The organism is Pirellulales bacterium (assembly GCA_019636345.1).
In the GTDB taxonomy this organism is placed as follows: Bacteria; Planctomycetota; Planctomycetia; order Pirellulales; family Lacipirellulaceae.
Window position 1 is genome coordinate 1 of the sequence record JAHBXQ010000009.1, and the last position, 115343, is coordinate 115343.

The window sequence follows — 115343 nt, forward strand, 5'->3', positions numbered from 1 at the left end:
ATTTACCCTGATTGAGTTGCTGGTAGTGATTGCGATTATCGGGGTGCTCGTCGCATTGCTGCTCCCGGCGATCCAAAGTGCGCGGGAAGCGGCGCGGCGAACCCACTGCAAGAACAATCTCAAGAACATCGGGCTCTCGATCCTCAATTACGAGAGCGCCACCAAAGAGTTTCCGACGGGCGGGGCGAGCTATGGAGATCGTATTGAGTGCTATGCCGAAAACGGCAAGGCGTGGACGGGCAAGAAGCAGGGTATGAGTTGGGCTTATCAGATCTTGCCCTATTTGGAGCAAGGGGCGCTGCGCGACATTGGCAATACCGATATCGTGCAAAGCACCTACGTTCCGCTCTACAACTGTCCGTCGCGACGCGGTCCCACGCTCCACGACACCCATTGGGGGGCGAGCTATCTCATGGACTATGCCGGCGCCCAGCCCGCGACGTTGGGGGCGAGCAATTCAACGGCCATGTATATCGCCACCCGGGATTTCCAGACATGCGTGCGTGTGGAGTTTTCCTTTTGGAGCCCCAACAGCACAGGATACGCCGTGGCCCAGGACAACGGCGTTTTTGACGGCGTGATTGTCCGTTCGCCATGGAGACGCAGCAACGTTGATCCTGCCACCTGCGGCCCCAATCCGGCGCCTGGGGCATTTGTCACGGGCGTGCCGAATCCTACCAGAATCGCCCAAATTTCCGACGGCACGTCCAACACGATGATGATCGGCGAGAAGTACGTCTATCAACAGCACTACGATGGACGCGGAAACGATCCGTCCGACGACCGCGGCTGGCTCGACGGCTGGGACCCCGACACGATGCGATCCACGATGGCCCAGCCCCTCAGCGACGCGGTCTGGAGAACGCTTTGTGCGGCGGACAATACTGCAGACAGAAGCAGGTTGTACAACCAGACGTACATGTTCGGTTCGGCCCATGCGGCGGGCTTCAACAGCGTGTTTGCCGACGGGTCAGTCCGCTCGATCAGTTACGACGTTCCGATCGAGGTGCTGAACAGCATTGGCACCAAGGGCGGCGAGGCAGGTGCGCACGAGACGACAACCCTGGAAGGGATCAATTGATGGACGGGTTGGCGAAGTTTCGGCTCATTGGCCCGTTGTTCTTCGGGGCGCTGTCGTTCGCGGCGATCATGGCCGCCGTGGCGATGTTGGGTGCGCAGTCGGTCTGGGGCGAGAAGATCGCAACGCCCGCAGCGAAAGTGCGTCCTGCCGCGGCCGCGGACTCGCCGCTCGATCTCACCGTCTACGACGACGTCGTCGAGAAGCTGCTCGCTCGGATGACGCTGGCCGAGAAGGTCGGCCAGATGACCCAGGCCGAGCTGACCTCGCTGGGCGATTTGAGCGCGATCGCCGATTTGTCGCTGGGGTCGGTCCTCTGCGGCGGCGGTTCCGATCCGCAGGCGGGCAACAGCGTTCGCGCCTGGGCCGACGCCTACGACGCCTGCCAGCGTCAGTCGCAGGCCTCACGGCTCAAGATCCCGCTGCTGTTCGGGGTCGACGCCATGCACGGCCATAGCAACGTGCTGGGAGCGGTGATCTTTCCGCACAATATTGGCTTGGGTTGCTCGCGCGACGAGGATCTCGTCGAGCGAATTGGCCGAGCGACCGCCCTGGAGATCCGCGCCACCGGCGTCAATTGGGCGTTTGCGCCGTGCGTGACCGTGCCGCGCGACGATCGCTGGGGTCGCACGTACGAAGGTTACTCCGAAACGCCGGACGTGGTCGGCCCGCTCGGCGCGGCCCTGATTCGCGGTCTGCAGGGCGCCCGGCTCGACGATCCGACGGCGGTGCTGGCTTGCGCCAAGCACTTCGTCGCCGACGGCGGAACCGCCCCGACGGCGCCGCCGGCAGGCGAAGATTTCATCCGTACGATCGCCCTCGACCAAGGGGATGCAGCCATCGACGAAGCCGAGCTGCGCAACGTCCATCTGGCGCCGTACCGCGACGCGATCGCCGCCGGGGTCGGATCGATCATGGTCTCCTACAGCAGCTGGAACGGCCTGAAGTGCACCGCCAACGAGTACCTGCTGACGGACGTCCTCAAGGGCGAGCTGGGCTTTCAGGGGCTGGTGATCACCGACTACAACGCGATCAAGCAGCTTGACGACGACTTCCGCGCGGCGGTTCGCAAGGCCGTCCTCGCCGGCGTCGACATGGCGATGGAGCCGAACAATTATCGCCAGTTCATCGACACGCTCGTCTCGCTCGTCGACGAGGGCGAGCTTCCCGTTGCGCGGATCGACGACGCGGTCCGACGCATCCTGCGCGTGAAGGCGGCGATGGGGTTGCTCGGGGACGACGCCGTCACGACCGCCGATCGTTCGCTGATCGAATCCACGTTCGGCGGACCCGCGCATCGCGCGTTGGCTCGCGAGGCGGTCCAGAAGTCGCTCGTACTGCTCAAGAACGAGGGAGACCTGCTGCCGCTGGTGCGATCCGGGTCGATTCTGGTCGCCGGCCGAGGCGCCGACGATCTCGGGATGCAGTGCGGCGGGTGGACGATCGATTGGCAGGGCAAACTCGGCGAGGTCACCACCGGCGGCACGACGATCCTGGCGGCCGTGCGTCACGCGGCGGGTTCGGGGCTGACGGTCGTCCATTCCCCCGACGGTTCCCTCGCCGCCGGCCGGCCGAAGCCCGACGTCGCGCTGGTCGTCGTCGGCGAGCCGCCCTACGCCGAGGGGAACGGCGACACGGCCGACCTCTCGCTCGCCGCCGAGGATCTGACGGCGGTCGCCAACGCCCGGAATACCGGGGCGCCGGTCGTCCTGGTCGTCCTCTCGGGGCGCCCGTTGGAGTTGGGCCCGGCGCTCGCCTCTTGCGACGCGGTCGTCGCCGCTTGGCTGCCCGGCACCGAGGGAGCGGGCGTGGTCGACGTGCTGTTCGGCGACTCCTCGCCCAGCGGACAGCTGTCCTTCTCGTGGCCCCAGTCGAGCGAACAGCATCCGCTCAATGTGGGCGTCGAGCCCTACGATCCCCTCTTTCCCGTCGGCCACGGCCTGCGCTACGGCTCCTCCAGCCACGCAGCGACCGCTTCGCCCGAGTCGCGCGCGGTGGTGGAACCGGTCGGCGTCTTGCTGCCGCAATGACGTTGCGTCGTCGCGCCGCTTGATCTTTGATTTGGCTTGCCATGTTTGCCATTGCGCCCCGTCGTCGACTCGATTCGCGGCTGCTGGTTCTCGTCCTTGCCGGCTGCGCGTGGTTTGCGTGCGCGACATGTTCGGTGCGGGCCCAGGTGAACGTCCAGGCGACGATCGACCCGCTCACCACGCGGGCGATTATGCCGGAGGGGTTTCTGGGGATCCATACGTCGGTCTACAGCAACACGATAGATCATGCGCTGCTGCCGGGGCGGCTCGGCGAAGCGGGGGTGCAGACGCTGCGCTACCCTGGGGGCGGGTACGCGGACGTGTTTCACTGGTCGATCGCTCGGGCTTCGTGGCTTAACGGGATTACCGGCGGCGGCCTGTCGCCCTGGTGGGGCGAGGCGGGCAACTTCGGCTGGATGTCGTGGAGCTCCCATCTTCCGAACTTCCTCAATCTAGTCGACGCCACCCCCGGCGGACGAGCGACGATCACTGTGAACAACGGCTCGGCCCTCAAGCTGGTCAACGGGCAGATGGCCGTCCCCGATTTCGGCGGCCAACCGCAGGAAGCCGCCGCCTGGTTCGCCTACGTCAACGCCGACCCCGCGATCTACGGCACCCCCGACGACGTCGTCTTGGGAATCGACCAGCAAGGAAACGACTGGCGCACGGCCGGACATTGGGCCCGACTGCGGGCCTCGACGCCGCAGCAGTACCAGGCCTGGGCCACCGCCGCCGGGACGTTCGATCCGCTCAACTCGTTCCTGGCGATCAACCGCACGGAGTCCTACGGCATCGAGTACTGGGAGATCGGCAACGAAACTTTCGGCACGGGTTACTACGGCGGCGGCACGGGGTACTCAGTCAACTACGACGTTCCCTACTCCGGCAACAACAGCCACCGCAACGGCCACCCCGATCTGTCGCCGACGGCGTACGGGCATGACGTCGTGAACTTCGCAACGCTGATGAAGGCGGTCGACCCGACGATCAAGATCGGGGCCGTGCTGAACACCCCTCCCGACGACAACAGTTGGGGGCCGACCTGGAACAGCGACGTCCTGGCCGTCGCGGGAGAGTCGATCGATTTCGCCGCGATTCACTGGTATCCCTGGGCGCAAAACGATTCGGCGATGCTTGCCAAGGTGCGCAATGACTTGCCGCCGATGATCTCGCAACTGCGAAGCTCGATCGCCGCATCGCGCGCCGACGGGGGTGCGGAAGTCGAGATCTTCGTAACGGAGTTCGAGACCAACCCCGGGTACACGCCAAACAGCCCCGGGCTGAATCCCGTGTTCGCGGCAAACGCTTACGCGACTTGGCTGGGGCTGGGGGTGTCGAGCGTCCAGTGGTTGGAGTTGCATTCCTCGACCTTTTTGAACGACGCCCAAGATCGCTTGCCGGTGTTCCACGCCGTTTCGCTTGTCGACAAGTTCGCCAAGCCGGGAGACGAGATCGTCGCCGCCGCTTCCACCGTCGCCAACCTCAGCGTCCATGCCAGCCGGCAAGCCGACGGCTCGTACGGGATCCTGCTGGTCAACTCGAGCACCGCGACCAACGGCGCCGCCAACGTCACGGTCAACCTGGGCGAGGGCCGGCACGGCGGCGCGGCTCAACAGTTCTTGTACGGGTTGACGCAGGTGAACGCTTCGACCGCGCCGGTCGAAACGACGCTGACCGATCTCGCCGATCAGTTCACGGTAACGGTCCCGCGGTTGTCGGTCATGACGTTGGTCCTCGCCCCGCCGAGCGCCGACGCCGACTTCAACGGCGACGAACTTGTCGACGGCGGCGACTTTCTGATTTGGCAGCGGGGCTTCGGCGCGCAGGGGGCGATGTTGTCGCAAGGGGACGCGACCGGCGACTTCCAAGTCGACGCCGCCGACCTCGCGGCGTGGCTCCAGCAGTTCGGAATCGTCGTCCAAGCGAGCGCCCAAGGGCAACCGATTCCTGAACCGGCGACGTGGCTGCTCGCAACGGTCGCAGCCCTCTCGGCTGCCGCGCGGACGCGCGCCTCGCGCTGAGCACCGAGGGTGTCCGTGAATTTCGACCGCTCCGCTTGTCCGCGCGATCCCGCCGTCCCCTTGCGGCCGCCGCCGCTCAGAGCATGGTCCGCGCGGTGATCCAGGCGCCGACTGCCAGGACAGCCCAACCGGTGACGGTGCGAGCCCAGAATTCGATGTGACCCGCGGCGTTGAACGCCGCCCCCAGTTTCTGCGAACCCGCCGCGATGAGCGCCGCGAAGACGATCACCGGCAGCGCCGTCCCGATGCCGTACAACAGCGGCAGCGTCACGCTTGAACCGGCCTTGAGCGAGGCCATGACGTTGCCGAAGAACAACGCCGCCGAAGTCGGGCAGAAGGCCAGCGCGAACGCGACTCCCAACAGCAACGCGCCGAAAATGCCCAGGGCGTCGACGCGCTTCTTGAGTTTCTCGGAGACGCCCCCGCCGCTCCCCAGATTGATCTCGATCAGTCCGACGAGAAACATCCCCAATAAGATCAGCGCGGGGCCCAGCAGCAAGTTCATGTACTTCTGCAAGAACAGCGACGCCTGCGGCGCCGACAACGCGGTTTTCACCAGCACGAACGCCAATGCCAAATACGCCGCCGTTCTCCCTAGCGTGTACAACAATCCCGCCAGCAGCACGTAACGCTTGTCGTTGACGCGCCGCCCGATGTAGCTGATCGCCGCGATGTTTGTCGCCAGGGGGCACGGGCTAATCGACGTCAGGATCCCCAGCCACAGGGCCGACGCCGCGGCCAACGTGAATTCGGTCATTCCTTCGACTCCGCTTCTTCCTTGGTTTGCTTGAGATAGGCGGCGACGCTGCCGCGGACGTGGGCGGCCAACTCTTCGGGCTTGCCGACCAGCTGCCAAACCTTCGGCAACGGTTCCCAGCGGACGACTTTGCCGTCGAACACGTTGGCCGTGACTAACACCGGGCCGTCGACCTTGTACGACTTGACGAGCGCCGCGTTCTTTTTGTCTTGGAAGTCGACGAACTGGAACACGACGACGCGCGACTTGACTTCCTTGGGAAAGCCCTTCAGAACCGCCTCCTCCGCGAGCGCCCCGATCCGTTTGCAGGTCGGGCACCGCTGCGTGCGATGAAAGTAGACGGCGATCACCTGGTGCTCGGGCGCCTTCGCGACCGTCGCCGTGTCGCCCGGGGATTCCGCCGCCGTCGCCGCCGCTTGCAACAGCGCGATTGCCGCGACAATGCTGGTCCACATGGTTCCGCTCCTTGATCGTGGATTGCGATGATCGTTCACTTGGCCGCGAGGAATTCTTTGGCCTCCGCGGCGACGTACTCGATGAAGGCCGGCTTGTCGCCCACCAGTTCCCACACTCGGCCGAGGTTTCTCCACTGGCCGTCCCGCCCCTCGTGCCGCTGCACGAGCACCACCGTCGGGGCGACGATTTCGTACTCGGATGCGAATCGGGCGTTGCTTGCCGTCTCGTAGTTCAGGATGCGCCATGCGACCTGCCCGCCGGCCAGCTCCGCGGCCAGATGCGAGTCGACCGCTTCCCGGGCGTATCTTTCAATCGTCTGGCAGGTCGGGCAGCGGACGTTGCCGTGAAAGTATGCGACCACCAACCCCTCGTCCGGCAACGTCGCGGCCGCGTCGTCGCTGGCCGCGTCGGCGCCGTCGCTCGCGGCGTACTCGCGGCGAATCGTCACGGCGACCGCTGCGACGACAAACGCCAGCAGCGCCGTACGCAAGATCACTTTGGCATTCATCAGTCAGTTCCTTCAGTTCCAGGCATTCGCTTCCAGGCCGCGGTCGTTCACGATCGCAGGTTCGCCATCATCGCCGGCAGTCGGGTGCGATACGCGTCGAGGAACGCCGCCTCGCACTCGGCCAACGGGCGAACCGGCACAAGGTCGCCGACCTCGCTCGGCGTCAGCCCCGACTCCGCGAGCGTTGCCGACGCCCCGGCGGCCATCCGACCGACCGCGTGCAGCGCGTCCGCCGGAGCAAGTCCGAACGACTTCGCCTGCTCGACAAGCTCAGCCAACTGCGGCCACAGGTACGTCGGACCCATCGCCGTAATCACCGCGTAGATCTCCAGCGTGCGTTCCTCGACTTCCGGCGCGGCGCCAAGCGGTTCGAACAGACGCCGGAGGAGTCCTCGGTCCGCCGCCGACAACTCGTCGCCGAACGCCAGCGGATTGAACCCCTGGCCGACGAGCGACGGGGCGTTCGGAATCGCCCGCGCGAAGCGGTTGAACCCCCCGGCCAGTTCGGCGAGCTTCGTCAGCTTGACTTTCGGCGCCAACGACACGACGACAGCGTTTTGTCGCAGCGATCCGGCAAGCGCCGGGAGCGCTTTGGCCATGGCCGGCGGGTGGACCGCGACGAACACGACATCCTGCTGAGCGGCGACGGAATTGTCGCCCTGCAGGGTTTGCAGCCGCCCCCCGCATCGCGGCAGACGCTGAAGTGCCGCTCCGTCGACGTCGGCGGCGACGACCGCGGGAAACTCCAGCCCGGCCCGTTCCCACCCCCCCAACAGGATGCGGGCGATTCGTCCTGCTCCGACAAATCCAATGGTCTTCTCGAACATGATTCGATCCCCCCGTGCGATGACGGCGCCCCTGTCGAAAAGGGGACAGGCACGCTCGCGGATTGCTCTTGGCATGGGTGCGCCGGCATTGGTCCGCGAACCGGTCCCCTTCTCAACGAACGCCTAGCGCGGCAGCAGTGCGACGATCTCCTGCGGAGTCGCGACCCTGCCGACCAGCTTGACCTGCCCGTCGACGACCAAGGCCGGCGTCGTCATGACGCCGAATTCGACGATTTTGTTGATGTCCTCGATCTTCTCGACCTCGGCCGAGAGCCCGAGTTCCTTGAGGGCAGTTTCCGTGTTCTCCTTCAGCGCGACGCATTTCTTACAGCCGGTTCCGAGAACTTGAATCTTGATCATCTTGAAAGTCCTTGCGTGTGGGGATTGGGGGCGGCCGCGGCGGTCGCCACGCCGGTCGACGGCCCGTGAATGAGCGGATTGTCGGGATACAAGGCCCCGTATCCCATGCCGGCGATCGACGACATGACGACCACGAGGGCGACAAACGCCGCGGTCTTCGTGTTGCCCACAACCGACCGAATGACCAGGATGCTCGGCAGCGACAGCGCCGGACCGGCCAACAGCAGCGCCAACGCCGGACCGCTCGCCATGCCGTTGCGCATGAGCGCTTCCAGGATCGGCACTTCGGTCAAGGTCGCAAAATACATCAGGCTGCCCACGACCGAGGCGGTCACATTGCTCGCCAAGCTGTTGTCGCCCACGAGCGCCGCGACCTGCTTCTCGGGAACGAGCGCCCCCAGGAACCCGACGACGAACACCCCGCCAAACAGCAGGGGAATGAGCAGCTTCGAAAACTCCCAAGTGTTCCCCATCCACTCGGCGAAGTCCTGTTTGTTCAGCCACGACAGCGACATGAGCACGACGGCGACGCCCATCGCCCCGGCCAGATACCATCGCACATGGTGAATCCGCACGACCCAGGTGTCGACGTCGGCGATCGTTGCGATCTCGGTCTTGGCCAGTCGGACGACCTCGGCCGTCTCATGCCCCAATGCGGCGTGCTTCAGCCGCACGTCGTAGGCGCCTTCGGTTTCGTATTGCAGAGTCGCCTCGAACCGCGTGCCGTCGGTCAATTCGACGTGCTTGTCGCCGGGGTTGAACCAGTCGCTGAACACCAAGAACGCCAGCATCGACGCGAGCATCACGGCGTTCTGCCACAACGGTCGACGCGCGGACGGCGGGTCGGGCAGGGCGAGCGTCGCCTGCGAGCGCCGCTCTTCGCTACGGCGAAACAACAGGGCCATCAGCACGCCGATCGCCACCCCGAACGCCAGCGTGCCGACGACTCGGGCGACCCCTAGTTCGATCCCCAGCACGCGGGCCGTGAGGAAGATCGCCAGGACGTTGATTGCGGGCCCCGCGTACAGAAACGCGGCCGCCGGGCCCAGACCCGCCCCCACGCGATAAATCCCTGCGAACATCGGCAGCACGCTGCACGAGCAGACCGCCAGCACCGTCCCCGAAACCGACGCGACGGCGTACGCCTCGACCTTGTTCGCCTTGGGGCCCAAGTGCTTGAGGACGGATTCCTTCGACAGAAAGGTCGTGATCGCCCCCGCAATGAACAAGGCCGGCACGACGCACGCCAACGTGTGGTTGCGGACGTACCACTGCAGCAGCACAAAGGCTTCGACGATCGCCCCGGTCGTCTTCGCCGCGGCCGGATCGGCGTCCGCGGCGAAGCGAGGGGTCGCCAGGGGGAGGAAGTAGGCGACCAGAAAGATCGCGACGAAGGATGCAAAGATCTTCCATTCTCGATTCATCGGGGACGATCCCTAAAGTTGTGTATTTGCATGAACATGCAAATATCTTGCCAAAAAAAGGGGGGAGCTGCCCCCTGACTTATGAAAGCACCTTGAGTTGGTCGTCGACGTGGCACTTGACGACCGACTCGATGCAGCCGAACAAGCTCTTCAGGCACTTGACCCGCAACCGGTAAAAGACCATTTGCCCCCGCTTTTCGCTGTCGACGATCCCGGCGTTCTTGAGTTGAGAGAGGTGCCGCGACACGGTCGACATGTCGGTTCCGATCACCGAGGTGAGGTCGCAAACGCACACCTGATCGTGCTCGGCGAGCACATCGATCAGCTTCAACCGGGCCGGATGGGCCAGCGCCTTGAGGACCTTGGCCCGCGTCTCGTATTTGGCTTTTTCCGCTCGGTTCATAGAATTCTCATCGGCGATTGGTTATTTGCAAGTTTAGCCAAATACTGGGGCGGCGGCAAGAGCGCCGCCGATTGCTCCGCAGACGGGAGGAGCGATCGGGCTTGGCAGGGCGCCGCTGCCTGCCGGTGCAGGGCGGGGGCCGCCCTGCGCGTTCACGCCAGCGCCATCTTCAAGCCCGCGACCAGCAGGACGACCGCCAGCACGCGACGCAGCGCGGGGTTCGCCAATCGCTTGGACCCCAATTCCGACCCGATTACGCCTCCGATTGCCGCCGCCGCGGCCCAGTACGGGAGCGCCGCGGGGAACGCCACGGCATGGGCGAACAGCCCCAGCAGCCCCGCCACGGAATTCACCACGATGAACGCCGCTGACACGCCCGAGGCGTGCTTCGGATCGGCCCAGCCGGCGATCACCAGCAGCGGGCTCAAGAAGATTCCCCCGCCCACGCCGGTCAGCCCCGACAAGAGCCCGATCCCGGCGCCGCAGAGGAGCCCCAGCCACAGCGGCAGCGATCTCGTCCGTTCGCCGCTCGGGTTCCAGGCCAGTCGTGCCGCCGCCATCAGCAACACGACTCCGACCGCAACCTTGTACGCCCCGCCGGGAACAGTGAGCCGTCCCCCGAGATAGGCCATCGGGATCGACGCCGCCGCGAACGGCCAGAACAGGGACCACGAGAACCGCCCCCGCCGGCAGAAGCGGACCGTGGCGATCGACGCGACGAGGATGTTCAGCGCGAGCGCCGCCGGCCGCATCGACTCGGGCGCGACCCCCGCGAGCGCCATCGCCGCCAGGTATCCCGACGCTCCTCCGTGCCCGACCGACGAATACAACATCGCGGCCAGGAAGATGCCAAGCACTAACGCAAATTCGCCCATGAGCGGCCGGGATCACGAGGACGGAGGTCGGGATACCGCTCGATGATACCAGCATTTGCGCCTGACGACATGATCGCGTGTCGGACTGCGCGCCGCCCGCCGATTCGCTACACCGAACTCTCGTACGTGATCCCCTCGACATGGTTCGACACGGACGCGGCGAATGCCGCTGCTTCCTTGTGGACAGGGTGCTCGATGTAGGCGTTGTAGTCTTCGATCGTGTCGAACTCGGCGAGCACGGCCATGTCGACCGCCCAGGGGGCCGGTTGCGAGGCGATCTGCTGGCCCGCCTCGACCCGCTTGTTCACCGGGATCTCGCGCCGCAGACGCTCCAGATTGCTGAGAATCTGCCGACGGTTGTCTTCCTTGGTCCGGCCGGCCGCTTCGTCTTTGAGATTGAATAGCGCGATGTGCTTGATCATGGATCAGGTCTCCTTGTGGGAACGATGTGCGATCAACAGGCGAACGGGCCATTTGCTCGGCGGGCCGCTGATGCCGCGTCATGCGAGCGCCAAGTGCGCCTTCGCTTCCGTCGCGACCGGTTGATTGGCCAGAAGTTCGACAATCTTCGCTGCAAACAGGTGGGCGTGGGCTCCTGTGCGTCCCGTCACGAGGTCGCCGTCGACGACGACGTCCTCGTTCGTGTAGACGGCGCCCATATTCACTGCGTCGCCGTACAGATTGTTGTGGCAGGTGAGCTTGCGGCCGCGGACCAACTCCGGCGCCGAGGCGACCAGCCACAGCCCGTGGCAGATGATCCCCTTGAGAACCGACTCCTCGGCGAACGCCCGGTGTAGGAACTCGGTCGCGGGGGGCAGCACCCGCACGTCGTCGGTGTACCGCAACCGGTCGGAGACCATGCCCGACGGGACGATGATCGCGTCGTAGCTCCGCAGTTCCTCGTCGCTCATCCCCTCGAACGACTCGTGGCACTCGAATGGGGCGTGGTACTCGTGCCCCTTGAACTCGATCGACTTCTGTCCCCACATCCGCGACAGGAAATGGAGTTCGGCGCCCTCTTCGGGAAACCGATAGTGGTAGTACCAGATTTCGTGCTCATAGAAATCGCTTTCCAACAGCACGCCGATCTTCTTGCCTTTGAGTTTCACGAAACGATCCTCTGATGGATGGGATGTCGTTTGCTGGGGGGCGGCGAGCCGATGCTCGCACCGTCCTTGGCGCCTAAACCCCGGTCGCCTCGGCCGACAGGACTTGGGCTCCGGCCGGGTCGTCGAAGTATCCTTGGCTGACTTCGACGATCCGCCCGTCGGGGTCGGCGATCCAGGCGGTTCGCCATCCGGGTATGAAGTCGCCGAAGTCCAACGGCGGCTGCGTCACGACGGCGTCGTCGCCGATCTCCGCAAGCAGCGCGTCCACGTCGTCGACTTGGAACGCCAGGTGCCGCACCCCTGGGTACTCGGGCCCGGCGCCAGTCGCCGGCGGAGCGGGCGACTCTCCCTGGGCTTGAAACAGCTCGAGCATCGTCGGGCAGTATTCCATTTTCAAAAACACGACCTCGTCCGCTCCGTTGCCGACGACGCGGGCGCGGTGGAACCCGAAATGCTTCGTGTAAAACTCCTCGGTCTGCTGCGGATCGCGGCAGCAGAGCCCGAGGTGCGAAAACAGCATCAGTCGCATGGAAATGACTCCCATCGTGATTTCCAGCCAAGGACGCGGGGCGTCGGCAAGGCGTGTGATTCGTGCATGCGTCGGTGCCGCGAAATTCGCGACCAGCGGGGCTGGACGACTCGCCTTCCGACTCGCGTCGGATTTTGGCGTCCCGGGCAACTTCGCTTGTTCTCTTGACCCGTCGTACCTGTTTCGTCGTCTTGCGTCGCTTTGCGCCGAATGCGGTTCCTCAGGCGCCGCCGGCCCCCGCAGCAACCGCAGCGTTCGTTACACCGCGGCGAGTTCGCCCGCCTCGACCGGGGCGCCGGCGACCGAGTGAAGAATCTCCAGCACGTTCGCCTCGTTCAGCGGGCGATAGGCGCCGATTGGTCCGAACCGCACGGCTTGCCGGGCGGCGCGGGGGAGGACGTCGGCCTCCACCCCCGCCTCGGCGAGCGTTGCGGCGATTCCCATCGAGGACCAGAACTCCTGCGTGCGGTCGATGGCTTCGTGCCCGACCTCCAGATCGTTGCGGCCCGCGCGGCAGATTCCCCACACCCGCTCGCCGTACTGGGCGAACTTCTCGGGGCCGGCCTCGATGACGTGCCGCATCCACCCGGGGTACACGATCGCCATCCCCAGGCCGTGGTTCACGTCGGTGGCGGCCGACAGTTCGTGCTCGATCAAGTGCGACGCCCAGTCGTTGACCACCCCGACCTGGGCGAGCTGGCTGCACGCCCAACTGGCGCAGTACAGCAGATTGGCCCGGGCGGCATAGTTCGTCGGCTCCGCGATCGCGATCGGGCCGCACTCGATCATCGTCTTCAGCAACCCTTCCTTGATCCGGTCCTGCGCCGGCGAGTCGGATGTGTGCGAGAAGTATTGCTCGAAGACGTGCGTCATCATGTCCGCCGTGCCGTAGGCGGTCTGGTCGGCCGGCAACGTGAACGTCAATTCCGGATCGCACACGGTGAACTTCGGAAACAGCGCCGGGGCGATCACCATCAGCTTCTCATGCGTGTCCCAGTTGCTCATCACGCTGGTGCAGTCGAAGTCGGATCCCGTGCCCGCCTTGGTCATCACGACGCCGAAGGGCAAGGCGTCGCGGACGACGCACCGCTTTTCGCTCTCCGGGATGCGCGTGTGAAAGTCCTCGTAGGCGCCCCAAATGGGGCCCTTGAGCTTCACCCCCGCGGCGACTGCTTTGGCCGTGTCGGACGTGCTCCCTCCGCCGACGCCCAGCACGAAATCGAGTTCCTGCTCGCGACACAGCGCAATGCCGTCGCGCACCAAGTTCACCCGCGGGTTCGAGTGGACTCCCGGCAGTTCCTCGAACCCAATCCCCGCGGCACGCAGCAGTCCGACGATCTGGTCGTAGACGCCGCTCGCCTTCAGGTGCCTCTCGCCGTAAGTCAACAGGATTCGCTTCGACGGGCTGAACTTGGCGATTTGCTCGGCGAGCGCGGCAAGCTGCCCGCGACCGAAGAACATCCGGCCCGGCTTTTCATATTCGAAATTGTCCATGACAGATTCTCCAGGCAAGGCGAACTGCAGCGACAGCGGCGACGAAGCGGCGCCTCGCCTACGCGTTCTCCAGCGAGTTCACGTTGTACGACAGTACGACCGGCAGGTTGTCGGCTCCGGCCCGGCCGAGGGTCCACGTTTGATTCGCTCGCATGGCCAGCCGTTGGCCGTCGGACTTCTGCCGGGCTTTCCAGACGACTGTGACGAAGACCAGCATCCCCGCCTCGCTCGGCTGGGTCGCCAGCGATTCGAGCACGTGCTCCTGCTCGTCGAACCGCTCGCCGACTGACGCGTACCAAGCGGCGAACTCGGCATGATTCCGCAGCCGCGCGTCAGGAAAGCGAATATCGAGCCCGTTGTCGGCCGCCAGCGCCAGCAGTTGCTCGACCGGCGCCCGATTGCTCAGTTTGTCGAACCACTCCTGGGCGAAGCGCCGGACCATCGCGTCGGTCAGTCCCGCGCACAGGACCTCGCCGACCTGCTCGAGCTCCTCGGCCACCGGATCCGCGGCCAAGCAGGGGACGAACGCCTGCCACACGTCGACCCCTTTCGCCTTGTGAGCGGTCAGCGCCGCCTCCGAGGTCCACCGCTCGTGCATCGTGAACCGATTAGGATCCGACTTGTGCCGAAACCACGTGAACGACAGGCATCCCTCGTCCAGACGGGCGGCGCGCTGAATTGCGGCCAGAGTTGCCAGGGCTTGCCCCTGGCACTCGGGTTTCACTTGCAGATGGAACAGAAAACTGGGCATAGTCTCGAGTCCTCAGTCACGCGAAACGGGGCAACGGCGGGGGCTACTGGCCGCACTTCACGCCCACGAGTTCGGGGTCGACGTCTCCCTCCAACTCGACCTCGAGCAGGAACGGGCCGGGGTGATCCAGCATCCGCCGGATCGACGGTTCAATCTCTTCGACGAGGCTCACGCGCGCCGAGGCGACGCCGTACGATGCGGCCATCGCTGCGAACTGTAACGGCGGATTCGACAGATCGAACGGCAAGGGTTGCTGCCGCGCGGCGATGCCGCGTTCCTCCCAGAACGCCGTCATGTTGAGCTGCAGCAGCCGATACGAACGGTTGTTGCAGATGATCGCTTTGACGTCGTATCCGTGGCGGGCCGCGGTCCACAACGCTTGGATCGTGTACATCGAACCCCCGTCCCCCGTGACGGCGACGACGGTCTTGTCGGGATGGGCCGCCTTGGCGCCGATGGCCCCGGGGATCCCCACCCCCAGCGACCCCCCCCGCGTGCAGAAATAATGCCGCGCAAGTCGCGGCGGCAGATACCGCGTCAGCGGCGGCGAATTCGTCAGCGCCTCGTCGAACACGATCGCGTCGTCTGGCAACGCTGCCGCCAAGGCCTGCGCCACCGGGGCGAACGTCAGGGGGCCGCCGCTCAGCACGCGGGCTTCGTCCTGATCGCGAGCCGTTTGCTCGGCCTCCGCCTTTCGCTTCGCCAGCAACTGCGTGCGTTCGTGCGCCGACTTCATCTGCGCGGGCGTGATGATTTGCTCGATCCGCTCGGCCAACGCCGCCAGGGCGAGCTTGGGATCGCAAACCGCCGCGAGATCGGCCGGATGGTTCTTGGCGATTTCGTACGCGTTCAGATCAAAGTGAATCGTCGTCGCCGCCGGGGCAAGGACGTCCCCCGTCTCGGGGAAGACTTCCGGCAGCAGATACGTGCCGACGATCAGGTTCGCGTCGCCGCGCGACAGGATAGGCTTGCTATGGGCGCCGAACATGTGCCCCGTGGCGCCCTGGTACAACGGATGATCGTACCGCAGATTCACGTCCCCGCCGTCGACGTCCCACGCCTCGGCGCCGAGCAGTTCCGCCACCCGCGCGAGTTCCCCTTGCGCCTCCGACGCAGCGACCCCGTTGCCGACGTAAATCATCGGCGTGGCTGACGCGACAAGCGCGCGAGCCGCCTCGTCCACAAGCGCCGGCTCGGGCGCCACGCGGGTCGAGGGAATGCTCGTCGGCCGGACGACCTCGGTCGTCGGCGCATCGAGCACGTCGAGCGGCAGGCAGACGTAGACCGGCCCCTGCGGCGCTGTGGCGGCGATCTTGATCGCTCGCCGCAGCGTCCGCAACAACGACGAAGGATGCTGCACCATCGTCGCGTACTTCGTCACCGGTCGGGCCATCGCCACAAGGTCGCCGGCCATCTGGGCGTCGAGCCCCTGGTAGCGAATCCCCGCGTCCCCGCCGATGACCACCAGCGGCGAGTGGCCCCGATACGCCTGATAGAGCGCCCCGATCGCGTTGCCCAACCCCGGCGTGCTGTGAATCTGCACGAGCGCCGGCTTGCCGGTCGCTCGGGCGTAGCCGTCCGCCGCCAGTACGGCGACCGACTCCTGCAGCGTCAGCACGTACTTCATCTGCGGATACAGCCGCAGCGCATCAAGGAACCCTTCCTCGACCGTCCCGGGATTGCCGAACATGTGATCGAACCCGTCGGCGAGCAACTGCTCGACGACCGCTTCGTGCCCGGTCTTCGCGCTCGCGGCGATCGTCGTCGTCGGCGTCGTATCGCAAAGAGTCATGTCCGCAACTTTCCAGCGTGAATTGGTTTCTAATCGCTTGTCCTCGCTAGCCGGACGGCCACGCCGCCCGGACTTCGGAGGCAAACGCCCCTTGCGTCAGCTCACCACCCGTGTCGCCGCAGGCCTTTTTCCAGCACCTCGACCAGCATCCGTCCGCACTCGACGCTCGAGGCGGTCGACCGGCTGGTGATGAACGGGTAATCGACGACCACGGAGGTCTTGTGCCCGACGTTGCCGATGAATTGCCCTTCGGGCCCCACGGCGTCGCGCATGACGTACTCCAGCGGATAGAACGGCGGGCCGAAGTTGACGAACCCTTCGCCGAACCCGAGATTGCCGCCGTCGATGGCGTGCGGACCCTCGAACCCGGTGCCGTCGAGGTAGTCGTAGTCGATGGGATGCCCCGTGACGCGCTTCCCCGCGATGATGCTTCGCTTCTCCCGCAGATCGCGAGCGAACGCCAGGCACGCCACCCCGTAGCACTCCACGGCGACCGGCTTGTCGAGCTTGACGAATCCCAGGATCACCTGGTGCAGTCGCGAGTTGTTCGCCAGGTCGACCATCGCTCCGCTGCCGCCGGCGATTACCAAGGCGTCGTACTTGGCGAGCTCCTTGTCGACGATGCGGTCGATCTGCTCGTAGTACGCTTCCATGTCCCGCAAGTACGTCGGCGAACTGGGATACGCTCGCTGCGGAAACCACTCGGCCAAGCTCCGCGGATTGTCCAACCGCCCCGACGCGACGAGCGCGCGAGTCTTTTCGGCCATCTCGGGACTGGTGACCGAGCGACCCAGCGGCGGATCGACGTACTTGGGGTCCATGCTCACGCGCAGCGGCGTCGGCTTCCTTCCCGTGGGGGTCAGGAAGTCGACTTGGTAGCCGGCCAGGTCGCAGGCCTCAAGCGGGCCGACGACTTCTTCGCCCCAATAGCCCCATTCGGAGATGACAAACAGGATTCTCATGTCGGGTCGTGCTCCTGTGTTCGCCCCGCGGCGAGGGATGGTCTCGGCCGATGCCGGCCCGGCAACGGCGGGCGCCGCACGGGGACCGGCGTCGGCGACGTGCGCCGACGCCCAGTTCCCCCCTGCGGTCATGTCGTTAGGCCAATGCGATCTCTTCGTTGAACTCGCTCGCCTCGATCGCTTGGCGAACGGCGTCGTTCGTTCCGACCAGCGACATCTGCACGTCCGATCCCAGACGTTGCTTGGTGAACACGAGGTAACGAATCGCTTCGCTCGAGATGGTCTTCAGATCGTTGGCGACGAAGACGAAGCTCGTGGCGTGCTGGGCCAGCGCCGCGTCGACTTGCTCCTCGACGATCCGCGTCACGCGGGGCTCAAATTCGCCGGCCAGCGCGATCTTGGCCACGCCGCCGTCGACTTCCAACAGGTCCGCGTCCAACGCAACTTCGGCCGGCTCGAGCCGCACCCGGACCTTCATCTCGGCCGCGTCGGCGGGCAGCTTCACGGTCAACGCCTCCGCGTCGAAGTCGCGGTGCTCCTGTCCGTTGATCCACACGCTGCCGATCCGCACGCTCCCCGCCGGCAACAGGTCCGGAGCGACTCGCAGCACGTTGTCCGGGAAGCCCCCTTGCTTCGGCTTGAAGTACAGCTCCAGCGGCTCCTTGGTGATTAGCAGGTTCGTGTACGCCGCGGCCAGATAGCACAGCTCGAACGAGTGATAGCCGGCCATCGAGTGCGAACCCTTGCCGCGCTCGGTCCCCAGGGCGTACGGTTGGCCGTTGGCCAGCACGTTGAAGTACACGCCGCCGCACTCGGTGTCGAGGAACCATGCGTTGTAGAACGAGGCCGCCTCGCGAGCGTGCTTGCGGTACTTCTCGTCCTTAAGCGCCCCCGTGAGAATCAAGTAGGCGAGGATCGCCTGTTCCTGTTGCCACCACGCTTTGCGGTCGTGCCAGACGAACCGATGGAAGTTCTGCCCCGGTTCCAGCACGCGCTCGACGACGTCGTACCAGCCGCCCCGCTGCCGGTCGCTTCCCGCGGCGGGCATGACCTCGGCGATCTGTTTGGCGAGGTTCACGTATTCGTCCTTGCCCCGCAGGCTGTTCATGCGGGTCAGGTTCCAAGCGATCTTCAGGTTGTGACCCACGACCGCACGGTTCTGCTGCCAACCCCACGACTGGTCCTTCGACCAGTCGTCGAAGAACCGCTCCTGCACGAACGGGCTTGCTTGGTAGTCGGGGAAATGGGCCGAAATCGTGTCGAACGTCGTCTCCAGGAAGTCGGCGTACTCGGGATTTCCGGTCGCCAGGAACAGGTTGATCAGGTACGCCGGGGCATGATCTCCCACCGAGTTCCAGTTCTTCTTCGACCGATTCTTCCCCAACGACTCGGCGTGCGGGCTGAGCGTGATCGGGTCGATGTGCGAGTAGTATCCCCCCTTCGGCGACGCGTCCTTGAAGTGCCTGTTGAACAACCGGATCGTCGCTTTGGCGTCCTCCAGAATCGCGTTGTCGCCCGTGATGCGATACGTCTGCGTCGGACCGGCCAGAGCGTAGATTTGCTCATAGCAGGGGATCGCCTGGTAATCGTCGCCGAACTCGCTGGCGAACACCTTCTGCTCCGTCCCGTCCGCTTTTACGTCGATGGCGTGGTACCAGTAACAGGTCCCTTCGGACTTGTCGCTGAACCGCATATGCTCGCGGAGATACTCGGTTCCCTTCTCGGCCGCTTCCAGGTACCGGTCGTCGCCGGTCAGCATGTACGCCGAGGCGAACCCGTACACCAACCGCGAGATCGTGTCGGTCTCCTGCCGGCCCGACTTCTGCTTGTCGCCGGTGCTCGAGAGGTTCGTCCGGTAGTTGCGGTAATCGACCTCGTCTCCGGGGAACTCCGCGTCGAGATAGAAGTCGGCCAACTGCTTGATCTGCTTGACCCACCAGTCCTGCGACTCGAATCGATATTCGTTCTCGGTCCGGCCGAGGAACACGATGTGCTTGGCCTCGAACGTCGTCTGCTGCTCGGGGTAAAACACGCCGTACACGTACAGGTACCGCCCGGGGACGAGCATGTCCCACGCCTGCCCGGTCGCGTCCTGATAGGCTTCGTTCAGGTTCCGCACCAACTCGGCGAACACGGTCGGCGTCATTCGCACCGTGAACTCGCGGTCGTCCGAAGTCTTCAGGACGAACTGGTTCTGGTCCCGGTCGGCCGATACGACGTAGCCGGCCACGAGGTCCGAAAAGGTGAAGTTCAGCTCATTCATTTCACAGGTCCCTTGCAGGCGATTGAGTACGGGCAATGGCGCCCGAGACGCGGTTTACTTGGAGATCAGCACGACCACGCTGCGGCCGGCGACACGGTAGTTCGGTCCCTCGACGAGCGGCTCCTGGCCCGGGTCGACCGCGTCCTGCGGCGATTCCAGAACGGTGTCGATCACGCGGTGCCAACGCCGGCCCGCGACCTCGGGAAGCGCAAACTCCAGCGGTTCCCAGTACATGTTCATCATCACGTGGACGTCGTCTTCGCCGTCGAAGCCCCCTAGGGTCATCGCCAGCGCGCGGGCGTTCGGGTCCTCCCAGCCCGGGGCGTCGAGCTCGACCCCGTGCCACGTCACGTCGGCCAGCCCGCGAGCGTTCGTTTCGCCGGTGAAGAACCGCGCCCGATGGATCACCGAGTGGTGTCTCCGAAACGCGATCAGACGCTGCCAGAACCGCAGCATCCCCGCGTGCCGATCTACGCTCGACCAGTCGAACCAACTGATCTCGTTGTCCTGACAGTAGGCGTTGTTGTTCCCCTGCTGCGTCCGTCGCACCTCGTCCCCCATGACGAACATCGGCACGCCCTGCGACAGCATCAGGATCGTCGCAAAGTTGCGAATCTGTCGTTCCCGCAGGGCATCGACGGCCGGATCCGCCGCGGGCCCCTCGACTCCGCAGTTCCAACTGAGATTGTCGTCGATCCCGTCGCGGTTCCCTTCGCCGTTAGCGTCGTTGTGTTTGCCGTCGTAGGAGACCAAGTCGTTCAGCGTGAATCCGTCGTGGCAGTCGACGAAGTTGACGCTGTTGACCGGCAGGTGGCCGCGGCTCTGGTACAGGTCGGCGCTCCCCGCGATTCGCGACGCGACCGCCCCCGCGAGTCCCGCATCTCCGCGGACGAACCGTCGCACGTCGTCGCGATACCGACCGTTCCACTCGCCCCAGCGATAGCCGGGGAAGTACCCGATCTGGTACAGCCCCGCGGCGTCCCACGCTTCGGCGAACAGCTTCGTGTCGGCCAGCGTCTCCGACAGTTCAGCCGCCCAGATCACCGGCGGATGAGCCAGCGGCGCCCCGTCTTCGCCCCGAGTCAGCACCGAGCCTTCGTCGAATCGGAAACCGTCGACGTGCATCTCGCGGACCCAGAACTCCAGGCAGTCGACGATCAGCTTCTCAGGAACGGGGTGGTTGCAGTTGAACGTGTTGCCGCATCCGGTGTAGTCGTAGTAATACTGCTTGTTCTCGCGCACCAGGTAGTAGTAAACGAGGTTGTCGAGCCCCTTGAAGCTGTACGTCGGGCCGCGATCGTTCCCCTCGTCGGTGTGGTTGAACACGACGTCGAGGATCACCTCGATCCCCGCCTTGTGAAGCGCCTTGACCATGTCGCGGAATTCGCGCACCTGCTGGCCGCAATGAGCGCTGGTGCAGTAGCCCGAGTGCGGGGCGAAGTACCCCATCGTGCTGTATCCCCAGTAATTTCGCAGCGGCTGGCCGTCGACCTCGCGCAACACCTCGGCGTCGTCGAAGTCGAACGCCGGCAGCAACTCGACCGCCGTCACGCCCAGCGACGTCAGGTAGGGGATCTTCTCGGCCACGCCCAGAAACGTCCCCGGGTGCTCGGTCCCCGACGTCGCCGACCGCGTGAACCCGCCGACGTGCATCTCGTAAATGATCGTTTCGCTTAAGGGGCGGTTAAGCGGCTGGTCTCCCTCCCAGTCGTATTCGACACCCGTCACCGACGCCCGCAGCGAGGTCGCCAGGTTGCTCCCGGAGCGGCACGCGTCGCCGCGACGCCAGAGGGTCTTGGTGATCCCCTTCGCGTACGGGTCCAACAACAACTTGGTCGGATCGAACCGATGCCCCGCGTCCAGATCTCGCGGGCCGTCGACCCGATACGCATAGTGCGTCCCCGGCTTCAATCCGCGGACGTAGCAGTGCCAAAAGTGGAATGTCCGATGCCGATCGGCGCTCAACTCGATGACGGCCGTCGGAATCGCGTCGTCGTGGTTGTCGAACAGCAGCAGCTCGATCCGCGTCGCGTGTTCCGAAAAGACCGCGAAGTTCACCCCGTCGGCGTCGGCCGTCGCTCCCAGCGGGTGGGCTCGACCGATCTCGACGACATACGGCGAGCCTTCATACGGCGAGCCTTCGGAGAGCAGCCCGACGCCGTCGTTGACAGGCGCCGTGCTGGTGCTGAGTGTTTCGGCGACGTCGATGCTCATGATCGCTGTGCTCCGCGGTAACGGCGTAACGGCCCAAGGGACGGCGAATCGTCGGTCGAGGGAGCTTCCCCGGAGCCGCCGGAGGCGACCAGCCCCTCCGAAGGCATGCCGACTCGCGCGTTCTCAGGCCCCGCTGGCAAGGAATTGAGCGACCCCGGCGAGCGTGAGGCTCACGCCCCCGCACGCGAACAAGGCGCTCGGGTAAAGCAAATTGCGTTTCTTCGTCAGGCTCACCGTCGCCGCCAGCCCGGTCGCCACTTGCAGCAGAGTGATCCCGACCGCCAGCACGTAGTGGGCGCGATTCTTTGTCGCCGCCTCGTACCGCAGCGACCGACTCTCTTGCTCAAAGCGGGCGAGCTTGTGCGCGGCTTCGGTGATCAGCGGCTTGACCGGCGCCGTCGCCTCTTTGCCGGTTAGGGCGGCCAGTTCTTGCTGAATCTGGCTGCACCGCATCTCCACTCGCATGCCGTTGCTCTCGACCAGCTCGACCAACCCGCCGAGCATCTCGTCCATGCACTCGTCGGCCGCCAGCGCGGTCACCAACGCCGCGATCGCCACCACCAGCGAAATCGCCGTGATGTAATACGAGATATAGGTGTGAAAATGCCCGGTGCTCGTCGCCAACTCGGCGCCGGCGGCCTCTTCGACCATCTCGCTGTCGACCAGCAAGGCCTCTTCGGCGGCGTTCTCGTACTCGGCCATGGCAAACGCTCGGGCGTCGCAATCGTGCGGAAACCTGCGAACCCACAACCCTAGGTTGCCATGCCGTCGGCACGGACGGCGCAAAGCGGCATTTTGCGGCGAGGCCGACCCTGCAGGCCGACTCAGTTTCCCAATCCGCGCAATCCGCCCCCCCCGGGATACGCCTCCTCACAGGCCGACGGAACGGCGTCAAGCCGCCAGGAAACGCGATCCGAACAAAGAGTTGCGTACGTCCCGACGGCCGCGTCGCCCTCGGGAGGGGTGGCCGAAAGGGAAGCCCTCGGATGTCATGGATGACTGTTTCACGCTAGGGAGAGCCTCGATGACCTGCCGTCCGCGTGCGCTTCTCTTGGCGTTTGCCGCTCTGGCCGGCTCTGTGGCGCCAATCGCAGCCGCCGCCGGCCCAGGTTGCGGAGACGAGATCGCCTGCGGAGATCTCGTCGATTGCGGCTCCGCCGCTGCCGCACCCGTCCCCTGGACCCTTGACGATTTCCTCGGCCTCGGCGACAGCGACTTCTTCATCGCCGGCCACGTGCAGCAGGGCCTCAACGTCAACAGCCGCAATCCCGGCAACCCCGCCGCCGGATTCGGCAACGCTCCAGCGGCTGGTCTCGTCTACCGCGCAAACGACTACCTGCTCAACCAGCTTTACGTCTCGATGGGCAACGTCGCCGATACCTCCCGCGACGCCTTCGACATCGGCTATCAGGTCGACCTCGTCTACGGCTCCGACTACGTCTTCCTGCGCTCGCTGGGGCTCGAACGTCATCGCGACGGCACGAATCGCTGGAACGGCGACGACGGCTCCGGCTATGGCGGAGTCCAACGCTACGGCCTCGCCATGCCCGAACTGGCCGCGACGTTCGCCTATGAAGAGACCCGCCTGACCGTCGGCCACTTCTACAACATCCTCGGGCACGAAGCGCTCATCCCCACCGAGAACTTCTACTACACCAGCAACTACGCCCTGTTCTTCAACGGCTACGGCGAGAGCGTCCCGATTACCGGCGCATTCCTGCAAACCCAGTTGGACGAACATTGGCTCGTCGGCGGGGGATTCCACCGCGGCCAGGGCAAGTGGGAGGATAACAACAACAAGCTCAACGGCGTCGGCATGATCGAGTGGGCCAACACGGCCAAGAACCTGTTCCTCACCTACACCTTCGACGTCGGCGCCGAGGACGACGCGGGCCAGAACGCCGTTTTCGCCCAGTGCGCCATCCTCGAATGGCAAATCTCCAAACGCTGGGGATACGTCCTCAACTCTTGCTACGGCTCGGAGGAGAACGTCGCAGCCGGCGGAGCCACGGGCCGCTGGTACGGAATCGCCAACTACCTCGCCCACTCCGTCAGCGACAAGCTCGTCCTGGGGATCCGTTACGATTTCTTCGACGATGTCGACGGCACGCGCGTCTTCCCCCGCGCCGGCTTCCCGGCTCTCGCGCCGGGCGCGTACCACGGACTTACGCTCGGGGCAAACTACTTCATGATCCCCAACGCCACGCTCCGCCCGGAAGTCCGCTGGGATTGGTTCTCGCCCGACGGCGCGCTCCCCCCCGGTCCGTTCGACAACGGCGTCGCCCGCAGCCAATTCATGGCCGCCGTCGACTTGCTCGTCACCTTCTGATCCCGACGGCGTCGGCGGATCGGGAACCGCAGGAGTCGCAAGTGGCCCAAAACTGGCTCTCGAAATCGGCCGCGCGATCCGCGATAATACGCTCGTTCGACGACGGACCTCGGCGTGATCTTTCGCGGCGAGCCGGCGTCGGCGGCGATGCGAGATGGAATTCACTCGCCGGCGCGCGCGTCGGCGATCCCCGGGAATCTCGCCCGTCGTCCGGCTCCGGCGTTTGCAGACGCGGCGCGCCGAACCGTCGACCCCGAGCCGCCCGTGCTGACGTCACTTCCGCTCCCTGCGGCAATACGCTCCAGACGCGCCCCTCGGCCGAGCGTTGGGATCCCAACTGTTTTTCTATCGACCCCGCATCCCCCGCCAAGCGAGCCCCGGCCTCCCGGCCCGGGCCAAAAACAATCGCCCTCAACTCCGCGTGACGCGGAAGCCTGAGGGCGAAACGGTCATGTCGAAGAATCGCGCCCGCGAGTTCGGAGGATCTCCTTCGAGTTCGCGACGCAGCGTACGGGCCGCGTCAGCGGTGCGGCACAGGATGTACAAGAATCCCCCCCCGCCGGCGCCGGCCAGTTTCAGCGCCGCCGCGTGCGGGGCGATCCGCGCGACCAACTCGGCGACCGCCGGCGGGTTCGTCCCGTCGTCGAGCGCCTGGTTCAGTCGCCAACTCCGGTCGATCGACGCCCCGTACGCCGGCAAATCGCCCCGCTGCACCGCGTCGAAACAATCGCGGCTGTTGCGGCCGATCGCGTCGATCGTCGCCAGCCGATCCTGGTCGTTCAAGAACATCCCGCGGACGATCTCGCTCAGCACGTCGTGAGCCACGCGCGTGATCCCCGTGTAGTACAACAGGGCGCGCGACTGGTAGTCGGCCGTCGCAAAGAACTCCCCCGGCAGATGCCGCACCACGGTCCGTTGGCCGATTCCCGGCTGGCTTTCGACCAGCTTGGCCCCCGCGACCAACCCGCCGAATTGATCCTGCCATCCGCCCCCGCTGCCGAGCATCTGCTCGATGGCGCTCACCCGCGCTGCGATCTCCTGCACGTCCCAGCCGTGACCGCACAAATCGCCGAGCGTCCCCAGAACCGTGGCCGAGAGAATGCTGCTCGCCCCCAGTCCCGACCCCTTGGGGACCGCCGACAACATCGACAGGTCGATCCCCCCGCCGAACCGCTCGAGCTGTTCGGCGAGCGAGCCGTACCGCCCCCCGTTGAACTGGGGGTGAAAACCGCAGATCGCAAACGCCGCCTTGGCCACGGCGAACCCGCTGCCGATGCCTCCGTAACTGCCGACGTCGTCGTACGTGGTCAGCGTCTCGCTCAACCCCAGATCGATCGAACGAATCGTCAACGTCCGCTCGCTGCACCGTCGGGCGAACGCCTGGATCGGCGCCTGGCCGTTCAGCTCGACCGCCGCGTTCACCACGCTCCCCCCGTGTTGCAGGCAGTACGGCGGCGTGTCGGTCCAACCCCCGGCCAAGTCGATCCGCACCGGGCTGCGGCCCCACACGATCTGGTCGTCGGCCAGCCGAAATTCCGGCTGCACCGGCCGCTGCCGATACGGTTCGACGATCGCCTCGCGCAGCAACGCAAACGCCCGCGATTCGTCGTCGCGCCACGCCTCGTCGCCGCGCAGTCGCCGTACTTCCGCGTGAAACATCCGATGGCCAATCGCCTGCATCAAGTCGCCGTCGCCGACCGAGTCCGTCGGCAGCGGGGTCGACGAGTCTGCCATCGTTCGGGCCGTATGAGCCAGATCAAGCTTGTAGAACACGCTCTTGGCGCCATGCCGGATCATCGTCGGCAGCACCCGCCGGCGCAGTTCCAGTCGCTGGGAGTACAGTCGCTCGAGATTGGCGTTCTGGGCCAGCTCCCGCGCCGACGCCCGCGGCGCCGCGAGCCATGCGGCTCGAGCCTTCGTGTCCTTGCGCGGCTCCTCCGCAATCGTCCACGCGACGAACTCCGCCGTCAGCTGCTCGCGCGTCGCCACAGGGAACAGCGGCGCCAACTGAAAATCGTGCGTCGGCTCGATCCCCGCCTCGGGCAGCGAGATCCCGCGCCGCTGGAACCACTCGGCCGCGGGCCGCTCGAACCACATCGTCGCCGGATCGCCGACCGCCCCGCGAAACGCGTCGGCGTACCCGTAGCAACGCAGCCCCCACCGGTCCTCGCCCAGCGGCACGAAGTCCAGACACGCCCCCGCCGGCAACTCCAACCGCCAGTCGTTTCGCGGGACGCCCGTAATCACATGCCGCGACGCCAACGTCCAACTCGCCGGCAGGTAGCTGTTTTCCACCCACAGCGAGTGATTGTGTTCCAACCGCACGGGCGAGCCGAATTCCGAGTCCTGAATGAACTGTCGCGGCTGGGCCAGCGACGACACGGCCCCCAGCGACGTCTGGTCGCGCACGACGTTCTGCAATTGGTAGGCCGACTCGACGAGATCGGCCGTCGTGCCGAAGTGATAGAACTGGCCGTCGCGCACCGGCACGACTGCGACCGACAGGGCCGCAATCTCGGCGTCCGCGTCGGCCGGCTTCTCCCCCAAGCTGAGAGCCCATTGGCCGTACAGGTCGTAGGACGCGGGAACCTCGCCGGCGAACGCCTCGCGCCGCGCATCCCACCCGCACTTGGCCAGCAGACACGTCACGGCCCGCTCGCTGAGCAGCCACGCCCCGACGTCGATCAGAAACGCCGCGTCGCGCGACCGTTCGCGGATCTCGTCCGGCGAGGGTTTCTGCAAAAAGGTGACCAACCGCTGCGGCTCGCGCGGATCGACGAACAGCACGCCGTAGCGCTGCGCCTCCTCCGGCGACGCCCACATCCCCAGGATCACCACGTCGGCCTCCGGCAGCCGCGGCAGCGACGACTCGCACCGCAGCAGCACGTCGCCGCTGGCCACAAGCACCCGCGCACGCGGCCCGCACTGTTCGAGGGCTTGCCGCAGAAACGGTTCGTTGAGCTCGAGCAGCGTTTGCCCCAGCCGCTGTCCCCGCGCCCACCGCAGCGCGGGCATCGGCAGAAACAACTTTCCCGCCGGCGCATACGCGGGCAGCCGCCGACTCTCCCCGCCGCCGTGAATCACCAGCCGCCGCTTTGCTTCCAGCCACTCCCGAAACGAACCGATCCCGCTTCGCCGCCACGCCTCGTGCAGGGCGAACGCCGTCCCGCCCCCCGACCCCAACTGCGAGTCCGGCGGATCAAACACCGCGACGGCTCGCTGCGCAACCCCCGGTTCGCAAGCCGCCAGCGACACGCACATGTGGGGCGGGACGGACAAAATCAAATCAGGATCGGACGAATCGAGTCGGAGAGTCATTGAGCGTTGGAGAGTACGAAGAAAGGAAGCGTGCGCGTCCGCTCGAACCAACGAAACGGGAACGACCGTGAGTCGCCATCTTAAACGGCGTGAAGCGGTCCGCCATCACTCGGCTGTCCGAATGCCGTGGGCGATCGCAATTTTCTGGAACCTGCATTCAACGAACAAGTTGCGAAATTCGAATCCAGCCAACCCTTTGACCGGCTCCTGAGCCCCGAGCCACCCAATGCTCAGTCAGAGGTCTCCTCAAAGCGAATCAGGATGCATAATTGACGCCAAGACCGACTTCAGCACTTCCTCGGAAAGGTCCGCGTCATCGACCGCGCGCGCCAGGACCATCGCACCGACCATGCTGGCGTAGATCGTAAGTGCGCGCTCGCGTTTCTTCGGAAGGGAGACTCCTGGCAGAAGCTGCACCAGTGCGTCGACCACTGAGCGGACGCCATGAGTGAAGATGCTGCGAACTGGCGAGTCAAGGCGCGCCGCTTCCGCGCCCAGCGCTGCAAGCATGCATCCGTCGGCCGGCTGGTCACGGTGCGTGGCAGACAGATAAGCACTCGCGACGGTAGATAAGGCGTTCTCACCCCCGTGCTCAGCCGCATGATGGAAAGCGTCGAGCGACCGTTTCAGCGCGTGCTCGCATGCCTGCGCCATCAAATCCTCTTTCGACGAGAAGTGGCCGTAGAAGCCGCCGTGGGTGAGTCCGACGACTTTCATCAGTTTCGCCACTCCGATGCCGTCGAAGCCGCGCTCGCGAAACAGCCGCGCCGCAGTTTCGATGATCCGTTCTCGGTTCTTTTCTGCCTCCGCTCTGGTAACTCTCATCTTCAACCTCCTGGGGCCGCCGTAAACTTGGACTAGTCCGAAATCGAGGACGCGTAAGTCGTGTTAACAACAAGGTTTGTGGTGAGTGCGTCAGCGATCGTCAATTCCAAGGACGTTCCCTCTTGACATTATAGATGACGTTCATAATATATCAAATAGATGACACGCGTCATGTATAGGCTTCCGTTTCGGCGTTCAACTCAACTTCGCTGGAGATCGAATATGAACAAGCACTGCGAACGCGGAATGGCCAAGGTCGCCCTAGTGACAGGCGCCTCGTCAGGCATCGGCCGCGCGACGGCAGAAACGATCGTGGCGGCGGGCTACAAGGTCTACGGCACCAGCCGGCGGGTTGTCTCGGCAGACGAGAGGCCGTTCGAGATGCTGACGCTTGATGTTACGAGCGATGAATCGGTTGCAGCAGCCGTCAGTGAGGTGCTACGTCGTGAGGGTCGCATCGACTTGCTGGTAAACAACGCTGGATTCAGTCTCGCTCCGGCTGGAGCAGAAGAAAGTTCGATCGAGCAGGCTCAATCGATCTTCGACACAAACTTCTTCGGAATCCTCCGCATGACCCGAGCCGTCCTGCCGCAAATGCGAAGCCAGCGAAGTGGCCGCATCGTCAATATCGGGTCCATCCTGGGTTTCTTGCCAGCACCGTACATGGCGCTCTATGCCGCAACCAAGCACGCGGTCGAAGGTTATTCCGAGTCGCTTGATCACGAACTCCGCACATGGGGCATCCGCGTGTCGGTGTTGGAGCCTGCCAGCACGAGCACGCAGATCGACGCGAATGCGCCGGAGGCCGACGCAAAGCTCGATGAGTATCGCGAAGCGCGTACGGCCGTGGGCCAGAGACTGACGCAGATGATCGAGAACGGCGACGGCCCAGGAGTCGTCGCTGCTGTTGTGCTGAAAGCTGCCAGCGCGGCCCGGCCAAAGCTTCGATACACGGTCGGGGCCGCAGCAGGCCGCTTGCGATGGATTCGCAGCTTTGCGCCCGCCGGCATGGTGGATTCGGCGATTCGGAAAGAATTGCGACTCCACACACTAACGCCGGCACATTAGCGACCCGAGGGACGTCATGAACTGGACAATGAGCATGAGTCGACAATAATCCGACATGCGGGAACGAGAAAATGATGAAAGCACAAATCATCAATCGGTATGGAAATCACGTCGCACTACACATGGCCGAATTGCCGACCCCGGCCATGCGCGAAGATGATGTCTTGGTCCAGGTTCACGCTGCCGGGGTCAATCCACTGGATGCGAAAATCAAGTCCGGCGAGTTCAAACTCATCCTGCCGTATGGACTGCCACTCATTTTGGGAAATGATGTCGCTGGGATTGTAGTGGGCGTTGGATCTCGCGTGAAACGGTTCAAGCTCGGCGATGAAGTCTATGCGCGGCCTAATAAGGATCGGATTGGCGCCTTCGCCGAATTCATTGCGATGCATGAAAATGACGTGGCCTTGAAGCCGAGAACGCTCAGCATGCAGGATGCCGCTTCACTTCCACTGGTGGGTCTGACTGCCTGGCAAGCCCTGGTCGAAACGGCAAATCTCAAGAAGGGGCAGAAGGTATTCATTCAGGCGGGGTCCGGTGGCGTCGGCACGTTCGCGATTCAGTTGGCGAAGCATTTGGGCGCTATGGTCGCCACAACAACTAGCGCAGCAAATGTCGCTCTGGTCAAAACGCTGGGGGCCGACGTCGTGGTCGACTACAGGCAGGAGGACTTTGAAGGCGTCCTGAAGGACTACGATGTGGTCCTCCACAGCCAGGACGCAAAGATCCTCGAAAAGTCGCTGCGAGTGCTTCGCTCAGGCGGGAAGCTCATTTCGATCACAGGTCCGCCCGACGCCGAGTTTGGCGAGGAAATCGGCGCGGGCTGGTTCCTAAGAACCGTGATGCGATTTCTAAGCAGGGGAGTGAAGAGGAGAGCAAAGCGGCTTAACGTCGACTACTCGTTTCTCTTCATGCGGGCCAATGGGCGTCAATTGAGCGAGCTTACATCTCTCGTCGACTCTGGCGTGATCCGTCCTGTCGTGGATCGTGTCTTTCCGTTTTCGGAAACCAATGATGCTTTGGCGTATGTGGAGACAGGCAGAGCCAAGGGCAAGGTCGTGGTCAAAGTCATTTGATCATCGCCCAGAAAATCGCCGTCTGTTCGTTTGAACTCAGGCTCGTGAAGTTCGATATGACGAACTTGGGTCCGAAAGGAACCGCCCTGTTAGCTCTGAGGGGTCTGTTAATCAGAGATTTGGAGAGTTTTGGCGCGAGATTTCGGGGTGCGGAGGGAACCCTGGGGGTTCCTATCGGACCCCGGTCCCGATCTCTCGAAACAGAGAGCGCCGGCGTACAGCCGAAATCGTCGCAAACCCTTGCGACGAAAGGCCAGAAACGCGAAACGCCCGGCGGCCGATCTCTCGGCGCCGGGCGTTAACTGGACGGTGTTCTACGGACGTAGAAAACCTAAAAGCTCCCCCGGTAGGACTCGAACCTACGACTTAGCGGTTAACAGCCGCTCGCTCTACCAACTGAGCTACAGGGGAAGATTCGACTTGGCCGACGCCCTGGCAAGGGCGAAGGCCATGTTCGAAGTCTTCCAATTTACATCCCGCCGCCGGCGCCGGCAAGTGGAGCCGCGGGGCCCGATGGGGGGCGAAAATGAGGGTCGTGTGGGACGAATCGTTGCGACGGGCACAGGCGTGCGCAGAGGAGGCGCTGTGCTCGAAGCGAGCGTTCCTCGCCGGCGGTTGCGGGACGCGGAGCAGGGAGCGAGTCGGGGGCGGTCAGCTTCCCAGGACCCCTTCCAACTCGGTTGCGGAGCTTTGGAAACTCGAGGCGGTCCCTTGGGCCAAGCTGTTCACCGACGCCAGACAAGCGGCCGTGATCAGCGCCAGCAGGACGGCGTACTCGACCGCCGTCGGCCCGTCTTCGTTGGCAAGAAACTCGCGGATGCGCGTAATCATGGTTTCCATCCTCATAGAACGCATCGAAGCGACTCGGTCGGAGCTCGCTTCCGTTCGGCGATAGCGCCCTCGCCACCGTCATTGAAAGCCTATCTTACCGCGACCGTCGAGGCGGGCGGTCGCGGGACGAATCGGGCTCGGGACGGCGAGTTCCTGACGCGAAGGGGTCGCGTTGTGCCGATTGCAGGGACGACGCCGGCGCTCGCAACGTTCGCGCCTCGGCGCCGGCGCACGAACAAGGCCGCCCGCGAACATAGTCGGGGCGGCCTGGAATTGTCGTCGGTCGATGCGGCGTCGGACGCCGGCGCTCGGTTACGCCTGAAACGAACTGCCGCAGCCGCAGCTCTTGACCGCGTTGGGGTTGTCGAACGTGAACCCGCGGCGGTCGATCCCCTCGTAGAAGTCGACCGTCGTGCCGTCGAGGTAGAGGGCGCTCTTCTTGTCGACGACGACCGGGACGCCGTGGAACTCGTATTTCGAGTCGGCCTTTTCGTCGAACGCCTTGTCGAAGCCGAGCGAGTAGCTGAACCCGCTGCAACCGCCGCCGGCGACGCCCACCCGCAACACGGTCCCTTCTTCCAGCTTCTGATCGGCCATGATTCGCTTGACTTCGCTGGCGGCCTTTTCGGTCAGAACGACGCTCATGGAAACTATCCTCACGGTATGGCTGAAGTGAACTCGCGCGGCGATCGCGGAGCGGGGGAATTCGCTGCAAGCGTGCGGCGGCTGCGTCGGGCCGATGCGGCAGGTCGACGGCGGCTCCTTTCAGATTATACCACTTTGCCGGGCAAGAAAACCCGAGCTGGTTCCCCGGAAGGGGGCTACCGCAGGCCGCGCAGGCGGTCCACAGCCGCGACGACCATGGCCGCGGCCCGGTCGATTTCGTCCGCGGTGGTGAAGCGGCCGAGGCCGAACCGCAGGGTACTACGAGCCCGATCCTCCGACAGGCCCAGGGCGGTCAGGACGTGGCTGGGCGCCGGTTCGGCTGAGGAGCAGGCGGCTCCGGTGCTCACCGCAAGCTCCGGCATCGCCAAGAGCAAGGCCTCGCCGTCGACGTCGCCGAACGCCACGTCGAGGTTCCCGGGCAGGCGCAGCGGTCGTCCGGCCGCGTCGAGGGCGTCGAGCGCCGGACCGCACAACTCGATCCCGTCTAGTCGCGCGCGAAGCGCATCCCACAATCGCTGCCGGAGTCCGCTCAGCCGGGACATTTCCGCGGCGAGGTCGGCCGCGGCCAGCGCGAGCGCTTTGGCCAGGCCGACGATCCCGGGGACGTTGAGCGTGCCGCTGCGGAGGCCGAGCTCTTGCCCGCCGCCGGTGATTTGCGGTTCGAGCCGCACCCCGGGGCGCGACCGGCGCACGTACAGCGCGCCGACCCCCTTGGGACCGTGGAGCTTGTGCGCGGTGAAGCTCAACAGGTCGACCCCTAGGCGCCGTAGGTCGACGGGGATCTTGCCGACGGCCTGGGTTGCGTCGCAATGGAACGGCACGCCGCGCTCCCGGCAGGCCGCCGCGAGCTCGTCGATCGGCTGGACGACGCCGATTTCGTTGTTGGCCAGCATCGCGGTTGCGAGCGCCGTGTCATCGCGAAGCGCGGCGGCGAACTCGGCGACGGCGATGCGCCCGGCGTCGGGGCGACCGTGGGGCGCGACTCCCAGCAGTCGGACCTCGTAACCGCGGCGCGCCAGACGCGCCAGCGGGTCGAGCACCGCGCGGTGTTCGGTGGCGGCGCTCAGCAAGCGGTCGCCGCGCCGCCGCGCCCTTTCGGCGACGCCGCGGATCGCCAGGTTGTTGCTCTCGGTGGCGCCGCTGGTGAAGACGATCTCCTCGGGCTCGGCATGGAGCAGTTCGGCGATCGCGTCGCGGGCCGCGTCGACGGCGCCGCGGGCCCGCTGGCCGAAGCGATGGACGGCGCTTCCCGCGTTGCCGTACTCGACGCCGAAGTACGGCAACATCGCCTCGACGACCCGCGGGTCGACCCGCGTCGTGGCGTGATTGTCGAGATAGATCGGCTCGCCGGCGCTCATGCCATCATGCTACGCGGCGAGCGGCGCGAGTTCCATCCGATCGGCGAAGAGCCGACGGACCGCCCCGACAATTCTCGCGGCACAAGAACATTTCGCGCGATGGCGCGAAGATGAGGCCGCGTAGACGCCAAACCCTCCGTGGGCCGGGGCGTCTCGCTTTGCGTCTTCGCGCGGTTGCGCGAGTTCCCGACAACGTACCGGGCGTTTCACGCGTTGCTGCCGAACAGCGCCCGGACGACGATCTGAGACCAGGACTCGAACCGGTCGAGTTCGGCGAGAATGTCGCTCACGGGGCGGAAGCCGGTTTCTTGGATGTCGGCCTCCCGCGGGCGAACCTCGGGGGCCTCCAGGTCGAAGACGTGGACCACGCCCAAGTGGACCTGGCCGACGGGCGTTTCGTCGTCATTGATGAGCCCGACGCACTGCGCAGCGTAGGGTGCGTCGATCGCGACCTCCTCGGCGAGTTCGCGCTGCATGCCTTCGCGGTAGACGTCGTGGTGGTTGTCGGCCAACTCGGCGTCGACCGTCGAGATATGTCCCCCGACGCCGACGCTGCGTTTGGCCCGCAGCCGCGCTTCGCCCTGTCCGCCGCCGCGGGTGTATTGGAAGAGCTGCACGACGCCGTCGGAGCCGACGTAGCGAAACAGCACGTAGGGGATGAGCTGTTTGAAACTCGGGTCCTGTTCCATCTCGCCGCGGGGGCGGTAGCTCAGGTCGTCCCCTTCGAGCAGCGCGGGCAGATATCGCTCGACCTCGGGCGAGAAGCCCTGGAAGTGACCCAAGGCATGAAACCGCGCGGTCGGCACGACCAACACTCGTTCCTCGGCGACGGTCGACATCAAGGGCGTCCTTTGCTGTGCGGGGCGGGGCGAGCCGGGAGTATAAGGGATCGCTCGACGATCGGCTATGAGTTCGGCCGGCTAGGTCGTGATCCCATTTGCGGCCTTGGGTGGCTGGGGTCGCAGCGCAGCGGAGCCCCCAGAGGATCTGCTGGGGGCTCACTTCGTTCGACCCCAGCCACCCATCAATTTGGCAAAAGGCATCACGACCCGTCGGGGGGCCTACGCCGTGCGCAGCGCGTTCTCGACGCGACGAATCGCTTCTTCGACCGAGCAAGCCGCGTCGCCGACGGTGATCTCTCCCTCGCGGCGAATCAGTTCGTCGAATCGCTTGTGGGCCGCGACGACCGTGCTGTGGCTGCGGCGGCCGAAGAAGTCGCCGATCTCGCTCAGCGCGGCGCGGGTGTACTTGCGGGCCAGCCACATCGCCAGCGTGCGCGGCTCGGAGACCGAGCGGGAGCGGTTGTCGCTCTTGAGCCGCTTCGCCTCGACGCCGAACACTTCGCACACGGCTCGTTGGATGTCGGCCAGCCGAACTTGCGGGACGTGTTGCCGGCAGAACTCGCCGAGCGCCTCGGTCGCCAGGTCGACGGTGATCGGCGTCGAGCGGGCCATGCTGGTCGCCACGAGTCGATTGATCGCACCGCCCAGTGAACGGGCGCTGCCGACGACCTGTTGGGCGACCAGCTCGAGCACTTCGTCGGCGAGCTCGAGCTTGAGCCGCAGCGAAATGCCGCGGACGATCGCCAGCCGGGTGGCGTAATCGGGCAAGTCGATCTGCACGGCGAGCCCCGCGGAGATTCTTGCCGCGAGATCGGCGCTGATCGATTGCATTTCGGCCGGCGACCGGTCGCCGGCGAGAACGATCTGCCCGTCGCGGCGCTGGATGGCGTCGACGGTGTGGAGGAACTCGTCGATCGTGGCTCGCTTGCCGGCGAAGAACTGCACGTCGTCGACCAGCAGCATTCCCAAGCGGCGATACTTCTCGCGGAAGCTGGGGAGGAGTCGGCGATCGAGGGCCTCCAAGAACTGAGCGGTGAACTGCTCGGCGGTGACCAGCACGACCCCGCGTCGGCCGTCGTGGCGCAGCGCGTCGTGGGCGGTCGCTTCGAGCAGATGCGACTTGCCGGTTCCCGCGGCGCCGAACAGGACCAGCGGGGAGTAACGCCCGGGCAGCCGAGCGGCTTCGGCCGCCATGTGCCGCGCCAAGCGATTGCCCGGCCCCTCGACGAACGTCGCGAAGGTCCAGCGGTCGCTGCGCGGCTTGGGCGCGGGACGTTCCGGCAGGCGGCGCGGCTCGCGCCGCGGGAGGCGCGGTCCGGGGCGCTCGAGCGGCAACAGTTCCTGCGTCTCGGCCCCGTCCTGCGCAGCGCCCGCTGCCGCTGCGACCGGCGTCGCGGCGTGCTGCACATGGAGAACGACCGCCGCCTCGGTGCGGAGGAACTCGCTGCAGCGGGCGACCAACTCGGGCAGCATGCGGCGCTTGATCCACTGCAACTCGGCTCGCGAGACGCACCAGACGTGCAGCGCGGTTTCCTCGAGCCGCAGCTCGCAGGGGGCGCCGAGCCAGAGGTCGAAGCGTTCGGCGCCCAGGCGCGAGCGAAGGAACTCGCGCATGGCGGACAGCCTGTCCCGATCGTCCTTGAACACGTCCTGCTCGCGTGCCAGGCGCTTCGCCGAACGCCCTGCCGCGGCGCCCCGGCGATTCCTGCCGGTGCGAGCGGTGCGTCTCTCGGCGATGCGCGACCCGATGAAATCGAAAAAGAAGGCGTCGCAATCGCGGCCGGCGTCATCGCCGTCCTCGGTTGCGTCGTCAGCGGCCCCCGTCGTCGCTGACTGTCGTCTGTGACGAGCGGCGATTCTAGTGGTGCTAGCACGCCCCGCCCAGCCCTTGACGAACCCCGGCGACGCGTCCCGCGCCGGCGCCCGGTGAGTTGCTCGGAAAATCGACCGCCGCGCGACGACGGTCGGCGAAAAAAATCTTCGCCGAATCTTCACGGCCAGGTGGATAACGTGTCGGGGCGCTTCGTCGCGCCGATTTTCGCGCTTCGTCGGTGCGGAGACGCCTGTTCTGCGGGTCGGGCGCGGGCGACACAGCAACGCGCGACGACGCTGAGATTGTCGCCGAGACGCTAACTCTCGCCCCTGTCGCCGGTTGAGCGCGGCGTGTCTAGACGGGCGTACACGCGCCGACGTTCCCATTCCTGGAACCCGCACGCGCCGTACATGCGCAGCGCCGGGGCGTTCGCGGCGTCGACCGCAAGCACGACCCGCTCGGCTCCGCCCCGCGCCGCGCAGGACAGCGCGTGCCTGACGATCTGTTCGCCGAGGCCCAACCCGCGGAATTCCGGGACGACGCCCATGTAGACGAGTTCCCAGTTGCCGCTTTCGGGGTGCGCGGCCAATAGCAGCACGCCGGCGTCGACCCCGGCGCGGGTCACGCGAAACCAATGCTCCGGCTCGGGAGTTCCCTGGGCCGCGTAGGACGCCAGCGTGTCGCCCACAGGCCGCGCGCCGTCGAGCGCCGGGCAATCGAGCGAGCCTTCGTAAGTTCGCTGCAGCAGAGCGGCCAGCCGCTCAGGATCGCGGCCCGCGCCGCCGTGAAACGTCAACGGCGAAGCGTCGCTCGAAACAGGTTCGGCCCCCTCGATCGCCGGGGCGAAGAGATACGCAAGTTCCGCAAGCAGGGGAAACCCTGCCGGGGGGAGCAATCGGGCAAGCCGCGCATCGCTGAGGCTTCGCAGCGTCTGCGCGAGCGCGAACCCGCGCCGGTCGACGAAGTGCGCCGCGGCGGCGAGCAGGGCTGCGGCGTGCGGGTCGTCCTCGCCGGGGCCCCACACGACCGCCCCGTTGCCGGCTTGCGGCTGAACCCAAACGGCGCCGACGACCAGCGGCCCTTCGTAGGCGACAAGGAGCCCCTCGAGCTGCTCCGCCGCAGCCCCGCGGAGCGTCTCGACAAGCCCGTCGCGTTCAACCAGCGGCAGAGCGTCGTACAGCACGCGGAGGGCCGCTTCGCGATCGGCCTGGGAGCAGGAGCGAACGGTTGGCAAAGGGGCGGTGTCCATGCCGGCAGGATACTCGAAACCGGCCGAACAGGAACGGGCGGTCGATCAACGGCCGGCGCGGCCGTGCCGGGCCCGGATCGCCAGACTCCTGCCGGCCGAGGCGAGGTTCGTCCCCAGTCGGCTTGGCTACCACAACTGCCGCGGCATGTTGAGGTCGTCGAGTTGATTCTTGGGGACCCGGCTGCGGGGGAAGAAGGCTCGCCACCCTTGGCTCTTCTCGTCCGATTTCTGGTCGGCGAGGCTCGCCTCGGCTGGCTTGGACGGCGCTTCGGCTGCGGCCTGAGCCGGCGCCGCGGGGGGGGCGGGGCTTGCCTTCGCCGTCAGCGGAGGGAGCTGCGCCACGATCGGCTTGCCGGTGTCGATCTGCTGCAGATCGAGTTCCACCGAGAAACTGTCGTGCGGCGAGCTTTCCCACAATACGGGCGCCGGGCGAGTCCGTAGTTCGCAGATCACGTCCTTGTCGCGGTGGTACTGAAACAGTTGCTCGGCCGGGGTGAGCGACGGCTGCCGAGTGAGTCCAAACCGTTGCGTCGCCACCGTGACGATCTGCGTCGTGTCGCCGGTGCGGCCGCGAAACGTGATCCGCTCGACCCGCCCGGTGGGGCCGAAGTAGTAGGTGAGGGCCCCGGCCAGATCGTGCAACTGGGGGCCGGTGACCAACGGGACGCGGACCCCGTACAGGTCGAGCGTGCCGAGGGAGGTCGACTTCCGCGGCCAGCGCTGGTAGACCCACTCCTTGGTGACGTCCATGCGAAAGACGTCGTTGGCCGAGTAGGTCGGATACCCTTCCAGCGGCGTGCTGACGGGGATAATCTCGGACCCCGGCGCCTTGGGAGGTTCCAAGGTCGGCAAGGGGCGAAGCGGGGGGGCTTGCGAGAAGGCCCCGCCGGGGCCGGCCAGCGGGAGCAACTCCGGCGTCGCCGGAGCGGCCGAGGAACTGGCGAACGACGGCAGTTTCACGTCGCGGGCCCACTCGGGGGCGTTTGACGCAACGTACGGAACCGCCACCGAGGCGGCCAGCAGCGTCGGCATCCGCAAAGCACGCGGGACCATGGCAACAGTTCGGCGTCGGGAGACGGGCGAGCGACAATCAGCAGCGGGGGGCGACGGAGCAACCCCTGAATCGGTCATCGTCCCGCGGGACGTTGGCGACGCAACTGGTTCGACGCGGACCGAACCCCTTGCCCGACGCCGGCAACGGGCATTTTCGCATCAGTCGGCAACACCGGATTAAACTCACAGCGATGGATCGAACCGCACGCAGCAACCGCAGACAAGCGTCGAGGAAGGCGGATTCTGCCAGCTTGCCCTGGCGTCGAGTCCGAGCGTCCACGAATCGCGGGAGAGGTTGATCGCCCCGTGGCTGAGTTCTCCGATTATTCCTGGTTGACCGGCGCCGAAGCGGCGCGCGTGCTCGCCGACGCGGTCCGGGACGGCCGGCCGCTCCACCAGCGGTTGGCGTCGCTGCGCGGCGTGATCGGGCCGGTTCGCGCGGGGTTGGTCGTGGAACTCGTCGAGCAACGAGCTCGCGGAGCCGAGAAGTTCGGCCCGCTGGCCGAGCGGCTGTTCGGCACGCGGACCCAGTGGGAGCAGGCGACCGACGCCTGGATCGCCCGGTACAAGGCGGCGCGCTTCGCCACGGCAGGGAGCGGGCCGGTCGAGGACTTCTGCACCGGCATGGGGGGCGATCTTGTCGCGCTCGCTGAGCGGCGGGCGACAACGGGCTGGGACTTGAGCGAGGCAGCCGTTGCGTTCGCTGAAGCGAATCTCGCCGCGGTCGGCGCCGAGCGGGGCGCGGTGCGACAGGGGGACGTCGAGGATTGCACGCCGGACGTGTACGGCGCCTGGCACGTCGACCCTGATCGGCGCGTCGATGGGCGGCGTTCGACGACTCCGGAACTTCACTCGCCGACGCCGGCGACGATCGACCGCTGGCTGGCTGCTTGTCCGCACGGGGCCGTGAAACTCGCCCCGGCGACGCGACCGCTGGTCGAGTGGATCGAGCGTGCAGAGTGGGAATGGATCAGCCGCGGCCGTGAGTGCCGACAGTTGGTCGCCTGGTTCGGCGATCTGCGAACCAGCGCCGGGGGAGGGGAGGGGGCTGCCCGGCGCGCGACTCGGGTCGTGCCTCGCGCCGGAGTTGACAGCGCGCTCGCATCCTATGATCACGAACTCGCGAGCTTCGCCGCTTCGCCGCAGTCAGCCGAGAATGTCGTCGATGCGCCGCGGCAGTTTGTGTTCGAGCCCGACCCGGCGCTGATCGCCGCGGAACTCGTCGGCGCCATGGCGAACGAGCGGGGGTTGGCGACGCTCGGCCCGGGGAGCGTCTATCTCACGGGCGACAAGGCGATCGCATCGCCGCTGTTGGCCGCGTTCGAGGTCGAGGAGGAGGTCCCGCTGCGAACCGCGGCGGTCGCGAGCCGACTGGCCGAGCGTCGGGTCGGCGTCGTCGAGGTGAAAGTCCGGGGCGTTGCGCACTCTCCCGAGCAGTTCCGTCGCGCCCTGAAATTGCGCGGCGAGAACACGGCGACGGTGTTCCTGACCCGCATCGGCCGCCGCGAGACGGCGCTTCTCGCCCGCCGCGTGCCGAGCGACTGATCGCGGCTCTGGGTGAGAAGCACCTCGCGCAAATGGCTGCATCAGGACCGTAATACCTTTTGCCAAATTGATGGGTGGCTGGGGTCGCAGTGCAGCGGAGCCCCCAGGGGATCCCCTGGGGGCTCACCTCGTTCGACCCCAGGCACCCTTCCAAGTGCGCAAATGGTATCACTACCTGCATCCGTTGCGCCAAGACGCCCGGGCGGCGATTGGCTACAATGCGGCATTCTCGACCAGCCGAGCGCCGTTCGCGGCGAGCACCTGCCATGCGTCTTGCTTTCAGTTCCAACGCTTACCTGAGCTTCTCGATCGAGGAGACGATCCGCCGGATCGCGGCGATCGGTTATCAGGGGATCGAGCTTCTGGCCGACGTCCCCCATGCGTGGCCGGCGGGATTGTTGCCCGAGCGGGTCGAATCGATTCGCAGCGCGCTGGACGATGCGCAGCTGACGATTTCGAACGTGAACGCGTTCATGATGAACGCGGTCGCCGATCCGCGGCAGCCCTACTGGCACCCCGGGTGGACCGACCCCGATCCCCACTACCGAGCGATTCGCCGCGAGCACACGAAGCGTTCGCTGCGGTTGGCCGCGGACCTGGGCGCTCCGCACGTGACGACCGAGCCGGGGGGCTTGCTCGCGCCGGGACAAACGCGGGCCGAGGCGACCGCCATTTTCTACGAGGAACTGATGCCGTGCGTCGAAGTCGCCGAAGCGACGGGCGCGGGGCTGTTGATCGAGCCGGAGCCGGAACTGTTCATCGAGCGGTTCGACGAGTACCTGGAGTTCGTCGCCCGCGTCGACTCGCCGCGGGTGGGGCTGAACTTTGACGTCGGCCACGCCTACTGCGTCGGCGAGGATCCGCAGGACTGGGTCGCGCGGATGGCGCCCCACTCGGTTCATTATCACCTGGAGGACATCGCGGCCACCCGGGTCCACCAGCACCTGATCCCGGGGCATGGCGCGATCGACTTCGCGGCGACGCTGGCCGCGATCGCCGCGACCGGGTATCGCGGGTGGTTGACCGTTGAGTTGTACCCTTACGGCGCCGATCCCGACGGGGCGGCGCGCGAGGCGAAGCAGTATCTGGACGAAAAGCTCGCCGCGGTTGCGACTTCCCCCCGCATCGTATCGTGAGTGGTGCGATGAATCGTCGCGAGGCTCACGCCGACGCCGAAGACCGAGCACTGCGGGCGTCGTCCTCGGCATCGACGGGTCTTGCGGCGACGATGCTCGCGTGGCGTCAACTGCTGCGGCTGGGGAACGTGTTCACGGCGGCGTCGAACGTGCTGGCGGGGTTCCTGCTGGTGCAACGCGGGTGGTCGCCGGGGGGCGTTCTCGCGGGACTCGTCTTCGCGTCGACGACATTGTACGCGGCGGGGATGGCGCTCAACGATGCGTACGACGCCGAGGTCGACGCCCGCGAGCGGTCGGAGCGGCCCGTGCCGTCGGGAAGGGTCAGTCGCCATGCGGCGTTCGCGGTCGGCTGGACGCTGTTGGCCGTCGGCGTCGGGGCGGCGATCGTCGCGTCGCTGGTCTCGGGACTGGTCGCCCCGGCGATTGTCGGCGGATGCTTGGCGGCGATGATCGTCATGTACGACGCGGGGTTGAAGCGCACCTGGGCCGGGCCCGTAGCGATGGGGTGGTGCCGATTTCTCAACGTGCTGTTGGGGGCGAGCGTCGCGGCGGACCTGACTGCCGAGCCGGCCGCGTGGAAGTACGCCGCCGCCATCGGGATGTACACGCTCGGGCTGAGCTGCCTCGCCCGCGGCGAGGCGACCGACCAACGCGACGCGTGGCCGCTGGCGTGGGGCGCCGCGGCGCTGGTCGGCGCCGCGGGAGCGATGCTGGCGATCGCCGACGGATTTGCGTTGGTCGTGCCGCGGTACGCATGGGGGGCGCTGGTGCTGCTGGCGTTCGCCGGCGTCGGATTGGCTTGGGCGCATGCTGCGCGGGGCGGGATGCAGCGGCGCATTCAAGCGGTCGTGGCGCTGCTGCGAGGGTTCGTCGCGCTCGACGCCCTGGCCGCCCTGGCTGCCGCCGGATGGGGCGCCGCGGCGATCGTCTTGGCGCTGCTTGCGCCGACGATGATCGCTTCCCGCCGGGCGCCGATGACATAATCGATCGAGCAAGCGACGCAACCGCTCGGCGGAACCTCGAACTCCCGCCGCTTCCCGTCAACAATCAAACATCGAACATCAACCATTCCCGTGTTGCTCGGCTACAACACCAACGGACTTGCGCATCACAGCCTGCCGGCGGCGCTGGAGTTGCTTGCTGGGCACGGCTATGAAAGCGTCGCGATCACGCTCGACTGTCACTGTCTCAATCCGTTTGCGGCTGATCATGCGGCGGAGCTTTCGCGGGTCGCCGAGTTGCTCGCGCAGCACAAGCTGCAGTCGGTCATCGAGACGGGCGCCCGGTTCCTGCTCGACCCGCGGCGCAAGCACCATCCGACGCTGCTGGCGGCGCGCGCGGGAGATCGGCGGCGGCGGGTCGAGTTCCTGTGCCGGGCGATTGACGTCGCGGCGTCGCTGGGGAGCGGGTGCGTCTCGCTCTGGTCGGGGGCGCCCGACGACGATCCGGAGGAGCAGGTCGCTTGGAACCGGTTGTGCGAGGGGCTGGGGTCGGTCTTGGAGTACGCCGAGCAAGTCGGCGTCGACGTCGGCTTCGAACCGGAGCCGGGAATGTTCGTCGACCGCATGGACCGCTACGCCGAGCTGCTTGCGCGCCTCGACTCGCCGCGACTCCAACTGACGCTCGACGTCGGCCACTTGCATTGTCAGGGAGAGACGCCGATCGCCGCGGCGATTCGGCAGTGGAGCGATCGGCTCGTCAACGTCCACATCGAGGACATGCGCGCGGGCGTGCATGAACATCTGCGCTTCGGCGAGGGGGAGATGGAGTTCCCGCCGATCATCGCCGCGTTGGCCGAGGTCGGGTACACTGGTCCCCTGCATGTGGAATTGAGTCGTCACAGTCACGAAGCCCCCGCGGCGGTCGCCCACGCGGTTGCGTTTCTGCGACCGCTCGTCAGTTGAACAAGGGGACAGGCGCCCTCGCGGATTGCCGCTTGCAGTGGGTCGCTTGCCTATTGCGGTTGCAGGTCGCCGTCACAGTCGAAGCGCTCGTTTTTGGATTGAGATTCGCACCATGGCCGATCATGTCGTCTTGCTTACGATTCCTGGGTTGCGGTTGCGCGACCTGGGGTCTATGCCGCGGTTGAGCGCGCTTGCGGCCAGGGGGGACGCGGCGGAGTTGGTTCCCAGCTTTCCTGCGGTGACATGCTCGGTGCAGGCGAACATGACGACCGGGACGCCGCCGTCGGAGCACGGGGTCGTCGCCAACGGTTTCTTTTGGCGCGAGCGGGGCGAGGTCGAGATGTGGACCTCGCCGGCCGATTGCATCTTGCGTCCGCAGCTTTGGGACTTGCTCCGCCGGCATGATCGCCGACTCGTCTCGGCCGTGTGGTTTCCGCTCCACAGCAAGCAGTGCGGCGCCGATTACGTCTGCACGCCGGCGCCGATTCACAACCCCGACGGCAGCGAGAGCCTGTGGTGCTACACGCGACCCGAGTCGTTGTACGGCGAGTTGGTCGACCGGTTGGGGCACTTTCCGCTGCACCATTTCTGGGGGCCGCTTGCCAACGTGAAGGGGACCGAGTGGATCGTTTCGTCGGCGATCATCGCCGCCGAGCGGTGGCGGCCCCATCTGTTCGATCTCTATTTGCCGCACCTTGACTACGCGGCGCAAAAGTCGGGGCCCGACAGCCCTGCGGCGATTGCGGCGCTTGGGGAACTGGACGAGCAGATCGGTCGGCTCGTCGACGGATTTGCCGCCGCGTACGGGGAGCCGGCGCCGCTGTGGCTCGTGGCAGGGGAGTATGCGATCACGCCGGTCGACCATGTGAGCTATCCCAATCGCGCGCTCCGCGAAGCGGGGCTGCTGACGCTGCGCGACACGGCCGACGGGCGGGTGATTGATTACGCGGGCAGCCCGGCGTGGGCGCTCGTCGATCACCAGTTCAGCCACGTGTTCGTCCGCGATCGCGACGCGGCGACGATCCGCCGGGCCGGCGAGGTGCTGCGCGCCATGCCGGGGATTGCCGACGTCTTCGCCCCCGGGGACGCTCCGCAGTACGACCTGCAGCATCCGCGCAGCGGCGAACTGATCGCGGTGAGCGAGCCGACGAGTTGGCAGGCCTACTACTGGTGGGAGTCGGACGCCGAGGCCCCGGCCTTTGCCCGTACGGTCGACATCCACAAGAAGCCCGGCTACGACCCGGCCGAGATGCACGTCGACATGTCGACGCGCGGCATCTCGCTTGACGCGACGCTGGTGAAGGGGAGCCACGGCGCCCCGGCCCTCGATCCCTCCCAGCGGACCGTGCTGTTGTCGTCCGAGCGCGGGGTGTTCGTCGAGCGGCCGATGGCCGACTGCGACGTGGCCGACGTCGTGCTGCGACAGTTCGGGATTTGATCCCGACGGCCGCGGATTGAACCACGACGGCCCGGCGAGCACGGGCTGGGTTCGGCGGCGTCTCATGCTCTCGCCGCGGGCGTTTCCGGGACGGCGCGTTTCGGGCGGAGGAGGCGTTCGAGCATCCAGCACGCCAAGGCCCAGGCTGCGCCGGCGGTGCAACCGGCGAGGACGTCGGTGGGCCAGTGAACGCCGAGGTACACGCGGCTGGCGCCGACGGCCACGGTGGCGAGCGTCGCCGTGGAAAGCAGGAACGCCTTGATCACGCCGCGAGTGGTGAACCGGGCCAGAGTCGCCGCGATCGTCAGATAGACGCACGCGGCCATCATCGCGTGGCCGCTGGGGAAGCTGGCGGTGTAGACATGCGACCCGTGGGGAACCAACTCGGGCCGCGGACGATCGAACGCGTTCTTCAAGGCGAGGCTGAACCCGATCGCCCCCAAGATCGCCAGCGCGACGAACGCCGCCTCCCAGCGGCGCTTGACGAGCCACAAGAACGTCACGGCGACGACCGACACGAGCGCTACGACGGCGATGCCTCCCAGCGCGGTGAAGTCGCGCATCATCTCCTCGACCCACGCCGGACCGAGCGGGTCTGCCGGATCGCCGGGAGTGCGCAGGGCGAGGACGACGCGGCGGTCAAACTCGCCCGCGGCGCCCGAGCGCATCGTCTCGGCCGTGCGGAAGAACCCCCACGACAGCGCCGAGCTGAGCATGATCAGCGTCAGCAGAACCGGTTCGCTGGCAAGTCGTTTCGGTCGGAGGGTCAAGGGCATTGCAGCGTGTTGAAACAGGGGCGGGCACGTTCACGACATGCCGGAACGACGCGCCGCGCTCGATCCTGCGGTTCAGCGGGGCGCGGCGAACCCGCGGCTTTGGCTGAAAAACGTGCGCGGGTTGTCGTACACGATGCGGCGGATGAGCGCGTCGTCATGGCCCCGCTTGCGCATCTCGAGAATGAAGTCCGGCACGGCGGTCGGCTTCGAGGGTCCCCAGTCCCCCGCGGAGTTGACCAGCACCCGCTCGGGGCCGTACAGCTCGACCATGTCGGCGGCCCGGGCCGGGGTGCACTTGGACACGGGGTAGAGAGTCATCCCGGCCCAGAAGCCGGAATCCAGCACGGGGCGAATCGTGTGTTCCTCGACGTGATCGATCAACACGCGGCCGCGGTCGATCCGAGCGTCGCCGACGAGCATGTCGAGGATCATGCGAGTCCCCTGGTGCTTGTCTTCCAGATGGGGAGTATGGATGAGGATCTGTTCGCCGGTCTTGAGCGCGAGTTCGATATGTTCCAGGAAGACGGTCGCTTCGTTGCGCGTGTTCTTGTTGAGCCCGATCTCGCCGATCCCCAGGACGCCGGGCCGGCCGAGGAACTCGGGGATCATCGCGATCACCTCGCGGGCCAGGGAGACGTTTTCCGCCTCCTTGGCGTTGATGCAGAGCCACGAGTAGTGCCGCACGCCGTACCAACCGGCGCGCTTCGGTTCGAACGTCGTGAGCTGCTCGAAGTAGTCGCGAAAGCCTTCGACGCTGCCGCGATCGTACCCGGCCCAGAACGCCGGCTCGCTGACGGCGACGCAGCCCATTTTGGCGAGCGTCTCGTAGTCGTCAGTGGTCCGCGAGACCATGTGAATATGCGGGTCGATATAGTCCATGGTGAAGCGGTGCGGAGCAGTGAGCGGAATTCCAAAGGGCGTCTCGGCGCTACAGGCCGAACGCGGCGCGCCACGATGCGTCGTACTCGCGGCTGAACAAGAGCTGCAGCCGCTCGGCTCGGTCGGGGCCCGGGCACGCCAAGATCGCGAGGGCGCGGTCGAGCCGGTCGCAACGGGGGTCGTCGGAGGGGAGTTCCCCCACGGCTCGGTCGAGCCGATCGAGCGCCGCGGCGGTCTCGAGGAGCCGCGCCCGGATCAGCAGGAAATCCTGATCGAGGACATGCTGTTTTGTCGGCGCAGCGAGGGCGGGACGGGGAGGCATGGCGGGGACGAGGGGGCAAAGTCGGGACAGCGCGGTCCGAAACGCCGCACTCGCTCGATTCTCGCCCCGCGGAGACGCCCTGGCAACCGACTCGGGGGGCGAGCGGGGCGAATCTGCCGATTCTGCGGGGCGAACAACCGGCACGGGCGGTGCGGAACGGGAGGAAGCGTCCTCGGGACCTTCATTCGCCCGCGGTTTTCCGCGGTGCGCCATCCGTAATCTACCTTTGCAGTAGCCTGAACCCGGCGACGGCGCGGGCTCCCCGCATTGACGTCGTCGCAGTCGCCGGCGGTTGTGCGTCGTCGTCGATCGAATCCCAGATCTGCAGCAGGTTCCCCGTCGTGCCCGCTCCGCTCGAGCTTACCTTCCAGACGCTTGCCAACAGCCGCAACGAAGCGGCCACGGGGGTGCTGTTGGCTGCGCTCGACTCGCCTGTTCCGGCGATCGTCAACGGGGCGCTCCATGCCCTGATGATGCGCCGGAGCAAGGCGGGACACTTGGGCGTGCTGCGACGATGGCATAGGTTGTCGTCCCACCAGCTTGACGTGTTGCGAGCGGGGCGAGGACGGATCGGCGCCGCGCTGCGCGATGCGCTGGTCAGCGACGATCCGCAGCTTGTGAAGAACGCCTGCGAGTTCTCGCTGGCGTTCAGCGAATACGACGTGTTGCCGACTCTGGTGACGATCGCCGAGGGGAGCGACTCGCGTCGCGCCGAACCGGCGCTGGTCCTGGTCGAGCAACTTGTCTCGCAATTGAGCCGGCTGTTGTGCGGAGGCCGCGACGCGCACGAGCGCCGCGATCCCGAGATTATCCGCCGCAACGTCCTCGAGAGTCTGGAACGATCGCTCGAGCGCTATCGCCGGCATCGGCGCGATGCGCTGGTCGAGGCGTTCGTGACGCTCGCGGGGGTGAACAGTCCGTTGCTGTTGTTGATGATCGACTCGCCGCACCATCCGTGTTACGACTCGGTGACGCACGCCCTGCTCCACAGCGAAAACCCGGGGGTGCTGCATTTGCTGCTTGAGCTGCTCGAAACGACCGAGGCGCCGGCGACGATCCTGGGGACCGTAAGCCGCCGGACCGACGCGCCGTTCGTACGAGCGATGTCGTCGTTGCCGCTAGAAGGGGCGGGGGCGACGCTCAAGAAGAATCTGGGCCGCATTGCGGCGCTGGCGTTCCTGGAACCGCCGCAGCACATCGATCAACTCCCCGAGGCTCAGCAGGCCGCGGCGATGCGGCTGATGATGTTCACCGCGATCAACACGGGCGAGAAGCTGCTGGCCGCCGAGCAGTTGCTCAAATCCGGCTCCCCCGCAGGCCGGTTGGCCGCGTGCGAAGCGGCGGCCGCGGCGACGGGCGATCAGGCCAACCGGTTGATTCTCATGGCGGCCGAGGACGCGGACCCGGCGGTCCAGGCGGCCGCGGCACGGCGGCTGCATGAGCGCCGCATTCCCGGAGCGATGCAGAAGTTGCTGGAGATGATCGACAGCGCCGATCCGTTGGTCGCCGCCGCGGCGCGCGAGGGGCTCGCCGAACTGAACTTCGAGAACTACCTCGCCCGGTACGACAACATGGACGAAGAGAGCCGGCGCTCTTGCGGCGAGATCGCGCTGAAGGTCGATCTGGCCAGCGTCGCGCGGTTGCGGGTCGAGTTGGATTCCCCCTCGCGGCACGTGCGGCTACGGGCGGTCGAGATCATCGAACTTCTCGAGCTGGCGCCGCAGATTTCCGACGCGCTCGTCGAACGGCTCGACGACTCGGAACACCTCGTCCGCACCGCCGCGGCAGAGGCGTTGCGGCGCTGCACGGGGGTCGACGTTCGCAACGCCCTGATCGCGTCGCTCAGCGACCGCAGCGGAGCGGTGCAACGCGCGGCGCTGGCAAGCCTGGAGTCGCTGGGGGTCGAGGCCGATCTGCCGGCGGTCGAGCAGGAACAGCCGGCAGGGGCGGTCTCGGCGTGCCAGCACGAGTCCGCCGTGGAAGCCGTGCAAAGCGCGCCGACGGCGCCGATCGCGCCCTCGTTGGCGGCAATTCTTGCGACGCCTCAGGAGGAACCGGCATGAGCGCCGTGAATCACGCGACGCTGCTCGTGGCGCAGATCGATCGCTTCATGCGATTGGGGGACGGCGTACGCAGCAATCAGTACAAGGACAGCAGTGCGCTCGTCTGGTTCGTCGTCATTGCAGCGGCCGTCGGGTTGGGCGCCATGCTCTTTCTTCAGATTCGCAACCGCAACGACATGTCGATGCGGTGCGACGATCCCGAGAAGCTGTTTCGCGAATTGTCGCTCGTGCATCGGCTCGCCAGCCGCCCGCAGCGGACGTTGCGGCATGTTGCGGAGACGAGCTCGCTGCCGAACGTCGCACAGGCCTTTCTGACGCCGGGGGCGTTCGACGTCGCCGCCGCGCGGGCCGATGGGCAGACCGAGGCGGAGATCAACGAGCTTCGTGCGCGGTTGTTTTAGCAGTTTGACGCAGACTCGATTTCCGGTTGGCGACGACGCGACGGAGAACGTCGCTCTGCCGTGACGATTCTGAGCAGACGGCGTATTACGCGGCGAGTTCGGCGCGGCGAGGGGGGAGCGCCGCGGCGGCCATGATCGCCAGTTGGCTGACGGCGAACGCCCCCAGGGCCAAGGCGATCCCGGAGGTGGCGCCGTAGCTGTGCAACCCGATGTTGAGTTGGTTGACGCCGAACCAGCTCCAGGCGGTCACGACGTTGCCGAACACGGCAAGGACCGCCAAGCCCCGCGGCCTGACAAGTTTGCCCCAGCGGGCGTGGAGCACCAGGGCGTTCCACAATACGATCATCAGCGCGCCGTTTTCCTTGGGATCCCAGCCCCAGAAGCGGCCCCATGAGTCGTCGGCCCACAATCCCCCCAGCACTGTGCCGACGAAGCTGAAGAAGATGGCGAAGCAGAGCGTGCCGTAGATCATCCGCGTCACCTGCGCTTGCATCCCTTCGTCGAAGACCCGCCCGACGCGTCCCAGCACGATCCAAAAGACGCCCAAAAAGCCGGCGAGGAACGTCGCCGTGTAACCCAGCGAGATGCACACGACGTGCGTCGCCAGCCAGAATTGCGTGTCGAGCACGGCCTGCATGACGGTAAAGGTGTCGCCGTCGGCCAGCCGGCTGGCGATCACCAATGACGGGAACCCGACGGCGGCCGCCAGCAGGTTGCCGATCCCCAGGCGATAGACCGTCTCGAACAAGAGCGAAAACAGCACAGCCGACCAGCCGATGAACACGGCCGAAGAGTAAAGGTTGGTCACCGGGGGGCGTCCGGAGATGTAGATGCGGGCTACGAGGGCGAGGGTGTGGACGACGAACGTCGCCCACAGCAGCCAGTTGGCGGCGCGATGGAACCCTTCGCTCCAACCGAGCCACGCCGCGGCGGCGAGAACGAACGCGACGATGTAGAACGCCTTGCAGGCGTCGAACAGCCCCAAGCGGTTGTAGACCGCCTCGCGCGCGATCCGCTCGGGCTGGAGACGTTCGACGAACTTGCGCGTCCCCCGCGAGCCGGCGGCGGCAAGGCTCGCTTCGTGCTCCGCCTCCGCGGCGGCGCGCTCGGCGACAAACTGTCGGTAGTCGGCAAGCCGCTCGTTGAACAACCCCGCGTTCCCCTTGGCGTAGGCGGCCAGCACGGCCTCGAAGGGGTCGTACGCCGGATTGGTCGGCTGCGGCTTGGCGCCGATTTGCTTGGCCATTGCCGCGGCGAGCTGGTCGAAGCTCGCCGCGCGCGGCATCTGCCACTGTCCCGCGGGAGCGGCGGGGGGGAGCGCTCGCGGGGCGGCCGCGTTGAGTCGTTCGATCTTGTCTTGCTCGGCGGCCAGACTGGCGAGCACCTCCTGCTGCGTCTCCCCCTCGACGGCATGCGGAGCGAACGCCTCAAGCAGCATCGTCACCCGGGCCACCTTGTCGGCCAGTTCCAGGAACTTGGCCTGGGTCAGTTCAAGTTGGTCGCGAGATTCGCTCTTGGCGAGCGCGGCCGTGGCCTGTTCCACCTGCTTCTGGTAGGCGGCCTGGCTCTTCATCAACTCGTCGAGCCCGTAGCGGAATCCGCTGCGTTGGGGCAAACCGAGCGTTTGCAGCACGTCGAGGTTCTCGATCCGCAGCACGCGGTGCTTCTGCCAGCCGGGGGCCCGAGAGGCGAGCTCCGCAAACCAGCGGATCGCGGGTTCCTTCTTGTCGGTGTTCGCGTCGTCGTACGCGTCGCGACCGCTGATGAACATCAGGGTGTTGCGGGCCAGCGTGTCGAGCGGCAACAGCCGGCCGTTGCTCGCTGCGGGCAGTGCGCCGAACTCGCTCAGGCGGAACTGCGTCGCCGACTCGCGGGGAGGCCGAGCCCGGCCGGCCAGCCAGCCGGAGAGCGTCAGCACCACGAGCAGCGGGACCCACACCTGCGGCATTCGCCAGTCGCGCAGCAGGGAGCGCCGCGGCCAGACGCCCGGCGCGGCGGAGGGCGATTGTCCGTTTTCGGGCGCGGCGAGCTCTCGTTGCGCCTCGTCCTCGCGCCGGCGGACGAACCGGGCCATCACTCCGGCGAAATGCGCGAACATTCCGACGCCGACGATTACGCACGCCAGGTAGGGAACGAGCCAGCCGCTGTTGGTCATGACTTGCAGGATCGTTCGCGCGCGGCCCGTCATGTCGAAGCCCGACTGATAGAGCGTGTCCCCCGCGTAACGCAGCGGGTTGTTCATCCAAATCGGCACGGTCCGGTCGACGTCGCGGCTGGCGTCGGTCAGCCGGACGAGCGACTCGTAATGCTTGGCCGTCTGGCTGCCGACGTAGTTCTCGGCCTTGAACTGCAGGAGCGTAACTTGGTAGGGCTTCTCGATGCGGCGGAAACGGAGGCTCGCTTCGTAGGACTTGCCGCCTGTGGTCGCCACGACCTGCGGCGTCAGGTAGGGGTGCAGCAAGTAGGTTCCCAGCGATGCGTTCGAGTCGCGGTCGAGCAGTTCGACGAACGCCGCCGGTTCGTCGAACCGTTGTTCGGTGTCCGTGCCGACGCTCGAAGGGGCGGGATCGGCGGTTCGCAACAGGCCCGTTCCGGCGGTCGCGGGGGACGACTCGCCCGGCTGCAACCAGCGGATCGAGGAGTTGGCCAACACCTGCACGGGGCGCACGAGCACTGGCAGGCGCTTGTCGTCGAGCACCGTTCGCGCCGCGTCGGCGCCGGCGGCGGCTTGCTGCAACAGCGAGAGCGGGACCCGCACCACGCGATCGGTTCGAGGATCGGACTTGTCGATGATCGCCAGTTCCGAGGCGCGCATGTCCTCGGCGTAGGCGACCGTCTCGCCCTCGGCGACGACCATTTGCGATTCCACGGCGGTGAGGCCGGTGTGGAGCTCGCTCCCCATCAGCAGCATCACTCCGGCATGCAACAGGACGATGCCGCCCCGTTGGCCGAACACCAGCCAGCAGCCCGCCAGCAGCACGACGCTGGCGCCGAGCCCTTTGATCAACTGCCACATGATCCGCAGGCCGGAGGGATCGAGTCGCCACTCGGGCTTGAGGAACAACGCGACGGTCAGCGCCAGCAAGAGCGCCGCGACGACTCCTCCCAACGCCCACAACCACCGGCCGCTCGTGCCGCGGACTTGCGGCCAGGCGACCGCGACGGCCCAAGCCAAGGCCAAGGCGCCGCCGCCGAGCGCGGCTCGCAGGGCGTGCCATAGCCCGTTGGCCAGGCGTGGCGAGAGTTCGCTGAGCAGCGTGTCGTCCAATCCGCTGCGGATGACGGCGATCGTCGCGACGAGCCCGGCGAAGAGGATCGCCAGCCCGAGGGCCAGCCGCGCGCCGCGCGCGGTCGCCTTGAATCGCAAGGCATGCGCCGCCAGGAGATTGACCCCCAGGAACCCGCCGATGAGCCAGCCGCCGGGGAACGGAAAGCCGACGCTCGGCGACGGTTCGTACCAAGCGACGGGCAGGAAGTATCGCAGCTCGACCCATGCCACGAACGAGCGGAACATCGACCCCACCGGTTCCCAGACGTCGTAGAATCGCTGGGCTAGCGTTCCGGCGAGCACGAGGAAGATCGACAGCGCGAACAGCGCGACGGTCAAACGAAGCGACGCCAACGGCATCAACAGGGCCCGCGTCCGACGACCTAACAACGGCGGCGCCGCGGTCCGTACGGGGCGAGTCGCCGGAGAAAGGGGCTCAGCGAGCGGTGCTTCGACGGTCGCCATAGTCGCTTACTCGAACCGCACCGAGTCGAGGAACGCGCCGAACGCCTCGCGCTGGGCCTCGACCAACTTGCGGTCTCCTTTGAACTTGAAGAACCAGATCATGCCGTCGCGCGGCAGCATCACGGCCAGCGTCGCTTGGGATTGGGGATCGTCGGCCGGGCCGAGCAATTCCGCGTACGTGCCGGGGAGTCCGCCGACGTTCTTTTGGCGGGCGTCGGCGGTCAGTTCGTCGGCCGATTTGCCGCGGAGCCCCACTTCGCCGGCCCAGCGGACAAGATTCGAGCCGACCTCGCCCATGCCCGACCCCGCGACGCCAGGAAAGCTGGTCACGGTCATTTCCGCGCTCTGGCCGTCCGCTTCGACGACGAATGCCGCCCGCCGCATGGCGTTCATGCGCCCCGGTTTCCAACCGTCGGGCGCCGCAAACTTCAACGCGCCGTCCGGGCGCGGAGGCGCCGGCGGGCCGGGCGATTGCGACGGGGGGCCGTCGTTGCCGGGCCCGGCGATCGGCGGATGGCCCGCGGGCATGCCCGTCCCTGGTCCCGTCGCCGCGGCCATGCGGCCGACGAGTGCCAGCACGGTCGCTTCGCCCGCTGGGCTGGAAACTTGGCGAGCCAGCTTGGCGATCCGCTCCGGCTTGAGCGGTTGCTCCTGCAACTGCCTCGCCCAGCGGTCGACGTTGGCCGTGAGGAAGGCGTCCCACTGGCCGTCGTAGGGCAACTGCGATACGGCGAGTTCGTAAGATGCGCCGCCGCCGGGGACCTCGATCGTGGCAAACCGGTTGGCGTCTCCCGGTTGAGCGGTCCAGCCGGCCGGCAGCGTCCAGGCGGGTTCGGCGGCCGGCGGTTCCAGTCGCAACGACTGCAGAAACTCATCGAGCGGTTCGCGGAGCGCTTGGGCGTCGCTCGCCTTGACGACCAGCTTGAAGAACCAGGCGCGATCGGCGTCGGGTTGCGGCAGGATCGCCGCATACATGCAGTCGAGCGACGCCCGCTCGGCCTCGACGTCGAGCGGAGCGCGCGGCGATTCGGTGCGCGGCGTCTCGTACGCCTCAATTCCCGGTCCTTCGCCGCAACCTGCCGCGGCGGCCAGGGCCATCGCGGCAATGGCCGCGAGCCGCGGGCCGGAACGCCCTGAAGTGAAAACCATCGAACCATCGGAGAGGGGAGAACAATCGCCGCTGCCGCCAACCCTGTCGGCGCGCGATCGCAGATTCGCTCGTCCGGAATTCTACCCGAGAGCGTCATGGAGTCGCAGGGCCGATGGCGGCAAAAATGCGCGTTCCCGCGGCGGGCTTGCGCTACTGGCTTCGCATTCCGAAGATGCCCAGGATGCCGTCGAGCATGGAACTGGTCAGGGAGAGATTCTCCTGCCAGCCCCAGATATTGCGCACCATGTCGGTGAGAAGAATCGTGCTTATCAGCAGCAAGAATCCGGTGCCCCCGAGGGCCAGGATCTGAAAGACGCTGTATTCCGACTCGCGGCGGGGCGCCACCGCCGTTCCGGCGTAGGCGGAAACGCCGAGCCCCTCCTCGCCGTACTCGCCTTCCATCTCGGCGCCCGGCTCAACTTCTTCGAAGCCGAACGCGGCGCCCTCGGCTTCCTCGCCGAAGCCTTCCATCTCGGCATCGAGAGCGATGACCTGCGAACTGCTGTCGCCGTCGTCTTCGAGGTCGGCCATGGGGGTCAGGTTGAAGTCGTCTTCGGCTTGCAGTTCGCCGAGCGGCTCCTCTTGCTTGGCTTGGACCTTGCCCTTGACCGGGGTTGCGGGGCCGCTGCCCCCGAGCGAGAAATCGTCCTCGCCCAGGTCGAGCGACAGGGAACTGAGGATCGCCGAACCGCCGACGTCGAGCGGGATGTCGTCAAGCGCGAGCCCGCTGTCGGAGGGGGAGACCAGATTGATGCCGCTGTCGCCGCTGTCGAGCGTGATATCGCTGCCGCCCGCCTCGGCGAGAACGAAGTCGTCGTCGCTTGCCAGGTCGATGTCCGAGTCGCCGACCGACTTGGCGGGTTCCTTCTTCTCGGCCTCCGCGGGAACGGGGTCGGTCCCTTCGTCGTCGTCGAGCGTGAGGTCCTCGATCTGCAGATCGCTGTCGGCCGCTTGTTTCGCGGGAGGGGGCGTCGCGGGACGCCCTGCGCCCTTCGCGTCCTTGAGGTCGTCGGCCGACAACACGCGGCTCGATTCGGCGGCCAAGTCGAGTTCCAACTCCTCCAGATCGGCGAACGCGCTGGTATGGCCCGATTCTTTTTCAAGCTCGTCAAGCACGCCCGAACCGGCGATGCCCGAGGAGAGAACGTGCGATTCGCCCGTGCCGCTCGAGGGGGCGAGCTTCACGTCGCTGCCGTCCTCGTCGAGAGCGAGGTCGAGGTCCGCGCCCTCGAGTTCCTCGCGACCGATGATCGTACTGGGGGGCGCCGTCACCGATTCGCCGAGTTCCTCCTCGCTGAGCAGGATCGAATCGCTGGGGGAGGGTCCGGAGGTCGTGACGGTGTCCTCGTCTTCGGCCGAGAGATCGAGTTCGCTGGCGTCAGGCCCCTCGTCGTCGAGCGACATGCCGCTGCCGGCCAGATCGAGATCGTCGCCGAGCGAGAGATCGGCCAGTTTCAACTCGTCCGGGTCGGCGGCCAACTCTTCCAGATCAGGGAGGGCGTCGGCCTCCATGAGCTCGTCGTCGGCCACAAGACTGATGTCGCTGGGGGGCGCATCGTCGGGGAGGCCTTCGGTCGCGAAGCGTTCGATCTCGTCGCGGCGGAATTTCCAACTGGTCCCGTCGCGGTAGGCTCGCAGCTCGCCGTCCTCGCGCAGCTTGTTCAGCCGATCGGAGGAGATGCCGAGTTTCTCGATCGCTTCGTCGAAGCTGACGAACTTGTCCATGTGTGCCTCGAATGCCTCTGCTCCCGCTTGCCGTCGCTGGCAAACGTGCGCTGCGCCGTTAAGGCGTGCGCCGAATCATGTTGAGTATTTCTTTTGGAAGGGGGGGGACGCCGTTGAACTCTTCGAGTTGCAAGTCGCCCTGGATGTTGCGGACGCTCTTCAGGTGGATTTCGCCCGAGTCGCGCGTGATGTGGTAGACGGCCAGCACGCGGCGCGCAGGATCGATCAGGGTGAGTTGCGTCGGCTGCCCCTCCACAGGCAAAAGGTGGGTGATCAGTTCTGTTCCGCTGCCTGCGGCCGCCGAGCCAGGGCTCTGGGCGCCGGCAGGCCAAGTCGCCGCCGCGACGACAAACGCAAGCGCAAGGATTCCCCAAATTGGTTTCATCGCGTCGTCCTCCGTAACGATCGTGGGCAAGAAATCCGCGTTCCGCCGACGGCAAGCCGGCTACTTGCATTCTAAATGCGGCCCGGCTCGCTGCAAGGAAAACTCTCCCCATCCTGTTGCAGCAGCGTCACTTACCGACGCAGTGCAACCGGCACGACCGGCCCCGGGCCAGACACGGGAGAGGGTTGACGCTGACGCGGGGGGCGGAGTTGTCGCTCATGAAAGTCCCCGGGAATTTTGCCGCGGGATCGCTTTGCTCGACTCCAGCCACGCTTGGACAGGCCGTTTCGGGGCGGTCAGACTCGGCTGACGGTCGTGGCGGTCCGATGGGAAAGTCCCTAAACTGAGACCGTGGCGGCGGGCCATTCGGCCCGCGGGCCTTGCGGCTACTCGATCGTCGAACCTGTTGTGGTTTCAAGGGTTATGTCAGACGAAGTCTCCCCAGAAATCGCCTCGCGACTCAATGCGGCCGTCCGGTTCGCCCGAGAGACGGGCGAGCTCACGCTGCGATGGTTTCGGCAGTCGTCCTTGGCCGTAGAACGCAAAGGGGACGGCAGCCCGGTGACTGCTGCCGACCGGGCCGCCGAGACGCTGCTGCGGGAGCAAATCGCCGCAGACTTCCCTGGGGACGGGGTTCTGGGGGAGGAGTTCGGCGAGACTCCCGGGACGAGCGATTTCCGCTGGATTCTCGACCCGATCGACGGCACCAAGTCGTTTATCGCCGGGGCGCCGCTGTACACGACCCTGGTGGCGATCATGCGCGGCGAGGAGCCGCAGGCCGGGGTGATTTACGCGCCGGCGACTCGGGAGATCGTCTACGCGGCCAGCGGGGGACCGGCTTGGCAGAGCGTCGACGGGGACGAACCGACCCCGGCACGGGTCTCGAAGGTCGACAATTTGGCCGCGGCGACGTTTCTGACGACCGACGTACGGAGCTACGGCCCGGCCGGGCAGGGGGGGCGACGGGCCGTCTACGAGCGGCTGGAGTCGGCGGCACGTCTGACCCGGACCTGGGGAGACGCCTACGGCTATCTGCTGGTCGCGACGGGTCGGGCCGAGGTGATGATCGACCCGGAAATGAACCTGTGGGACGCTGCGGCCCTGCAGCCGATCATCGAGGGAGCCGGAGGCCGATTCAGCGACTGGCAGGGGCGACCGACGGTCCACTCGGGGAACTCGGTGGCCACGAACGCCCTGCTGGCCGAGGCGGTCGTCGCGATCACACGGCAATAGGGCCGACGGGGCGGACGAGTCGGGGCTCTTCCGAGGCAAAGTTCGTGCGGCAAAACGGCGGGGACTCCGGTTGCATGGCGGTCGCGGACCCGTATACTAAGCCGTTTGCCCGTGGCGAGATACGACGAATCCCTCCGCCCCGGCGCCCGCCTGAATCACCTCCCGGCAGTGCGACACGAGGTCGCCCCGATCAACTCAAACTTTCGCGAAGGCAGTTTCGACGATGGCACGAGCATGCGAAGTCTGCGGCAAGGGTCCGCAGTTGGGCAATCAGGTCACGATCCGCGGCAAGAAGAAGTACCTGGGCGGCGTCGGTACGAAGATCACCGGCATCAGCCGTCGGCAGTTCAAGCCGAATTTGCAACGGGTCCACGTAACGACCCCCAACGGCAACAAGTCGAAGCTGGTCTGCACGCAGTGCATCCGCTCGGGCGCGGTTCGCAAGGTGGTGCGTCTCAAGCCGTTCGTCGTGCCGCAGGGCGAGAAGGCGTAGCGGCGCGCGGTTTTTCAATCGCGTAATGGATTCGTTTCTTGTTTGCGCTGGCGCCGCGCCCATGTCTTTGTCGCGTCAAGACGTCGAGAAGGTCGCCCTGCTGGCCCGGCTGCAGTTGAGCGAGGCGGAGTTGGCGGTGATGACCGGCCAGCTTGCCGAAATCGTCGCCTACGTCGATCAATTGGCCGAGGTCGACACCGAGGGGGTCGAGCCGATGGCCCACGCCGTCGAGATGGCGAACGTGTTCGCCGCCGACGAAGTTCGCCCGAGCTTGCCGCGCGAGGCGGCGCTGGCGAACGCCCCGCGCACGAGCGGCCAAGGCTATCTGGTCCCCGCCGTGTTGGGAGATTGAGCCGGCGCCGGGCGCCGGAGCGCGACTTGGCGTGCAGCTCGACTGCCGGGCGCCGCGGACCAGCCGGACTCGAGTGCATTGACCATGTCGCTTGCCGATCTCACCGCCAGTGACCTGCTCGCCGCGATGTCGCGCGGCGAGGCGTCGGCCGTCGACGTGACGCAGGCTCATCTCGATCGGATTGCCGAGCGCGACGGAGCGGTCGGCGCCTTTCTGGCCGTCGACGCCGAGCGGGCTTTAGCTCAAGCGGCCGAGGTCGATCGCAAGCGCGCCGCCGGCGCGAAACTCGGCCCGCTCGCCGGACTGCCGATCGCCGTGAAGGACGTCTTGTGCGATCGCGACGGCCGGACGACCTGCGCCTCGCGGATGCTCGAGAACTTTCGCCCGCCGTACGACGCGACGGTCGTGGCGCGGCTCAAGCAGGCCGACGCGGTGTTGCTGGGTCGGGTGAACATGGACGAGTTCGCCATGGGAGGCTCGACCGAGAACTCGGCGTTCCTAGCGACGCGCAATCCGTGGGACCTGGAGCGGACCCCGGGCGGTTCCAGCGGCGGCTCGGCGGCGTGCGTCGCCGCAAGGATGGCGCCGCTGGCAATCGGCACCGACACCGGCGGTTCGATTCGCCAACCGGCCGGCAACTGCGGCATTGTCGGGCTCAAGCCCACGTACGGTCGGGTGAGCCGCTTCGGGCTCGTGGCGTTCGCCAGCAGCCTGGATCAAGTCGGCCCGATGGCCCGCTCGGTTCGCGATGCGGCGCTGCTGTTGGAAACGATTTCGGGGCACGACCCGAGCGACGCGACCTCGATCGACGTTCCCGTGCCGTCGTATACAAAGACGCTCGACGAACCGCTCAAGGGATTGCGCATCGGCGTCGCCAAGGAGCATTTTGCGGAGGGGCTCGACGCGGAGGTCGAGGCGGCGGTCCGCGGGGCGATCGCCGAGTACCAGTCGCAGGGAGCCGAGATCCGCGAGATCTCGCTGCCGCACAGCAAGTACGCGGTGGCGACCTACTACGTGATCGCCCCCAGCGAGGCGTCGAGCAATTTGGCTCGGTACGACGGGGTCCACTACGGCTACCGCACCGATCAGGCGACGATGCTCGCCGAGCTGACCGCCGAGCGAAAGGCGCTGAGCGAGGCCGGCGACGCCGCAGGACTGGCGCAGCTCGACGCCGCCCTGGTGCGAATGTACCGCCGCACCCGAGCCGAGGGGTTCGGTCCCGAGGTGAAGCGACGGATCATGCTCGGCACGTATGCGCTGAGCGCCGGGTATTACGACGCGTATTACCTGAAGGCGCTCCGCGTGCGGCGGCTGATTCGGCAGGACTACGACCAAGCGTTCGAGGGGGTCGACCTGATCGCCGGCCCTGTGACGGCCGCGCCGGCGTTCAAGCTAGGCGAGATGGTCGACGACCCGCTCGCCATGTACCTGATCGACCTGTACACGGTCGGCGCGAACCTGGCGGGACTGCCGGGGATCAGCCTGCCGTGCGGCTTCACGTCCGCGGGTCTGCCGATCGGCCTGCAACTGACCGCCCCCCCGCTCGCCGAGGACCGCCTCCTCCGCGGCGCCCAGATGTACCGACAAGCGACCGACTGGCACAATCGGCGACCGACGTTGGCGAGGCAATCAGGAATCGGCAAGTAACGAAAGTCCTTCGCAAAGGGAGGGGAGTCATCGTCGACTTTGGTGCGACGTAGGCGTTGCCGTCCGATCGCTGTGCTCAAACGACGACGTTCTGCGGCCGCCCCGGCTTGAATTCGAGCGACCAGTATCTCCGACTCCGGTTGATCGCTTCACCGCGACAGTTCATGCGATTCGCGCTTCCGAGCGTTATTGCGGTTTCAGACTATGACCCAACCTTACGTCACCGTCGTCGGCCTTGAGGTTCACGTGCAGTTGGCCACGCAGAGCAAGTTGTTCTGCCGGTGCAGCACGCGATTCGGGGCCGAGCCGAATACGCAGACTTGCCCCGTGTGCATTGGCATGCCGGGGACGTTGCCGGTGATGAATCGCGAGGCGTACTTGTTGGCCCTGCGGACGGCGGTGGCGCTGAACTGCGACGTTCCTGAATTCACGAAGTGGGACCGCAAGCAGTACTACTACCCCGACCTGCCCAAGGGGTACCAAATCAGCCAGTACGACTTGCCGATGTCGGACGACGGGTATCTGGAAATTTGCGATCTGAAGGACCGCTTCGAGCCGAAGAAGGTCCGCATCATTCGAGCGCATCTCGAGGAGGACGCGGGCAAAAGCGTCCATGACGAGCTGGCCGGCAAAGGGGACAGCGAGATCGATCTCAATCGCACGGGGACGCCGCTGTTGGAGATCGTGTCGCAGCCCGACATGCGGGGCGCTGCCGAGGCACGAGCCTATCTGAGCGAACTGAAGCTGCTGCTGACGTACATCGGCGTCTCGGACTGCAATATGCAGGAAGGGAGCCTGCGGTGCGACGCGAACGTCAACCTGCACATCGATCACGACGGCGAGCATGTCGCGACGCCGATCGTCGAAATCAAGAATCTCAACAGCTTTCGCGCCGTCGAACGAGCGATCGAGTACGAGGCGCAGCGACAGTATCGCGAGTGGCAGGAGACGGGACGTCGGATCGGGCAGGTTCCTAAGCAAACCCGCGGCTGGGACGACGCCGCGGGGGCGACTCGGCCGCAGCGCGAGAAGGAAGAATCGAGCGACTACCGCTACTTCCCCGATCCGGATCTCGTGCCGGTCGTCACGTCGGCCGAGGAGGTCGACGCGGTCCGTGCGGGGCTGTGCGAATTGCCGGCTGCGCTGCGGACGCGACTGGGGGATCAGTACGGCCTGAGCCCCTACGACGCCGACGTGCTGGTGAACCAGGGGCGCGCGCTGGTCGAGTACTTCGCCGTCGCGGCGGACGCGTCGGGGGACCCGAAGGCGACCTGCAACTGGATCTCGCAGGACGTGCTGCGGGTGCTCAAGGAGCGGGAGGCGTCGATCGACCAGTTCGAGCTGTCGGCCGAGGGGCTGGCGGAGCTTGTCAAAGCGATCGACGACGGTCGGTTGCCGAGTCCCCGGGCTCGCGAGGCGTTCGACGCGATGCTGGCCGAGGGACTCGACGTCGCGGCGGCGATTGAGCGATTGGGAATCGAGCAGGTCGATGAATCGGCGCTCGTGAACTTGTGCCGCGAATTGCTGGCCGCGAATCCGCGGATTGTCGCGGACGTGCAAGGGGGGAAGCAGCAGGCCGTCGGGGCGCTGATCGGGCAGGCGAAGAAGAAGAATCCCAACGTCGACCCCGGGCGGTTGCGGGAGATTTGCTTGGAGTTGATCGCGGGAATGTAAGCTGCGAACGCCGCCCGATGCCGAGTCGGCGGAACTTTGATCGCCGACTTCGACGGGCGCCCGTGCGTTACAATGAGCGGCATGACGTCTCCGATCATCACGCTCGCCACCGACTTCGGCGTCGGCAGCCCCTATGTCGCGGCGATGAAGGGGGTGATCCTGTCGCTGTGCCCAGCGGCGCGGATCGTCGACTTGTCGCACGCCATTCCGCCGCAAGACGTGCGACAGGGGGCGATCGTGCTGGCCGAGACGACGCCCCTGTTTCCCGCGGGGACGATTCACGTGGCGGTCGTCGATCCGGGGGTGGGAACCGAGCGGGCGATCGTCTACGCGGAAATCGGCGAGCAGCGGTACGTTTGCCCCGACAACGGACTGTTGTCGCGGTTGGCGAGTCGGGAAAAGCCCCGTAAGATACGTTCCATCGTCGACCCGCGGTGGATGCGCCAGCCGGTATCGGCCACGTTTCACGGTCGCGACGTGATGGCCCCCGCGGCGGCGCGGCTGGCGGCGGGTCTCGATCCCGACGAACTGGGGCCGCCCCTTGCGGAATTGACTCGTCTGGCCCTCCCCGGAGCGAAGAACGTGGCGAATTCGATCTCCGGCGAAGTTGTTTCGATCGACTCGTTCGGCAACCTCGTCACCAACATTGGGCGCGACATGCTCGCCGCGGTTCCGACGGACGAGACGGTCAGCGTGACCTGCGACGATCACGAAACGCGGGGGATTTTTCGCACCTACGCCGACCAGCCCGAGATGACGCTCATCGCACTGATCGGCTCGAACGACGCCCTGGAACTGGCGATCGTCGGGGACAGTGCGGCGATCATGCTGGGGGTCAAGGTCGGGACCCCCGTGGTCGTGGCGTGGTAGGGTTGTGACGCGGGGATAATTGATGTTTGATGTCGGAATGTCGGTTTCGGACCGACGCCCTTCATCGAACGCCTCGCCTCGCAGATTCGTCATGGCTTCTTCCGCAGATTTGGCCGCCTGGGACGTGCGGCACGTTTGGCACGGCTTTACCCAGATGGCCGAATACGAGCCGCTGGTCGTCGAGCGGGCCGAGGGGTGCTGGCTCGAGACGGCCGACGGCCGGCGATTGTTCGACGGGGTGAGCAGTTTGTGGTGCAATTTGCACGGCCATCGCCGGCCGGAGATCGACCGGGCCGTGCGGGAGCAACTCGACCGGGTCGCTCACGTAACGACCCTGGGCATGGTCGCGGCGCCGACCGTCGAGTTGTCGAAGCGACTCGCCGAGGCCGCCCCAGGCGACCTGAGCCATGTGTTCTACTCGAGCGACGGCGCCGCGGCGGTCGAGGCGGCGCTCAAGATGGCGTTTCAGTACTGGCGCCAGTGCGACTCCCCCCGCCCGGCGAAAACGAAGTACCTCGCCTACGGCGGCGCCTACCACGGCGACACGCTGGGCAGCACGGCGGTCGGCGGCGTGCCGGCGTTTCATGCGATGTTCGCCCCGCTGTTATGCGAGGTGATCCGCGTCGAAGCGCCTGATCGGCGCGTTCCCGCCGGCGCTTCGCCCGCAGAGTCGACCGCTTATCACCTGCAGCGCTTGGAAGCGATGCTGGCCGATCGGCACGAGGAGATCGCCGCCGTGGTGATCGAGCCGTTGGTGCAGGGGGCCGCGGGGATGGTGCTGCAACCCCCAGGGTACCTGCGCGGGGTGCGCAAGCTGACCGAGCGCTACGAGGCGCTCTTGATCGCCGACGAGATCGTCACCGGCTTCGGCCGCACGGGGGCGATGTTCGCATGCGAGCACGAGGGGGTGACGCCCGACCTGTTGTGTGTGGGCAAGAGCCTGACGGCGGGCTACCTGCCGATGGCCGCGACGCTGGCCTCGGAGCGGGTGTTCGGCGCGTTTTTGGGGACGCACGCCGAATCGCGTACGTTCTTTCACGGACACACCTACAGCGGAAATCCGTTGGCCGCGGCGGCGGCGCTGGCTTCGCTCGACTTGCTGCAGAGGGAGCGGATGGTCGAGGAGCTCGTGCCGCGGCGAGCGGCGGAGTTGGCCGAGGCCCTGGCGCCGTTGGCGGAGAGCCCGAGCGTCCGCGAGATCCGGCAGTTGGGGCTGCTCGCCGGGGTGGAGCTTTGCGACAAATCGACGGGCGCAGCGCTGCCGGCCGAGCGCCGCGCCGGATACCGCGTGTGCCGCGAGGCGACCCGCCGCGGCGTGTGGCTGCGGCCGCTGGGAGACGTGGTCGTCGTCATGCCGCCGCTGGCCGCGAGCAAAGAAGACGTGGCGCTCGTCGGCCGCGTGCTGGGCGAGAGCATAGCCGCGGCGCTTTAGTAGCTGACCTTCGGCAGGCGCTTCTTGAAAACGCCGGCGGGCTGGCCGGTCTTTCGCGGGAGCTCTTGCGTGTGGGGCTGGGCGGCGAAGTCGTCGGGATTGGCGTCGATCCCCAACGGCACGACCTGGGCGTCGTTCTTCCAACCCATCAGCGTGAGGAATTCCTGCAAGGGCACCGTCTCGATGCCGAGCTGGTTCGCCTCGTTGCTGATCTCGGTCCACGACTTGACCCACGCGGAGCGGTACGCGTCCTCGGGGCGCGTACCCAGGATCAGGAAGCGAGTCTCGACCTGGGCTTGGCCTTCCTTCTCGCCCTTGTTGTTCGGGGCGACGTCGACCTTGCCGCCGCTGGCCGTGATGATTCGTTTGAGTTGCTCGAGGTCGCTCTTGCCGTCGCCGTCGATGTCGATGAAGCCGGCGATCGCGAAGCCGACGGTACGGCCCGGTTCCCACACGGGGCTGTAGATCTTGTCCCCCGGCATGAGCGGATTCTTGTTGTCGTCGCCGGTGACCTTGGCCTCGGCCATGTGATCGTCGAGGATCCGGACGACCTCGATGCTCGCCTTCTTGACCGCCTGCTCGGCGTCGGGCTGGCCGACCGCGTAGACGCTAAAGGTGATCTGCGGGCGGAGTCCGTCGGCCGACCCCAGATCGATCCACACCCGCTGTTCGCGCTGATTGACCCACGCGACGGTCCCGTCGGCCGGTTGCGCGAAGGGGTCTTTGCCGGGCAATTGCCGTTTGATCAGGTCGACGCTCCGTTCGAGATCGGCCACCTTCTTGGTCAAGGCCGCCTTGGTCTGCGCGGCCTGGGCCATGTTCTCGTCGTGCGTCTCCTGCAGCTTGCGGAAGTCGTTGGCCAGCTTGTCCTTCTCCTGGTTGACCTTGCCGTATTGCTGCTTGAAATTGTTGGTTTCGCTCGCCAGCTTGTCGGCGGATTCCTTCATCTTGGTTTCGTATTGATTGACCTGCTCCTGCTTCTGGGCTTCCAGCGCGAGCATCTTCTCTTGAAGTTCCTTGACCGACTTCTTCGCCTCGGCTTCGTTGAGAGCGAGGTTGCGGTTTTCCTCGAACACCTGCTCGAGGATGCGGCGGTAGCTGCGCTCCTCCTCGGGCATGGTCGAGCCGAACCGCTCGAGGTCTTCGCCGATCGATTTCTGGAGAGCCTCGTAGCTTTCGCCGCTGCCGAAGCCCATCCATTCCTTGTAATTGTTGGCCTCTTCCTGGGCGCGGCGCTCGGCGCTGGCCGCCTCTTGCTGCGACTTTTCGGCCTGGTCGGCGCGGGCCGTGGCGGTCTTCTTGGCGTTGTTCACCAGGAGCAGACCCACCCCCAGGCCGATCACCAACAGCGTGAGCACGATGATGATCGCCTGAAGTCCTTGGTTGTCTTTTGCAGCCACGTGAGTACCTCGGGCGACTTCGGATGTCGTCTTGTCGAACAGGGTTCCGGCCAGACCCCCGGCAACGGGGCGCCCGGCGCTGGCGAGGAGGGGACGCGGGGGGCGGGAAGGAGACCCGCGCGCCATGGCGACAAATCGCCATAAGTGCAAAGTAATTGAGTAGATAGGGGGTGTCAATAATCGGGGCAAACTGTGCCGTCGGGGGGGAATCGATGCGGGCCCCTCCCGTTCGGCAGGACCGGCGCGACCCGACCTTGGGACCCTCGAGCGATCGGGGCGCGGGTGCAGAACTTTTCTCGCCTTGCGTGCGTCAAAGACGCTGCGACAGGCGACGGACGAGGGGAGCGGACAGGCGTCGTGGCGTATCGCGCAGGCCCCAGGATTTCGCCGGGAGATCGCTGTGCTCGACCCCAGCCGGCGATCCCCAGTCGCGTTTCCCCCGCGGGTCGCCCTGGACGCCTCCGGTTTGGCCCGGTTAGAACGAGTGCGGCAGGAAGCCGGGGCAGGACGCTCGGCCCTGTTCTCAACTTCAAGAGGCACAACATGTTTCGATATCTGGGCAGGGCCGCGGCGGCTCTGTTGGCGGTCGGCGTGGCCGGCGCCCTCGTCTCGGCTGAGAACGCGGCCGATTCCTCCTCGTCCGATGCCCGCAAGATGATCGCAGACGGCAACTACGCCGAGGCCCTGGAGTCGTTGCGGAAGTCGACGACCGACCCCGCGACGCCGTTGGCCGGCGCCGCCGTCGCGGCGGAGTACGGGCTGGCGGTCGATTGCTTTGCGCCGCTCAATCAGGTCCACGACCTGGACGCATACCGGGAACTTGTGGCCCGAGTCCACGCCGATTCGTGGCCGGTGCTGGTCGCGGTCGGGGCGAGTTACGAGCAAGGAGTCCATCACGGCTTTCAAATCGCCGGCGAGTTTCGGCGCGGCGACCACCGGGGCGGCGGGCGAGTGATGAACGCCGCAGCGCGCGATCGGGTGCGCGCCTTGCAGTTGTACCGGCAAGCCTTGGCGCTGATTGAGAAGCAGCGCGAGCAAGGGCCGCTCGAACCGGCGGCGCAAGAGGTTTTCGATCGGCTCGCTTCGGGGCTGTTGAACCCATACCACATGGGACAAGCTTGGCGACTGCAGACGCTGACCGACCTGTCGCAGTTGCCGGACTACGAGGAAGGGTGGGGGTATCACCGCGGCGGCGCGTCGGGGGCGCCCGTCGACGCCGACGGCAATCCGCTGTTCTACTCAGCCCCGGCCGCTTGGGACGCGGCCGCCAACGACGGCGAGCGGTGGCGGTGGGTCCTCGCCCGGCGCAGCGAGTGGTTCCCCGATACGGCCGATCAGGAGTTGCTCGATCGGGCCCAGTTCCTGCAGTCGCAGTTCGGCGTGCAGACGCTGTCCGAGTACGGCTGGCCGCTGGGACGGGTCGGCGACGTGGACTCGGACGCGGACGAGCAGACTGGAACGTTCGCGCTCCACACGTTGGGCGAAGAGGAAACGATCTGCCGGCTCGCCACGGGCGTGAAACGCATTACGCTTCCCGCGGAGCACAACTATGCGGCGTTGTGGAAACAACTTGCGGAACGCCCGCAGACGCCGCGGCAACCGACGGCCCCTTGGATCAGCGCGTGCGAGCAACTCGCCGGCGAATTCGAGAATCGTCGGCAGTATCCCCGCGCCGCGGAGTTCTGGCGAAAGCTGATCGACGCTCGGCCGGAGTCGCTCAGCGCGAGCTATCGCGAACGGTTGGAGCAGATCGTCGGCAATTGGGGACGGTTGGAACCGGCGGTTCAGCAGCCTGCCGGCCGGGGCGCCACGCTCGACTACCGGTTCCGCAACGGCAAGCGGGTTGAGTTCGTCGCCCGCAAGATCGACGTGCGACGCCTGTTGGACGACGTCAAGAAGTATCTTGCCGGCCGTCCTCAGGCGCTCGCCTGGGAGCAGATCAATATCGACAACATCGGTTACCGATTGGTCGAGCAAGGCCAAGAGCAGTACGTGGGCGCCGAGGCGGGCCGGTGGTCGGTCGATCTCGAACCGCGGCCGCAGCACTTCGACCGGCGGACGATGATCGCGACGCCGCTGTCGCAGCCGGGGGCGTACTTGGTCACGGCCAAGATGGAGGGGGGCAACGAACAGCGGGTCGTGCTGTGGGTCGCCGACACCGCGATCGTGAAGAAGCCGCTCGAAGGAGCGGCGCTGTACTACGTGGCCGACGCGGCGACCGGCGTTCCCGTCGCCAAGGCGAACGTCGAATTCTTCGGATGGATGCAGCAGCAAATTCCGACCGGGAGGATGCAGCTGGATACGAAGAACTTCGCCGAGTTCACCGATGCAAGCGGCTTGGTCCGCTTGCCGGCCGACGACGCCAACCGGCGGCATTCCTGGCTGGCGATCGCCACGACTCCCGCAGGACGGTTGGCCTATCTGGGGTTCAGCGGCGTCTGGTCGGGGCAATACCACGACCAGCAGTACAAGCAGGTAAAGGCCTACGCGCTGACCGATCGCCCGGCGTATCGCCCCGGCGACGCGGTGCAGTTCAAGTTCTGGGTTCGTACGGCCCAGTACGACGCGACCCCCGAGGGCGACGCCGAGTTCGCCGCGAAGAGTTTCGTCGTCGAAATCCGCAACCCGAAGAACGAGAAGGTGTTCTCGCAGACGCTCACCTCCGACAAATACGGCGGGCTCGCCGGCTCATGGACCTTGCCGGCCGACGCGACGTTGGGGCAGTACAGTCTGTTCGTGGTCAACCACGGCGGCGGGCATTTTCGCGTCGAGGAGTACAAGAAGCCCGAGTTCGAGGTGACGATCGACGCCCCGGCCGAGCCGGTCATGCTGGGCGAGACGGCGACCGCCAAGATCTCGGCCAAGTACTACTTCGGCGCCCCCGTGACCAACGGCAAGGTGCGGTACAAGGTGTTGCGAACGTCGTACGACCAGCGGTGGTTTCCGCCGATGCCGTGGGACTGGCTCTACGGGCCCGGGTATTGGTGGTTCGCGGAGAGCTACGACTGGTATCCCGGGTGGAGCCGATGGGGCTGCGCGCGGCCGTGGCCGTGGTGGTGGTGGCGTCAGTCGGCGCCTCCCGAGCTGGTCGCGGAGCAGGAGGTCGATCTCGACTCCTCCGGCGCGATCGACGTGGCCATCGACACCGCCCCCGCGAAGGCGGCGCACGGCGATCAGGATCATCGGTACGAGATTCAGGTCGAAGTGGTGGACGAATCGCGACGAACGATCGCCTCCAGCGGGCAGGTGCTCGTGGCGCGACGGCCGTTCCAGGTGTTTCTGTGGGCCGACCGGGGCTACTACCGTGCCGGCGATCCGATCCAGGTCGAGATGGCCGCCCGCACCCTGACTGGCAAAGGGGTGAAGGGCGCCGGGACGCTGCGGTTGCTTAAAATCGCCTACGCCGAGGGAAACCCGGTCGAGACCGAGGTCGCCAAATGGGACCTGCCGACCAACGACGAGGGACGCGCCGCGCTGCAAATCAAGGCGAGCGAGCCGGGGCAGTACCGGTTGTCGTACGAGGTCGTCGACGGCGCGAACCACCGGATCGAAGGCGCCCAGGTGCTGACCGTGCGCGGCGACGGGTTCGACGGCGGGGATTTCCGCTTCAACGACCTGGAACTGATTCCCGAGCGGCGCGAATACGCCCCGGGGGAGAAGGTTTCGCTGCAGATCAACGTCGACCAGCGGGGCGCCACGGTCCTGTTGTTCGTCCGGCCGTCGAACGGGATCTATCTGCCGCCGCAGGTGGTGACGCCGACCGGCAAGAGCACGCTCGTCGAGTTGCCGGTCGAGGCCCGTGACATGCCGAACTTCTTTGTCGAGGCGGTTGCGGTCCATCACGGCCGGCTCCACACGGCGGTCCGGGAGATCTTCGTGCCGCCGACCGCGCGAGCGGCCAGCGTCGAGGTCGTCCCGTCGGCCGACGCATATCTGCCGGGGCAGGAGGCGAAGATCCGAATCAAGCTGACCGATCCGGAGGGGAATCCGGCGGTCGGTTCGCTGGTGGCGGCCGTCTATGACAAGGCGCTCGACTACATCGCCGGGGGGGCGGCTCCGCCCGACATCCGCGAGTTCTTCTGGAAGTGGCGGCGCGAGCATCGACCGAATTCCGAAACGAATCTCGGTCGCGTCGAGGGGCCCGTCGCCAAGAGCGGCGAGAAACAAATGCAGGACATCGGGATGTTCGGCTGGTCGAGCGTCGATGAACTCGGAGTGAATTTCGAATTTTCAGAAGGCGCCGACTGGTTCAAGCTCAAGGCGATGCGCGGCTTTGGGGGGAGAGGCGGAGTGGCCTTCGGCCGCGAGGAAGCGGCACTCCCGATGTCGGCCGCGGCGCCAATGGCCTTGGCGATGAGCAGCGTCGCTGACGGAGAGACGCGCGCACCAGGCGGGCCGACGGCCGACGATTCGTCGGGGTCGGGCGAGATCGCCCCGCAGATCCGGGAGAACTTCGCCGACACGGCCCTGTGGGTCGGCGCCCTGGAGACCGACGCCAACGGGTTGGCCGAAGTGTCGCTCAAGATGCCTGAGAACCTCACGGCGTGGAAGATCGGCGCCTGGAGCATGGGCTCCGGCGGGCGCGTCGGGCAGGGCGCCGCGGAGGCGGTCACGCGCAAGAACATCATCGTGCGGCTGCAGGCGCCGCGGTTCTTCGTCGAACGGGACGAGGTGGTTCTCTCGGCGAACGTGCACAACTATCTGGCTCACGCGAAATCGGTCCGCGTTCGGCTTGATCTGGAAGGGGGGGCGCTCGTCGGACCCGATCGGATGGAGCAAACCGTCGAACTCGCCGCGGGGGGCGAACAGCGCGTCGACTGGCGCGTGAAAGCCGTCCACGAAGGCGTGGCGGTCGTCCGCGCCAGCGCGCTGACCGACGAAGAGTCGGACGCGATGCAAATGACGTTTCCCGTGCTGGTGCACGGGATGTTGAAGCAGGACGCGTTCAGCGGGATGCTTCGTTCGGCGGAGTCGAGCGGCAAGTTCACGGTGGTCGTTCCCCGCGAGCGGCGGCCCGAGCAGACGCGGCTGGAGGTTCGCTACTCGCCGACGTTGGCCGCGGCGATGCTCGATGCGATTCCTTACCTTGTCGACTACCCCTACGGCTGCACCGAGCAGACGCTCAACCGGTTTCTTCCCGCGGTGTTGGCCCAGCGGACGCTGCAGCGGATGGGAGTCGATTTGAAAGCGCTGCGGGAGAAGCGGACCAATCTCAACGCTCAGGAGCTCGGCGACTCTGCGGAGCGCGCCGCCCAGTGGAAGCGGTACGACGCGAACCCCGTGTTCGACGACGCCAAGCTGAACGAGATCGTCAAGGCCGGGGTCAATCGGCTGACGGAGATGCAACTGTCCGACGGCGGCTGGGGCTGGTTCAGCGGATGGGGCGAACGCTCCAGCCCGCACACGACCGCCGTGGTCGTCCGGGGATTGCTCGTGGCGCAGCAGAACGAAACAGCGCTCGTCCCCGGCGTCTTGGAACGGGGGCTGGATTGGCTCGACCAGTATCGGACGCGGCAACTTGCGCTGCTCGACGCCTTCGACCGGCACGCCGACAAACCGCGAGCCGAGAAGACGCCGTACAAACGGTACGCCGACAATCTCGACGCGTACGTACATGCCGTGTTGGTGCAGGCCGGTCGCGGCAACTCGCGGATGCGGGCGTACCTGTACGTCGACCGGACGAAGTTGGCGCCGTACGCGTTGGCGTTGTTCGGGACAGCGCTGCAGCAGGAGCTGAGCTCGGCCAATCGGATCGGGGGGACTCCCGCGGCCGACGCGGCCGGCGTGGGGCAACAGGCCGGTCCGCGGAACGTGATTGCCGACACGCCGGTCGCCGACATGCTGGCGATGGTGCTGCGAAACCTATCGCAATATCTGGATCACGACGAGGAGAACCAAACCTCGTGGCTCGACCTGCCCGGCGGGTCATGGTGGTATTGGTACGGCAGCGAGTACGAAGCTCATGCGGCGTACCTCAAGCTGTTGGTGGCCGCCGAACCCGCCAGCGAGACGGCGCCGCGGCTGGTGAAATACCTGCTCAACAATCGCAAACACGCGAGCTACTGGAACAGCACTCGCGACACGGCGCTGGTGATCGAGGCCTTCGCCGACTATTTGGCCGCCACTGGCGAGGCGAAGCCCGACCTGCAAGTCGAGGTGTGGGTCGACGGCGAGCGGAAGAAGTCGGTCTCCATCACGCCCGACAATCTGTTCACGTACGACGGTTCGCTGGTCGTCGAGGGGGCCGAGTTGGAGCCGGGCAAGCACGTCGTCGAACTGCGCAAGACCGGCGCCGGGCGGCTCTACTACAACGGATACCTCCAGAACTTCACGCTGGAGGACCCGATCGCCGCGGCGGGATTGGAACTGAAGATCGAGCGAAGGTTCTACAAGCTCGTCCGCGACGATCGCGCCGGTCAAGTCGCCGGCGATCGGGGACAGGCGGTCGAGCAGCGCGAGCTGAAGTATCGGCGCGAGGAGATCGTCAATCTGCAGGAACTCGTCAGCGGCGACCTCGTCGAGGTGGAACTCCTCGTCGACAGCAAAAACGACTACGAGTACGTCATGCTCGAAGACCGCAAGGCGGCCGGTTTCGAGCCGGTCGAGGTTCGCAGCGGCTACAACGGCAACGACCTGGGCGCCTACGTCGAGTACCGCGACCAACGGGTCGCGCTGTTCGTCCAACGCCTGATGCGCGGCAAACACAGCGTCAGCTATCGTCTGCGGGCCGAAGTCCCGGGCAAGTTCAGCGCCCTGCCCGCCACCGCCGCGGCGATGTACGCCCCCGAGCTGAAGGCGAACAGCGATGAAATGAAAGTTCGAGTCGCGGATCGACAGGAATAGCGACGGCGCTCGCCGCCGGAGTCTGTTGATCGCTTACGCCTCGACCGCGGGGCCTGCGGCGCCGATTTCGGCAAAGAGGGCGTCGACGAAGTCCTGCGGTTTGAACAGCGCCAGGTCCTCGGCTTTTTCGCCGATGCCGACGTACTTGACGGGTAGGCCGACGCTTTGGCGGATCGCGACGACGACGCCTCCCTTGGCCGTGCCGTCGAGTTTGGCGAGCACGATCCCGGTGCAGTCGACCGCTTCGGTGAAGTTTTTGGCCTGGCTGATCCCGTTCTGGCCGGTCGTGGCGTCAAGAACCAAGAGCACCTCGTGGGGCGCTGCGGGAATCTGCTTGCGGATGGAACCTTGGATTTTGGTGAGTTCGGCCATCAGGTTTTTTTGCGTCTGCAGACGGCCGGCCGTGTCGATGATGCAGACGTCGGCGCCGATGGCGAGGGCCTGCTCGGTCGCCCGGTAGGCGACGCTCGCCGGGTGGGCGCCGGGTTCGCCGGTGACGATGTCGACCCCCAGCCGCTCGGCCCAGATCGTGAGCTGCTCGACCGCGGCGGCGCGGAACGTGTCGCCGGCTCCCAGCACGACTTTCTTGCCGGCTTGGGTGAACATCCGAGTCAGTTTGGCGATCGACGTCGTTTTGCCGGCGCCGTTGACGCCGCAGATCATGATCACCGTCGGCCCGCTCGCGGCGAAGCGAATCGGCGAGTCGTCCTGGGCCATCAGTTCGGCCAGCTTCGACTTCCAGGTGGCGACGATCTGCTCGAGCGTGACGACCCGGCCGCGGTAGTTCTTGGCCACCTCGGCGACGATTTCTTCGACCGACTCATAGCCCATGTCGGTTTTGAAGAGGATCGCGCGCATCTCGTCGAGAAACGCCTCATCGATGAGGCGCCCCTCGCTCTTGAAGAGATCGCGAACGTCGGTCTTGAGAATCTGCGCGGTCTTGGCGAGGCCGCGCTTGAACTTATCAAACAAACCCATGGGGCGAAACTTTCCGGCGAGGCTTTCGTAGTTCAGTGTTGCACAGAGGAGCCAAATCGCAAAGCAACGACCGCCGAGCCGGCGGGAACGTTAGAGAGTATTGCGATTCACTTTGCGTCTTAGCGCCTGTGCGCGAGACTAAGGCGAGTCCTTGTCGCGCTCGATCAGTTTGTCGAGGATGCCGTTGACGAATTGGGAGCTTTGGGCGGCGCCGAAGCGTTTGGCCAGTTCGACCGCTTCGTCGATCGCGACGCGCGGCGGGGTGTCGCTGAAGCGGATTTCGTAGGCCCCGATCCGCAGGATGTTGCGGTCGGTCGCGGCCATGCGGTGGAGCGACCAGTTTTCGGCCTTGGCGGCCAACAGGGCGTCGAGTTCCTGCTGGTTCCGGCGGACCCCCAACACGATTTGCTTCGCAAAGTCGCGCGAGTCCTCGTCGCGCAGCCGCCCGGCCAGAAACGCGCCGAGCCGGTCGAGCGAGTTCTGGGGGTTGAGATCTTCCTGGAACAGCGCTTGGAGGGCGACCTCACGAGCGCGACTGCGGCGGGACATTGCGACAGGGAGGTCAGAGGCGAGAGGTCGGCGGTCAGGAACGCTCGTCGATGCGAGCCGGGGCGTCTTCGCCCTCAGCGGCTCGCGCAAGACCCGTCATTCTATGCCCGAGGCAGGTTCCGCAACAACCCGACCATGTGGAGGGCCGCGTCGGCGCACTCGGCGCCTTTGTTGCCGACCGGTCCCCCGGCGCGGGCGAGGGCCTGCTCCATCGTCTCGCAGGTCAACAGGCCGAACAGCACGGGGATTCCCGTCGCGAGGCCGATCTCGCTGATCGCGAGGCTGACGGCGCGGTTGATGTGCTGATCGTGCGACGTTTCGCCGCGAATGACGACGCCCAAGCAGATGACCGCGGCGTAGCGGCCGCTCCGAGCCAGCTGTTGGGCCGGCAGCGACAATTCCCAGGATCCCGGCACCCATGCCACGTCGATCGCGTCGCCGGGGACCCCCGCGGCGATCAAGGCTTCGACTGCGCCGTCGAGCAACCGGCCTGTGACGCCGCGATTCCACTGGGCGACGACGATCGCAAAACGATCGTCGGCGGCGACGGGAGCGACGGGGATTTCGTTCATCGTCGTGGCTGACGCATGCTGGCTATGCGATCGTGGAGCGCTGCCGGCGACAGAGCGAGTCGCGGCCGGGGGGGCGGGTCGCTTCGGACGACAGCCCCGCCTACTCCTTGATGCTCATCAGGAACTCGGCGTTCGACTTCGTCTTGCGAAGCCGCGTGGCGAGCAGGTCCATCGCGTCGGTCGGGCTCATGTCGTTGAGGACGCGACGCAGCAGGCAGACCCGCCTGAACTCCTCGGGGTCCATGAGCATTTCCTCGCGCCGGGTGCCGCTGCGGACGATGTCGATCGCCGGCCAGATCCGCTTGTCGACCAAGCGGCGGTCGAGCACGATCTCCTGGTTGCCGGTCCCTTTGAACTCCTCGAAGATCACCTCGTCCATCCGGCTGCCGGTGTCGACGAGCGCGGTGGCGATGATGGTCAGCGAGCCCCCTTCCTGAACTTTGCGGGCCGAGCCGAAGAACCGCTTGGGGCGCTGCATGGCGTTGGCGTCGATGCCGCCGGAGAGGATCTTGCCGCTCGAGGGGCATTCGGCGTTCCACGCCCGGGCGAGCCGAGTGATCGAGTCGAGGAAGATCACGACGTCGCGGCCGTATTCGACCATCCGCTTCGCCTTTTCGAGGACCATTTCGCTGACCTGGACGTGGCGGGCCGAGGTTTCGTCGAACGTGCTCGAGATGACCTCGCAGTTGGTGCCCTTGACGTTCCGCTCCATGTCGGTGACTTCCTCGGGGCGCTCGTCGATCAGCAACATGATGACGTACGCCTCGGGGTAGTTGGCCAGCACGCTCTTGGCCATCTTCTGCATCAAGACGGTTTTGCCGGCCCGCGGGGGGCTGACGATCAACCCGCGCTGGCCGAAGCCGATCGGCACGATCATGTCGACGACCCGCATGTCGACGTCGTCGGGCGCGTGCTCCATGCGGATCCGCTCGTCGGGATGCTCGGGGGTCAGGTTGTCGAACAGGACCTTCTTGCTGACGTGGTTGGGGTCATCGCCGTTGATGCTTTCAACACGCAGCAGGGCGAAGTACCGCTCGTTTTCCTTCGGCGGGCGGATTGTTCCCGAGATCGTCGCCCCGGTCAGCAGCCCGAACCGACGAATCTGGCTCGGCGACACGTAAATGTCGTCGGGGCAGGAGAGGTAGTGGTAGTCGGGCGAGCGGAGGAAGCCGAACCCGTCGGGGAGGATTTCGAGCGTCCCCTCGCCCGACATCATGCCGTTGAGCTTCACCCGCGACTTGAGGATGCGGAAGATGAGGTCCTGCTTCTTGAGGCTCGAGGCTTCCTCGATCTGCTCCTCTTCGGCGACCGCGATCAGCTCGGGCATGCTCATCCGCTGCAGCGCGGCGACGTGCATGTTCTGGTCGGGCTTGTCGGTACGCTCGATGTTCTTGCCGATGCGGCGGACCCGTTCGGCCGCCTTGTCGAGCTCTTCGGCGAAGGAGAGCGGTTCCTCGCGCTCGAGCTCGGCCAGGGTGGCGGGGTCAATGCCGTCGGGAGTGGGGTAATTGCGGTGGCGATGCGGGGGGCCCTGGAAACGACCCGGCCGGGGACCGCGGTTGCTGGTCTCAGCCATGAACGGCAAACTCCTGGTGGGAAGATCGAAAAGATTTAGGGCGTCAGCGCACGGACGGCGCAACGGCGGGAATGCAAGAACGGCGGGATGGGATTCGGGCTGGCCGAGCGGCCGACCCAGGCGTGATCAAACTCAGGCGACGATCGCACCGCGAGCGCGGCAAGGGTCGCAGGGGAACTCTCAGCAGCCGGGCAATGAAGGCGGGACCACGGCGGGCAGGCGATTCGTTTCAAACGCTAGTATGCCAAGCGACGCCGGGACAGGGAAGCGCAAGTTCGGCAAACCGCCGGATTTCTGCAGCGAAAAGCCGGGGATTCGCCGGCTGGCGGGGGGCGAGCGAATCTACTGCGAACAGGCGGATTTGCCGGGGGGCAGGCCGGAACGCTCGATTCGTTCGGCCCAAAACTGCCGAACCCGCTGCGGTAAATCCGCCAGGGCGCCGCTGCTGTCGACCGTCCAAGTCGCAAGCAGCCGCTTTTCGTCAATCGGCATTTGGACGGCCTCGCGTCGCTCAAATTCCCCAGGAGGCCAGCCACGGGTTGCCGCTCGCTGGCGGCGGAGCGATTCGGGGCACTCGACCCAGACCAGTTCATCGCACAAGGTTTGCCACCCTGCTTCGACCAACAGCGGGGCGTCGACGACGACCGCCGGGGCGCCGACGTCACGGAGCCGGGCGATTTCGGCGACGAACCGCTCGCGGATTCGCGGGTGGAGAATCGACTCGAGCCAGCGTCGTTCGACGGCCGCTTCCGGGGTCGGGGCGAAGACGCGGGCGGCGATGGCGCCCCGCCGGGGCTGGCCGGCGTGGTCGAGCGCCTCGGGACCCCACCGTTCGACCAACAGGCGACACGCCTCGGGGGTCGCGATCGCCTCACGCGCCGCGGAATCGGCGTCGAGCACCACGGCGCCGAGCTCGGCCAGCGCCGCAGCGACGGCCGATTTGCCGCTCGCGATCCCGCCGATGAGGCCGATGGTTTTCATGGGAAGGACGAAGGCGGCGTGGGGCAAGGCGACGAGTTGCGGCGGGGTATTCTTGGCGTCTGAGCGGGGGGAGCCAACCCCAAGTTCATGCGGCTTGGCGGCCGCGGCTTGACGATCACTCGCATTCCGCCCAGTTGGGGCCGGTCTTGACGTCGATGGCCAGGGGGACGGCCAGTTCCATAACGGTGGTCATTTCTTCGCGGACGAGTCGGCCCAGAGCTTCTGCCTCCTCGGGCGGGGTCTCGAACAACAGTTCGTCGTGGATTTGCAGCAGCATCGCGGCAGGAGTCCCTTCGGCCTTGAGCCGGCGATGAACCTGCAGCATGGCCAGCTTGATGAGGTCGGCCGCCGAGCCCTGGATGACGGTGTTCACGGCGGTCCGCTCGGGGAGGTTGAGTTGCCGCAGCGCCCCGCTTGGCTCGCGCAGGCCCGGCGGCGGGGTGCGCACGCCGTCGACCTTGCGCTTGCGGCCCAGCAGCGTCGAAACGCAACCGCGCGAGCGGCAGCCGCCGAGGGTCTCGATGAAGAAGTCGAGCACGCCCGGATACTTCCCGAAGTACGCCTCGATGAACGCGGCGGCCTCTTCCTTGGAAATTCCCAGTGCCTTGGCCAACCCGAAGGGGCTTTGCCCGTAGATGATGCCGAAGTTGACCGCCTTGGCGGCGCGGCGCATCTCGGGGGTCACTTCGTCCATGGCGACGCCGTTCACCTGGGCGGCGACGAGGCGATGAATGTCCTCGTCGTTGGCGAACGCGGCGCAGAGGGTTTCGTCGCGGGTGAAGTGGGCGAGGACTCGCAACTCGATCTGCGAATAGTCGGCCGCAAGCAGAATCCACCCTGGCGGTCCCGCCTTGAACGCCGAGCGAATTTCCTTTCCCTCGCGGGTTCGGACCGGGATGTTCTGCAAGTTGGGGTTGTTGGAACTGAGCCGTCCCGTGGCCGCGACGACCTGGTTGAGCGACGAGTGGACGCGACCCGTGACCGGATGGACCAGCTTGGGGAGGGCGTCGATGTAGGTCCCCAGCAGTTTGGCGTACTGGCGGTGCTCGACGATCATCGCCGGCAGCGGGTGCAACGGGGCCAGCTCCTCGAGCACGCTCGCGTCGGTGCTCGGGCCGGTCTTGGTCTTTTTGATCACCGGGAGTTTGAACTCGGTGAACAACAGCTCGGCGAGTTGCTTGGGGGAGGCGATGTTGAGCGGTCGGCCGGCCAACTCTTCGATGTCCTGGGAGAGCTTGGTCAGCCGGTCGGTGTAGACATTGCTCAGTTCGCCGAGCCGTTCGACGTCGACGGAGACGCCCCGATGCTCCAACTCCGCGAGCACCTCGATAAGCGGCGTCTCGACGGCGTCGTTCAGTTCGGCGAGCCCTTCGCCGGCCAGTCGTTCCTGGAGGATCGGCAGCAGTCGCAGCGGGACGTCGGCGTCCTCAGCCGCATACTGGCCGGCGGCGGACGCCGGGACCTCGTCCATCCGCAATTGCGATTTGCCTTTGCCGATGAGCGAGTCGATTTTGATCGTCTCGTGGTCGAGGTAGGTCAGGGCGAGATGGTCGAGATTGTGAGACCGCTCGCCCGCGTCGAGCAGATAACTGGCGACCATCGTGTCGAACGCAATCCCGCGGAGCTCGATCCCCGCGCTTTTGAGCACGACCATGTCGTACTTCAGGTTCTGCCCGATCTTGGCGATCGCGGGGTTTTCGAGAATGGGGCGGAGCGCAGCGGCGGTCGCTTGCGGGTCGAGCGTCGTCGACCCCGCCGGGCCGCGAACCGGGACGTAGCACGCCTCCCCCGGGGCCCAGGCGAACGAGTAGCCGACGATCTCGGCAAAGCGGGGATTCACGTCGGTCGTCTCGGTGTCGACTGAGATCCGCTCGCATGCCGACAGGGTCGCGATCAACTCGGCGAGCCCGGCCGGCGTGTCGACCACGCGGTAGTTCGCTTCCCACGAGTCGGGGAACAGTCGAGTGCGCTCGGCGAGGTCCGGCGAGGCGGCGCTCGAGCCGACGCCCCCGGCTGGACCGTCGTACAACTTGGCCACCGCCAGGGCGCGGTCCGCCAGAGACCGGAAGCCGAACTCGCGGAACAGCTCAGCAATGCGCCCCGGGTCGATCTGCCCGGCACGGGCGCGCCCCCAATCGGGGGTCACCGGCACATGGCGATCGAGTTCCACGAGTTTGCGCGACAGGATTGCGTCGTCGCGGTGTTTGAGCAGGTTCTCGCGCCGCTTCGCGCCGGCGACCTCGCTGGCGTGATCGAGCACCCCCATGAGCGAGCCGTACTGATCGAGCAGCTCCTTGGCGACTTTCGGCCCGATCAGCGGCACGCCCGGCACGTTGTCGACCTTGTCCCCCACGAGGGCCTGAAAGTCGACGACCTGATCGGGTCGGATCCCCCAGTCGGCCTCGAGCGCCGCGGCGTCGTAGACCTCGTCCTTGCGGATGTTGTAGACCGACACGTGCGGCGTGATGAGTTGCCGGCAGTCCTTGTCTCCCGTGACGACGTAGCAGCTTGCCCGGGCTTCGTCGCACAGCCTCGCGACGGTCGCCAGCACGTCGTCAGCCTCGAAGCCCGGGGAGTCGAGCACCGGAATCCCGAGGGCCTCGAGCACTTGCCGAATCTTGGGGATCTGCGAGACCAACTCCTCGGGCATCTCGCCGCGGTCCCCCTTATAGGCTTCGTACAGTTCGTGGCGGAAGGTCGTCCCGGGCAGGTCGAACGCACAGAGAATCGCCGTGGGGCGCCGGCGTTCGAGCAGTTGGAGCATGTCGCGGGTGAAGCCGTAGACCGCCCCCACCGGCTCGCCGCGCGGGCTGGACAGCTCCGACCCCTGCATGGCGTGAAAGACTTGGAAGATCAGCGAGTGCGAGTCGACGGCGTAGACGGTCCAGCCGGCGATCGACGAGGGGGCTTCGCGGAGCGTCGAGGGCGCCTGGGCGCCATCGGTCGCCGGCGCGACGAACGCACCTTCTTCGTCTTCCATCCCTGGCAGGGAGGCTTGTCGATTCTTCCGAGCCATGGGGCGCGAGGGGGCGAGGCGTGACGTTCAAGTTCCAGCGGCGCCCCCCAATGTACCCGCCGCCGTACCAAGGGTGGAGGGCGCCTTGGGGGCGCGCGTCCGGCCGGGACGATTTTGCCGGTCGCGCGAGATGGTCCGGGCTTCGCCCTGCCGCCAACGCGGAGCCGACGACGCCGGCGGGAGCGGACAAGGCCTAGATTTTGGTACGACTTGCGCTTGCAGCCGCCTTGACCTTTGCACCTTGCCGCCCGTGTTCGGACAAAACCAATTTCACGTACGGACCGACCGCTCGATTGTCGACGTGGCCTACCGGCTGCTTGACGCCGCGGCGATCCTGTGCGCCACCCTCGCGGCGACGCGCTACACCGACGACGAGCATTTGCCGAATCTGGCGGTCGTCGGCGCGACGACGTTGTTGGTTCACATGGTCGCGGTCGAAGTGAGCGGCCTCTACCGGAGTTGGCGCGGGGCGAAGATTGCGCTGGAATTGTGGTGCGTGCTGGCAACTTGGCTCTACACGGCGCCAGCCGTGCTGGGGGTCGGGCTGTTCACCAAATTCAACGCTGAATTCACATACAAGACGAAGCTGGTGTGGCTGGCGTTGACGCCGCTGGCGATGATCAGCGGGCGGATCGCGTATCGGCTGGTGCTGCGCAATCTGCGCAGCCGAGGATTCAATACGCAGCGGTTCGCCATTTGCGGCGTCAACAAGCTGGGCGTCCAGTTGGCTCGCAACGTGCAGAACGCCCCGGAGCTGGGGCTGGAGTTCGTCGGGTTCTTCGACGACCGACCGCAGCACCGCACCGAGCAGGAATTGGGAGAAACGCCCCCCCACGCCGGCAACTTGCCCGAGCTTGTGCAACTGGCCCGCGCCGGCGGCGTCGACATGGTGTTCATCACCTTTCCGATGCGGGCTGAGAAGCGGATTCGCGACTACCTGACGCAGCTCGGCGACACGACGGCGTCGGTGTACATCGTGCCCGACTTCTTCGTGTTCCAAATGTTGCACGCCCGGTGGAGCTCGATCGACGGGTTGCCGGTGGTGAGCGTCTTTGAGACGCCCATGTCGGGGATCGACGGCGTGCTGAAGCGGGGCTTCGACGTGCTCGTCGGGGGCGCCCTGCTGGCCGTGCTTGCCGTGCCGATGCTGGCGATTGCCGCGGCGGTGAAGTGTTCGTCCCCCGGGCCGGTGTTCTTCCGCCAGAAGCGGTACGGGCTGTCGGGCGAGGAGATTCGCGTCTGGAAGTTCCGCAGCATGCGCGTGTGCGAGGACGGCGCCCAGGTACGGCAGGCGACCCAGCACGACGACCGCATCACGCCGGTCGGGCGCATGTTGCGCAAGACCTCTCTCGACGAGTTGCCGCAATTGTTCAACGTCCTCGGCGGCAGCATGTCGCTGGTCGGCCCGCGACCCCATGCGACGGCTCACAACGAGCAGTACCGGTCGCTCATCGACGGCTACATGCTGCGGCACAAAGTGAAGCCGGGGATCACCGGTCTGGCCCAAGTGAATGGAGCCCGCGGCGAGACCGAGACTCTGGAGAAGATGGAGCGTCGCATCACCCTCGACCATCGCTACATTCGCGAGTGGTCGCTGGGGATGGATCTCAAGATCCTGGTGAAAACGGCGCTGGTCGTCTTCCGGCAAGAGAACGCGTATTGAGATTTCGCGGGAGGGGGGGCAATTTCTCAGCGCCGGCGTACCTTCCCCGAATGCCCTCTCGAAAACGACTCCTGCGCTCCCTTTAATCCGCCTTTGAACTTCCGAGACCGCGGTTCACGAACTCCGTCGTGTAACTTGCCGCGGGGTCGATCGCTCCTTCGGCGAGCAGGCCCGCTTCGATCGCCGTCTGATGGAACGCGGCGACTCGTTCGGGGTCGATGGCGCCGATCCCTTTGGCGCTAGCTTCGTCTCCGTCGACGAGGCGCCACTCGCGCATCTTGGCGACGGAGTATTCGATCTGCCCGTCGGTCATCGCCGGGTTGTCTTTCTTGATCCGGGCGTTGGTGGCCGCCGCGTCGACGCCGTCGAGATACCGGCGCCAGCCGAGGATCGAGGCGTCGACGAACCGTTGCACGAGATCGGGGTTCTTCTCGATCAGTTCGGTCCGCGTTTCGAGCACGGTCGAGTAGCTGTTCCAGCCATGATCGGCCATGAGAAACACCAGCGGCTGCTCGCCCGTCGCTTCTTGAACGCGCATCGGCTCGGCCGTCGCGTAGCCTTGCAGGACGGCTCGTTTGTCGACCAGGAACGGGCCGAGGCTGTGGTTGTAGGGGCGAAGGTTCGCCGATTTGAAGCCATGGGCCGATTTCATCCAGAGGAAGAAGCTGTTGCGGCCCGAGTGCCCCATCAGCAGCGGCGCCTGCGTCAGGTCTTGCCAGGTCTTGTAGCCTTGCCCGGCGTGAGCGAGCAGGCATTGCGGATCCTTCTGGAAAAACGCGGCGACGACCTTCGTGGGAATGCCTTGCTTTACGGCGTCGAACGGGGGAAGCAGGTTCGTGCCGACGAGGAACTCGATGCGGCCGAACGCCAACAGCGGTCGATTGTTCACCAACGGTCCGCCCGGCTGAATCGTGACGTCGAGCCCATGGTCGCGATACGTGCCGTCGACGACCGCCTGGTAGAAGCCTCCCAGCTCAGGCTGGGCGAGCCAGTTTGTGGCAAGGGTCGCCCTGTCGAGCCCCGCTGTCGGCGAGGCCAGGCCGGCGACCGAGGCGGCGATTGCCAGGATCAAGCTGGAACGAAGGGAGTGCATCGTCGGGCGGAGCCCTTGGGTATCGGAGGAGGAAAGCGGTAACGGTCGCCGTGCCGGGACTGGTTATTGGATCGCACTTTCATGCCACCGGCGGAGCAGCAGGTAGCTTAACCCCGACAGGGCGAAAAAAATCGCAATTCCCGTCAGCGAGACCAGCGTCAACGCGGCGAACATCAGCGGCGTGTCGGTGCGGAGCTGGCTGGTGAGGATCAGCGAGGCGAGCCCCGACTCGTCTCCGACGGCCCCGGTGACGAATTCGGCGACGACCGCTCCGACGAGGCTCAGGTTCCCGGCGATCCGCAGCCCCGCCAAGCAGTACGGCAGAGCCGTCGGCGCCAGCAACAGCCGCAGCCGCTGCCAGGGGTTGGCGCCGTAAAGCTGGAACAGCTCGCGCAGTCCGCGGTCCGCGCTCCGCAGGCCGACGGCCGTGTTCGAGAGGACCGGAAAGAAAGCGACGATCCATGCGCAGACGAGGTGGATCAGCGGCAGTCGCTCCATGCCGATCCAAAGCATCACCAGCGGCGCCACGGCCACCAGCGGGGTGACTTGCAGCACGATGGCGTAGGGAAACAGGCTTGCTTCGATCCAGCGGGACGAGGTAAAGACCGCCGCGAGCAGCGCTCCGCCGATCGCCGCGGCCGCGAACGCCGACAGCGTGGTGCGAAGCGTCACGGCCCACGCCGGGCCGAGCTCGTCGCGGCGTTCGATCAGGGTGGCGACGATGCGGCTTGGCGCCGGGAGGATGAAGTGCGGGACTTCCCAATGCCGGACGCTCCACTCCCATCCGCCGAGCGCCAGGGCCGCCACGACGAGCGGCGCCATCCACCGGGCGGCGCGCGCCAGCGGCCAACCCGACGTATCGGATTCCGGACTCGGCCCAGCCATGCTCGACGTCCCCTGCGGCGGGATCTCGGTTGGGTTCAACTTGCCGCCCGGGCTTCGTCGCCGGCGGCTCGCTGCAGCGCCGCCGAGACCACGGCGCACGACTCGGCGAAGCGTGCCGTGCCGCGAAGCTCGGCGGTACGGGGTTGAGGGAGATCGATCTCGATCTCCTCGACGATCCGCCCCGGGCGCGAGGACATGACCGCGACCCGCGTCGACAAGTAAACCGACTCGTAGACGCTGTGCGTGACGAACAGCGCGGACCATCGTTGTTCGCGCCACAGGCGGAGCAGGTCGTCGTCGATTCGGTTGCGCGTGATTTCGTCGAGCGCGGCGAAGGGTTCGTCGAGCAATAGCGCCTCGGGCCGGGTCGCGAGGGCGCGGGCGACCGAGACCCGCATCTTCATCCCCCCCGAGAGTTCGCGGGGGTAGGCGTCGGCAAACTCGGCGAGCCCGACCATGGCGAGGGCCTCGTCGACGGCCGGGGCCGCCTCGGTGCGAGAGCGATCGGCCAGCCGCAGCGGCAAATGCACGTTCGACCACGCAGTGGCCCACGGCAGCAACGTCGGCTCTTGGAAGACGAACCCCAGGCGAGCCGCGTCTCGTCGGCCGCCGAGCCAAGGGGCTTCCAGCGTGCCTGCGGTCGGCGGAATCAGGCCGGCGATCATCCGCAACAGCGTGCTCTTGCCGCACCCCGAGGGGCCAAGCAGGCTGACGAACTCCCCCGCATCGATGCGCAGCGACGCCCCGTCGACGGCCAGCGTGCCGTTGGGAAACTCCATGCGGACTTGGTGAGCGACAATCATGACAATTGCGGCGAGCGGGACCTGTGTCATGCACGTTCGCAAAGCAGTGTAGCACGGCCCCGCGGCTTGCGCAATCCGCACCCGCATCTGGATGCGCGCCAAGGTGCGGGCTGGACGTGACTCCGTGGCGACGCTCCAGCCCCGGAGAACTCGTCGCTCAGGAGGCGAATGCCAGGACGCTTGCTGCTTTGTCCCGGATGGTCGTACAATGACGGCGTGGGGGTTGCCTGCGAAGGAACCCAAAGGATGTCCGCATATCGGTTCGTCGTCTTCCCGCGCGGCATGCAGCCGACGACCGACGACGTCGCCGCGCTGGCTGACGTGGCGCCGGCGCTGGGCCATCATATTGCTTGGGGTGTCGACCGGGCCCGCGGCGGGGTGGCGGTCGCGTTCGAGGCCGAGCCCTTTGAGCGCACTCTGGCCGGGATCATCGAATTTCAAGCCCTTTTGCATCGCTGGCAAGCCCGGGGATGCGTCGTGTTGGAGAAATCCGAGTTCGTCAAGGATTCGGCCGCGCTGCGCCCGATTGCCGCATCGACTTACTCGCGAGGGATCCATCCGCTCGCCGCCGGCGCCGTTGCGGAAGCCGAGTCGCATGGGCGTTCTCCGGCGCTCGACCGGCTGCTGGTCGCCAAGCAGAATCTGGCCCACGACGCGGTCGCCCGGGCCAAGCTGCAATTCGACCGCACGGTGCAGCGGTACGAATCGCTGAGCCGCTTTGCGACGGCGGCGCCGTACTTGGCGATGGGGTTCGGCGCGCTGTTGATCCTGGCGGCCGGATGGTACGTCAGCGTGCGGATCCTCGACTCGCCGCGCGAACGTCGTCAGCAAACGATCGAGCGATTAGCCGACGATCCGCTGCGCGAACCGCTTGCCGAGACGCCGCCGGCGGAGCAGCCCGCTGAAGAGCCGTGAGCTCGTCGAGGCGAATCAGCGTCACGGCGCGTTTGTCGACGGCTCCGTCGCGGAGCTCGGGCGCCTGTCCCCGGGGGCCGCTTGCAGCATCCTGGCAATGACTGCGAGACTGATCGCCGAACAACGGCCAGCAGAGCGACCGTCGCAAGGGCAAGCGAGAGGGGCTCGGGCACGGCGGCAGAGCTGGCCGGAATCGCGCCCGCGCCGTACCACGTTCGCCAGCGCGCGAGATCGGCGCCGTCGACGCGTCCGTCGGCGGTCGCGTCTCCTTGCCACGGCGACGCCGCTGTCGAGCCGTACCCGCGCTGCCAGATGAGCAGATCGGCGCCGTCGATGCGGCCGTCGCTGTTGAAGTCCCCGGCCGGCGGCCCTTCGACCGGTCGCGTCCCTTTCAGCCCGGCCGGGTACTGGGCGGCTTCCAGGGTGGCGGTCCACAAATCGCCGGGATGCCCGACGGGGTTTCCCGCGGTCTGCCAGTAGTCGAGCGAGTATTGGTTCCAGCCGGAGCCGTAGTTCTGGTTCTGCACGAACCAACTCAGGGACACGATGTTGTGATTGCCCGGCGTGTGGTTCCAGGCGTTCACGTCGGCGTAGGCGCCGCGGATGAAGTCGGCCGTGACTTGTTCGTTGACGGCCAGATTGCCGGTGAGACTCGTGCTGCGGTTCCACTCGGTCAGATAGACCGGTTTGTCCTGATGGCCGTGCGAGTCGATCACCGCCAACTGCGCCGCGTAGTCGGTGCGGAACGCCTGCACCGCGGCCGCGGCGCCGACGAACGGGTTGCCGTAGGCGTGGATCGCGAACCCGTCGACGCCGGCGCCGGGCAGGGCGTCGATCGCGGCGATCGTTTGCGACAGCCAGTCGTTGCCGGCCATCCAGCGGACTCCGGGAATCACGCCGCCGGGGCTGGGGGGCGCGACCAGCACCTCGTCGTTGGGGCGCACCGCCTTGATTGCCGAGCGGATCTCGTGATAGACGTCGGCGTACCCCGTAGGAGTGATCCGGTTGTCGGCCCAGCCGTTTCCTTCGCCGATGATGTTCGGCTCGTTGCCGATGATCCACACCCGGCTCTGGGCGCCCAGCGTGCCGACGACCCCGAGCACGGAGTTAACCCAAGTCGCCCGATGGGGGTTGCCGGGCGCGGGGATCGTTTCGCCCCAGTTGTAGTCGATGCGCGTGATGATCGCCGCGCCGTGCTGTTGGTTGATCGTCTGGTACAGCGGCGCGAAGAAACCGGCCTGCCACCACGGCTCGGAGTGGGTGACGACGGTCTCGGTCGACCATCCGCCGGTCGGGCCCGCGCCGACCTGCCAGCCGTTGAAGTTCCACCAATGGACGCCGTAGAGCTTCTCGCCGTTGGCCGATACGACGGTCGCATGGCAGGCGAGCAGGCAGAGCGCGGCGGCGCGGGCGGCGCTGTTCGATCGGACGCCTCTCGGCAAACGGTTCAAAGCTCGGTCCCGGGGGAGATGACAAGGGGGAGATCGTTGCGACGAGTCCGGTCCGCTCAGCGGGACGATGTGAGTGCTGGCGGACCGGCGAACTTCATCGTAACGGAGTCCGCAGACGCCGGGCAACCAAATTCGCCGCGGGGTCGTGAGAGCGCGTGTCCTGTCAGGAAGAGCGGCTAAGAACGTCGCGCGGCGACGGACCGAGCCGTCTCGCCCGAATCCGCGACGAGCCTGGAGCAAATGCCCTGTTGACGCGACTTGGGAAACCGCGTGAAATCATGGCGACGTTCGAGACGAGCACGCCGTGACTCGCGAAGCGGCGAACGTGCAAAGGGGACAGACCGCTCGCGAAGCGCTGCCGTCGAGGGATTGGCGGCAATGGCCCGCGAGCCGGTCCTCTCTACTCAACAGGCTGGTGTGGGAGAGCATTGAGATGGATCTGTTCGAACTGATTGCCGCGTTGCTCACCCTGTCAGCGGTGTTTGCGTCGATCAACGCCCGTTGGCTGCGGTTGCCGACGACCATCGGTCTGATGGCCATCGCGTTGGTGTTTTCGCTCATGCTGATCGCGCTGGGGCATTGGATCCCCGGCGTCGAACGGCAGGCCGAGAAGATCATCTCAAGCGTCGACTTCAACAAAACGCTTATGCACGGCATGCTGGGATTCCTGCTGTTCGCGGGGGCGCTGCACGTCAATCTCAACGACCTTAAGGAACAGAAGTGGTTGATCGCCATGCTCGCGTCGGTCGGGGTCGCCCTCTCGACCGCGTTGACCGGACTGCTGGCGTGGTGCATATTTCGGGCCGTCGGGATCGAAGCCCGCTTCATCTACTGCCTGTTGTTCGGGGCGTTGATCTCGCCGACCGATCCGATCGCCGTTTTGGCCATTCTCAAGCAAGCCGGCGCCCCCAAGAATCTTGAGACCAAGATCACCGGCGAGTCGCTGTTCAACGACGGCTTGGGGGTGGTCATCTTCCTGGGGCTGTGGGAGATCGCCACCGGGCAACATGGGTTCGACGTCCCTCATCTCGCCGAGTTGTTTCTGCAGGAGGCCGTCGGAGGAGCCGTCTTCGGTTGGCTGCTGGGATACTTCGCTTTTCGCCTGCTGAAATCGATGGACAACTACTCTGTCGAGGTGCTCGTGTCGCTCGCCGTCGCCGCCGGCGGGTACGCCGTGGCGAACGCGCTGCATCTCTCCGGCCCCATTGCCATGGTCGTCGCGGGGCTGTTGATCGGCAACCACGGCCGCTCGTTCGCCATGTCGGACAAAACGGTCGAGCACCTCGACACGTTCTGGGAACTGATCGACGAGATCCTCAACGCGGTTTTGTTCGTGCTGATCGGGCTGGAGGTCGTCGTGTTCACTTTCACCGGCCAGTATCTGGCGGCGGGACTGCTGATGATCCCCGCGGTGTTGGCGGCGCGGTTCGTTTCGGTGGGACTGCCGATTGCGCTGCAGCGGTCGTCGCGCGTCCTGCATCCGCAGGCGACGAGAATCCTCACTTGGGCCGGGTTGCGAGGCGGGATCTCCGTGGCGCTCGCCTTGTCGATCCCGGCGACCGCGTTCGACGGTCAACCGATCCCCGAGCGGGAGCCGATTGTTGCGATTACCTACATCGTGGTTGTTTTTTCGGTCTTGGTGCAGGGACTCACGATCGGCACGGTGCTGCGTCGGCTTGTGCCGCCGGATTCGACCAGGGGTGCGGCAACCGAACCGACGGTCGGATGAGCTTGGGGATTCGCCGGCGTGCAACTCAATTGGGACTATAAATCCAAGGGCGCCTGTTTAGAGCGATCGGGCGAGATCAACACGGGCCTTCGATCCTGCTGGCCGCTTATCCGGGGATTCCGAGGACTCCATCCTGGCGGGGTGGCCTTCGCGTTCGCCGACGGGAACGTCCGGTTTTGAGCGACTCGATCGAGCATCTGACGTATCGAGCGCTCTCGACCCGCTCGGGAGCGGAAGTCGCTTCCGTACCCTGACCTGATTCGGCGCCGGTTCAAGACGCCCGAGCGTGATCAACCCCACATCGAGATTCCGGGGACCCGCTGCATATGAGCGCAACGTACGAAGCGAATCGTCGATCGATGCGGTTCGGATGCCTAGTGTTGGCAGCCGCGCTGGCAGGGTGCAGCGGCGCTGAAAGCGAGGTGTCCGGGGTCGTCACGCTGGACGGGACGAAAGTCGGGCCCGGCGTGATCGTGTTCATGCCGGCCGAGGGGCCGTCCAACCCGGCCGACGGAGCCATCCGCCCCGACGGATCCTATTTCCTCAAGACGAGCCGCGAACTAAGGCTCAGGCCCGGCAAGTACAAAGTCGGGGTTTCCGTATTCGACCAGTCTCCGGTGAAGCCTGGGGAGCGGAGCATGGTTCCTGCCAAGTACGTCACCCCGGAGAAGTTCGCCGAGCCGGCGACGTCGGGTTTGGAGTACGAGGTCGCGCCGGCCAAGAACACGATCAACGTCGAGCTCGTCTCGAAGTGGCGGCGACCCGCTCGCGGGAGAGACGAATGGTCTGCTACGGTCAATTTCGCCGATCACGCCGAGTCATATGTCGACGCCTCGTCGTGACATGAGTGTGAGCGCTTGCTGCATCGCCGGCCACGCACAAATTACGGGGCAGTCTCGCCGAGTCTTTCCTTGGCAAGCATCTTGCGCCACTTCTTTTGCCCGTTGTTGAGGACGCTTCCCGGGCGGGTCGAGAAGTAGTCGTATCCGAGAGCGTTGTTCGCCGCCATGTCAGCAAAGGAGTCGTAGAGCACGCCGTCGCGCCCAGGGAATACCGGCTTGCCCGTTTGCAGGTCGTAGAACCGAGCCCAATAGACTTCTGCCGATTCGGGAGCGGGCTCATAGACGGTCTTGCCGTCGCGTTTGCCGCGCATGAGGCCGACGACCTTCGCTTCGTCCAGCCAAGCCAGTCCGGCGTCGATCGCCTGGACCAACTCGGCCGAAGGGCGGGGGACGGTCATCAGGAACTTCAGGAGCTGGGCGCTTTCGGCGCCGCTGAGGGTCGGGGGCTCCAGGGCCCGGGCCTGCGAGGGTTCGAGCGTCAGCGCGTCGTATTGGGCGCACCAACCTGTCGGTTTGCCGTCGCGCTCGACTTGCAGACGGATCGCACTGGCGACGCCCGCCTCGAACGCGACGACCGCTTGATCGCGGCGTGCGGCGTCGACGCAGGCGAATCGTTCCTCTCCCTGGGCGACGGCGTGCAGCAGTTCGAGGACATGGACGAGCACGTCGTCGTTGAGCGTGACGTCGTCGTGATAGTCCCCTTCCAACGGGTAGACCTGCGGCCAGCCGCCGTGGGGATACTGGGCCTCGAACACGAAATCGAGCCCGCGGCGGATCGCCTCCCGACAATCGTCGCGCTGGGTCGCCAGCCAGACATTGGCCAAGTACTGCAACTGCTCGGTCGTCGAGCGATTGTCGAACGTCGCCACGTAGTGGGGCGATCGGCCGGGCTCGTTCTGCGAGGTCCACTGCATGCCGGCTTGGCGCGGGCCGCGGCTGTACCCCGTGTGCTTCGACCAACCGCCGCTGGGAGTTTGATACGACAGGATCACGTCGGCGAGGCGTCCCGCTTCTTCGCCGGCATACCAAGGGTCGCCGGCCTTGGCGGAAAGCTTGAAGTCCCCGCCGCTGGGGGCGCGAAGCGCCGCCGGCAGGCCGCGGGCGTCGACCTCGGCCGCGAGCGCCTCGGCGTCGGCGCGGGCCCGGGTCTGCGAGCGCTCGAGATAGCGTCGCCACGGGGCCTGCTCGGCGGCGGGCAAGGCCTCGACGCGCTCGAGCGTCACGGGCTCGGCGTCTGCGGTTGCGACGAGCAGCAAGGACGCCAGCGTCCAGAACGCGTACAGCGCCGGCAGGTCGGCAAGACGAGACGACGTTCGGCAATTCATCAGGGTGATTACTCGATTCGCAGGAAGTCGAAATCGGCGAAGCCCGCGGAGCCGAGCGCCGCGAGTCCGACCCGGGCGCCGATCCAGTGACCGGCCGTGGCCGGAAACGGGCGGCCGAGTTCGATGAATTCGCGTCCGTCGAAGCTGTACGAAAACTGGCACAGTCCGCCGAGCGCGACCTCGACGCGGAGCCATGTCGGCTGGTCGAGTCCAGCGGCTGCGGCGCCATGAGACCGCGGGGGGGGAGGCGCGGTTTCGTCCTGGACGAACTGCTCGATGAGCGGCACGCCTTCGCTGCGGGAGACGAGTATTCCCGCGCTGCTGCGCCCCGCGACGATTAGTCCGGCTCTTAGATCTCCTGATTCCTGAGGCAGGTCGACGAGCGTCGTGGCGGCAAAGGCCGGGGCGGGGAACTTCTGCAACAGCAAGCGGGGCGCCGACGACAGGATTCCGTGCGGGGCCGGCTCGGCGTGCAGCCGAAGCCAGCCCGGTCGCTCGGCGAGCGAGCACCAGTCGTCGCAATGGTTGGCGTTCCACTGCCACTGTAAGCCGAGCGCGGGGGAATCGAAGTCGTCGGTCGTTTGCGGGACCTCGGGGGCGCGGTGCGGGGCGAGCAACGGGCTGGCGAAGTCTGCAACAGGTTCGCCGGGTCTGGCAGGATCGCGAAGCCGACCCATCAACGGCCAGCCGTCGCGCCACTCGACCGGCTGGAGATGAACGACGCGGCCGTAGACGCCCGCGTCCTGAAAGTGGAGAAACCACCAGGAGCCGTCCGTCGCGTCGACCAAGCCCCCTTGGTGCGGTCCGTTGATCGCCGTTTCGCCCTGGGCGAGCACGACGCGATCCTCGTACGGCCCGAAGACCGACCGCGATCGCAACGCCGTCTGCCATCCCGTATCGACGCCGCCAGCCGGGGCGAGGATGTAATACCAGTCGTCAAACTTGAAGAACTTGGGGCCTTCGATGGTCGGATGCTTCTCGGGATCCTCGTAAACGATGCGGCCTTCATCGAGCAAGCAGGAGGCGTCGGGGGCCATGCGCGCCACTTGCAAACGATGTCTCACGCCGCTCCGCGAGAACGCAAACGCCGAGACAAGGTAGGCCTGTCCGTCGTCATCCCACAGGGGGCACGGATCGATCAAACCGCGGCCTGCTTGGACAAGGCGAGGCTCGGACCATCGACCGCAGGGGTCGGTCGCGGTGACGACGAAGATCCCTTCATCGGGCATCGCGAAGAAGATCCAGAACTTTCCCTGGTGATGACGAATCGCCGGCGCCCACACGCCGCAACCAGGCTGGACCAGATCGAACCGCGGGTGAGGCAGATTTTGTACGGCGTGGTTCACGAGCCGCCAGTTCACCAAGTCGCGCGAGCGGAGGATCGGCAGCCCCGGCGTGCAGTTGAAGCTAGAGGCGGTCATGAAATACTCGTCCCCGACGCGAACGACGTCAGGGTCGGAGTAATCGGCCCAGAGGACGGGGTTGCGATACCGTCCGTCCCCTAAATCCGCCGTCCATGGTGCAGCCTGGGCGGCGGAGGGGGCCGAGACGACCTCGGCGGGAGAGGCAAGTTCGTTGAGCGAAGCGACAGGATTCATGGCGAAGGAGGTTCAACTGCTCCGATGCGCGGAACCAGCACGTGGATCAACAGCAAGGAGAGCAAATACATTCCGGAGAAATATGCGAATACGAAAACGTAGCTGCCTGTCTTTTCGAGAATCAGTCCCGTGAACGCGTTCACGAAGCCGCCCGTGAAGAAGCAGAGAAAGCCCCCCAGCCCGACGACGGAACTGATCGCTTCGCGGGGCATCGTGTCGGAGACGACGCTGTACAAGTTGGCCGACCAGCCCTGGTGGGCCGAACCCGCCAATCCCACGATAAGCACCGCCCCCCAAACCGTCGACGCAAAGGGGGCGAGAAAGACGGGAACGACCGCTAAAGCGCAAATCAGGAGCGAAATCTTGCGAGCCGCATTGACGCTCCAGCTTTGCTCCATGAGGCGACCCGACAGCCACCCTCCGACGACTCCCCCCACGGCGGCTACGGCAAAGAACGCGCCGGTCCACCAGCCCGTGGCTTGCAGGCTCAGGGAGAATCGCTTGTCGAGAAAGTCGGGGACGAAGAACTGGTAAAACCCCCAAGCCGGCCCAGCCAGCATGCTGGCGAAGATATACGCCCAGACGGCCCGATGCCGCAGCAAGGAGAGCCACGGAACTCGCGCCGGCGACGTGACGACCGGCGCTCGGTCGCCCAGGATGTACGCCAATTCGGCTGCCGAGACTCGGGGATGACGCTCCGGGGCTTCGTACGTCAGGCACCACGCGGCGACCCACAGGAATCCGATAGCCCCGGTCAGGTAGAAGGTCGACTGCCAACCGATCCGCTGGTAGAGCCACGGCACCATGATCGGGCACAGAATCGCACCGACGTTCGTGCCGGCGTTGAACCAGCCGGTCGCCAGGGCGCGTTCCTTGACGGGAAACCATTCGGCGACCGCCTTGATCGCCCCCGGAAAATTGCCCCCCTCGGTGAGCCCCAGGCCGATGCGCGCGAGCATGAATCCCGCGGCGGTCATCGGCATGACGAGCGTCACGAGCGCCAGCCCCCCCTCGGTTCGCGAGTACCAGGGGTAGCGAATCCGGAACACCTCGTCGACGCCGATGAGGCCGACCAGTCCGTGCGCCGTGGCCGCCAGGCTCCAACAGAACACGAAGATCGGCAGCCCGCGTTTGACGCCGAAGCGATCCATCAACCGTCCGCCGAAGAGATAGCCGAAGGCGTACGCAAAGGAGAACCCGGCGGCGATATAGCCGTAATCCGCGTCGCTCCAGCCGAGTTCCGCGCTGAGCGGCTTCTTGAGAATGCCGATGACCAGCCGATCGATGTAGTTTATGGCGACCGAAAAGAACAACAGCCCGCAGACGACCCACCGGGTGCGACCGATTGCTTCGTTCGAGTTGGCGGGGAAGGGGTGCATGCCGGCGGGCGAGAACGGGTGCGGGGCAGGGAAGGGGGACGCTACTTGACGACGACGGCGTCGCGCGGGACTTCGTCGCCGAGTTCGACCGCGCCGGCGGCGAGATCGACGTCGGCGCCGCCGATGACGACGTTGCGAGAATTGGCCCCGCTGAGTTTCACAAACGGCCGCACGCCCGCGGGAACGCGCGGATTGGCGATCGTCACGTCCGCCGCGTCGGCCAGTGCGTACGCCGGGCCCCGTTCGGGGACGACGCCGACGTTCTCGAACCGCAGGTTGCGAACATGGTTTGCGTGGACCCCGGTCCGGGCGGAGAACCGGCTGTTTCTGACGACGACGTTCTCAATCGGCGAGTCGGGAAGCGCCTGCATGACGATCGCCGCCGGCGAACCGTCGCTTTCGATCCCCTCGAACGCCATGTCGCGGAACACGGGAGGCCGCACGTGTTTCAGCTCGCTGCGGTCGGATCCGTAGTCCATGTTCAGGATGATCGCCTCGCGCTGCATGTCGCGAAGGCGGAGATTCCGGGCGTAGATCCGCTCGACGACTCCGCCGCGATCGGCGCGCGACTTGATGCGAATCGCCCGGTCGGTCCCCTGGAACTCGCAGTCCTCCATGAAGACGTTCCGCACGTCTCCCGACATCTCGCTGCCGACGACCAGCCCGCCATGGCCGCGGAGGCTGGTGCACCGGCGCATGACCACATTTTCCGTCGGCCGAGCGACGCGCCAGCCGTCTTCGTTGTAGCCGGACTTGAGCACGACGCAGTCGTCCCCCGTGTCGAACACGCAGTCCTCGATCAGCACGTCGCGGCACGAGTCGGGGTCGACGCCGTCGTTATTGGGGCCGTCGGTCGTCACTTGCACGCGGCGGATCGTCACGTTCTCGCAGTACACGGGATGGATCGTCCAGTTGGGGCCGCTGCCGATCGTGAAGTCCTCGAACAGCACGTTGCGGCAGTTCACCAGCGAGACGAAGCTGGGACGAATCGCGGCCTCGGGAACGCCGAACACGCGCTTCTCGACGGGGACTCCGGCGGCGGCGAGTTCGAATCCGCGGCGCGTCTCGCGCGATTTCCAATCCCACCAGGCGCCCGCGTTGCCGTCGAGCTTTCCCTTGCCGGTGACGGCGACGTCGGTCGCGTCGCGGGCATAGACGAGCGGCGAGTAGTTGTACAGTTCGACCCCGCCCACCCGCACCAGCACCGGAGGGAGATAGTCGGCGAACGCGTCGCTGAAGACGATCTGCGCGCCTTCGGACAGGTGGAGTTCGACGCGGCTTGCCAGATGGATCGGGCCCGTGCGAAAGACGCCGGCGGGAACGACGACGCGTCCCCCGCCCGCCTCGTTGCATGCCGCGATTGCGGCGCGAAACGCCGTGGTGCAATCAGCGTTCGCGTCGGCTGTGGCGCCGAAATCGGCGACGGAGAACTCGTGCGCCGGGAAGGTCGGCGGCACGATCCGCGCGACGATCGCCGCCGCTTCGATCCAGGGGTCGGCCGCTTGGGCAGGTTTGCTCTCGGCGCACGAGGCCGTTGCGGGAGCGACTCCAATTGCCGCCAGCAGCACGAGCGAACGTCCCGTCGCACGGGCGGCAGTCCGTGCGCGGCGCCCAGCGCTTGACGCCTGGACCGGCGATTGACGAAGGACTGTCCGGCGCGTTTCGACGGGTTGTCCGGAACACTGCTGCCATGCTTGACGCATCACGCTCGTCATCCCTTCCGCGACTGTGGCGACTCGGCTGCGCCTCAAGAATGATCCGAAGTCTCGGCGTCCCGTATCTTCAGCGGTTCTCACTGCTCGCTGTCGTCCCTAATGCCGCTATTCAGCGCCTTGTTGGCGAACCAAGCTCGCGTGCGGTGCAGCAACAGCCCCCAGGCGGCCAGCAGGTACGCCGCGGGTTCGGGCACGTATTGAGCCGCGGCAGGGGCTCCGGACCACTGTCGTTGCCAAGCCAGGAAGTCGCTCCCGTCGACGCGCGCGTCGCCGTTGCCGTCTCCTTGCAGCTTAAAAGCGGCGTCGGCCAGCCCAAAACCGCGGTTCCAGTACTGCAGGTCCTGGGCGTCGACGTTGTCATCCGCGTTGAAGTCTCCGGCCAGATCCAAAGCCGCGTTGAGAACGAGCCGCGGGGCATAGGTTCCCGCCTCGACCGTCCCGCCGTTCTCCAGCGAAGTCGCCTCTTTCGAGGCGAATCGCGTTTGCGTACTGGAATTGTCTTGTCGCTCCAGCAGCAGCGTCACCGTTCGCGTCCCGTCCTCGCGGTAGGTGAGCGTGTTGAGAAAGACCGCTAGATCGGGGTTGGCGAAACTGATCGTATCTCCCTCCAACGCTCCGGCGGTGGACATCTGACCCAAGAGAAGCACCTCGGCCGTGCTCAAGCTGCGGGTGCCGCTATTGCCGTCGAACGTCACGCCCGGTGCGTCGGCGAACGTGACCGTGCTTTCGTCCCAGTCTTGCCCGAGGACTTCGTGCTTCAGACCGTAAACCCGCAACGTGTGGCTGGCCATGTTGCGAAAGGCCGTCAGTTCGAGTGCGGAGCTGGTCACCGTGCCGGGGCGGATCTGATCGAGATCGAACCGCAACATGACCAGCTCGTTGCTCGCGCCGCCGGAGCCAGTCCACCGGGCGTTCAGTTGAGCGCCCCAGCCGTTGCCGCCGGCGATGCCGGAGTTCTCGCTGATCTGCGCGTCGGCGCCGGCGCCGTGGGCCGTGCTGATCGTCGCCCCGACGGTCGTCGCCGGGGGCAAGTACGGGGCGTTGAGATCGTGAAGATACTTCTCCAAGTACGTGTACCCGTCCGGTGCGAACTGCAGCCCGACCGTGTCGTCGGTCGGCGAAAAGCCCTGCGCCGTTTTCCACCACCCCGGCAATCCGTCGGGGCCGAGAGCGTGCGACTTGGGGGTCGGATTGTACCAGCCGCCGACTTGATTCTGCGAATCGATGTGGGCGCCCGACTGGTTGATCACGTCGTTGATGACGCGTTTGTCGATCGGGTCGCGCCAAGCCGAGGCCCCGGCGTAACTGAGCACCTGCATGTACGCAGTCGGAGCGTCGACGATCGTCGGCGGGTTGGTTGTCGTCGCGGGGCTGGCAAGCGACGTGTAGGTCCCGGTGAGCGTGCTCGGGGGGGCCGGATTCAGTTGCAGGATGCCGTCGGCGCTGTTGTCGTAGTAGTTGCCGGCGTAGTAGACCCGCGAGTTGACGTTGTCGGGATGAAACAGCTCGTTCTTGCGCGTCGTGTTCGGCCCCTCGACGCCGAAGTTGCCGACGTAGTTCACGTCGTACTGGTCGTCGCCCCCGCTGTAGCTGTAACGATCGCCGGGGTTGGAGATGACGTTGTTGACGATGTCGAGATGGGCCGGAGTGATCGGCGCCGATTTGTCCCAGTTGCCTGTCGCCGGGTTGCGGCTGCGGTTGTTGGCGTACAGATTGTGGTGCAGCGTCGTCTCGCCTCCGTGGATAATCCCTCCGTAGCCATGATTGCCCTTGGAGTGGTTGGAGTTGTGCAAGGCCTCGGTGATCAGCGACCACTGGACGGTGACGTTGGTCGACCCGTGCGTGACTGACAGCACTTCGTCGGTTGACCACGAGGCCGAGACGTGGTCCACGATCACGTTGTTGCTGCCGGAGATCCACAGCGCGTCGGGCTCGTAGACGTCGGGCGCCGTGTAGAAGTCCCCGGGGCGGATGTTCACGTGCTGCAGGATCACGTTATGCGTGTTGCTGATCCGCACCATCCGGCGAGCCAGCGTGATTCCCCCCTCGGGGGCCGTTTGCCCGGCGATCGTCACGTACGGCTTGTTGATCACCAGGTCGCTGACCAAATTGATCGTGCCGCTGACGCCGAACACGATCATCCGTCCCGAGGAAGGAGCCGTCTGCAGGCCGTAGCGAAGGCTGCCGACGCCTGAATCGTTGAGATTCGTGACGACGTAGACGTTGTTGCTGTTCCGCCCGCCGACGGCGAAGGCGCCGGCGCCTTCGGCCCCGGGGAAGGCCGGCAATTGAGCCCTGACGCCGCTCGCCGTGACGGCGACGGCCAGGGCCGCGGCGACGGCCCGTCGTCGTGAACTTGTCATTGTGAAAGCCTCTTCCCTGTTCCGCGGCGTGCGGGACGCCGAGCAATAGCCAGCCGCCTGCGGACGACGCGGCCGCACCGCAACGACAAGCCGACGACTCCGATCAATCCTGCCGCGCCGGGTTCCGGGACCGGCGGCAGGTGAGCAAGCGACGCGTGCGGATCCCAGGGGGCGACCCCCGCCTGTTGAGTATACGGGCCGAGGAACTCCGGCTGCAGATGAGGGTTCGCGTTCCAAAACGCCGGGCCGCTGAAGATGTTCTCCAGCGTGTAAGCGGCCGCCTGCTCGGCCGTCATCGGATCGGCCCACGCGACGCGGCCGACGGGGACTCCGGCGGAGTCGAGCGGCAGCGGATTCCCGTGGGCGTCCTGGCTGTTGAATTCCGAATACCGGGTTGTCCCGTCGGGGTCGGGGTTCGGATTGATTCCACCGGCGCCGTTCCAAGGATCCCAGCCGGCGGTGCGTACGTGGGCGTCCATCCGGGTGTTGATGAAGGTGACGCTGGCCCGGCTCCCCCCTTCGCTCGCCGGCCAGTGCCAGGGACGCCCCAGAAAGACCGAGTTCGCCCCGGCGCCCGGCGGACCGTTGCGGGTGAGTTGAGAGTTGAGAAACACCAGGCCGATCGCTTGCGAAGCGGGGGTCTCCGCGGCAGTCACGTACCCGCCGCTGGTGCTGTTGACGACGCACTGGTCGAAGACGGCGGTGGCGTTGCCGAAGATGAAATCGACGTCGCCGGTCACGTAACAGTCGCGGTAGTACTGCCGGACCCGATTCTCGGCAAGAAGCGTGTCCTGGTAGCTTTCGAACCGCACGTTCTGAAACGCCGAGCGATCGGCGCTGTTGCGCAGCGCCACGGCGACGCCGCCGTTGTCGGGGACGGTGTTCTTGAACGTAAGATTCGCGGCGAGAAAGTCGTTGGCTGCGCTCTGCAGGCGCGTTGCGCCGGTCAGTCCGGGGACGCCGTTCTGGATCACGACGTCGCCGGGGCTGCCGCCCGTGCCGACGAGCGTGAGATAGGGCTTGGCGATATTAAGGTTCGCGTTCGCTCCGGCGGTTTCGGTGTAGACGCCCGGGGCGACGAAGATGTTCGTGCGGTTGGCGGCCGTCCCCGCCGGGGCCGCGTTCACGGCCGCCTGAATCGAGGTGAACGCGCCCCCGGCCCCGGTCGGATTGACGTACAGATCGGCCGCGCGAAGCGCGCCGCTGGCGACTCCCAGGACTGCCGCAGCGATGATGACCGACAAGCCGTTTCTCATGATCGCGGCGTCCCGTCGCCGGGCTCGTTCCGAGGAGGACAAAGCAGGTTTGAAGCAAAAATCGGAGCGGCGCCTTGGTCGCCCAGAAGCGCCGCCCCGTGGAGGGACGTTCTCAATGACCGATGCGACGGGTGCGATGGTGCGCGACCGCCCCCGAAGCGAGGGCGACGACGAGCAGCATCGTTCCGGTCGGCTCGGGAATGACGCCGACCTGGGTTTCGACCTCGATGCTGCGGATGTTCAGGCTGAACGGTCCGATGCTTCCGGTGGCGCGGTATCCGATCGCCAGCGCGTCGAACGAGGTCGTGATCACTCCCGCTCCCGAGGCGGTCCCGGTCAGCGAGTCGATCGTCCCGTTGACGTCGGACAATACGTAGCTGACGTCCATCGTCGCCGCCCCGGCGTCGTACTGGGCCCGATAGACGAGCAAGTAGTCGGTTTGATTGGCGAGCGCTGCTCCGCCGCCGCCGGTTTGGATCGTCGTGCCCAGCACTTTGTAGGCGCCGCTGCCGGCGCCGTTGAACAGGGCGTCTTGCACCTCGTTCGTCGCGGGACTGGTTTGCACAGGGCGGGTGTAGAGTTGGCTCGACACGCCGCCGGGGAGCCCGATGCGTCCCACGTAGCCGGTCCAATCCGCCGCGAAGCCGCTGGTGTGCGTGCTGGACGCATTGGACATCTGCGAGTTGTTCAGTTGAGTTCCCGGCACCGGCGCCGAACCGTTTGAGTCGTAGATCCCGAAGTTCAGCGTTCCTGATGCGGCCGAGTTGAGGGCTTGGGCCGTGAACCGCACCCGGAGCTCGACGAAATCTCCCGTTTGCGACAATGCGACCGGCGCCGCGGCGAACAGGGCCTGAAGTTCCGAGAACCGCGACGAGGTGTTTGCCGTGTTGAGCTGCAGGCTAGCCGGCGCAATCGAACTGCTCGTAGCGTTGCCCGAGGAGAGGACTTGGTAGTTGGTCGAACTGGCCGTCGGCGCAGCGGGCGCCGCCGCGTTCATCGTGCTCGTGCCGAAAGAGTCGGCAAAGATCACGGCCGCCGTCGAGCATCCGGCCGACGCAACGAGCGCGACCGTCGTCAGTCCCGCAACAAGTAGTGACTTCATGAGACTCGACCTCATAGCTAGGAAGACAAGACGCCAGAACGTACTGGACAAGCGGCGGCGGCCGGCGACCACGAGTTCGACGAGCGAGCCAGATACGGATCGCGACAAGACCGCCTTCATTTACGGTAGTCGCCGGAGAATTGCGTAGAAGCCGCGGTTATTGCAAAAAACAACTCCGCATACGCATCGGCCCAGTCATGGGGACGACAGTCGAATCGATCGTCAAGGCGCTGCGAGCAAGCGACGTTCGCTGCGATCAAACCCCCGGTCCCTTTCCTGCTTTCCCATGGCCCGTCATCCCAGCGACTTGCGGTATTGCCGGGGAGACAGGCCAAACTCCTGGCGAAACGCTTTGGCCAGTTGATTGGCCGAGGTGTAGCCCGTGCGCCGGGCGATGTGGTCGATTTTCAGATCGGGCTCGTCGCCGAGCAATTGTCGGGCGTGCTGCAGGCGGCGACGACGGATGTAGTTGAAGGGGGATTCGCCCAGGGCGTCGCGAAACGCGTACTCGAGCCAGCGCCGGGAGACGTCGACCTGGGCGCAGATCTCCTTGACCGACACCGGGTCCTCGATGTTGGCGTGAAAGTAATCGAGAGCCCGCTTCAAGCGCTCGTCGGTGACCGCCAGGGTCGCAGTCGACTCGCGCTCGACGACTCCCAGCGGGGGGACCAGACGCTCGAATCTCGCGACTTTTCGCTTTTTCATCATCTGGTCGAGCAGTCGCGCGGCCTGATAGCCCTCGAGGACGTTGTTGCGAGCGATGCTGCTGATCCTCGGGTGGCAGTGTTCGCAAATGATCTGCTGATCGTCGACGCCGAGGATGGCGATTTGGTCAGGCACGTTGATCCCCAAATCGTGGCATCCCTCGATAGCCTGCCGGGCCCGGGCGTCCGAGACGGCGAGCAGCCCGCAGGGGACTTCGAGCGTTTCCAGCCACGCCGACAGTTCCCGTTGCTGCCCGAGCCACGAGGTGCCGCGGATGGTGAACGTGGACGGAACGGCCAGCGAATCGACGGCGAACCCCGCGGCGGCAATCGTTTCGCGAAACCCGCGGCAGCGATCGTCGGAGTAACGGACTCCGCGAATGCCGTAGTAGGCGAAGCGTTTGAACCCTCGCTCCAGCAAGTGCTTGGCCCCCAGCACGCCAATGGCCCGATTGTCGACCATCAGCCGCGGGGACGGCGATTCGGCGAGCACCCCCGAGATGTTGACGATCGCCAACTCGGACTTTTCGGCGCAGCGGGCCTCCTCCGGGGTGTTCAGCGCGGCGATGACCCCGTCCCCCGGCCAGCCCGTCAGATTGGTCAGCGAGACGGAACTCCACTCGGGGGCGACGATGAACGACCACTGGCAGTTCTTCTCGCGGGCGTACTGCAGGACGCCTTCGATGAACACTTCTTGATGGGCGCCGCGCGGAAACGCCAGCGCGATCTCTTTGCGTCGTTTCATGAGGAAAAGTCCCGCAAGGCAGGGAACGGCGACTGGACGATTCATCTCGGACGCGGCGGGCGTCTCGGGATGATGCGTATCTGGATTGATTGTTTGCAAGAATGTCTCGTTACCGCAACTGGTCTCGCGATCTATTCTCAAACTCGTGAGAAGTCGCACGCCAACCCGGGTGCGGCCGATCGCGCTGACTTGTCGCATTCGTCGCCTGACGCTGCACGTTTCTGCGACGGTCCGGCGATCGCTTGTCCCGCCGTCGGCCCGTTCGCCTGGGTCCCTTGTCTCGCCCCTCGTCTTCGACAAAAGGCGCCCTCATGTTCGCTCGACGTCGTTCGATTGCGGTTGCCGCGGCTTTTACGCTCGTAGAACTGTTGGTCGTGATCGCCATCATCGGCGTGCTCGTCGCCCTGTTGCTGCCGGCCGTGCAGGCCGCCCGCGAGGCGGCTCGGCGCAGCCAATGTCTGAACAATCTCAAGCAACTGGGGCTCGCGGCGCAGCTGCACGAGTCGGCGAAGAAGGCGTTCCCCGAAGGCGTGCGAGTCTGGAACCTCAACGCCGGTTCGGCGCACGGCAACGCCTCGTTCGGCTGGGGCGGTTTGTCGCTTCCCTACATCGAGCAAACCGCGTTGGGGCAGCAATACACGGCGATCCCCAACTTCCCCGACTACAACTGGCAAACCGCGACAGGCCCCGGCGGGAGTCCCAACGCCGGAGAATTGTCGAAGACCCCGCTGCCGGTGTTCATGTGCCCCTCGGACGTCATGGGGCCGATCAACGAGTACTACAACAGCGCCAAGGACCCCTTCGCCAAGTCGAACTACGTCGGCATCGCCGGCGCCTACGGAGCCGAAGACGGTCGAAACTCCAACCCGCTGCTGTTCGTCAATCCCAAAGACTTGGCCAACGATCCGCCGTTCAACGACAACCATCGCCGAATCATGGGCAACTCGCTGGGGGTCTTCGGCGGGGCGATGAAGTCGCAGGTTCGCGAGATCGAGGACGGGTTGAGCAACACCCTGATGATCGGCGAACGCTCCGGCGAAGTGGCGATCGACCCCGCCGCCCCCCCGGCCGCGTACTGGACCGGCGCCATCCGCGCACGGTGGGTCAACAGCACCCTGGCGAACGTACGCAATCACGAAAGCTTCCTCATCAACGGCACGAACAAGTACGGCACGTCGAGCATGCACGTCGGCGGGGCGAACTTCACCCGCGCCGACGGTTCGGTGAACTTCATCTCCGAGGATATCGACGGCGCGTTGTGGGAGGCGCTCGGCACCCGCGCCGGCGGCGAGGCGCTCGCCGCGAACTGAACCATGGTCGCGCGGCGGACACGGCCCGCCCGAACGCCAATCTCCTCATCCCAGCAATTTCGCGATGAACCTCGAATCCGGGACGACCTCCGTCGTCCGAACCAACATCGGTCGGCCTGCGACTTGCCGCGTGCGTTTCGGCGCGACGGCGGCGATTGTCGCGGCGCTCCTCGCTGCGGTCGGTTGCGGCGACGGAAAGCGACTCGCCGCCGTCGAGGGGACGGTGACCAAAGGGGGCGTTCCCCAGAAGGGGCTCTGGGTCCGTTATACGCCCGCCGCCGGCGGACGTCCCGGCAACGGACGAACCGACGACAAGGGGCGCTACGAAATCAAATACACCTCGAAGGCGAAAGGCGCCCACGTCGGCGCCAACAAGGTCACGATCGGCACGGGAGGCGAGATTGACGATCGCGGCAACGAGCTCAACGCCCCGCAAGAACTGTTCGCCAAGGAAGTGCAGGTCGCCGACGGGGCGAACGTCCTTGATTTCGATCTGGCCGACCCGTAAGGCGCCTTGCACGCGGCGTCTTGCCGCTCGTCGACTCGCACCGTCGCCCGCTCGTCAAACTTCGCATCTCGGAGAACTGGCACAATGTCCGTCCGACAGATTCTATCGTGGCGTCTGGGGATCGTCGCCGTCGCCCTGCTGGCCACGTCCGCACTGGCGCCCGCCGCCCGGGCGGCGATTTCCTTCGACTCCAGCGCGGGGACCGGTTGGTGGTTCGACCCGGCCAACTGGGGGACGCACGGCGTCGGCGCCGCGCCCCCCTACCGCGTTCCTCCCACCAGCGACGGGACGACCGTCACGGACACCAATCTCAACAACGGCTGGGACTTCGCCGGCGAAGGGGTCGTCTACGATCCTGACAACGACCCGTTCTACGCCTCGCTCACCGAGGACGACTATCTCGGCTTTCCCGAGGGCTTCGATCGCGACACGATTTGGCGACTGTACGTGACCACCGGGGCCGCGTCGGCCGACAACAAGCTGACCATCAAGAGCGGATCGCTCGAAGTCGTCAGCGGCGCTTCGGCAGGTTACGTTCTCTTGGGGCGGGGCGGGGCGAATCCAGGGCTCAAAGGGGTCATCGTCCAAACCGGCGGCCGCTTCACTGTCGACAACGACAACATCGACGTCGGAACGCACCAGACCAACCCCGGCAACGGCGAGTACCACTATTACGGCGGCACGCTCGAAGTCGGGCTGAACGCCGTCGCCGCCCGGGGGATTCGGCTGTCGGCCGGCGGCGGTTCCGGCTCTGCCGACTCGGGGTATTTCGGCATGCACAACGGCGGCGCCCCCGGGCATGTTCGCGTCCACACCTTTACGGTCGGCGCCCATGCCGACTTGACCTTCGGCACGACCCAAAGCGTCTCGACCGTCGAGTTCTTCGCCACCAGCCAGGGGACGCGCCCCGTTCAGGTCCTCAACAACCTCAGCATCAATCATCAGGACGATTCGGGGGGCAGCGGATCGACCCGGTCGGCCGTCCTGCAACTCACCCTCTCGGCCGCCCCGCACATCGACGGCGGGGGAGTCCCGATCAATATGGGATTGTTCGACGTCGGCGGCGCCGTCACGGGAACCTCGCAGCGATTTTACGCCGACTCGATCGCCAACGGCGGCCAACTGATCGACGAGGGCGCGATCGTCTCGGCGACCTATCTCGGCTCCACCTACAACTGGACGATCAGCTACTCGGGCGACATCTCGTGGAGCGACTACGACAACAGCGTCGTGTCGTCGATCACGGGGCCGGGAACGGGCGCCGACGTCGTGCTGATCGGGCACAGCTCGACCATCGTCGGCGTGCCGGGCGACTTCAACGCCGACAACAAGGTCGACGGAACGGACTTTCTCGTTTGGCAGCGGGGCGCTCAATCCCCGGGAGAATTGGCGGCGTGGCAGACGAACTACGGCGCCGGCGTGGGGGGCGCCGTCGCGACCGCGGCCGCCGTGCCGGAACCGGCAGCGGCGCTGCTGGCGCTTGCGGCCTGCGCGGCGCTCTTCGCCGTGCGGACCCGCCGAGCCTAGCCCGCTCTCATCGAACGCGAGGGCGACAAGGCCGGCGACCTCCACGCCGGCACAGCGACGGGCGGTCGGCTCAACGGGGCAGCCGACCGCCTTGTTGCTTTCTTAACGGCGCTGCGCGTGGCTCTTACAGAACAGAGGGTACACTAACCTGTGATGACCGCCTCTCTCAATGACCTTACGTTGTCATTAGGATCGACCACGTCAAGTTCCGTCGTTACTAGCCAAACCGCAAGTAGCGATCGATCTTCCAGACTTTCGCAACGCAGCTTTCGAAATTGCTGCGGTAAACGTTGGCTATTTCTGCGAAACTTGCGAAACTGCGCAGCCCTCACAAAGTCACTGCACACCGTCAGGAATCTGACTATTACCACAAATCCTTGCAACTTTCTGAACGCTGCTACACTGGCCAAATGCCATCATTGCCTTGCGCGGCTTTGTCGGCTGCCTTGTTCCATCCAATAAAACGCCGCTCGGACTCCACCGATGAGGATGACGAATAGCCCTAACGAATTCGGCTCTGGAACCGCACTCACGACTCGAAACCCGTTGAAAAATAGGTCTAGTCCAGGATTGGAGCCGTTCAAAACCCTGGTCGCCCGTAGCGTAGACTCTGTACTCCCCCAATCCCCGCCTGCTTGACCCCGCTGCTTGAGTGTCGTGCTGTTGACTCTATCTATGGCAGTCTCAACCCACTCAAAGACATTCCCTCCCAGCCCGAAGGCGCCGCTCGGACTCGCCACGCCAACGTTGAAAATATCGTTCGGCCCGAGTTGATTCCCCCCGTCAAAAAACACCGCATCGAAGATGGTATCCCCTGGGAAGTCAATGCCGTCGGGGACGTTGTCGCTGCCGGTGGGGTAATCCCAGTAGTGACCGGCCACGGGGTCGTAGTAGGCGGCCTTGTGCCACTCGTCGGTGCTCGGCAGGAAGTACTTGGCCCGTTTGTTGCGATAGAGGTTCGTCGCGTCGTACCCCGGGTCGCTCGGCAGCCAGAGTTGGAAGGCGCCGGCGTCGTCGAACTTGTACGCCGGCGGATGGCCGGTGCTTGTGTTGAGCCAGTTGACGAACGCGGCCGCCTCGAACCACGTGACGCTGGTCGCCGGCTTCTCGGGGCCCCGCTCGTCCTTCGTGATCCCCAGGCCTCCCAGCGCATTGGCGGCGTCGACCATCTGCTCGCTGATCTCGTACGTGGCGATGCGATAGACATAGGGGACGGCGCCGGCCGTGTTGGGAAGCGCGTCCGGCGGGTTCCCCGGCGCGCCGACCGTGACGAACTCGATCGTGAACGCATGCTCGCCGCCGCCGAAGTCGTCGCCCGACGCGGGGGCGCTGACCACGGCAAGAATGGCCAAGCTGCCGAGAAAAACCTCTCGAATTCTCACGTTCCACCTCGCGGAGTCCTGAGTGTGATGGCGCGGACTCCCCCCGCGCTTCACCTTACGGCTGGCTGGAACTATTCGCAAGCAAGATCAGGGCGATTTGCGCAAGCAGGTTCGCTCGATCCGATTCTTGTGGCGTGTATCCCCCATGTTGGAGGGGTGCTTAGGAACCATGGAATGTGGGATCCATCGGCAGGCGGCACGGGCGACCATCACGACGCTTCCGTGCTCCTGGCTGCGCCAATTCCCGGGTGCGGTAACTGATCGCAGGCAATTCGGCACTTGGCGAAGTCAGCCGCAAGCGACGGCCTGTTTCATGGGCTCGAAGTGCATCCCTCGCTTCGGCGGAACTCTTCCGGACACTTGGGCCGCCGCAAGGTCGAGAACGAGCGCAAGGGGCGTCGCGGACCGGGTTGGTTTCGCCCTCGCCGCCGACAGTCGACTCCGTTAGCGACAAGTCGAGTCGTGAGTCGCCCGTGATCCGGCTCGCCCCGCCTTGATCTGACGTGTTTCCTTGGAACTGGCTCCCGTTGATCTGCAACACGTTGTGCCAGTTCGTGGAGTCGCTGCCGCTCACCGCGTAGATTGCTCCTCCGGCGCCAGACCTGTCGACCCCGTCCCCGGCCGTGTTCCCAACGAAGGCCGTATTAGCGATCGTGACGACGTCGTGCTGGGCGGCCGCCGAGCCGAAACCGCCGTACGCCACGTAGACTCCGCCCCCGTCACCCGATGAAACGGCGCCGGCGGAGTTCGCCTCGATCCGCGAATTCGTCAGGTCCAAGACAGTGCGAGGGGTCGCAGCGCCTCCAGCGACGGCCACGTAGACGCCTCCCCCGCTCGTCCCGGCGGCGTTGCCGATCACGGTCGTCTTGTCGAGGGCGAGGAGCCCTTCGGAGCGGATCGCGCCCCCTCGACCGAAATAGTCGTTGGTTCCGACATCGTCCCCCGTGAGTTTCAGGCCTTTGATCGTGACCGCGGGAGGAGCGACGCCGAAGGTGGTGTCGACGATATTGAAGATGCGCGCCCCGTCGCCGAGGGCTGACGAGCCGCTGAAGGCATTGATCGTTACGCCTGGAGTCTGCGTTGAATTGATGTAGAGGTTCGATTCGTCGATGTCGGAAAATACGCCCTGCGCTTCGTCCACTTGGCAATGAACTTCGCGATCATAGTATGCCCTCTTCATGTCAGAACTAAACCGAGCGCTGCTTTCGAGGTCCGATACCTTGTCGCAGCCGAAACGCTACGTAACCGAGAATGGTAAGACCGATGACGGACGGCTCAGGAACCACGTTTCCGAGAACGACATATCGGCCGTTCGCATCAGAGACGGAGTAGTTGGACCAGTCGAATCCTGAGTTAGGCTGGAAGGCGATAAACCCCGGATCGCCGATATCCGGTGCATTGCGAACGCTGGCACCCCACCCATTCGTCCCAAACAAGCCGCTACCGAAGACGAGGGCATACCATCCTGGACTGAGCGGCAACGTGAGATCGCCATACGTTTCGGCCGAGAGCGCCGGAAACGTGAGCGTCGTAGCGCCGAATACGTCGGGGGTTGACAGATTGCCGCTGTCGGGAAAGTCGTTCGGCCCGTCGAGTTTCACGATGGCCCCAAAAAACGTCCCCCCAGTGAAGGCGACGAAGTGCCCGCCGACCTGGGATGTGACGACCGGACGGGTCAACTCGAAGCGCACCCCGGCATACACGAACGGGTTGATATTCGTCCCCCCTGTCGTTCCATGTGCAACCCCCGTCGTCCCGAGCGTGCCGCTTTCGTAGATGATCGCAGCCAAGGCGACGCTGCTCGGCGCAGCAGCGATAACGCCAAGTGCGAAAACTAGGAGAAGTCGTCGCCGTGCGTTGGTGGGAACTATGGGATCGCCTCGCTTGGTAAGTGCCGCAGTTTCTGGTCCAGGCCGGTCTGTTGTCAATGACAAACTGGCCAACCTTCAAGATACTCTGGCGGCCTCTTCCCCGCGAGCGGGTAGCATCGGTTGTCCCCAACCGGTGCGAAAGCAAGCAGCATTCCCCCCCCACTGTCGCCTCAAACTGAAGCGCCGCGTGGCAACGGAATGCTTCTTGCGGTTGCGCCGTGCGAGGTTGGGGACAACCTGTGCTACCCATGCGCTTCCGTGCTCCTGGCTGCGCCAATTCCCGGGTGCGGTAACTGATCGCAGGCATTTCAGCACTTGGCAAAGCCAGCCGCAAGCGGCGGCTTTTTTCGTGGGCTCGATATGCATCACTCGCCTCGCGGGATTCTGCCGGCAATTGGGCCGCCGCATCGTCGAGAACGAACGCAGGGGGTGTTCCGCCGCCATGAGCGGACGGCGCTAGCCCAATGCCACTCACTTTGAGCTTTGGGACAGCGCCGGGCCCGTCGGGGATTTTGCTCGGCGGTTGAGCAAAATTGAATTTTGCTTGTCAAAACTGCCGGGTCGCGATCGGCGGCGTCGGACGCAAGTCCTTCGCTGGCAAGCAGATCGAACTCTCGCCATCCTCGCGACGCCTGGGGTTTTGCTCCATAAAAACGGGTTCGGAGCCATTGAGCAAAACGAGCAATGCCCCCGTCGTGCCGAGCTTGGCCGGCACGACGGTCAGGCAGCGCTACGGGTCGACGTCGCGGCGCCAGACTTTCGCGAACGGGACCCTTCGGCAAGTCTTGAAAGCGGAGTTCGGGCGCAGCCAGCGGCGACTGGCGGCGAATCGTTCGCAGGTCGCTCGGGTTTCGCTCGCCCGAGGCGGTCGTATTTGGCCGCCAAATCGGGGACAATCCCGAGGGCGAATTCGCCCCTGCCGAACTTCCCTTCGAACCCCAGCGCTGCCGAGCAATGGCGACTCGATGCTGTACGTCCCTGTTTGTGCTTGCGGTTGCCGGCGGCGCTGCGTCGCAGGCGGCCGGGGAGGGCTATGCCGCAGCGGTCAACACGCTGCAGGGGACGAATTCGCAGTTCGAATTGAGCCGGGGCAACACCTACCCCGCGACCGCGTTGCCCTGGGGGATGCACACCTGGACTCCCCAGACGGGCCGTAACGGCGACGGCTGGAAGTACCAATACCGCAAGCGTACGATCCGCGGCTTTCAGCAGGCCCATCAGTGCAGCTCGTGGTCGAACGACTACGCCGTCTTCTCGCTGATGCCCGTGGTCGGGACGCTTGAGGTTCACGAGGATCGGCGCGCGACGGGCTTTCGCCATGAGGACGAAGTCGGGCGACCGCACCACTATCGCGTGGCGCTCGCCTCGGGGGTCGTCGTGGACATGACGCCGAGCGAACGGGGCGCACTCTTGCGGTTTGCGTTCCCCGACTCGCAGCGGGCGTTCGTCGTGTTCGACGGCTACAGCGGCAACTGCACTTTGGAAGTGCAGCCCGATCGCCGCCGGCTGGTCGGCCGAGTACGCAACCAGCGGGGCCGGCCCGGCGGCATCGAGAACCACTTTATCGTCGAATTTGAGAACGAGGTTCTCGACGCCGGGGTGTGGCGCCATGTCGGCGACGGGCGATGCGAGGTCGCCGCTGAGACGCGGATCGCCGGGAGCAACGTCGGCGGGTACGTCGAGTTTCCGGCCGGGGCGACCGTCGTCGCCCGGGTCGCGTCGTCGTACATCGACGCGCAGCAAGCCGAATTGACCCTGGCGACCGAGCTGCCGCGGAACCGCGACTTTGAGGGCGTTCGCACCGCGGCCGAGGCGGCGTGGGAAAAGACTCTGGGCGCCGTTCACGTGGAAGGGGGAACCGACGAGCAGCGCCGCACGTTCTACTCGTGCCTGTTCCGGGCGAGCCTGCTCCCCCGGATGTTCTACGAGTACGACGCCGCCGGCGAGCCTCGCTACCGCAGCCCCTACGACGGTCAGGTCCATGCGGGCCGGATGTTCACCGACACGGGGTTCTGGGACGTGTTCCGGGCCCAGATGCCGCTGAACGTGTTGCTGCGCCCCGAAATGCAGGGCCAGTACATGCAGGCGCTGCTCGCCGCGCACGAGCAGTGCGGCTGGTTGCCGTCGTGGTCGTTCCCCGAAGAGCAAGGGAGCATGCTCGGCAATCACGCCGCGTCGCTGCTGGCCGACGCTTGGGCGAAAGGGATTCGCACGTTCGATCCGGCGGTCGCCGCGGCGGCCTACGACCACGAGTCCTCGCACAAAGGCCCCTGGGGCCCCGCGAACGGTCGCGGCGGCGCCGACCTGATCGAACGCCTTGGGTATTTGCCCTACCCGGACCATCGCGAAGCGACCGCCAAGACGCTCGAGTACGCCTACGACGACTTTTGCGGTTATCGCTTGGCGCTTGCGGCGGGGGACGACGCACTGGCGGAGACGTTTCTCAAGCGGGCGACGAACTATCGCAATGTGTTCGACCCGCAGGTCGGGTTCATGCGCGGCAAGGACGCCGCAGGACGCTGGACCGAGCCGTTCGATCCGATCGAGTGGGGCGGCCCCTACGCCGAGGGCTGCGCCTGGCACTGGACCTGGTCGGTGTTTCATGACGTGGCGGGATTGATCGACCTGTTCGGCGGCGACGAGCCGTTCGTCGCCAAGCTGGACGGCGTGTTCGCGGCGCCCAGCGAGTTCAAGCCGGGAACCTACGGCGCGCCGATCCATGAGATGCGCGAGATGGTCGAGTCGGGCCTGGGGCAATACGCCCACGGAAATCAGCCGATCCAGCACATGATCTATCTGTACTGCTACGCCGGCGCGCCGTGGAAGACCCAGTATTGGGCGCGACTGGCGATGGATCGCCTGTACGATTCCACGGAGAACGGGTACCCCGGGGACGAAGACCAGGGGCAGACCTCGTCGTGGTACGTCATGAGCGCCCTGGGCCTGTATTGCGTCTGCCCGGGGACCGACGAGTACGTGCTTGGCAGCCCGCTCTTCCCGCGCGCAACGATCGATCTCGGCAAGGGGCGGCGGTTCGTCATCACTTGCCGCAACCAATCCTCAGCGAACGTGTACGTGCAGTCCGCCGAGCTGAACGGTCGTCCCTTGTCGCGCAACTTTCTGCGGCACGAGGAACTGGTCGCCGGGGGCGAATTGACGCTTGAAATGGGACCTCAGCCGAACTTCGAACGAGGGACGGCGCCGGCGGATCGTCCCTTTTCGCTCTCCACCGCGGACAGTCTGGCGCGTCAGCCGGCCGTGGACGTTTCGCTCGGGAAGTGAACGGCGCGTCGGACGATCGCCCCGAATCAGGCGTTGTCCAAGAACTCAAAGCGACGTTGCGGTGCGGCAAGGACGCGCGCACACCGGCGACGTCCAAGCGACTGCCGGAAGTCTGGCGGAATCGCCGGGGACTTGTTCAGGCTACTTTGCGAGCGTCGCATTTCCGTCGCATCGATTGCCCAGGTCGCGATGGACCAAACCGTCTAGGTCGTAGGACATCGAGCGGACGCTGCCGTCGCAGAAGGCGACGCTCCACTGATTGACATGGGCGGAACCAAAACGTCCCAGCGCCGCTTTGAGTTCCACGGCGACGGCGTCGTTCAGCGGCAATGCGATGGAGTACTGACCCTTGTCGGCCCAGCCCGTGCTGCGGTAGTTGTCGTTGTTGAACCCCGTGCACCATGTTTCGTTGTCGGCGGGGTTGTACCCCGTTTCGTAGTCGTCCTGCGGGATATATCGCTCGCCGATGAGATACGTATTCGACAGGCCGTCGCACACCTGGCGCGCCGCGATCTTGCTTCGCTCGAAGGAGATCCCGGTCATCGTCGCTTCGCCGCCGGGGAGTTGCAGGAAGCGAGACTGCTCGCTGCCCCAGATGCGATTCGCCGTCCACACCTCGGCATCGTGGTAACTTTTGGGGCCTTGTCCCAAGTCGTCGTTGAACCACTCGTTGTAGACGTGGCCCGAATTGATCGCATAGTCGCCGCGGCCGACGAACTTGGGAATGTTCGCGTTGTAGAACCCCTGCGTTCCTCCGGCGTGCGAGGAGAGCGGATAGGGGACGTTGGCTCGCCGCGCGGGGCAATTGAGGTGCGACAGCGGCGATTCGGCGATCTGAGCTGCGCCGATCCGTTGTTGGCGAGTCAGCACGTAGGGATCGCCGTCGGCGGCGAGTTGGTACAGGTCCATTTGCTCGCAGTACGGCAACAGATTGAACATCCAGCCGCCGGGCTGGTCTCGTCCAAATCCGCGATCGGCGTCCCCCAGCCAGTACCAACCCCAGCCGCCGGTCGGAAAGTGGCCTTGCATCGCGTGGTGATTGAGGGTCGCCAGGGCAAGCTGCTTCAGATTGTTCTTGCATTGGAATTGCCGCGACGCCTCGCGGGCCGATTGCACGGCAGGCAAGAGCAGCGACACGAGCGTCCCGATGACGGACATGACGACCAGCAACTCGACGAGCGTAAACGCTCGCGCGCTGCAAGACGGGCGCATGGCGGGCGCAGGTCGCTGGAGGGCGATCATGGCGAATGAGACGAGGATTTCCGACCGCGCGGAGAAGCCGTTCCGCCCCGGCGATCAGCCGTTGATTCCAACGACGACCGCCGCAGCCTGCCTCCAGAAGCTCCGGCCTGCGGTCCGGATTGAACGTGCCGGCGGCAACTTACCTGCCGAGCTCAATATCATAACGTTTGGACAAGTATTGAAACACCTTGTTGCAATCAGCTTGATCGAGCGCCGCGTCGTAGACAAGAATTTCGTAGATATTTCCCAGGTAGTAGGCTTCGTACCAGGGCTGAGCGTGGCTGCCGACGTACTTCTTGGCATGCTGCTCAAGCGGTCGAGGAGCCGAGGTCACCCCCTGGCTGACGCCGTTGACGAGCAACTCGGCCCGGTTGCCGACGGCGTCGTACTGGTACGCCACGGCGCACGGGGCCAGCGGAGCGATCGGAGCGCCTTCGACGATGCCGACGTTCGTCGGATTCTTGTTCTTGACGGCTTCGCCCGCCCAGACCAATCCCCGCGGCCTGTGATCGGTCAGCATGGTCAACTCGAGCGTCGGCGCGTCGAGTCCGTACTTCAGCAGGATTCCGCCGTGCTGGGCGCTGGCGAAGCTGGCCGGGCTCGATGAGCAGACGACGAACGCCGTCTGCTGGTTGGTCGTTTCCATGGGACTGGTCGCCAGGTAATTCGACCAGCCGTCGAATCGCACCGCGGGCCGGCCTTCGCCGTCGCGAACCCAAATGGGGCAGAGCCGCTCGTCGAACTGCCACGCATCGTCGGGAAATCGGTTGTCGCCGATCAGTATGTCGGGCCACGTCGCGACGGGCTCCCCTTCTTTTTCGATCGGAATCAAATCTGCGGCAAGCCACAGCGCGAGATTGCTTGTAATCGGCAGCGACGGCAGCTTGTCGGCGGGGATGTCGGGCACGAGCCGGCGCACGAACTTGGCGCCGTCGAAGCGAATGCGACGCGGCTCCGCTTCAGCGCCGTTGATCGCGACCGCCTCGTCTTGCTTGGCATGAACCAGGGCGCCGACGCCATGCTCGCCGGCTGCGCGGGTGACGACATCGCCGTCGAAGACGTGGACTTCCGAGTCTCCCGCACTGTCGACCTCCACGCCGAACTCGGTGCCGAGATCAACGACTTCGGCCGTCGGCGTGAGAATCGTGTATCCGCGGGCAAACCGCGGGACGGCCGCGGCGACCTTGCCGGCTGCGAGTTTGGCTTCGATCCCGGTCGTCATGACCAGATCGACCGGGCCCTCGACGACGACTTTGGCGCCCGTGTCGTAGGTCAGTTGCAGCACGCCTTGGGTCAGCTGCAGGCGATCGCCCGGCTGCAGCGTGTCGCCGAATTTGAATTCGGCGGCGCCTTCCGACCACATGCAGTCGTCGAGTCCCGTGACGCGGGCGACCGGGGGCGTCGTGGGGGACGGCGCGCGGTTTTTTCCGGACCGTCCGCCTCTCGACTTCTCCGCGTCTTCCAGCGCGGCGAGTTCATAGAGATCGTCGAATCGGGAAAGCAAAGAGTTGTATTGCCACGCGAACGCGGCGAACAGCACGAGCGCCGCAACCGCGACGGCCAACCCGTGGGCGTTCACAAACTCGGCGACCCGCAACGCCTTGCCGCGGATCGCGCCTGTCGTCGACCGGCTCGACTCGTCGGGAACGGCGCTTCGTTGAAAATAGTCGACAATGGGAGGAAGCTCGTCCGCGGCGGCCTCGGCGTCTGTCGATTTCGAGGCTTTCCCCGCCTGCTGAAGAAAAGAGAGCGCCGTCTCAAGCGTTCCAATTTCCTCGCGCAAGATCGAGTCGTCTTGCAGAAACCGCGAGGCCGAACGACGAGCCGCCTCGTCGGCGAGCAGCAGTTCGTTGAGCTGCGCGAGTTGCTGGTCCGTGGCGTCGCCGTCCAAGGCGACCAGCAACAGTCGGCGGAGTTCCGATTCGTTTCGATCGATAGCGCTCATGATTCAAGACTTGCCGAGCCGCCCCCGGGGAGTCTTTCTCCGTCCGCACTTCAAGTTTGCTTCAATCGCGATTCCACGCAGGTCTCGAGCGCCTTGCGAATTCGCAGAAAGAGACTCTTCACCGCATCGGCGCTGCGCTGGCTCGAGACGGCGATCGCTCGAATGGACTGCTCCTCGCCGTAACGCATCCACAGCAATTCACGATTCTGCCGCGGCAGTTTGTCGAGGCAGATCCTCAAGGCGTGGCGGCGTTCGTCGGTTTCGCTCGAGTCCCCCTCGGCGACGTCGAGCATCAGGCTCACGACTTCGTTGGAGAACACGTGCCGATCCCGTTTGCTGTCGCGCAAAAAGGAGAGGATTTCGTATCGCGCGATTGTCAAGGCCCAGGGCAGGAAGGCCGCCCCGGCGTGAAATTCACGGGCTTTTTTCCACAAGGCCAGATTGGTTCGTTGGAGGACGTCGGCCGTGTCGGCGTAGTTTCCCAGCGAGGCCAGGATAAAGGCCCTCAACCGGCCTTGCGAAGCCGTGAGATCCTGGACGTAAACGTCGAGGCTCCCAGACTGCTGTTCCTCTCGGTGTTCTTCCATGGCGTTGCGATCCGATTGAGGCGGGCGCAAATCTCACGCAGGAGAGCGCCCAACTAACATAGGAGGAGTCGCTTGGTTGAGGCGTCCTCCACTCTTCTCCACGTACCGCCGTTCGGTGTCGCGAATTTCGCACATTTTTCGGAACGGGGGAGGTCGGGGCCATCCCCCGGGCGATTTTACGGAGTCGTCCGTCATTTTTGTCATTTTATTCCGCACGCACCGTCACCAATTGCCTTATTCCCGGAGATTACTGGCAACGCTGGTGCTCGCCGGCGGCTTGTCATCTCTCATCGCAGCACTCGTTCGCGCGGCAGGTTTCGCTCGAACACGATTTCGCACACCGATTTTGGCACGGGTCACGCGCCGGTCGAGCCCCGACGCGGCGAATTGCGACGACCGACGAGCATCGGCGAAGCAGCTTGACACCGCCTGTCGTTATGGAGAAGCATCAATGAAATCGAGGATCACTCTGGCCTCGTTCCTGGCCGTCGCCGCGGCGATCGCCTGCTTGGGACTTTCGCAGGCCCGCGCCGCGTTCGACGTGTTTTGGCTTCCGGCGGGCTCCGGCAACTGGAACACCGGCGCCAATTGGGCGGATCTCGAGGGTGGGGCCCCGCGCGGCGACATCCCCAGCGCGTTCTTCGAGGAAATTGCCGTCATCAACAACGGCGGCACGGCGACGCTCTCGGCCGCGGCCGGTGACACGACCGGCGGCATCGTTCTGGGGCGAACGGCGACCGATTCCGGGACGCTGACAATTAGTTCCG

At 65.9% G+C, this 115343-nt stretch carries 89 protein-coding genes and 1 tRNA gene (1 of these 90 running past the window's edge); 30 read left to right on the forward strand and 60 right to left on the reverse strand.

The window, feature by feature from the left end; translation table 11 throughout:
- The 3 genes from KF688_17370 to KF688_17380 form a co-directional block, all read left to right on the forward strand.
- A partial coding sequence (locus KF688_17370) for a DUF1559 domain-containing protein (GenBank protein MBX3427453.1) occupies positions 1 to 1081 on the forward strand: 1081 nt, incomplete at its 5' end.
- Positions 1081 to 3108 (forward strand): glycoside hydrolase family 3 C-terminal domain-containing protein, encoded by a 2028-nt coding sequence (locus KF688_17375; GenBank protein MBX3427454.1) that lies wholly within the window; start codon positions 1081 to 1083, stop codon positions 3106 to 3108. The genes KF688_17370 and KF688_17375, both read left to right, overlap by 1 nt.
- A gap of 41 nt (positions 3109 to 3149) precedes the next feature.
- The gene (locus KF688_17380) at positions 3150 to 5129 is read left to right on the forward strand and encodes a hypothetical protein (GenBank protein MBX3427455.1); all 1980 of its coding nucleotides are present in this window, start codon (positions 3150 to 3152) and stop codon (positions 5127 to 5129) included.
- Between the two features lie 76 nt (positions 5130 to 5205).
- Here the strand turns inward: KF688_17380 and KF688_17385 are convergent, their stop codons facing one another.
- From KF688_17385 to KF688_17470, 18 genes are all read right to left on the reverse strand, one after another.
- The gene (locus KF688_17385; GenBank protein ID MBX3427456.1) at positions 5206 to 5886 is read right to left on the reverse strand and encodes a sulfite exporter TauE/SafE family protein; all 681 of its coding nucleotides are present in this window, start codon (positions 5884 to 5886) and stop codon (positions 5206 to 5208) included.
- A complete protein-coding gene (locus KF688_17390) occupies positions 5883 to 6341 on the reverse strand; it encodes a hypothetical protein (protein MBX3427457.1) in 459 nt (152 codons plus the stop codon). The genes KF688_17385 and KF688_17390 overlap by 4 nt, the downstream gene beginning before the upstream one ends.
- A 35-nt stretch (positions 6342 to 6376) precedes the next feature.
- Positions 6377 to 6850, reverse strand: coding sequence for a hypothetical protein (locus KF688_17395; GenBank protein MBX3427458.1), 474 nt, complete (start codon positions 6848 to 6850; stop codon positions 6377 to 6379).
- A gap of 47 nt (positions 6851 to 6897) precedes the next feature.
- Positions 6898 to 7677 carry an NAD(P)-binding domain-containing protein gene (locus KF688_17400; GenBank protein MBX3427459.1) on the reverse strand — a complete coding sequence of 260 codons (780 nt, stop codon included), beginning with the start codon at positions 7675 to 7677 and terminating at the stop codon, positions 6898 to 6900.
- Between the two features lie 123 nt (positions 7678 to 7800).
- On the reverse strand, positions 7801 to 8037 hold the full coding sequence (locus KF688_17405) for a TM0996/MTH895 family glutaredoxin-like protein (protein ID MBX3427460.1): 237 nt from the start codon (positions 8035 to 8037) through the stop codon (positions 7801 to 7803).
- Positions 8034 to 9461, reverse strand: coding sequence for a permease (locus tag KF688_17410; protein MBX3427461.1), 1428 nt, complete (start codon positions 9459 to 9461; stop codon positions 8034 to 8036). Before KF688_17410 ends, KF688_17405 begins: the two co-directional genes overlap by 4 nt.
- Before the next feature lie 79 nt (positions 9462 to 9540).
- Positions 9541 to 9864, reverse strand: a complete 324-nt coding sequence (locus KF688_17415) for a helix-turn-helix transcriptional regulator (protein MBX3427462.1) — start codon at positions 9862 to 9864, stop codon at positions 9541 to 9543.
- Positions 9865 to 10016: 152 nt separating this feature from the next.
- Positions 10017 to 10739, reverse strand: a complete 723-nt coding sequence (locus tag KF688_17420) for a sulfite exporter TauE/SafE family protein (protein MBX3427463.1) — start codon at positions 10737 to 10739, stop codon at positions 10017 to 10019.
- A 107-nt stretch (positions 10740 to 10846) separates the two neighbouring features.
- On the reverse strand, positions 10847 to 11161 hold the full coding sequence (locus KF688_17425; protein ID MBX3427464.1) for a Dabb family protein: 315 nt from the start codon (positions 11159 to 11161) through the stop codon (positions 10847 to 10849).
- A 78-nt stretch (positions 11162 to 11239) separates the two neighbouring features.
- On the reverse strand, positions 11240 to 11848 hold the full coding sequence (locus KF688_17430; protein MBX3427465.1) for a DJ-1/PfpI family protein: 609 nt from the start codon (positions 11846 to 11848) through the stop codon (positions 11240 to 11242).
- A gap of 73 nt (positions 11849 to 11921) precedes the next feature.
- Complete coding sequence (locus KF688_17435; GenBank protein ID MBX3427466.1) at positions 11922 to 12392, reverse strand: VOC family protein; 471 nt, start codon at positions 12390 to 12392, stop codon at positions 11922 to 11924.
- A gap of 243 nt (positions 12393 to 12635) precedes the next feature.
- Entirely contained in the window at positions 12636 to 13871 is a 1236-nt protein-coding gene (locus KF688_17440) for an iron-containing alcohol dehydrogenase (GenBank protein ID MBX3427467.1), read from the reverse strand.
- A 58-nt stretch (positions 13872 to 13929) separates the two neighbouring features.
- Positions 13930 to 14622, reverse strand: coding sequence for an antibiotic biosynthesis monooxygenase (locus KF688_17445; protein MBX3427468.1), 693 nt, complete (start codon positions 14620 to 14622; stop codon positions 13930 to 13932).
- A gap of 43 nt (positions 14623 to 14665) precedes the next feature.
- Positions 14666 to 16414, reverse strand: a complete 1749-nt coding sequence (locus KF688_17450; protein ID MBX3427469.1) for a thiamine pyrophosphate-binding protein — start codon at positions 16412 to 16414, stop codon at positions 14666 to 14668.
- Between the two features lie 101 nt (positions 16415 to 16515).
- Positions 16516 to 17376 carry a DJ-1/PfpI family protein gene (locus KF688_17455; GenBank protein MBX3427470.1) on the reverse strand — a complete coding sequence of 287 codons (861 nt, stop codon included), beginning with the start codon at positions 17374 to 17376 and terminating at the stop codon, positions 16516 to 16518.
- Positions 17377 to 17512: 136 nt separating this feature from the next.
- On the reverse strand, positions 17513 to 19639 hold the full coding sequence (locus tag KF688_17460) for an AGE family epimerase/isomerase (protein MBX3427471.1): 2127 nt from the start codon (positions 19637 to 19639) through the stop codon (positions 17513 to 17515).
- A gap of 54 nt (positions 19640 to 19693) precedes the next feature.
- Complete coding sequence (gene glgX, locus KF688_17465; protein ID MBX3427472.1) at positions 19694 to 21853, reverse strand: glycogen debranching protein GlgX; 2160 nt, start codon at positions 21851 to 21853, stop codon at positions 19694 to 19696.
- A gap of 123 nt (positions 21854 to 21976) precedes the next feature.
- A complete protein-coding gene (locus tag KF688_17470; protein ID MBX3427473.1) occupies positions 21977 to 22555 on the reverse strand; it encodes a hypothetical protein in 579 nt (192 codons plus the stop codon).
- A 322-nt stretch (positions 22556 to 22877) separates the two neighbouring features.
- Between KF688_17470 and KF688_17475 the strand changes: the two genes are divergently transcribed.
- A complete protein-coding gene (locus tag KF688_17475; protein ID MBX3427474.1) occupies positions 22878 to 24182 on the forward strand; it encodes an outer membrane beta-barrel protein in 1305 nt (434 codons plus the stop codon).
- Between the two features lie 411 nt (positions 24183 to 24593).
- Here KF688_17475 and KF688_17480 read toward each other — a convergent pair whose 3' ends face one another.
- Together KF688_17480 and KF688_17485 are read right to left on the reverse strand one after the other, a co-directional pair.
- Positions 24594 to 27500, reverse strand: a complete 2907-nt coding sequence (locus KF688_17480; GenBank protein ID MBX3427475.1) for a hypothetical protein — start codon at positions 27498 to 27500, stop codon at positions 24594 to 24596.
- Between the two features lie 246 nt (positions 27501 to 27746).
- Complete coding sequence (locus KF688_17485; GenBank protein MBX3427476.1) at positions 27747 to 28325, reverse strand: TetR/AcrR family transcriptional regulator; 579 nt, start codon at positions 28323 to 28325, stop codon at positions 27747 to 27749.
- Positions 28326 to 28547: 222 nt separating this feature from the next.
- Between KF688_17485 and KF688_17490 the strand changes: the two genes are divergently transcribed.
- On the forward strand, positions 28548 to 29393 hold the full coding sequence (locus KF688_17490; protein MBX3427477.1) for an oxidoreductase: 846 nt from the start codon (positions 28548 to 28550) through the stop codon (positions 29391 to 29393).
- 74 nt (positions 29394 to 29467) lie between these two features.
- Positions 29468 to 30469 carry an NADP-dependent oxidoreductase gene (locus KF688_17495; protein MBX3427478.1) on the forward strand — a complete coding sequence of 334 codons (1002 nt, stop codon included), beginning with the start codon at positions 29468 to 29470 and terminating at the stop codon, positions 30467 to 30469.
- Positions 30470 to 30807: 338 nt separating this feature from the next.
- Here KF688_17495 and KF688_17500 read toward each other — a convergent pair.
- The 8 genes from KF688_17500 to KF688_17535 all read right to left on the reverse strand — a co-directional run bounded on the left by KF688_17500 (position 30808) and on the right by KF688_17535 (position 38281).
- Positions 30808 to 30880 (reverse strand) — tRNA-Asn (locus KF688_17500).
- A gap of 240 nt (positions 30881 to 31120) precedes the next feature.
- The gene (locus KF688_17505; protein MBX3427479.1) at positions 31121 to 31309 is read right to left on the reverse strand and encodes a Flp family type IVb pilin; all 189 of its coding nucleotides are present in this window, start codon (positions 31307 to 31309) and stop codon (positions 31121 to 31123) included.
- A gap of 303 nt (positions 31310 to 31612) precedes the next feature.
- Complete coding sequence (locus tag KF688_17510) at positions 31613 to 31945, reverse strand: iron-sulfur cluster assembly accessory protein (protein MBX3427480.1); 333 nt, start codon at positions 31943 to 31945, stop codon at positions 31613 to 31615.
- A 176-nt stretch (positions 31946 to 32121) separates the two neighbouring features.
- Positions 32122 to 33324: a cysteine desulfurase gene (locus tag KF688_17515; GenBank protein MBX3427481.1), complete on the reverse strand. Its 1203-nt coding sequence runs from the start codon at positions 33322 to 33324 to the stop codon at positions 32122 to 32124.
- A gap of 206 nt (positions 33325 to 33530) precedes the next feature.
- On the reverse strand, positions 33531 to 34163 hold the full coding sequence (locus KF688_17520; GenBank protein MBX3427482.1) for a phosphoesterase: 633 nt from the start codon (positions 34161 to 34163) through the stop codon (positions 33531 to 33533).
- Between the two features lie 222 nt (positions 34164 to 34385).
- Positions 34386 to 35780 (reverse strand): chromosomal replication initiator protein DnaA, encoded by a 1395-nt coding sequence (locus KF688_17525; protein MBX3427483.1) that lies wholly within the window; start codon positions 35778 to 35780, stop codon positions 34386 to 34388.
- A 515-nt stretch (positions 35781 to 36295) separates the two neighbouring features.
- On the reverse strand, positions 36296 to 37228 hold the full coding sequence (locus KF688_17530; GenBank protein ID MBX3427484.1) for a GNAT family N-acetyltransferase: 933 nt from the start codon (positions 37226 to 37228) through the stop codon (positions 36296 to 36298).
- A gap of 126 nt (positions 37229 to 37354) precedes the next feature.
- A complete protein-coding gene (locus KF688_17535; GenBank protein MBX3427485.1) occupies positions 37355 to 38281 on the reverse strand; it encodes a hypothetical protein in 927 nt (308 codons plus the stop codon).
- Between the two features lie 306 nt (positions 38282 to 38587).
- Here KF688_17535 and KF688_17540 point away from each other — a divergent pair, with 306 nt between their 5' ends.
- From KF688_17540 to KF688_17560, 5 genes are all read left to right on the forward strand, one after another.
- Positions 38588 to 39826, forward strand: coding sequence for a hypothetical protein (locus KF688_17540; protein ID MBX3427486.1), 1239 nt, complete (start codon positions 38588 to 38590; stop codon positions 39824 to 39826).
- Between the two features lie 266 nt (positions 39827 to 40092).
- Complete coding sequence (locus tag KF688_17545; protein MBX3427487.1) at positions 40093 to 40962, forward strand: sugar phosphate isomerase/epimerase; 870 nt, start codon at positions 40093 to 40095, stop codon at positions 40960 to 40962.
- Between the two features lie 8 nt (positions 40963 to 40970).
- Positions 40971 to 41945 (forward strand): UbiA family prenyltransferase, encoded by a 975-nt coding sequence (locus tag KF688_17550; GenBank protein MBX3427488.1) that lies wholly within the window; start codon positions 40971 to 40973, stop codon positions 41943 to 41945.
- A 90-nt stretch (positions 41946 to 42035) separates the two neighbouring features.
- A complete protein-coding gene (locus tag KF688_17555) occupies positions 42036 to 42866 on the forward strand; it encodes a sugar phosphate isomerase/epimerase (protein MBX3427489.1) in 831 nt (276 codons plus the stop codon).
- A gap of 112 nt (positions 42867 to 42978) precedes the next feature.
- Positions 42979 to 44304 carry an alkaline phosphatase family protein gene (locus tag KF688_17560; protein MBX3427490.1) on the forward strand — a complete coding sequence of 442 codons (1326 nt, stop codon included), beginning with the start codon at positions 42979 to 42981 and terminating at the stop codon, positions 44302 to 44304.
- A 62-nt stretch (positions 44305 to 44366) separates the two neighbouring features.
- Here the strand turns inward: KF688_17560 and KF688_17565 are convergent, their stop codons facing one another.
- From KF688_17565 to KF688_17575, 3 genes are all read right to left on the reverse strand, one after another.
- On the reverse strand, positions 44367 to 45080 hold the full coding sequence (locus KF688_17565; protein MBX3427491.1) for a phosphatase PAP2 family protein: 714 nt from the start codon (positions 45078 to 45080) through the stop codon (positions 44367 to 44369).
- 72 nt (positions 45081 to 45152) lie between these two features.
- Complete coding sequence (locus KF688_17570; protein ID MBX3427492.1) at positions 45153 to 45959, reverse strand: TatD family hydrolase; 807 nt, start codon at positions 45957 to 45959, stop codon at positions 45153 to 45155.
- Positions 45960 to 46008: 49 nt separating this feature from the next.
- Positions 46009 to 46281: a hypothetical protein gene (locus KF688_17575; GenBank protein MBX3427493.1), complete on the reverse strand. Its 273-nt coding sequence runs from the start codon at positions 46279 to 46281 to the stop codon at positions 46009 to 46011.
- A 341-nt stretch (positions 46282 to 46622) separates the two neighbouring features.
- Between KF688_17575 and KF688_17580 the strand changes: the two genes are divergently transcribed.
- Both KF688_17580 and KF688_17585 read left to right on the forward strand, forming a co-directional pair.
- Positions 46623 to 48344, forward strand: coding sequence for a HEAT repeat domain-containing protein (locus tag KF688_17580; GenBank protein MBX3427494.1), 1722 nt, complete (start codon positions 46623 to 46625; stop codon positions 48342 to 48344).
- A complete protein-coding gene (locus tag KF688_17585; protein MBX3427495.1) occupies positions 48341 to 48745 on the forward strand; it encodes a hypothetical protein in 405 nt (134 codons plus the stop codon). The genes KF688_17580 and KF688_17585 overlap by 4 nt, the downstream gene beginning before the upstream one ends.
- 85 nt (positions 48746 to 48830) lie before the next feature.
- Here the strand turns inward: KF688_17585 and ccsA are convergent, their stop codons facing one another.
- The 4 genes from ccsA to KF688_17605 all read right to left on the reverse strand — a co-directional run bounded on the left by ccsA (position 48831) and on the right by KF688_17605 (position 55738).
- Positions 48831 to 52478 (reverse strand): cytochrome c biogenesis protein CcsA, encoded by a 3648-nt coding sequence (ccsA, locus tag KF688_17590; protein MBX3427496.1) that lies wholly within the window; start codon positions 52476 to 52478, stop codon positions 48831 to 48833.
- Positions 52479 to 52484: 6 nt separating this feature from the next.
- On the reverse strand, positions 52485 to 53627 hold the full coding sequence (locus tag KF688_17595) for a hypothetical protein (protein ID MBX3427497.1): 1143 nt from the start codon (positions 53625 to 53627) through the stop codon (positions 52485 to 52487).
- A gap of 151 nt (positions 53628 to 53778) precedes the next feature.
- Positions 53779 to 55353 (reverse strand): helix-turn-helix domain-containing protein, encoded by a 1575-nt coding sequence (locus KF688_17600; GenBank protein MBX3427498.1) that lies wholly within the window; start codon positions 55351 to 55353, stop codon positions 53779 to 53781.
- 58 nt (positions 55354 to 55411) lie between these two features.
- Positions 55412 to 55738, reverse strand: coding sequence for a hypothetical protein (locus KF688_17605; protein ID MBX3427499.1), 327 nt, complete (start codon positions 55736 to 55738; stop codon positions 55412 to 55414).
- A gap of 423 nt (positions 55739 to 56161) precedes the next feature.
- Between KF688_17605 and hisN the strand changes: the two genes are divergently transcribed.
- The 7 genes from hisN (at position 56162) to bioA (ending at position 63439) form a co-directional block, all read left to right on the forward strand.
- Positions 56162 to 56971 (forward strand): histidinol-phosphatase, encoded by an 810-nt coding sequence (gene hisN / locus KF688_17610; protein ID MBX3427500.1) that lies wholly within the window; start codon positions 56162 to 56164, stop codon positions 56969 to 56971.
- A gap of 223 nt (positions 56972 to 57194) precedes the next feature.
- Entirely contained in the window at positions 57195 to 57464 is a 270-nt protein-coding gene (rpmB, locus tag KF688_17615; protein MBX3427501.1) for a 50S ribosomal protein L28, read from the forward strand.
- 61 nt (positions 57465 to 57525) lie between these two features.
- A complete protein-coding gene (gene gatC, locus KF688_17620; protein MBX3427502.1) occupies positions 57526 to 57816 on the forward strand; it encodes an Asp-tRNA(Asn)/Glu-tRNA(Gln) amidotransferase subunit GatC in 291 nt (96 codons plus the stop codon).
- An 84-nt stretch (positions 57817 to 57900) separates the two neighbouring features.
- Positions 57901 to 59463 carry an aspartyl/glutamyl-tRNA amidotransferase subunit A gene (locus KF688_17625; GenBank protein MBX3427503.1) on the forward strand — a complete coding sequence of 521 codons (1563 nt, stop codon included), beginning with the start codon at positions 57901 to 57903 and terminating at the stop codon, positions 59461 to 59463.
- A gap of 204 nt (positions 59464 to 59667) precedes the next feature.
- Entirely contained in the window at positions 59668 to 61137 is a 1470-nt protein-coding gene (gene gatB, locus KF688_17630; protein ID MBX3427504.1) for an Asp-tRNA(Asn)/Glu-tRNA(Gln) amidotransferase subunit GatB, read from the forward strand.
- Positions 61138 to 61218: 81 nt separating this feature from the next.
- Positions 61219 to 62007 (forward strand): SAM-dependent chlorinase/fluorinase, encoded by a 789-nt coding sequence (locus tag KF688_17635; protein ID MBX3427505.1) that lies wholly within the window; start codon positions 61219 to 61221, stop codon positions 62005 to 62007.
- 91 nt (positions 62008 to 62098) lie between these two features.
- Positions 62099 to 63439, forward strand: a complete 1341-nt coding sequence (gene bioA, locus KF688_17640) for an adenosylmethionine--8-amino-7-oxononanoate transaminase (GenBank protein ID MBX3427506.1) — start codon at positions 62099 to 62101, stop codon at positions 63437 to 63439.
- Here the strand turns inward: bioA and KF688_17645 are convergent.
- Entirely contained in the window at positions 63436 to 64839 is a 1404-nt protein-coding gene (locus KF688_17645) for a hypothetical protein (protein ID MBX3427507.1), read from the reverse strand. The genes bioA and KF688_17645 overlap by 4 nt on opposite strands.
- Before the next feature lie 543 nt (positions 64840 to 65382).
- On the opposite strand from KF688_17645, the gene KF688_17650 reads away from it, so the two are divergent.
- Positions 65383 to 71682, forward strand: coding sequence for an alpha-2-macroglobulin (locus tag KF688_17650; protein MBX3427508.1), 6300 nt, complete (start codon positions 65383 to 65385; stop codon positions 71680 to 71682).
- Positions 71683 to 71715: 33 nt separating this feature from the next.
- Here KF688_17650 and ftsY read toward each other — a convergent pair whose 3' ends face one another.
- From ftsY to polA, 6 genes are all read right to left on the reverse strand, one after another.
- Positions 71716 to 72660 (reverse strand): signal recognition particle-docking protein FtsY, encoded by a 945-nt coding sequence (gene ftsY / locus KF688_17655; GenBank protein ID MBX3427509.1) that lies wholly within the window; start codon positions 72658 to 72660, stop codon positions 71716 to 71718.
- 138 nt (positions 72661 to 72798) lie between these two features.
- Entirely contained in the window at positions 72799 to 73209 is a 411-nt protein-coding gene (nusB, locus tag KF688_17660; GenBank protein MBX3427510.1) for a transcription antitermination factor NusB, read from the reverse strand.
- A 101-nt stretch (positions 73210 to 73310) separates the two neighbouring features.
- Positions 73311 to 73781 carry a 6,7-dimethyl-8-ribityllumazine synthase gene (locus KF688_17665; GenBank protein MBX3427511.1) on the reverse strand — a complete coding sequence of 157 codons (471 nt, stop codon included), beginning with the start codon at positions 73779 to 73781 and terminating at the stop codon, positions 73311 to 73313.
- 100 nt (positions 73782 to 73881) lie between these two features.
- Complete coding sequence (gene rho, locus KF688_17670; protein MBX3427512.1) at positions 73882 to 75138, reverse strand: transcription termination factor Rho; 1257 nt, start codon at positions 75136 to 75138, stop codon at positions 73882 to 73884.
- A 561-nt stretch (positions 75139 to 75699) separates the two neighbouring features.
- A complete protein-coding gene (gene coaE, locus KF688_17675) occupies positions 75700 to 76338 on the reverse strand; it encodes a dephospho-CoA kinase (GenBank protein MBX3427513.1) in 639 nt (212 codons plus the stop codon).
- Positions 76339 to 76453: 115 nt separating this feature from the next.
- Positions 76454 to 79318, reverse strand: a complete 2865-nt coding sequence (gene polA / locus KF688_17680; GenBank protein ID MBX3427514.1) for a DNA polymerase I — start codon at positions 79316 to 79318, stop codon at positions 76454 to 76456.
- Between the two features lie 166 nt (positions 79319 to 79484).
- Between polA and KF688_17685 the strand changes: the two genes are divergently transcribed.
- Positions 79485 to 81017, forward strand: a complete 1533-nt coding sequence (locus KF688_17685) for an undecaprenyl-phosphate glucose phosphotransferase (protein MBX3427515.1) — start codon at positions 79485 to 79487, stop codon at positions 81015 to 81017.
- Between the two features lie 82 nt (positions 81018 to 81099).
- On the opposite strand, the gene KF688_17690 is transcribed toward KF688_17685, so the two are convergent.
- The 3 genes from KF688_17690 to KF688_17700 all read right to left on the reverse strand — a co-directional run bounded on the left by KF688_17690 (position 81100) and on the right by KF688_17700 (position 83828).
- Entirely contained in the window at positions 81100 to 82110 is a 1011-nt protein-coding gene (locus KF688_17690) for an ABC transporter substrate-binding protein (protein MBX3427516.1), read from the reverse strand.
- Positions 82111 to 82173: 63 nt separating this feature from the next.
- Positions 82174 to 82995 carry an ABC transporter permease gene (locus KF688_17695; GenBank protein MBX3427517.1) on the reverse strand — a complete coding sequence of 274 codons (822 nt, stop codon included), beginning with the start codon at positions 82993 to 82995 and terminating at the stop codon, positions 82174 to 82176.
- A 35-nt stretch (positions 82996 to 83030) separates the two neighbouring features.
- Complete coding sequence (locus tag KF688_17700; protein MBX3427518.1) at positions 83031 to 83828, reverse strand: ABC transporter ATP-binding protein; 798 nt, start codon at positions 83826 to 83828, stop codon at positions 83031 to 83033.
- A gap of 216 nt (positions 83829 to 84044) precedes the next feature.
- On the opposite strand from KF688_17700, the gene KF688_17705 reads away from it, so the two are divergent.
- The gene (locus KF688_17705) at positions 84045 to 84713 is read left to right on the forward strand and encodes a hypothetical protein (protein ID MBX3427519.1); all 669 of its coding nucleotides are present in this window, start codon (positions 84045 to 84047) and stop codon (positions 84711 to 84713) included.
- On the opposite strand, the gene KF688_17710 is transcribed toward KF688_17705, so the two are convergent.
- Entirely contained in the window at positions 84623 to 86164 is a 1542-nt protein-coding gene (locus KF688_17710; GenBank protein ID MBX3427520.1) for a hypothetical protein, read from the reverse strand. The genes KF688_17705 and KF688_17710 overlap by 91 nt on opposite strands.
- Before the next feature lie 433 nt (positions 86165 to 86597).
- Between KF688_17710 and KF688_17715 the strand changes: the two genes are divergently transcribed.
- Together KF688_17715 and KF688_17720 are read left to right on the forward strand one after the other, a co-directional pair.
- Positions 86598 to 87893 (forward strand): sodium:proton antiporter, encoded by a 1296-nt coding sequence (locus tag KF688_17715; protein ID MBX3427521.1) that lies wholly within the window; start codon positions 86598 to 86600, stop codon positions 87891 to 87893.
- A gap of 326 nt (positions 87894 to 88219) precedes the next feature.
- Positions 88220 to 88735, forward strand: a complete 516-nt coding sequence (locus KF688_17720) for a hypothetical protein (protein ID MBX3427522.1) — start codon at positions 88220 to 88222, stop codon at positions 88733 to 88735.
- 41 nt (positions 88736 to 88776) lie between these two features.
- On the opposite strand, the gene pelA is transcribed toward KF688_17720, so the two are convergent.
- The 8 genes from pelA to KF688_17760 all read right to left on the reverse strand — a co-directional run bounded on the left by pelA (position 88777) and on the right by KF688_17760 (position 100922).
- On the reverse strand, positions 88777 to 90060 hold the full coding sequence (gene pelA / locus KF688_17725) for a pectate lyase (protein ID MBX3427523.1): 1284 nt from the start codon (positions 90058 to 90060) through the stop codon (positions 88777 to 88779).
- Positions 90061 to 90068: 8 nt separating this feature from the next.
- Complete coding sequence (locus tag KF688_17730; GenBank protein ID MBX3427524.1) at positions 90069 to 91658, reverse strand: glycoside hydrolase 43 family protein; 1590 nt, start codon at positions 91656 to 91658, stop codon at positions 90069 to 90071.
- Positions 91655 to 93037, reverse strand: a complete 1383-nt coding sequence (locus tag KF688_17735; protein ID MBX3427525.1) for an MFS transporter — start codon at positions 93035 to 93037, stop codon at positions 91655 to 91657. The genes KF688_17730 and KF688_17735 overlap by 4 nt, the downstream gene beginning before the upstream one ends.
- A 41-nt stretch (positions 93038 to 93078) precedes the next feature.
- Complete coding sequence (locus tag KF688_17740) at positions 93079 to 94605, reverse strand: glycoside hydrolase family 28 protein (GenBank protein ID MBX3427526.1); 1527 nt, start codon at positions 94603 to 94605, stop codon at positions 93079 to 93081.
- A 224-nt stretch (positions 94606 to 94829) separates the two neighbouring features.
- Entirely contained in the window at positions 94830 to 97115 is a 2286-nt protein-coding gene (locus tag KF688_17745; protein MBX3427527.1) for a hypothetical protein, read from the reverse strand.
- Positions 97112 to 98371, reverse strand: coding sequence for a hypothetical protein (locus KF688_17750; protein ID MBX3427528.1), 1260 nt, complete (start codon positions 98369 to 98371; stop codon positions 97112 to 97114). Before KF688_17750 ends, KF688_17745 begins: the two co-directional genes overlap by 4 nt.
- A gap of 112 nt (positions 98372 to 98483) precedes the next feature.
- Entirely contained in the window at positions 98484 to 99473 is a 990-nt protein-coding gene (locus KF688_17755; GenBank protein MBX3427529.1) for a hypothetical protein, read from the reverse strand.
- 294 nt (positions 99474 to 99767) lie between these two features.
- Positions 99768 to 100922, reverse strand: a complete 1155-nt coding sequence (locus KF688_17760) for a substrate-binding domain-containing protein (protein ID MBX3427530.1) — start codon at positions 100920 to 100922, stop codon at positions 99768 to 99770.
- Positions 100923 to 101233: 311 nt separating this feature from the next.
- Between KF688_17760 and KF688_17765 the strand changes: the two genes are divergently transcribed.
- From KF688_17765 to KF688_17775, 3 genes are all read left to right on the forward strand, one after another.
- Positions 101234 to 102232, forward strand: a complete 999-nt coding sequence (locus KF688_17765; protein MBX3427531.1) for a DUF1559 domain-containing protein — start codon at positions 101234 to 101236, stop codon at positions 102230 to 102232.
- Between the two features lie 64 nt (positions 102233 to 102296).
- Positions 102297 to 102740 (forward strand): hypothetical protein, encoded by a 444-nt coding sequence (locus KF688_17770; GenBank protein MBX3427532.1) that lies wholly within the window; start codon positions 102297 to 102299, stop codon positions 102738 to 102740.
- A gap of 84 nt (positions 102741 to 102824) precedes the next feature.
- The gene (locus KF688_17775; protein MBX3427533.1) at positions 102825 to 104267 is read left to right on the forward strand and encodes a hypothetical protein; all 1443 of its coding nucleotides are present in this window, start codon (positions 102825 to 102827) and stop codon (positions 104265 to 104267) included.
- 416 nt (positions 104268 to 104683) lie between these two features.
- Here the strand turns inward: KF688_17775 and KF688_17780 are convergent, their stop codons facing one another.
- The 3 genes from KF688_17780 to KF688_17790 form a co-directional block, all read right to left on the reverse strand.
- Entirely contained in the window at positions 104684 to 105649 is a 966-nt protein-coding gene (locus KF688_17780) for an SUMF1/EgtB/PvdO family nonheme iron enzyme (GenBank protein MBX3427534.1), read from the reverse strand.
- A 160-nt stretch (positions 105650 to 105809) separates the two neighbouring features.
- Complete coding sequence (locus KF688_17785) at positions 105810 to 106829, reverse strand: hypothetical protein (GenBank protein ID MBX3427535.1); 1020 nt, start codon at positions 106827 to 106829, stop codon at positions 105810 to 105812.
- A 7-nt stretch (positions 106830 to 106836) separates the two neighbouring features.
- Entirely contained in the window at positions 106837 to 107439 is a 603-nt protein-coding gene (locus tag KF688_17790) for a hypothetical protein (GenBank protein MBX3427536.1), read from the reverse strand.
- 1035 nt (positions 107440 to 108474) lie between these two features.
- On the opposite strand from KF688_17790, the gene KF688_17795 reads away from it, so the two are divergent.
- Positions 108475 to 110802: a GH92 family glycosyl hydrolase gene (locus KF688_17795; protein MBX3427537.1), complete on the forward strand. Its 2328-nt coding sequence runs from the start codon at positions 108475 to 108477 to the stop codon at positions 110800 to 110802.
- A 141-nt stretch (positions 110803 to 110943) separates the two neighbouring features.
- On the opposite strand, the gene KF688_17800 is transcribed toward KF688_17795, so the two are convergent.
- From KF688_17800 to KF688_17810, 3 genes are all read right to left on the reverse strand, one after another.
- Positions 110944 to 112014: a DUF1559 domain-containing protein gene (locus KF688_17800; GenBank protein ID MBX3427538.1), complete on the reverse strand. Its 1071-nt coding sequence runs from the start codon at positions 112012 to 112014 to the stop codon at positions 110944 to 110946.
- 169 nt (positions 112015 to 112183) lie between these two features.
- On the reverse strand, positions 112184 to 113989 hold the full coding sequence (locus KF688_17805) for a hypothetical protein (GenBank protein MBX3427539.1): 1806 nt from the start codon (positions 113987 to 113989) through the stop codon (positions 112184 to 112186).
- Positions 113990 to 114039: 50 nt separating this feature from the next.
- A complete protein-coding gene (locus KF688_17810; GenBank protein ID MBX3427540.1) occupies positions 114040 to 114576 on the reverse strand; it encodes a sigma-70 family RNA polymerase sigma factor in 537 nt (178 codons plus the stop codon).
- A gap of 451 nt (positions 114577 to 115027) precedes the next feature.
- Between KF688_17810 and KF688_17815 the strand changes: the two genes are divergently transcribed.
- Positions 115028 to 115343 carry the 5' portion of a hypothetical protein gene (locus KF688_17815; GenBank protein MBX3427541.1) on the forward strand. The gene runs 3476 nt beyond the window's last position, so 316 of the gene's 3792 nt are visible here — the first part of the coding sequence; it begins with the start codon at positions 115028 to 115030; its stop codon lies off the right edge, out of view.

What these genes read in the sequence shown, in the direction of transcription:
- KF688_17375 (MBX3427454.1), top strand. Translation starts at nt 1,081, where the DNA reads ATGGACGGGTTGGCGAAGTTTCGGCTCATTGGCCCGTTGTTCTTCGGG.
- KF688_17380 (MBX3427455.1), top strand. Translation starts at nt 3,150, where the DNA reads ATGTTTGCCATTGCGCCCCGTCGTCGACTCGATTCGCGGCTGCTGGTT.
- KF688_17385 (MBX3427456.1), bottom strand. Translation starts at nt 5,886, where the DNA reads ATGACCGAATTCACGTTGGCCGCGGCGTCGGCCCTGTGGCTGGGGATC.
- KF688_17390 (MBX3427457.1), bottom strand. Translation starts at nt 6,341, where the DNA reads ATGTGGACCAGCATTGTCGCGGCAATCGCGCTGTTGCAAGCGGCGGCG.
- KF688_17395 (MBX3427458.1), bottom strand. Translation starts at nt 6,850, where the DNA reads ATGAATGCCAAAGTGATCTTGCGTACGGCGCTGCTGGCGTTTGTCGTC.
- KF688_17400 (MBX3427459.1), bottom strand. Translation starts at nt 7,677, where the DNA reads ATGTTCGAGAAGACCATTGGATTTGTCGGAGCAGGACGAATCGCCCGC.
- KF688_17405 (MBX3427460.1), bottom strand. Translation starts at nt 8,037, where the DNA reads ATGATCAAGATTCAAGTTCTCGGAACCGGCTGTAAGAAATGCGTCGCG.
- KF688_17410 (MBX3427461.1), bottom strand. Translation starts at nt 9,461, where the DNA reads ATGAATCGAGAATGGAAGATCTTTGCATCCTTCGTCGCGATCTTTCTG.
- KF688_17415 (MBX3427462.1), bottom strand. Translation starts at nt 9,864, where the DNA reads ATGAACCGAGCGGAAAAAGCCAAATACGAGACGCGGGCCAAGGTCCTC.
- KF688_17420 (MBX3427463.1), bottom strand. Translation starts at nt 10,739, where the DNA reads ATGGGCGAATTTGCGTTAGTGCTTGGCATCTTCCTGGCCGCGATGTTG.
- KF688_17425 (MBX3427464.1), bottom strand. Translation starts at nt 11,161, where the DNA reads ATGATCAAGCACATCGCGCTATTCAATCTCAAAGACGAAGCGGCCGGC.
- KF688_17435 (MBX3427466.1), bottom strand. Translation starts at nt 12,392, where the DNA reads ATGGGAGTCATTTCCATGCGACTGATGCTGTTTTCGCACCTCGGGCTC.
- KF688_17440 (MBX3427467.1), bottom strand. Translation starts at nt 13,871, where the DNA reads ATGGACAATTTCGAATATGAAAAGCCGGGCCGGATGTTCTTCGGTCGC.
- KF688_17445 (MBX3427468.1), bottom strand. Translation starts at nt 14,622, where the DNA reads ATGCCCAGTTTTCTGTTCCATCTGCAAGTGAAACCCGAGTGCCAGGGG.
- KF688_17450 (MBX3427469.1), bottom strand. Translation starts at nt 16,414, where the DNA reads ATGACTCTTTGCGATACGACGCCGACGACGACGATCGCCGCGAGCGCG.
- KF688_17455 (MBX3427470.1), bottom strand. Translation starts at nt 17,376, where the DNA reads ATGAGAATCCTGTTTGTCATCTCCGAATGGGGCTATTGGGGCGAAGAA.
- KF688_17460 (MBX3427471.1), bottom strand. Translation starts at nt 19,639, where the DNA reads ATGAATGAGCTGAACTTCACCTTTTCGGACCTCGTGGCCGGCTACGTC.
- glgX (MBX3427472.1), bottom strand. Translation starts at nt 21,853, where the DNA reads ATGAGCATCGACGTCGCCGAAACACTCAGCACCAGCACGGCGCCTGTC.
- KF688_17470 (MBX3427473.1), bottom strand. Translation starts at nt 22,555, where the DNA reads ATGGCCGAGTACGAGAACGCCGCCGAAGAGGCCTTGCTGGTCGACAGC.
- KF688_17475 (MBX3427474.1), top strand. Translation starts at nt 22,878, where the DNA reads ATGACCTGCCGTCCGCGTGCGCTTCTCTTGGCGTTTGCCGCTCTGGCC.
- KF688_17480 (MBX3427475.1), bottom strand. Translation starts at nt 27,500, where the DNA reads ATGACTCTCCGACTCGATTCGTCCGATCCTGATTTGATTTTGTCCGTC.
- KF688_17485 (MBX3427476.1), bottom strand. Translation starts at nt 28,325, where the DNA reads ATGAGAGTTACCAGAGCGGAGGCAGAAAAGAACCGAGAACGGATCATC.
- KF688_17490 (MBX3427477.1), top strand. Translation starts at nt 28,548, where the DNA reads ATGAACAAGCACTGCGAACGCGGAATGGCCAAGGTCGCCCTAGTGACA.
- KF688_17495 (MBX3427478.1), top strand. Translation starts at nt 29,468, where the DNA reads ATGAAAGCACAAATCATCAATCGGTATGGAAATCACGTCGCACTACAC.
- KF688_17505 (MBX3427479.1), bottom strand. Translation starts at nt 31,309, where the DNA reads ATGGAAACCATGATTACGCGCATCCGCGAGTTTCTTGCCAACGAAGAC.
- KF688_17510 (MBX3427480.1), bottom strand. Translation starts at nt 31,945, where the DNA reads ATGAGCGTCGTTCTGACCGAAAAGGCCGCCAGCGAAGTCAAGCGAATC.
- KF688_17515 (MBX3427481.1), bottom strand. Translation starts at nt 33,324, where the DNA reads ATGAGCGCCGGCGAGCCGATCTATCTCGACAATCACGCCACGACGCGG.
- KF688_17520 (MBX3427482.1), bottom strand. Translation starts at nt 34,163, where the DNA reads ATGTCGACCGTCGCCGAGGAACGAGTGTTGGTCGTGCCGACCGCGCGG.
- KF688_17525 (MBX3427483.1), bottom strand. Translation starts at nt 35,780, where the DNA reads ATGCGCGAGTTCCTTCGCTCGCGCCTGGGCGCCGAACGCTTCGACCTC.
- KF688_17530 (MBX3427484.1), bottom strand. Translation starts at nt 37,228, where the DNA reads ATGGACACCGCCCCTTTGCCAACCGTTCGCTCCTGCTCCCAGGCCGAT.
- KF688_17535 (MBX3427485.1), bottom strand. Translation starts at nt 38,281, where the DNA reads ATGGTCCCGCGTGCTTTGCGGATGCCGACGCTGCTGGCCGCCTCGGTG.
- KF688_17545 (MBX3427487.1), top strand. Translation starts at nt 40,093, where the DNA reads ATGCGTCTTGCTTTCAGTTCCAACGCTTACCTGAGCTTCTCGATCGAG.
- KF688_17550 (MBX3427488.1), top strand. Translation starts at nt 40,971, where the DNA reads ATGAATCGTCGCGAGGCTCACGCCGACGCCGAAGACCGAGCACTGCGG.
- KF688_17560 (MBX3427490.1), top strand. Translation starts at nt 42,979, where the DNA reads ATGGCCGATCATGTCGTCTTGCTTACGATTCCTGGGTTGCGGTTGCGC.
- KF688_17565 (MBX3427491.1), bottom strand. Translation starts at nt 45,080, where the DNA reads ATGCCCTTGACCCTCCGACCGAAACGACTTGCCAGCGAACCGGTTCTG.
- KF688_17570 (MBX3427492.1), bottom strand. Translation starts at nt 45,959, where the DNA reads ATGGACTATATCGACCCGCATATTCACATGGTCTCGCGGACCACTGAC.
- KF688_17575 (MBX3427493.1), bottom strand. Translation starts at nt 46,281, where the DNA reads ATGCCTCCCCGTCCCGCCCTCGCTGCGCCGACAAAACAGCATGTCCTC.
- KF688_17585 (MBX3427495.1), top strand. Translation starts at nt 48,341, where the DNA reads ATGAGCGCCGTGAATCACGCGACGCTGCTCGTGGCGCAGATCGATCGC.
- ccsA (MBX3427496.1), bottom strand. Translation starts at nt 52,478, where the DNA reads ATGGCGACCGTCGAAGCACCGCTCGCTGAGCCCCTTTCTCCGGCGACT.
- KF688_17595 (MBX3427497.1), bottom strand. Translation starts at nt 53,627, where the DNA reads ATGGTTTTCACTTCAGGGCGTTCCGGCCCGCGGCTCGCGGCCATTGCC.
- KF688_17600 (MBX3427498.1), bottom strand. Translation starts at nt 55,353, where the DNA reads ATGGACAAGTTCGTCAGCTTCGACGAAGCGATCGAGAAACTCGGCATC.
- KF688_17605 (MBX3427499.1), bottom strand. Translation starts at nt 55,738, where the DNA reads ATGAAACCAATTTGGGGAATCCTTGCGCTTGCGTTTGTCGTCGCGGCG.
- hisN (MBX3427500.1), top strand. Translation starts at nt 56,162, where the DNA reads ATGTCAGACGAAGTCTCCCCAGAAATCGCCTCGCGACTCAATGCGGCC.
- rpmB (MBX3427501.1), top strand. Translation starts at nt 57,195, where the DNA reads ATGGCACGAGCATGCGAAGTCTGCGGCAAGGGTCCGCAGTTGGGCAAT.
- gatC (MBX3427502.1), top strand. Translation starts at nt 57,526, where the DNA reads ATGTCTTTGTCGCGTCAAGACGTCGAGAAGGTCGCCCTGCTGGCCCGG.
- KF688_17625 (MBX3427503.1), top strand. Translation starts at nt 57,901, where the DNA reads ATGTCGCTTGCCGATCTCACCGCCAGTGACCTGCTCGCCGCGATGTCG.
- gatB (MBX3427504.1), top strand. Translation starts at nt 59,668, where the DNA reads ATGACCCAACCTTACGTCACCGTCGTCGGCCTTGAGGTTCACGTGCAG.
- KF688_17635 (MBX3427505.1), top strand. Translation starts at nt 61,219, where the DNA reads ATGACGTCTCCGATCATCACGCTCGCCACCGACTTCGGCGTCGGCAGC.
- bioA (MBX3427506.1), top strand. Translation starts at nt 62,099, where the DNA reads ATGGCTTCTTCCGCAGATTTGGCCGCCTGGGACGTGCGGCACGTTTGG.
- KF688_17650 (MBX3427508.1), top strand. Translation starts at nt 65,383, where the DNA reads ATGTTTCGATATCTGGGCAGGGCCGCGGCGGCTCTGTTGGCGGTCGGC.
- ftsY (MBX3427509.1), bottom strand. Translation starts at nt 72,660, where the DNA reads ATGGGTTTGTTTGATAAGTTCAAGCGCGGCCTCGCCAAGACCGCGCAG.
- nusB (MBX3427510.1), bottom strand. Translation starts at nt 73,209, where the DNA reads ATGTCCCGCCGCAGTCGCGCTCGTGAGGTCGCCCTCCAAGCGCTGTTC.
- KF688_17665 (MBX3427511.1), bottom strand. Translation starts at nt 73,781, where the DNA reads ATGAACGAAATCCCCGTCGCTCCCGTCGCCGCCGACGATCGTTTTGCG.
- rho (MBX3427512.1), bottom strand. Translation starts at nt 75,138, where the DNA reads ATGCACGTCGCCGCGCTGCAGCGGATGAGCATGCCCGAGCTGATCGCG.
- coaE (MBX3427513.1), bottom strand. Translation starts at nt 76,338, where the DNA reads ATGAAAACCATCGGCCTCATCGGCGGGATCGCGAGCGGCAAATCGGCC.
- polA (MBX3427514.1), bottom strand. Translation starts at nt 79,318, where the DNA reads ATGGAAGACGAAGAAGGTGCGTTCGTCGCGCCGGCGACCGATGGCGCC.
- KF688_17685 (MBX3427515.1), top strand. Translation starts at nt 79,485, where the DNA reads ATGGTCCGGGCTTCGCCCTGCCGCCAACGCGGAGCCGACGACGCCGGC.
- KF688_17690 (MBX3427516.1), bottom strand. Translation starts at nt 82,110, where the DNA reads ATGCACTCCCTTCGTTCCAGCTTGATCCTGGCAATCGCCGCCTCGGTC.
- KF688_17695 (MBX3427517.1), bottom strand. Translation starts at nt 82,995, where the DNA reads ATGGCTGGGCCGAGTCCGGAATCCGATACGTCGGGTTGGCCGCTGGCG.
- KF688_17700 (MBX3427518.1), bottom strand. Translation starts at nt 83,828, where the DNA reads ATGACACAGGTCCCGCTCGCCGCAATTGTCATGATTGTCGCTCACCAA.
- KF688_17705 (MBX3427519.1), top strand. Translation starts at nt 84,045, where the DNA reads ATGTCCGCATATCGGTTCGTCGTCTTCCCGCGCGGCATGCAGCCGACG.
- KF688_17715 (MBX3427521.1), top strand. Translation starts at nt 86,598, where the DNA reads ATGGATCTGTTCGAACTGATTGCCGCGTTGCTCACCCTGTCAGCGGTG.
- KF688_17720 (MBX3427522.1), top strand. Translation starts at nt 88,220, where the DNA reads ATGAGCGCAACGTACGAAGCGAATCGTCGATCGATGCGGTTCGGATGC.
- pelA (MBX3427523.1), bottom strand. Translation starts at nt 90,060, where the DNA reads ATGAATTGCCGAACGTCGTCTCGTCTTGCCGACCTGCCGGCGCTGTAC.
- KF688_17730 (MBX3427524.1), bottom strand. Translation starts at nt 91,658, where the DNA reads ATGAATCCTGTCGCTTCGCTCAACGAACTTGCCTCTCCCGCCGAGGTC.
- KF688_17735 (MBX3427525.1), bottom strand. Translation starts at nt 93,037, where the DNA reads ATGCACCCCTTCCCCGCCAACTCGAACGAAGCAATCGGTCGCACCCGG.
- KF688_17745 (MBX3427527.1), bottom strand. Translation starts at nt 97,115, where the DNA reads ATGACAAGTTCACGACGACGGGCCGTCGCCGCGGCCCTGGCCGTCGCC.
- KF688_17750 (MBX3427528.1), bottom strand. Translation starts at nt 98,371, where the DNA reads ATGAGAAACGGCTTGTCGGTCATCATCGCTGCGGCAGTCCTGGGAGTC.
- KF688_17755 (MBX3427529.1), bottom strand. Translation starts at nt 99,473, where the DNA reads ATGAAGTCACTACTTGTTGCGGGACTGACGACGGTCGCGCTCGTTGCG.
- KF688_17760 (MBX3427530.1), bottom strand. Translation starts at nt 100,922, where the DNA reads ATGAAACGACGCAAAGAGATCGCGCTGGCGTTTCCGCGCGGCGCCCAT.
- KF688_17765 (MBX3427531.1), top strand. Translation starts at nt 101,234, where the DNA reads ATGTTCGCTCGACGTCGTTCGATTGCGGTTGCCGCGGCTTTTACGCTC.
- KF688_17770 (MBX3427532.1), top strand. Translation starts at nt 102,297, where the DNA reads ATGAACCTCGAATCCGGGACGACCTCCGTCGTCCGAACCAACATCGGT.
- KF688_17775 (MBX3427533.1), top strand. Translation starts at nt 102,825, where the DNA reads ATGTCCGTCCGACAGATTCTATCGTGGCGTCTGGGGATCGTCGCCGTC.
- KF688_17785 (MBX3427535.1), bottom strand. Translation starts at nt 106,829, where the DNA reads ATGAAGAGGGCATACTATGATCGCGAAGTTCATTGCCAAGTGGACGAA.
- KF688_17795 (MBX3427537.1), top strand. Translation starts at nt 108,475, where the DNA reads ATGGCGACTCGATGCTGTACGTCCCTGTTTGTGCTTGCGGTTGCCGGC.
- KF688_17800 (MBX3427538.1), bottom strand. Translation starts at nt 112,014, where the DNA reads ATGCGCCCGTCTTGCAGCGCGCGAGCGTTTACGCTCGTCGAGTTGCTG.
- KF688_17805 (MBX3427539.1), bottom strand. Translation starts at nt 113,989, where the DNA reads ATGAGCGCTATCGATCGAAACGAATCGGAACTCCGCCGACTGTTGCTG.
- KF688_17810 (MBX3427540.1), bottom strand. Translation starts at nt 114,576, where the DNA reads ATGGAAGAACACCGAGAGGAACAGCAGTCTGGGAGCCTCGACGTTTAC.